Source organism: Bordetella tumbae (assembly GCF_054780995.1).
Genome location: NZ_BAAGVG010000012.1, coordinates 1 through 115,343, shown reverse-complemented (window position 1 = coordinate 115,343; position 115,343 = coordinate 1). Strand labels below are relative to the sequence as shown.

Sequence of the window (115,343 nt, the reverse complement as noted above, 5' to 3'; positions counted from 1 at the left end):
TTACAAAGCCACCCGGCGCAACGCGCGCTTTGGCTGGCCGCCGTACTAGCCGCCAGCGGACTGGCCTACTTTGCTGTGCTGTTTATTTTTGGTTTCCGCCTACGCGATTTCGGCCGCCGGCGCAGCAAATAATCTCCCGTGGATTGTTAAGAATAAAAAAGTTTTTAACTTTATTTAAAAGAATATTCACAGTTAATGTAAATTAAAGTAAAAATAGCATTATTATTTAACCTTCAATAGCCGTTCGGATTCGCTTATGGGAATGATGCCTCCCTTCAGCCACGCGTCCCCTCTGGCAAACCAAGCCATTGATTGGCTGTTATTGCTGCGCTCAGGCCGTGCTACGCAGCACGACTACGCAGAGTTCCGCGCGTGGCGCGATGCTCACCCTCAGCACCATCAAGCCTGGCAGACTTTGACCACCAGCATCGATGGCGCAGCCTTTGATCAGTCCAACGATTCGCCTCTCTCATCGGCGACCGCCTCCTATAGCCGGCGCCGCTTCCTGGCTCGCACGGGGCTCGCGGTACTCGCTGGCGGGGCTGCAGCGTATGCATGCAACGCGCTTTACCCGCTGCAAAACTTGACGTCGGATGCAGCGACCGGGACTTCCGAGCGGCGTCGTTACACCCTCACCGATGGCAGCAGCTTGCTCCTCGATGCCCGCAGCGCCTTGGACCTGAGCTATACCCCGTACTTACGCCAGCTTAATTTGCAAAGCGGTGCGGTCACTATCGCGGCTACCGCGAACGAAAACCGGCCATTCCTGACAAAGACTGCCGAGGGGCTGATTCGATCTCACGGTGCCCGCTATATGGTGCGCCAACAATCGCATCGCACGCTGGTTGTGGCGCACGACGAGCCGATCGAAATCCAGACCCGTGCTGGTGCACATACCATTTTGCAACCCGGCATGGGTATGCGATTTGATGCGCTTCGCCTGGGTGAGCCCAGCCGCGAAATGGCCGCCCGAGCCGCCTGGGAACAGGGACGCATCGTGGCGCGCGACGTGACACTGAATGAAATTGTCGAGACACTACGCCCCTACTATTCGGGGACACTACGTGTTACCGTAGCAGCTGGCGGTTTACCCGTCTCCGGCGAATATTCGCTCGATGACATTAACGGAACATTGCGCAGCCTCGAACAGGACCTGCCCATTACGGTGCAACGTTTCACGCCCTGGGTTACCTCCATTGCCGTTGCCTCGACCTGACGTAGCGCTACTTCAGCTGCCCTCGCGACACGCCCATGGCGCTCTGGCACAATCTTGAGATACAACGCTAGAAATTCCTTGCAATCCCCGGCAAACTTGCTACAATGTTGGACTTTGCCGAATTCACTTAATTAATCAACACATGGCCAATACCGCCCAAGCCCGCAAACGCGCTCGCCAATCCGTCGAGCGTAACAAGCACAACTCCAGCCTGCGCTCGATGCTGCGCACCGCCATCAAGCGCGTACGCCAATCGATCGAAGCCGGCGACAAGGCGGCGGCTAGCGACGTGTTCCAAAAAGCCACCAGCGTGATCGATCGCGTGGCTGACAAGAACATCATCCACAAAAACAAGGCCGCTCGCCACAAGAGCCGCTTGGCTGCCGCCATCAAGGCGCTGGCCTAAGCCATTCTGCTGCCCCTGCTCTGCAGGGCTGCATGAATACGGCAAAACAAAAGGATGCCCGTGGGCATCCTTTTGTTATTGCAGCAACGGTTTTCGCATGCCGCCGCTGATCCCAGGCTCCGCCGAGGCATGTATGCCTGCGCGACATGCGCCAGCAAACAAATCGGCCGGACCGCCGGCCGATTTCGCTTACTTTGCAAACGCCTCGCGCAACGCAAAGGTCGCTTGTTTGAACACGCCCAGGTCTGTGCCCACCGCGACAAAATGCATGCCCATGTCCAGATAGCGGCGCGCATCTGCCTGCACAGGCGCCAACGTGCCGACGGCCTTGCCCTGGGCGGTGACGCGGTCATATAGATGGCGAATGACCTCTTGCACCTCTGGATGCCCCGGATTGCCCAGATGCCCCAGGCCCGCCGCCAGATCCGACGGACCAATAAAGATCCCGTCCACGCCCTCGACCGCCGCGATGTCGTCGACGGCATCGACGCCGGCTCGGCTCTCGATCTGCAACAACACGCAAACGTTGTCGTTGATCGTCGTCAGATAATCCGGCACCGTGCCGTAGCGGTTGCTGCGCTGCGCGCCCGCCACACCGCGGATCCCCTGCGGCGGATATCGCGTCGCGGCGACGGCACGGCGCGCCTCGTCTGCCGTCTCGATAAACGGGATCAACAGGTTATAGAACCCGATATCCAGCAAACGCTTGATCTCGACTGGATCGTTCCACGACGGCCGGCCGATCGCCGCGCTGGTGCTGCCCTGCAGGGCCTGCAACTGCTGCAACATCAATGGGACTTCGTTAGGCGAGTGCTCGCCGTCGATCAGCAACCAATCATAGTTGGCCAGGCCTGCCAGCTCGGCGGTAATGTGGTTGGACATGCACATCCAAAAGCCGATCAGCCGTTCGCGGGCCAGAATCTGCTGGCGGAAACGGTTAGGCAACGGTGAACTCATGATCACTTCCTTGGATAAGTAGAACGCTCCCGTTGCGGCACAAAATCCAGCAACGAGAGCCAAAAACGTGGCGCGACACGCGGCCCCTGGAAAATATCAATCAAACGCAGCGTCAGAGGCTCAGGCTGCGCCAACAGGGGTCAGGACGTAGTCCACCCCGCTACGCTCACAAATGGCGCGCAGGCGCTCTTCCAACGCCAATGGGATGGGAATGCCCTCACGCAAGCGACGCTCCCGCTCGACGGCCTCGGGCTCTCCGGCCACCTGCACGGGCTTGGCCGGGTCGGCCGGCGGCGTCTCATGCAAGGTATCGATCGCCTCGTCCAGCTCGTCCTCAAATGACCCCGACTCCCGGAATGCATCCGGATTCAGCGCCAAAAAGAAATGCCCGATATCGTCGGGATCGCCCGGACGACGCACCGCGGCCTGCCGTGCCGCCAAGGCACTGCCGCTCAACGTGCCGCCCAGGATTTGCGCCATCATTGCCAGACCATAGCCTTTGTGACTGCTCATGGCGGCGGTACCGCCCAGCGGCGTCAATCCGCCCTCGCGGCGATCAAAGATATAGCGCATCGCTTCAGCCGAATCAGTCACATTGCCGCCCTGGCCATCGACCGCCCACCCTTCCGGCAGGGGCTTGCCATGAAAGTCGTACACCTTGACCTTGTTCGCTGCCACCGTAGTCGTGGCCATGTCCAGCACAAATGGTTCGTTCTGTGCCGCGGGCGCCGCGAACGCAATCGGATTGGTCCCCAGCATCGGAAATGCGCCATGCGTGGGCACCATGATCAGCGTCGTCGCACTACTGGTGACCAGACCCACCGTGCCGCGCCGCACCGCCATGCGCGCGTAAACACCTGCCGCGCCGAAGTGATGCGAATTTCTTACCGACACGGCGCCTACGCCGTGTTCCAGGGCCTTGTCTACCGCCAGACTCATCGCTTGCGCTGCAACGGGATACCCCAGGCCTGCCATACCGTCGAGCAACGCGGTAGACGCAGCCTCGCGCACCACACGAGGCCGCGCACCGATCTGCAAAGTACCCGCGCGCAACTTGGCCTCGTACGCAGGCAACATCGAAATGCCGTGCGAATCGACCCCCAGCAAATCCGTTTCTGCCATCAGATCCGATGTGGTGACCGCCAGATCCTCCGGCATCCCCCACGCCATCAATACAAGCCGTATTTGCTGACGCACCTGCTGCGCCGGCACATTGGTCACTTGGCTACTCCCACCCTTCACTACCGTTCTCCTTCGGGCTTCACACCCTTGTTCTCAACGGGCATTCACCCGTATTGCCACCCATACCTGCGTTCAACAACACCGCATCGCGCCCAGCCGTTGGATTCTCATTGATCGCGTTCACGATCCACCAAGCGATGACGTGCCTGACCCAGATGGAATTGCATTGCCACCCGCGCCCGCTCGCCATCCTGCTCGCGTATCGCAGCCAAAATGGCAGCATGCTCATCCACCACACGCTGCGCACGCTGACGTGACCCGGTCCGCGTCAGGCTCAATGTCAGACGCATAAAACCACTGATCGACTCATGGATCGATTCCAGCACGCCCAGGTAATAATCGTTGCCCGTCGCTTGCGCAATACAGGCATGAAAGGCCAGGTCTGCTTCGGCCGAAATATGGCCGCGCTCCAGCTCGTCCACGAACGCAGCATGCGCCTGCTCGATCTGATGCAACTCCTCGTCCGTGCGCCGCATCGCTGCCAGACGAGCAGCATCGCCCTCCAGCGCCATGCGGATCTCTTGGGCACGTAAATACGCCCCTACATTCTGCACATCGTTAAACGTTTTTAAACGCGGGGCGGGCTGATGACTGACAAACGTCCCCAAGCCCTGGTGCGCCGTTACCAACCCATCAGCACGCAAGCGCAATAGCGCCTCGCGCACCACCGGCCGCGAGACACCAAAACGCTCGCAGATCTCGTGCTCGGACGGGAGTTTGTCGCCGACATTCAGCCCGCCCTCGACGATCTGCTCAAAGATCTGGCCATACAACTGATCCGCCAAACGCACGCGCTGGCCTCGCTCCAGGACCAGGGCGCCGCTGCTCGGCTTCTCGATCAATGCCGTGCCCACCTCGTTCGTACCTGCCCCCGCGTTCGCTGCCGGGGCCAAGGGTTTCGCATTCGCCCTGCGCGCCCCTGGGCTCGCTGCTCGTTTACGTGTAGTCGCCATGACCCGTTAACCGCCAACCGCCCCTTGCGTGTTCACATACAAGGCATAAATGGAATGCGACGACGCCATGAACAGGCGATTGCGCTGCGCACCGCCAAAGCACAGATTGGCACAGCGCTCAGGCAAATGAATGTGACCCAGGCGTTTGCCTTCAGCCGAGACGACCATCACGCCGTCCTTGCCCTCACCCATGCCCCAGCCCAGCCACAGATTGCCGTCCACATCGCAGCGCATCCCGTCGATGGTGCCGCCTTGCGCATCCAGGAACACACGGCCGTTGGACAGCTTTTTGCCCCCATCTGTCACGTCATACACATGGATCAAGCGGTTCGGCGTAGCGCGCCCTTCGACCACATACAAGAGCGCCTCATCAGGCGAAAAGCACAAACCATTGGTCCCCTTCAGATTGGTGATCATGGCCTCGCCTTTGCCCGTCTGCGCATCGATGCGATAGACCGTATGCGGCATTTCGGCCTTGGCCTTGCGGCCCTCGTAATTTCCGCCGATCCCGAACGGAGGATCCGAGAACCAGATAGAACCATCCGAATGGCAAATCACATCATTGGGCGAATTCAGCGGCTTGCCTTCATAGCTATCCATCAGCACCGTGATTGAACCATCGTATTCCGTACGGGTGACGCGGCGCGTCAGATGCTCGCACGTCACCAGGCGGCCCTGCCGATCGCGCGTATTGCCATTGGAGTAATTCGAGGGCTTGCGAAACTCGCTGACTGCCCCCGTGGATTCGTCCCATTTCATGATGCGGTCGTTGGGAATATCGCTCCACAGCAAAAACCGCCCATCGCCAAACCACACCGGACCCTCATTCCAACGCATGCCCGTCGCAATGCGCTCCACGCCCGCATTGAACAACCGATAGGGTTCAAACGCCGCGTCCAGCACTTGTACCGAAGGATCGGGGTACGCAGCGGCAGGCTCCCAGGCACGCGCCCATGTGGGCAGCGTCACCGCCGCTGCGCCGACGCCCGCCAACCAACGTCGACGTCCGCTATTGACCGATGCTTCATCTCCAGGATTCGTCTGCTTTGATTCGAATACGGCAGCGGACTGTAGAGCAGGAATATCACGCATAAAGTTGTCTCCGGCTTATCGTTATCTTCGCTGTGCGAGCGTGCTCGCACTAGGGTATTTACTGCTAAAAATGCCGTGCTTATCACCGTACGATACGGCCTCGGAAAAGTATACTTGGTTGACAAGCATACTCTCAACGCTTGGTCTTGTTTTACAAGACTCCCTCTCACAAGATGCGCCAAAACGCGCACAGGAGACATCGTGAAGAAACTGATTAGCGCCATCGCAACCGCCAGCGTCACCTTGCTCGGCGGAACCGCTGCCCAGGCGGCCTCATACCCCGACAAACCCGTCACCGTCATCGTGCCCTTTGTGCCCGGCGGCTCGTCTGACATCACCGCCCGTTCAGTCTTGCCGGGCATGCAAAAGCTCCTGGGCCAGACCTTCGTGGCCGAAAACAAACCTGGTGCAAACAGCGCGATCGGCGCGCAGGCTCTGGCACGCTCCACGCCAGACGGCTACACCATGATGGTCGGTTCTATCGGCACCTTTGCCATTAACGAGGCCTTGTACAAAGAGCTCTCGTACAACCCCAGCAAAGACTTCACCTATCTGACTCAGGCCGTGCGTAACCCCAACATCCTGGTTGCACCGCCCTCGTTCCCTCCCAACACTGTCGCCGAGCTGGTGGAATACGCCAAGAAAAATCCCGGCAAAGTCTCGTACGCCTCATCCGGCACGGGATCGTCCGACCATCTGTCTGCCATCCTGTTTCGCCAACGCACCGGCACGACGGGCGTAGACGTCCCCTATCGCGGCGGCGGCGCGGCCATTGCCGACCTGATGGGCGCCCAGGTCAACGTCTCGTTCCAAAACCTGGGCGCGGTACAGAAACACGTGCAGGCCGGCAAACTGAAGGCCCTGGCCATCACCGGCGATACGCGCTCACCAGAACTGCCCAATGTACCCACGCTGGCCGAAGCCGGCATCAAAGACATGGTGGTGTACTCATGGCAAGGCTTTGCCGTACCTAAAGACACCCCGGCACCTGTCGTGAAAACCCTGTCCGATGCGCTGCGTACGACCCTGCGCGAACCCGGCGTGACGAAAACCCTGCAAGGCCTGGGCTTCGAGGTCGTCGCCAACACGCCCGAAGAGTTCGCCGCCTTCCAAAAAGCCGAGGTCGCCCGGTGGAAACAGGTCATCAAAGAAGGCGGCATTGAGTTGCAGTAAATCAAGTAGCATGTACTTTTTCCCACCCCAACCAACAACGACATGACCACAAAGCCACGCATTCTTCAGGTCGGCTCTCTGTCCGGCTCCCCTTCTGCCAACCAGCGGCTCGCGAACGACTACGACGTTTTCGAGCTCTGGAAACATGGTGATCGCAAAGCTGCCCTCACCGACTACGGCAAAGGCATCACCGCCGTGGTCACCTCGGCAACCATGGGCGCCGACGCCGACCTGATCAATGCGTTGCCTGATCTGAAAGCCATCTGCAGTTGGGGGGTGGGCTATGAAACCATCGACGTACAGGCCGCCCGTGCCCGCGGCGTGCTCGTCAGCAATACGCCCGACGTTCTGACCGACTGCGTGGCCGATCTGGCCTGGGGGCTGATGATCGCCGGGGCGCGCCGCATGAGCCTGGGCGACCGCTTTGTACGCGCCGGCCGCTGGGGCCAGGTCCATGGCAACATTCCGCTGGGCACCCGCGTCAGCGGCAAAAAACTAGGCGTGATCGGCCTGGGCCGTATCGGTCAGGCCATCGCCCGCCGTGGCGACGGTTTCGACATGGAGGTCCGCTATCACAACCGCCGTGCACGTACTGATGTGCCATACGGCTACGAAGCCTCGCTGGTCGATCTCGCTGCCTGGGCCGATTTCTTGATCGTTGCCACCGTCGGCGGCCCGGAAACCCGCCACCTGGTCAATCAGCAGGTCATCGAGGCATTGGGCCCCAAAGGCATCATTGTCAACATCGCGCGCGGCCCCGTCATTGACGAACAGGCCCTGACAACCGCACTCGAGAACGGCAAACTCGGTTGCGCCGCCCTGGACGTCTTCGAATACGAGCCCAAGGTACCCGAGGCCCTCGTCGATAGCGACAACACCGTCTTGCTGCCTCACATCGGCAGCGCCACCTACGAAACCCGCCTAGCCATGGAAGACCTGATGCTGGAAAACCTGGCATCGTATTTCCAGAACGGCAAGCTCGTCACGCCGGTCGAATAAATCCGCGGCATGATAGTGAGCCGTGCGACGGCTCACTATCATGCCGGCACTGGCCTGCCGAGCGGGTGCAACGCCCGCTATCGCACCTGAATCTGATCCCTTGGCTTACAGAGTCAGGCGCTTCCCTCGGGGCCATCCAACACCATTGCGCATCATCGGCAACGCGCCGAATTTTAGTAATAAAAACAATTATCATTATTAGTGCAATAATTATTACTTACGCGTGAGTATCAACCGATGCTCTCCGCCGATCTCGTTCGCCCTCTCACCTCGCCGCATTTCACATCACGCCATGCCCTCGCCGCTGCTGCAACGTCCCCTTGCTTGCCTGATCGCACTCGTCCCTGCCCTCGCCATAGCGCAGCCCACCACGACAAACAGTACCGATGATGACGTCGCGCAAATGCCGGCGGTACAGATAACCGGCGATGACAACCCCGATGCGTTCAATCCGGTCGCCCCACCGCAAGTCAATAAATCCTCTGTTCCGTTATCTGAAACGCCCCAATCCATCACCGTAGTGCCACGCGCCGTACTCGACAGCCAACAGGCACAGACCCTGGCCGATGCCCTGCACAATGTGCCGGGCGTGGTCAGCAATCAATTTGGCCGCCGCGGCTGGGACGATTTGATCATTCGCGGTCAAGTGGCATCGGATTCCATTTTTCTGGACGGCCTGCGTGTCTCGGACAGCAACCGCGTCGCACAAGAATTGTTCGGCGTAGAGCAAGTGGAAGTCCTCAAAGGACCCGCGTCACTGCTGTATGGCCTGGTATTGCCGGGCGGACTGGTGAACATGGTGAGCAAACGTCCACAAGCCGAGGTCTTTGCCCGCGCCGATGTCACGGTGGCCAGCCATGATTTCTATCAGGGCACACTGGACATGGGTACGCCGCTTTCCGACAGCGGCAAGGCGGCGTTTCGCCTGAACGCACTGGCCATGAACTCACACGACGCGACCGACTACGTGTGGTTCAAGAATCGCTGGATCGCCCCCTCGTTATCACTCGACCTGGGCGCCGCCACCGACTTTACGATTTTGGCCAGCTACCAAGAACGCCGCTACATCCGCCAGCAGGGTTTGCCGCTGGCGGGCTCGGTATTGCCCAATCCATTGGGCAGCATTGCTCGCAACCGATTCATCGGCGAACCCGACCAGGACCCTTATCGGGCATTTCAGAGCCGCATCGGCTATGCCCTCACCCATCGCTTTGCCAACGGTTGGACCGTCAACCAAAACCTGCGCTGGCAACAGTTCTCGGTCACGGGGCAGTTGATCGCCAACGGCACGCTGAATGCGGACAATCGAACCCTGCGGCGCACCGCGACAGACCAGGCCTGGGATGGTGACACCTTTTCGCTCGACACCAATGCTCAGCGCCTTTTCGACACCCCGCTGGGCCGTCACACCATCACTGTCGGGGTCGACTATCTACGTTCGCGGGAAAACGCGCTGTCGTATACCTGCAGCGTAGGTTCGCTGGATGTTTACGACCCCGTCTACGGGAGCGCTATCTCGTGCCCCGCCAACCCCCGGACCGATACGACCTCGACATTACGCGCATTGGGCGTCTATCTGCGCGATCAGATAGCGTTCGGTGAACGCTGGCAGCTCGTGGCAGGCTTGAGGCGCGACCAGGCCGCGACCTACTCCACCAATCATTTGAATGGCGAACGCGCGGACAACCCATCTCAAGCCACGACAGGATCTGCAGCACTCATGTACGAAATGTGGCCCGGTGTGCGCCCCTATATCAGCTATGCAACCTCGTTTTTTCCCAACAGCGGGACCGACGTCGACGGTAATGTGTTCGATCCCGAAAAAGGATCACAATGGGAAATCGGCGTGAAATTCGATCTGGATGACGGGGCTACCAGCTTGACGCTGGCCGCCTTCGATTTACGCCGCCGCAGCGTCCTGCAATCCGACCCCTTCAACGACGGCTTCAGTATCGCCGTAGGTGAACAACGTACCCGGGGCGCGGAAATCGGCTTTGCGTCCGACCTGGGCAACGGCCTGAGCCTGATGGGCGGCTACGCCTATACCGCTGCCGTCATCACCGACGATGGCGGACAATCACCCTCCACTGAGGGAGACTGGCTGGACAACGTGCCACGGCACAGTTTCAACCTGACGGCGCGTTATCGCCTGCAGGACCGACTGCTAGGCTGGGAACTGAACGGCGCCGTACGCGGAGAAAGCCCCCGTCATGCCTACGGGTACGAAATTCCCGGTTACGCCGTCGCAGACGTCGGCGTCGCGTATCACGCGGCACATTGGCGGGCCGCACTGACGGTGCGAAACCTGTTCGACAAGGATTACTTCACCGGAGGCTTGCGTAACGCCGTCGCGCTGGGGGATGGCCGCACCGCCATGCTGACGCTGGGGTATCAATATTAGGCCTGGGCCTCACACCTCGCGTTCCTCGGTCTTGAGGTTATTGTCGCGGGCGAAATCCACCACGAATTTGTAAGCCAGGGGCTCCAGTTCCCGCAGCCGCAGATCCACCACCACTCCCCGCACCCCATCGATCAACATGGGTAAAACATAGGGCGAATAAGTCAAGTGGCTGCCGGCCGAGCCAGGCGGCCGGAACTGGGCCATCACGCCGGCCAGGCGCTCGGCCCAATCACTGGGACGAAAACGGGAGCCACTCTCGGTGACACCGTGAATAACGAATTGTTTGACGCGATTTGTCATGAATTTTTCACCACGGGCGGCGTGCGCTGCGTCCGGATCGGACAAACGACAAAGATGCGGCCCGCGCCGCGAATTGTATATGATTGATGTTTTGGCTTCGCCCTTTTCATCATGACACCTCCTGCGCACCAGACTGGCCCGTTGCGGCACTTCCTGCAGTTCCGGGACTTTTCCCCCAGTGAAATCGCTTATGTTCTCGACCGCGCCCGCTTGATCAAAGACAAGTTCAAGCGCTACGAGCCCCATATGCCTCTGCATGACCGTACTCTGGCCATGGTGTTCGAGAAAGCCAGCACCCGTACCCGCGTCTCGTTCGAGGCCGGGATGTACCAAATGGGCGGCTCTGTCATCAACCTGACTTCCAACGATTCGCAGCTGGGCCGCTCCGAGCCCATCGAAGACACGGCCCGCGTGATTTCTCGCATGGTCGACATTGTCATGATCCGCACGTTCGAGCAGACCCGCATCGAACGTTTTGCTTCGCACTCGCGCGTGCCCGTCATCAACGGGCTGACCAACGAATTCCACCCTTGCCAGATTCTGGCCGACATCTTTACCTACATCGAGCACCGCGGCCCTATCGCCGGCAAGACCGTTGCCTGGATCGGTGATGCCAACAACATGTCGTACACGTGGCTGCAGGCGGCCGAAATGTTGGGCTTTACGCTGCATGTGTCGACGCCGGCCGGCTATGAGCTCGAGTCTAACCGCATCGGCACCCCGCCGGAGGGCGTGTTGCGCCAGTTCGCCGACCCCATCGAGGCCTGCCGCGGCGCTCACCTGGTGACGACCGACGTCTGGACCAGCATGGGCTACGAGGCCGAAAATGATGCTCGCCGTGCCGCTTTTGCCGACTGGTGCGTTGACGCGGAAATGATGGCTGCCGCCGATCCCCAGGCCGTGTTCATGCACTGCCTGCCCGCTCACCGGGGCGAAGAAGTCACCGGTGAAGTCATCGACGGGCCGCAAAGCGTTGTCTGGGATGAGGCGGAAAACCGCCTGCATGTGCAGAAAGCGCTGATGGAATTCCTGCTGCTGGGAAAAATTGACTGAAAGTGAGCTCGGGTGCGAGGCTCGGTTGAGTTCTTGTGCTTGGGCGTGTGGCTTTGACGTCTTGGGGCGGCGGGAAAAGCGAGTTCTTGAGCCGTTTGCCGCAGCCGGGGCGCCGTGGCGGACAGGCCTGGTCGGCTGACTCATCCCCTCAACGGGGACTCGGCCTACGTCCGTGAACCATCGGCGGGCCGGGGGCCAAACTCGCTCCGCTGCGCTCCACTCAAACATGGCCCCCGGACTGCCCCCGCCGATGGTTCACGGACTCGGCAGCCTCCGACAGGCCTGCCCGCCACTGCGCCCCGGCTGCGGCAAACTCACAGCTAGGAACGGCTGCTTTTGCTGCTCTCTAGGGAGTTGGAAGGTGGATGCTTAAACCAGAAGCGCCGCGCCCAGTGGTAGGTTACGACCACTCACAGTAAACGCGTTAAAATGGAAGATTCCGCATACGCGCCGCTTGGCTTTGCCTTGCTCAACGCGTCTGGCGGTTCTTCTTTCGTTTCATTCGTCGTCGTCCCGTAGGCGATTTACACACCATGACCACTATTCTTCCCAATCTGCCCATCGGCCAGAAAGTCGGCATCGCCTTTTCGGGCGGCCTGGATACCAGCGCGGCCCTGCTGTGGATGCGCAATAACGGCGTCGTCCCCTACGCGTACACCGCCAACCTGGGCCAACCCGACGAATCCGACTACGACGAAATTCCGCGCAAAGCCCTGGCCTACGGCGCTGAAAGCGCCCGCCTGATCGACTGCCGGCCGCAGCTGGTTGCCGAGGGCATCGCTGCCCTGCAATCGGGCGCGTTCCATATTTCTACTGGCGGCATCACTTATTTCAACACCACGCCCATTGGCCGCGCCGTCACCGGCACCATGCTCGTGGCCGCCATGAAGGAAGACAACGTCAACATCTGGGGCGATGGCAGCACGTTCAAAGGCAACGACATCGAGCGTTTCTACCGCTACGGTCTGTTGACCAACCCGGACCTGAAAATCTACAAACCCTGGCTCGATCAGCGCTTTATCGACGAGCTCGGCGGCCGCTCGGAAATGTCCGAGTACATGCGTCAGGCCGGCTTCGACTACAAGATGTCCGCGGAAAAAGCCTACTCGACCGACTCCAACCTGCTGGGCGCTACGCACGAGGCCAAAGACCTCGAGCACCTGAACTCCGGCATCCGCATCGTCAAGCCCATTATGGGCGTGGCGTTCTGGCGCGATGACGTCGCCGTCAAAGCCGAGGAAGTCACCGTCCGTTTCGAAGAAGGCCAGCCCGTTGCGCTGAACGGCGTCGCGTACGACGATCCCGTCGAACTGATGCTCGAAGCCAACCGCATCGGCGGCCGTCATGGTCTGGGCATGAGCGACCAGATCGAGAACCGCATCATCGAAGCCAAGAGCCGCGGCATCTACGAAGCCCCGGGCATGGCCTTGCTCTTCATCGCTTACGAGCGCCTGGTCACCGGCATTCACAACGAAGACACCATCGAGCAATACCGCGAGAGCGGCCGCAAACTTGGCCGTCTGTTGTACCAAGGCCGCTGGTTCGATCCGCAAGCCATCATGCTGCGCGAAACGGCCCAGCGCTGGGTCGCCCGCGCCGTCACGGGTGAAGTCACCCTGGAACTGCGCCGCGGCAACGACTACTCTATCCTGAACACCGAGTCGCCGAACCTGACCTACGCGCCCGAGCGCCTGTCGATGGAAAAGGTGGAAAACGCCCCGTTCACCCCCGCGGACCGTATCGGCCAGCTGACCATGCGCAACCTCGACATCACCGACACGCGCGCCAAGCTCTTCACCTACGTGCAAACCGGCCTGCTGGCCGCCTCCGGCACGGCATTGCCCCAGTTGAAAGACAACGGCAAGAAGTAAACATCCTCCCATAAAAAAACCGCACTGATGTGCGGTTTTTTTGGCCCGGATCATTTCGATTTCGACAGTTATCAAGCCGCGACGGCCAGCCACCTCTACGAGTTTCTGCCGGTCGCCCGGGAGCCGCGCCGGGCCGTTGAGCGCGGATCCCAGTCCGCGAAGCGGACCGAGGCCCCTGGTCATGGGCCGAGTCCGCGCGATAGGCCCGGCGCGGCTTCCGGGCGACCGGCAGAAACGGCTAAAAAAACTCCGCCACCAGGCCAGCAAACACTCCCTCGTCGCCTAGAACAAAGCTCCACAACACACGTAACCACCCACGCAGCCCCGCTTAAACCTCGACCTGCATCCCCATCTCCACCACACGATTCGGCGGAATCTTGAAAAACTTCGTACTACGCGTCGCATTGCGCGCCATGAACGCAAACACCCCGCGCCGCCAGCGCCACATCGCAGGCCTTTTCGCCGCAACAACGGTTTGACGCGACAAGTAATACGACGTCCGCATAGGCTCCAGATCAATTTCCGGGTAAGCCTCGGCCACATGCCTCAAGACATCAGGCACATTGGGATCTTCTTTAAACCCATAATCCACCACAACCTGCCAGCACGAGGCACTGATCTGTTCGACCGTAAAGCGCTCGGGCGCCGACACATACGGCACATCCGCCACCGCGACCGTCAAGAACAGCACATGCTCGTGCAGCACTTTGTTGTGCTTCAAGTTGTGCAGCAACGCGGCCGGCACCAGGCCTGGGCTCATGGTCATGAAAATCGCCGTGCCTGGCACCCGCGCAGGCGGATACTCCTCGAGCTGCACCATGAATTCTTTCAACGGCTGTTGATCGCGGCGCTGCTGCTGGGCCAGCAATTGGCGGCCCCTTCGCCACGTCATCATCAAGGAAAAGACGATCGCGCCCACCAGCAAAGGCAACCAGCCGCCTTCGTGGATTTTGAAAATATTGGCGCCGAACAGCAGAATATCTACTATCAGCAACACGCCGAGCGTCGCCAACCACAACACCCGCTTGCCGCCGGTCGCACCGCGCGGCAACACCGCAAACGCCAGTACCGTTGTCACCAACATGGTGCCAGTGACCGCAAAACCATACGCCGCAGCGAGGTTTTCGGAATCCTGGAACACCAGGACCAGAATCAACACTGACACGAGCAGCAACGCATTCACCTGCGGCAAATAAATCTGGCCCTTTTCGACCGCGGACGTGTGCAAAATCTGCATCTTCGGCCAAAACCCTAACTGCACTGCCTGGCGCGTCACCGAGTACGCACCGGAAATCACGGCTTGCGCCGCCACGACCGTGGCAATGGTCGCCAAGATCACCAGGGGCACCAGCCCCCACTCCGGCGCCATCAGGAAAAAGGGATTGCGGATGGCTTGCGGGTCGCGCAGCAACAATGCGCCTTGACCGAAATAACACAGCACCAAAGCCGGCAATACCATCGAGAACCAGGCACGGCGAATCGCAGGACGGCCAAAATGGCCCATATCGGCATAAAGCGCCTCGGCCCCTGTCAGCGCCAACACCACTGCGCCCAGCAACAGGAAACTACCCAAGGGAAACTCATCGATGAAGCTCAGCGCCCACGCGGGATTCAAGGCCTGCAATATCTGAGGAGCTTGCCAGATCTGCCATCCCCCCAATAGCGCCAGCGTCGTAAACCACAACGCCATGATGGGGCCAAACAGCTTGCCCATGGCCCCGGTGCCTTTCGACTGAATCACGAACAGCAATATCAGGACCACCAGCGCCAACGGGACGATCCAGGGATCCAGCGTATGCGACACCACGCCGATACCTTCCAACGCTGACAACACCGAAATCGCCGGCGTAATCATGCTATCGCCATAAAACAGCGATGCCCCGAAAATCCCCAGCACCACCAGCAGCCACCGAGAGCGATCCGACCGCCCGCGTACAGCCAGCTCCAGCAATGCCAGTGTGCCACCCTCGCCCCGGTTATCGGCGCGCAGCACCAACATGACGTACTTGAACGAGACGACCAGCATCAACAGCCAGAACAGAATCGACAGCACACCCAGAATGTGATCAGGTTCAACATCGGCAAAGCCGACCAGACAGGCGCGCAAGGTATACAGCGGACTGGTGCCGATATCACCATAAACCACTCCCAGCGCCCCCAGCATCAGCATCGCTTTGGACGACGCAGCGTGCTCATTGCCCGATGAAATAGTGCCCTGCACAGGCGAACTCATCCGTTACTCCCAGTGAGTCAAACAGTACGATCCTGACGGGTCAATTGCGCCCCTTTGCGAGGGCCGGGAAAAGCGACAGACAAACGCGTACCGGGATATTCAGGCCGGCTGGTCAGTTTCCACCATGCGCCATGCGCATGGGCAATCTCGCGCACAATGGCCAGCCCCAATCCCGAACCGCCGGCACTGGTGCCGGGCGAACGATAAAACGCCTCGAACACGCGCTCGCGTTCCTCGCCAGGGATTCCCGGACCGTCGTCCTCGACAACCAATGTCGGCGGATTCTCACCGACCGTCAGCGTGATACGACCGCTGCCATTACCATAACGCACGGCGTTATCGATCAGATTGCCCAGCAACTCATCCAGCAACAATGGATCGCCATCAATCCAGACAGGATGATCCGGCGCCACCAGATCGATATCAAAATGCGCCGCATGAGCATGCGGTATCCATTCCGCACCGCTCACCCGCACCCATTCACACAGGTCGATGCGGACGAAACTGTCCTGCGGACGCGCGTTTGGATCCGACCGCGCCAATACCAGCAGTTGCTGCCCCAGCCGGATCATGCGATCGCTGACGGCTTTGATGCGTTCGGCACGCGCCCGCACATCGTCCGGCAGCGGACGCGCCAACATCAGCTCGGATTCCATCCGCAGCCCGCTCAACGGCGTACGAAGTTGATGCGCGGCGTGGCCGATGAATCGGCGCTGCGCAGCCAATGAAGCATCCAGACGCAACAACAGATCATTGGTGTGCGTCACCAAAGGCGCGATCTCGGCCGGCACCCCCGCAACCTCCAGCGGCTGCATATCGTCGATAGATCGCTGGCGGATTTCTTCGGATAGATGGTTGACCGAACGTAATCCGGATCGCACACCCTGCACAATCACAGCGGCGAATACCCCCACCAGCACCGCCTGGCCGAGGACCATGACCCAGAAAAAATCCTCCAGCATCCAGCCGGCCATATCGAACTTATGGCTGATGACCCAGGTTGCCAGCAAATCCAGCGCCACCAGCACCAGGATGGGCGGCAGCAGCCGTTTGACCAGATAGCGTGCCAGCGAGCCGCGCGGAAAATGCCAGCGCCCCGTCGCAGGTGCATCGGAAATAGAGGAATGTGAATCCAGCATAGTGGAAGACGCAGGTCGGGGCACGGCGTGCGCGGACCTGCGATGGGTATTCACGCTGCTTGCGTTTCCAGCATATAGCCGAAACCCCGTACCGTCTGGATACTGGCGCCCGTGCCTTCGAGGCGCTTGCGCAAACGGTAGACGTAGACTTCAACAGCGTTTTCGCTAAAGTCTGCGTCCCAGGCGGACAGAGAATTGACGATCTGGCGCTTGGTCACGACGCGTCCCGCGCGGGCCATCAGCATTTCCAATACGGAAAGCTCACGCACCGACAGGGACAAGCGCTGACCGTTGGCGCGGACCTCGCGGCCGACCGTGTCGAAACTGAGCGTACCCGCCTCGATCAACGGCTGCGCCTGACCCGAGCGGCGGCGCCCGAAAACACGTACGCGTGCGGCCAGCTCAGGCAAATCAAAGGGTTTGGTAACGTAGTCGTCCGCCCCGGCATCCAGCCCCGCCACGCGATCGTCCAGCCCATCGCGGGCCGTCACGATCAACACGGGAACCTGATTGCCGTCCTGGCGCAACTGCCGCAACACATCCAACCCGCTGCGGCCCGGCAGATTCAAGTCGAGCAATAGCAGATCGTAGGTCTGCCCGGCCAAGGCGCCCAGCACCTTGTCACCGTCCGTTAACCAATCGACCGCATAACCCTGGTCGGCCAAAAACTCCTGGAGCGCGTGGCCCAGGGTCATGTCGTCTTCGATTACAAGTACTCGCATGGCGGAATTCTAGCGCGAAGTATGGTTTAGAAGAAATTCGGCTTGAGGCGCCCGGCCGTGTCTGCCGCAGTTAAAGGGTGAGACAGGCGCTGCCAAGGCACTGGAAACCAAGCGTCGAATCCGCGACATGATATGCCAAGGCACTGGAATGCACTGCGTCAAACTTGTGACAGTTGTGCCCAGATGCCGATACGGGACGTGCGGGCTAGCTGCCTCGATGACAAAGCGCTGAAACGCAACGTGCCAGACCCAATGAGTCTGGCACGTTTTGGGCATGAACATCGCAGCGTGCGTCATGCCGAGGTCGGCAGCGGTTTACTGTGCCGCAGCGGGCGCCGGTGCCGCAGGCGCGGCAGACGGTGCGGGCGATCCGCTAGACGGCGTTCCGGCGCCAGCGGGTGCGCCGCCTGGCGCAGCACTGCCTGGTGCCGCCGCCGGCGCGCCGCTCTGGGCCGCTGGCGTGGTAATAAAGCCAATCCGCGACAATCCCGAGCGCCGCGCTGCCGCCATGACCTTGGCCAAGGTCTCATAACGCGTATTCAGGTCGGCACGAATGCGCAGTTCGGGCTGTGGCTTGGTTTGCGCTATCGTATAAAAACGGTTGGGCAGGTCATCCATCGCCACGGGCTTATCGTCCCAGAACAACGCCCCGGCGGGATCAATAGCCAGATCCACGCTCTTGGGTTCCTGGTCGATCGGTTCAGAACTGACCTGCGGCATATTGATGCGCACCGAATGCGCCATCAACGGTGCCGTGATGATGAAAATCACCAACAGCACCAGCATCACGTCGATCAGCGGCACCATGTTGATTTCCGACACCGCGTGGCTGCCCGGACCTTTGCTGTCAAAGCTGCCAAAAGCCATTATTCCGCTCCTCGGCCATTCCCGCCCTGGCCATGACGGCGCAGTGCACGCACTTTGCCATCAGACAACTCCACCTGCTGGCCCGTGCTCAGGAAGGCAAACAAATCATGCGCAAACGCGTCCAGACGCGACAGGAACACGCGGTTATTACGTACAAATGCGTTATAGGCCAACACCGCCGGGATCGCGACTGCCAGACCCAGACCGGTCATGATCAGCGCCTCGCCCACCGGGCCGGCAATACGGTTGATCGTCACCCCGTCGGCCAGGCCGATACCGACCAGCGCGTGGTACACCCCCCACACCGTGCCGAACAAGCCGACAAACGGCGCCGTCGAGCCGACCGACGCCAACACCGTCAAACCATTTTCGAGCTTGGCGGTTTCCTCGTCGATGACTTTACGCATCGTGCGCGTCACAAACTCGCCATTGGCGCCCGACTCTTCGAGCTTGGTCGCCCCGAATTTGGCGTGGTGAGCCTGCGCATGCATGGCATGGCTGGCCAAATGCGAGAACGGATCACGCGCACCATGCGTCACGATCTCGTTCTCCACCTGTTCCAACGAACTGGAATTCCAGAACTTGTTCAGGAAATCGGAAGCACGGCGGCGCATGCGCACATTGCTGACACACTTCACCAGGATCAGATACCACGTCACCAGCGACATGATGATCAGGATGGCGAACAAGGTCTTGCCGACAAAATCGCTCTGCGCGACAAAATGCAGGAAACCCATGTCCGGCACCGTGGGCAGGGGCGGCAGCGCGCCGGCGGCCTGCTGCAACGTATCGCCTGCCTGCGACAAGGCGGGACCTGCCTGATGGAGTGCATCGGCGGCTTGTTGCGCGCCAGGCACAGCAGGAGCGGCGCCGGAAGCGGCAGGCGTCACAGCACCTGCGGCGGGCGCAATGCCCGAAGCAGCCGGAGCGGCCGAGCCTGCAGCCGCCGCAGCGCCAGAGGCTGCAGGCGCCGTCGGCGTGGTGCTTGCCTGCGCCACCAAAATGGCATTATGCATAGCGTTAGACATCTCAGTTCCTTAGTACGAAATCGAACGGTAATTTGGCCTTGGCGGGATAAGGCACGCCATTGCGCATCAGGGGTTTAAAGCGTGCTTTACGCGCCGCTGCCAGGGCAGACTCATCCAAACGATCAAAGCCCGAGCTCTTATCCACCGTTGCCTTTTCCACGACACCGATGGTGTTGATCTCGACCAAAATCACGACCCGCCCTTCTTCACGAAAGCGTTTGGACATCGTCGGGTAGTTCGGCATCGGACGACGCCCCGCATACTCGACACTGGACACCAGGATCGGCTCGTCCGGCGGCGGCCCCTGGACCGGAGCCTGTGTCACCTTGGCCCCTTCGGGCGTACCCGTAGGCGGGGCCTCGGATGGCGGCGTAGGCTTGGGCGGCTTCGGTTTCTCGACCGGCTTTTCGACCTTGGGTTTAGGTTTGGGCTTGGGTTTCGGTTTGGGCTTTGGCTTGGGAGCAGGCTCCACCGGCTTTTCGATAACCGGTTCCGGCTCGGGCTCAGGTTCGACCACGGGCTCGGGCTCCGGCTCTGGTTCGGGCTCTATCTCCGGCTCCGGCTCTGGAGGCGGCGGTTCCACCTCTGGCTCTGGCGGCGGCTCTGGTTGCGGCTCAACGGTAGGTTCAGCCTTTGCAATTTCAGGCACCGGCGCTTCAATGACGCTGACCATCACCGCTTCGGGTTCCAGCAGCTCAGGCGGAGTTTCGTCGGGCATCCAGTAAATCGCCCCTACCACCGCCAAATGCACTGCCAGCACCGTGAGACCGGCGCCAATACGCAAAGCAGCGGAGGATTGTGGACCAGAAGACCAACCGTGTTGAAGACGAGGCATGAATCAGCCAAAAAACGTCGAAGTGTCGGCCGGCCACGCAACCGGCACCACGCCGGAAACGCCAAAACCGGCAAATTCCAAGTCCGACATGATATCTTAAATGCGAATGATTCGCACACGCTTCTATGCAAAAAGCCGCCGCCCTGGTCTGAGCGTTACGCCCGGCGGCACGTAAACCAAATGCAGACCGGCCATGAAGCACGGTCAACCACCCCTGCCCCGTACCGCCCGAAACCACTCTGCCCTATGGCGGGCGCTTGGCCAGTGCCCCACGAAACACCGCACACTCTACCGATCGATATGCCCTAAATCCCGCTGAGGATCGAGGCGATCGCGTACACGTTGTTTCAATATTTTGGCATCCGGGAACCCTCCGTCCACCGTGCGGTCCCAGATGAGGTCGCCATCGTAATGAATACGGAAAACGCCGCCGGTGCCAGGCACCAAGGCCACCGATCCCAGATCGGTGCTGAACGTAGACAGCAGTTCCTGCGCCATCCACCCGGCACGTAATAGCCACTGGCACTGCGTGCAATACGTGATCGTTATTTGAGGATGATTTGATTCGACAGTCATGAAACACTCCGGGCCAGACTCTACGGCAATCCCACTTGATGCCACAGCCGCCAGTATGCTTGCGCCAGCGAGTGGCCGGCAACCGTCCCTCATTGCAGCGCAGCAGTGCGCATCGAATCGCAATACAATAGGGTCTGCTTGCCTATCCCAGGGCGTCGCCCCTGCTTTGCCCCATCACTGCAGGTCCTTGCCTCTCCAGAGCCCTCGCGCCTGGCGTTCGCGCCTTCGCTTGGCCCTGACTTTTGTTATGCCTGGTAGTTCCGCCAATTCGTTCCTGCGCTCTCTATGCACATTACGATGGCTGGCCATCGCTGGTCAGGCCACGACGGTGCTCGTCGCCAGCGAGCTGCTGGACCTGGAATTACCCCTGGCCGCCCTCTGGAGCGGCATCGGCATTCTGGTGGCATTCAACCTGTATGCCACGCTGCGAGTGCTGCACAGCCGCGGTGAGATCTCCCCTGCTGTCGCCTTCGCCCACCTGCTCGTCGATATCATCGTCCTGGGCTGGATGGTGGGCTGGAGCGGCGGCATCCATAACCCCTTTGGGCTGATGTTCCTGATCCTGATCGCGCTGGCCGCCTTGGCGTTGCCGCGCAGTTGGGCTTTGGCCGCAGCGATGGCCTGCCTGATCGGCTACCTCGTTTCGGGCTTATTGGGCCAGCCGCTCGAGGGTCACCATAACCCCTATGCACTCATCGTTTCGGGCATTGCCGCCAGTTTCCTGATCTCGGCCATGGTGGTTTTGTATTTTTCCACTCGCCTGGCGGCCGATCTGCGCAGCCGGGAACGCGAGCTGGCAGCCCTGCGCGAGCGTTTTACCCGCAACGAGGGCATCGTCGCTCTAGCCACCCATGCCGCCGCCATGGCGCACGAGCTCAACACACCGTTGGCCACCATGACCCTATTGGCCGACGAAATCGCCGCCGAAGTCGACACGGACGATCTGCGCGCCGACGCCGAGCTGCTGCGCCAACTGCTGGCGCTATGCCGCGAGCGCATCCGTAATCTGGCCGTGCCCACCGAGGTCGATCTCGTGCGCGAGGTCAGCCAATGGCGTCTCGTGCGCCCTACCATCGACTTGCATCGCACGGGCGAACTGCCCGCGGCGCTACGGGTCGAACCGTCGATTTCCCACCTGATACAAGCCCTGCTCAATAACGCCGCCGATGCCGGCGAAACTGCGGGTCACTCGCGGGTCGACCTGCACCTGGAATATCGCGACGGCGCCCTCGAAGGCGAAGTGCGCGATCACGGTCACGGCTTCGATCCCGACCATTCGCTGCTGCCCGCCACCAGCCTATTCAATAGCGAAAAGCCCGGCGGACTCGGCGTCGGGCTAGCCCTGTCACATGCCACCGTCGAACAGCTCGGCGGCGACATGACGATGGCCCCCGCCGAGGGCGGCGGCACCCGTATCCGTTTTCACTTGCCTCTGACGCCACTCGCGACGCGTGGCACCGGAACTCAATTATGAATGCCCCTGATGTCGGCCTATTGATCGACGACGATGAACTCTATGTGCGCACTTTGCAGCGCAGTCTGACGCGGCACCACCTGGACACTCGCGTCGCCACCAGCATTGCCGAGGCTTTGCGCGTAGCCGAAGAAACCCTGCCTGCTTTCGCGCTGGTCGATCTGCGCCTGGGCGAAGACTCCGGCCTCACTCTGATCCGGCCACTGCGTGCCTTGCGTCCCGACATGCGCATCTTGCTGGTCACGGGCTACGCCAGCGTGGCGACTGCAGTCGAGGCCATCAAGCGCGGCGCGGACGATTACCTGCCCAAGCCTGCCACCGCTCCCATGATCCTGCGCGCCCTGGGGATGGTAAAAGCCGAGTCGGCCGCAATTGAAGCCACCATGACGCCTTTGCATCGCCTGGAATGGGAACACATCCAACAGGCATTGCACGAATGCAGCGGCAACGTCTCCGCCGCGGCCCGGCTGCTGGGCATGCATCGACGCTCCTTGCAACGCAAGCTCGCCAAAAAACCCGGCCCCGAGCGTGATCTCGTCCTAGATTGAGTCGCCAGATAACCGTCCGGCGACATTCAGCGCGTTGACAGCCGCGCGCGCCAGCGGCCTGCGCCATCTCCGATCATTTCAGCCCCCACTCATCGAATCGCGTCGGATTCGGCGCCACCCCTCAAATTCAATGCGACACATTGTCGCACCCCTGCTGCTACGCACAAATACCTTGCCCTAATGGCGTTACTGCCGTTTACAATGCCCGCGCTTTTTCCGCGATGCGACCTTTCGTCGCAGGTTTGCGCCGCAACAAACGGCTAGCATTGCGGCTTCACCGCATCTTTGCGTCCTAATCAGACGCGTTGTGCATTCTTGCCGGCTTCGGCAATTAACCCTCAAGGTTGTACGTGAAACACCCCCACTTCACCACCGTCGGGCGAACGCTCGGTATTGGTGCGCTCATGCTGCTCAGCGGCTGCACAATGGAAGTGCTGTCGCCCAAGGGAGACATCGGCGCCCAGGAAAAAACGCTGCTTCTCACCTCATTGGGACTCATGCTCCTTATCGTGGTGCCTGTCATCATAATGACGCTGTATTTCGCCTGGAAATACCGAGCGAGCAATACCAAAGCGGTGTACATGCCGCGCTGGTCGCACTCGACGCGTATCGAAGTGGTCGTATGGACCATCCCCTGCATTATCGTGGCGATCCTGGGCGTGTTGACCTACAAGTCGACGCACGCGCTGGACCCCTACAAACCCATCGAGTCCTCGGTCAAACCGATCAACATCGACGTTGTATCGCTGGATTGGAAGTGGTTGTTCATCTACCCCGACTACGACATCGCGACTGTCAACCAGATTGCGTTCCCGGTCGATACGCCTGTCAATTTCCGCATCACCTCGTCGTCGTTGATGAACTCGTTCTTCATTCCGCAATTGGGTAGCCAGATCTACTCGATGGCCGGCATGGAAACCAAGCTGCACCTCATTGCTCGCGAAGCTGGCGACTACGCCGGGATCTCGGCCAACTATAGCGGCGCCGGCTTCTCCGGCATGCGCTTCCGCGCCATCGCGACCAGCAACGAAGGATTCCAGGACTGGATCAATCAGGCCAAGGCTGCCAACAACCCGTTGACGCCCGAGTCGTACCAAACCCTGGTTCAGCCTAGCGAACGTAACCCTGTCACGCTCTACTCCAGCGCACCGACCGGCATGTTCGACAACATCATGCACAACACGATGAGCAAGATAGCTGGCCTGGACCCGGCAAGCTGCACGCCCACGTCGCAGAATTTGATTGCAGGAAATAACTGATGTTCGGCAAACTCACACTAGAGTCCATCCCTTATCACGAGCCTATCGTCATGGTGACGATGGCCGCCGTGATCCTGGGTGGCGTTGCGCTGTTGGGCGCGATTACCTATCTGGGTAAATGGAAATATCTGTGGACCGAATGGTTCACCAGCGTTGACCACAAACGCATCGGTGTCATGTACATCATCGTTGCGCTGGTCATGCTCTTGCGCGGCTTTGCCGACGCCATCATGATGCGCGGCCAGCAGGCCGTCGCCGCTGCCGACGCTGTCGGTTACCTCCCCCCTCACCACTACGACCAGATCTTCACGGCTCACGGCGTCATCATGATTTTCTTCATGGCGATGCCTTTCATCACGGGCCTGATGAACGTCGTCGTGCCGCTGCAAATCGGTGCGCGCGACGTGGCCTACCCGTTCCTGAACTCGCTGAGCTTCTGGCTGTTCTGTGTCGGTGTCGTGCTGATGATGCTGTCGCTGTTCGTGGGCGAATTCGCTGCCACGGGCTGGCTGGCTTATCCGCCGCTTTCCGGACTGGAGGGCAGCCCGGGCGTCGGGGTCGACTACTACATCTGGGCGCTCCAGATATCAGGAGTAGGCACCACGCTGAGCGGCATCAACTTCGTCGTCACCATCCTGCGTATGCGTACGCCTGGCATGACCCTGATGAAGATGCCCGTCTTCACCTGGACTGCCCTGGTTACCAACATCCTGATCGTGGCTGCCTTCCCGGTGTTGGCCGGTACGCTGGCCCTGTTGGCGGCTGACCGCTATCTGGACATGCACTTCTTCACGAACGATCTCGGCGGCAACGTCATGATGTACGTGAACCTGATCTGGATCTGGGGCCACCCCGAGGTTTACATCCTGATCCTGCCTTGCTTTGGCGCGTTCTCGGAAATCATCGCCACCTACTCGAAAAAGCCCCTGTTCGGCTACAAGTCGATGGTTTACGCCACGGCGGCCATCGGTGTGCTCTCGTTCATGGTGTGGCTGCACCACTTCTTCACCATGGGTGCCGGCGCCAACGTCAACACGTTCTTCGGTATCGCCACGATGATCATCTCGGTCCCGACCGGGGTCAAGATCTTCAACTGGCTATTCACCATGTATCGCGGCCGTGTCGAAATGACCACTCCCGTGCTCTGGACCATCGGCTTCATGGTCACCTTCGTGATCGGCGGCATGACCGGCGTGCTGATGGCCATCCCGGGCGTGTCGTTCGTGTTGCACAACAGCTTGTTCCTGATTGCTCACTTCCACAACGTGATCATCGGTGGCGTGGTGTTCGGTTGTATCGCCGCCATGACCTACTGGTTCCCCAAGGCCTTTGGCTTCAAGCTCAATGAGCGTCTGGGCAAATACTCGTTCTGGTGCTGGTTCATCGGTTTCTACCTGGCCTTTATGCCCCTGTACATCCTGGGCCTGAAGGGCATGACGCGCCGTATCAACCACTACGACGACCCGACCTGGCAGCCTTACCTGATCGTGGCCTTCATCGGCGCTTGCTTCGTCGCCGCCGGTATTGGCTTCATCCTGCTGCAGATCTTCGTCAGCATCCGCGACCGCAAGAAAAACCTGGACACCACCGGTGATCCCTGGGGCGGCCGTACGCTGGAATGGTCGATCGCTTCGCCCGCACCGTTCTACAACTTTGCCCACCTGCCCAAGGTCGACCATCTGGATCAACACTGGGAAGACAAGGAAAACGGCACGGCCTATGCCCGTCCGGCCCGCTACGAAGACATCCATATGCCGCGTAACACCGGTGCTGGCGTCGTCATTGGCTTCTTTGGCCTGGTAATGACCTTCGCCCTGGTCTGGCACATCTGGTGGCTGGCCATCGTGGGCTTCGTCGGCATGATCGGTTCGTTCATCGTGCGCGCCTATGACCGCGACGTGGACTACTACGTGCCCGCAAAAGAAGTCGAGCGCATCGACTCCGCCCATCTTGCTTCTATTCAAAAGGCCGTCTGAGTCATGACTCACGCTGCAACATCCCTCCCCCACGGGTCCGGCGCTCACGCCGGACACCATGACGAGCATCACGATGATGGCTCCAAGACCGTAGTCGGGTTCTGGATCTATCTGATGAGCGACTTGCTCATCTTCGCCGTGCTGTTCGCCACGTTCGCCGTACTGTCCAACGCCACCGCCGGCGGCCCCACCGGCAAAGAGCTGTTCGAACTGCCGTTCGTGCTGGTCGAAACCATGCTGCTGTTGATCAGCAGCTTCACCTTCGGCATGGCCATGCTGAACATGCACGCCGGCAACAAGGGCCGCGTGATCGGCTGGCTCATGGTGACGTTCCTGTTCGGCGCAGGCTTTATCGGGATGGAAATCTATGAATTCCATCATCTGATCCACATCGGCGCCGGCCCCGATCGCAGCGCCTTCCTGTCGTCGTTCTTCACGCTGGTAGGTACGCACGGCCTGCACGTCACGTTCGGCCTGATCTGGATCATCGTCATGATCGACATGGTTCGCCGCCACGGTCTGGACTCGATCAACAAACGTCGCCTGGCGTGCCTGAGCCTGTTCTGGCACTTCCTGGACATCGTCTGGATCTGCGTCTTTACCTTCATCTACCTCATGGGAGCGATCTAATGTCGCACCACACGACTTCTACTGCAGGCCATGGTCACGGTGATCACGGCCACGACAGCGCCGATCACGGCTCGCTGAAGTCCTACATCGTAGGCTTCATCCTGTCCATCATCCTGACCCTGGGCTCGTTCGGTCTGCTCATGGTCGAAGGCGTCCCGCGCGGCATGATCCTGCCCGGCATCATCGTGCTGTGCGTGGCACAGCTGCTGGTGCAATTGGTGTTCTTCCTGCACATGGGCACCTCGAAGTCCCAGCGCGACAATCTGTCGGCTTTCATCTTCGCCGTGTTCGTGATCGCGATCATCGTGGTGGGCTCGCTCTGGGTGCTGCACAACATGAACGCCAACATGATGCACCCGATGCCCGGCATGTAATGCCAGGCGTGAATGTCATGCATCCCGATCAGCGTCACACTGCATTTGCCGAACTCGTTTTGCTCCGGTATACTGCCGTCCTCGTTGAACGTGATGCACGACATCACGCAGCACTCGGGGGTGCTTAGCTCAGTTGGTAGAGCGGCGCCCTTACAAGGCGTAGGTCACAGGTTCGACCCCTGTAGCACCCACCAGTCCCCCGAATAAAGCACCCGGCCACTGGGCTGGATGTGAAAAAGGCACCGGATTATTCCAGGTGCCTTTTTTGTTGCCCGGCCGCCCGCTTCGGCATGCCACTCGGAAAATCAAGGGAAGAAGCCTCGCGATGCAATTCCTTCGATGCTCGGCATCAATGCCTCCTCGCTCTGCCTGTTGCTAACGCGACACAGCCGAACGAATGAAATCCGACAAATCGCGATTAAAGCGGTCTGGCTCTTCGAGAAACGGCGCATGTCCCGAGGCCGCATACAGCTTGCTCTGAATCCGTGGGTTGAGGCTCTTGGCCCTAGCGATGCTGGGCTTGGCCTTCACCAGCGCATCCTGGGCGCCGTAGATCAGCAGCAACGGAACGTCGGCCTTGCTCAGCCCTCCGGCTGCGTCGACCGTCATTGATTGCACGGCACGTTGCATATCCCACGATGCCAGTGCAGCGTTAGCCAGCAGGAGTGAGAACGTGGCCGCATCGGGCTGGCGATGGAAGCACAGGCGCAGGAATGCGCGTTCACCATCCAAATGGGTTTTCAAGTCCGAAGCGATCATGTCGCGATAGACCTCGGGATGCGCCACGATCTGGTCGGGCTTCAGCTCGATCACGCCATCGACATATACGGCACCGGCGATCCCGCTGTCGCCGTAGGCGGCCAGGTAGTTCGATATCACAGCACCGCCTAACGACCATCCCACGAGCACCGGTTTGTGTGCGTGCGTCGATTCGATGATCGCGGCCAAGTCATCGGCCCACCGGCGTCCGTCAGTGTAGGAATCTGCTTCGGTCGGCTTGCCTGACCGGCCGTGTCCACGCAGGTCGTAGGTAATCAATCGGTAACGCTGAAATCGAGGGTCTTGCAGTTGCTTGGTCCAGTTCAGGCGGCTGCCAAGCAGGCCATGAACGAAGATGATGGGAGCGCCCTTGGGATCACCGGCTTCCTGCACGGCCAGCACCACGCCATCAGGCGCAGTGACGGTGTAGTCCTCGGTTCCGGCAAACGCAGCTGACGAGGCTGCCAGTAACGCGAGTCCCACGATCAGTGCGCCGAGCGCACTATGAAGCTTCGACAGAGACATGAACAAATACTCCTGGGTTTCTAGGATGCGCACAGTCTCAAGCCTCACATTGATGTGAGTGTCAAGCGGAAAAGTGGTATCGTGTTTCTATGTCCAAGCCTCAAGGCCCTATGACCATTGGCGAGCTTGCCCGCAAGACAGGGGCAAGCCTGCGCTCAATCCGGCATTACGACGACAACGGACTTCTGACCTCTGTACGCGCAGAAAATGGCTATCGTTTGTTCCCCCCGACAGCCGTGACGCAAGTTCGTCAGATCCAGAGGTTGATCGCCGCAGGCTTCAGCCTGGCGGAAATCCGCGGATTTCCCGATTGCATGCGCATGATCGAAGGCGCTGCGGCGTGCCCCGAAACGACCGAAGTGCAACGCCGACGACTCGCTTCCATAGAGCGACAGATTGCGGATCTTGAGCAGCGACGTGCACGACTCCGCGGGATGCTGACGGAAGGAGGCTAGCCCGCTTGGGCTGGCTGCCGCGACGCTCCCATGTGACGCGTGGCCCACACAGCCGCAGCCCCTTTGGCCCTTTGGCGATTTTCGCTAAGGGCTGGACATGCCATTTTTTTGCCTTGGGCCGCCCCAAGGCAAAAACGCCCCCTCGGGGGCAGCAAGCCGAAGGCGCAGCGTGGGTTTTTTTGCCAGACCGCCCTGCACTGCCGACAAACACAAAAGCCCTTGAATATTCAGCGCAGTGCGCTGCCTTCAAGGGCTTTCGTGTTTTGCGGCGATCTTGCTTGCCGCGGGATCATGACCGTCGATTAGTTGACGGCATCCTTCAGGGCTTTGCCCGGACGGAATTTCGGCACTTTGGCCTTTTTGATCTTGATGGTCTCGCCAGTGCGAGGGTTACGGCCCGTGCGAGCAGCGCGCGCCGACACAGCAAACGTGCCAAAGCCAACCAGCGTCACTGTGCCGCCCTTTTTGAGCGTGGTTTTTACGGCACCGATCAGGGCATCAAGCGAACGGCCGGCGGCAGCTTTGGAGATATCGGCCTTGCTGGCGATATGATCGATGAGTTCGGTTTTGTTCATTCAGGTTTACCCCTCAAGGTGTTGGTTCTGTCGGATGCGCGCCGACACCAGAACAATCAAGGTGCCAGCAAACGGAGGTAGATATGCTTCTTGGGCACTGCGCATATCTCAGTGCCCTGCCAAACGCAACGGCAAAATTGCTACGTCGCGGATGTCTTTCGCACCTGAGAAAGTGCTAAAACATCAGCGACGCAGGAACATATTAGGCCTCTCGTTGCGACGGCGTCAAGGGGAAAGGCTCCGCTGTAAGCCGCGTGGATACTAGCTCCCAGGTGTTTTCGTAATAAGCATCCAATCTACGCATATTTCCGCAATAATCCCGCAAGACGCTGCAAATCCACGGCGCGGCCCATCGGGCGCGCCAGTCTCAGCCCATGCAAGCCTGCAATGCCTGATCAAAATCGTGCAGCAGATCCGCTTGATCCTCGATCCCGACGGACACTCGGATCAGACTGTCCGCAATACCCATCTGGGCACGACGCTCGGGACCCATTTCATAATAAATCGTGTGCGCGGCCGGCAGCGCCAAGCTGCGGGTATCGCCCAGATGGGTGGCATTGAGCACGATCTGCAAATGATTCAGAAAATCAAAGCAATCGATTCCGTCTGCCAGCTCTACGCCCAGCAGCCCGCCAAATCGGCCACCGAACAAGGCTGCCGCACGCTCATGCTGCGGGTGGGTGGGCAGACCGGGGTAATGCACCTTGGTCACGCCGGGATGGGCGTCGAGCATTTGCGCCAGCGCCAACGCATTGCTGCAATGCGCCGCCATACGCAACGCCAGCGTTTCGGCGCCGATGGCAATGCGATGCGCAGAATCGGCCGACAGGGTGCCCCCCATGTCGCGCAGACCCTTCTTCTTGACCTGCAGCAGCCCCCAGCCGGTGGACGGACCTTTGCGGTAGCTATCGTAAATGTTGGGATAGCTTGCCCAGTCGTATAGCCCCGTGTCCGTAATCGATCCGCCGAGCGCATCGCCGTGACCGCTGATGTACTTGGACAAGGAGTTCATCACCAACGAAGCACCGGCCGAGCGGCCTTGGAACAACCAGGGCGAGGTCAAGGTATTGTCGATGACATACACGAGATTGCGCTCGCGGCACAGTTCGCCGATACCGGCGAGGTCCGCCAGCTGGGTGCCTGGGTTGGCGATCGTCTCGGTAAACACCATGCGCGTATTGGGCTGCAATGCCGCACGCACCTGATCCAGATCGGTGGGATCCACATAGGTGACCTCGACCCCCAATTCAATCAGGGTGCCCAACAGACTGTTCGTGTTGCCGAACACATACTGGCTGGACAGCAGATGATCGCCCTTGCGCAACAAGGTCGAAAACACCGCAGCCAGCGACGCCATCCCCGTGGCAAACGAGACGGTTGCCACGCCACCTTCCATGTGGGTGATTTTCGATTCCAGCGCAGTGGTCGTCGGCGTACCCTGGCGGCCATAGGTAAAGCCCGCCTTGCCCTGGAACACCGCCGCCAGCTCGCGCGCATCGGCGTAGGCAAACTCGGACGAGGTATGGATAGGCTTATGCACAGCGCCGTGCTCGACGGACAGGCGACGATCAGAATGAAGAATCGTAGTAGTAAAGCCGTTCTTATGCATGATGAATGACAGAAAAAAGTAAATGGCCGATGACGGCACGCCGGGCTGAGTTTGGCTCAGCCGTTCCAAGCAGTGCGCAAAGGACCCGGGAACACCCGACAGTCACCTTGCGTGTCACGCACAAAGTTTACGCTTGCCGCTGCCGCACGGATTCGTACAGGCACACGGCGCTGGCCACGCTGACGTTCAAGCTCTCGACAGAGCCCAGCATGGGAATGGTCACCAACTGGTCGCAGGTCTCGCGCGTCAGGCGGCGCATCCCCTCGCCTTCGGCGCCCATCACCCACGCCATGGAACGGCGGGCATCAACGGCATGGAGGCTTTCGCTCGCCTGATCATCCGTACCGACCACCCACACGTCACGCTCTTTCAGCGCGCGCAAGGTCCGGGCCAGATTCGTCACCGTGATGTAAGGCACCGTATCCGCCGCACCGCACGCCACGCGCTGCACCGTGCTGTTGAGCCCGACCGCGCGATCACGCGGCGCAATCACTGCATGCACGCCTGCCGCATCGGCTGTACGCAGGCATGCGCCAAGATTGTGCGGGTCAGTCACCCCGTCCAACACCAGCAACAGCGCGGGGCCTTCGATGGTATCCAATACCTCGTCGACATCCACCGCCAAGAGCCGTTCCTCGGCCAGCGCAACCACGCCCTGGTGGCGCGTCCCGCGCGCCAGACCGTCCAGCCGTTCCATTGTCACCGGATGCACGCGGCGCCCTGCGCGTTCGGCTTGCTCGATAAGCCCTTGCATGCGCTTGTCGCGGCGCGAGGCCTCGACGTAGATCTCTTTGACGGATTCGGGTGCGTGCCGCAGTCGCGCCACCACCGCGTGAAACCCCGCCAGGACTTGGGCTGACGCCATGAATATTCACCTTATATGCGTAAAGAAAGGCCGGCGCCAACGCGCCTGCCCGCCGGGCTGAATGCCTATGCATCACCTGGCGCAACCGTCATGTTACTGCGTGGCTCGCCAGCGTGCGCAACCATGACGGCAACCGGCCGGCCAACGAGGCCTCGCGAGCCCGCGAGGCCATGGCCCATCACATGTATACGGAGAGATACTGCCGGCGCGCAGGCCCCGCGGTCGGGGCCATACGGCGACACTCAACGACGCCCGCGCGCCGGTGCCTTCTTGACGGCGGAACGCTTTTGCGCCGGCGCAGCGGGTTTGGCCTCTTTTTTCGCTTGCGCGCGCCGCTGCTTGGCGGTCTGCCCTTTCAGGGCGGCGGGCTTGGGAGCCGCCGCCTTCTTGATTTTGCGCGGCTCATCCGGATTGCGCGATGCCGCCTTGCGCAACGCGTCAAAGCTCGTACCCTTGACCAGGCGGAACTCGATACGGCGTGCCTCGAGGTCGACGCGCGAAACCTGGACCTGCACCTTGTCCGTCAAACGATACCGCAGGCCCGTGCGCTCGCCACGCAACTCGTGCAAGGCTTCGTTGAACTGGAAATACTCGCCTCCCAGCTCGGAAACGTGCACCAGCCCCTCGACGTGCAGGGTATCCAACGTCACAAATATGCCAAAGCTGGCAACGCCCGTCACCGTGCCACTGAAATCCTCACCCACACGCTCTTTGACGAACCAGCACTTGAGCCAGGCCTCGACATCGCGTGAGGCCTCATCGGCACGACGTTCGCTGGCCGACAACAGCAAGCCCAGTTTTTCCCAGGTCGCATGTTCGTGTTCGCGTTGCGTGCGGCCAATGACCAGGGGCTGGTCTTCCAGGCCCGGCACATAACGCTTGCCCGCCAGCAGCGCCTTGATGACGCGATGCGTCAGCAAGTCAGGGTAACGTCTGATCGGTGACGTAAAGTGGCTATAACCCGGATACGCCAACCCAAAATGGCCGACGTTATCCGGGCTGTAAATCGCCTGCTGCATCGAGCGCAGACACATGGTCTGCAACAGTTGAAAGTCAGGACGGCCGCGCACCGAATCCAGAAACTCGCCGTAGTCCTTGGCCGTCGGCGCATCCCCGCCGCCTATCGACAGCCCCATCGTGCGCAAGAACTCACGCAATGATGTCAGACGCTCCGGCGTCGGGCCCTCGTGAATCCGATACAGCCCGGGGTGCTTGCTGCGAGTCATGAAATCTGCCGCACACGTATTGGCGGCGAGCATGCATTCCTCGATGAGCTTGTGGGCGTCGTTACGCACCAGCCCCACGATCTGTTCGATCCGGCCCAGTTCGTTGCAGACGATCTTGGTCTCGACGGTATCGAAATCAATGGCGCCACGCTTTTTACGCTGCTGTACCAGCAACAGATACAACTCGTGCAAATGGCGCACATGCGGCATCACCGCACTCAGACTGTTTGCGACCGGACCGCCAGGCTGCTGCAGGGCCTCCCAGATCTGGGTATAGGTCGTGCGCGCATGCGAATGAATGACGGCGTTATAAAACTGATAGGCCGAAATCGTACCGGCCTTGGCCCCCGTCGCCGGAATCACCATATCGCAGACCAACACCAATCGGTCCACGTTCGGGTTGAGCGAACACAAACCATTGGACAGCGACTCGGGCAACATGGGAATGACCCGGCGCGGGAAATACACACTGGTGCCGCGCTCGAGCGCATCATCGTCCAACGCGTCGTTGGGCGTCACATAGTGGCTGACATCGGCAATCGCCACCAGCAAACGCCAACCCGGACGCTTGCGCTGGCCTGTGCCCAGTTCAACCGGCTCACAGTACACGGCATCGTCAAAATCCCGCGCGTCCTCGCCATCGATGGTGATCAGCGGCACGTCGCGCAGATCGAACCGCTCTTTCAGATCGGACTTGCGCACCACGTCCGGCAACCGCGCAGCCTGTTTGGCGGCCGCCTCGGAAAAATCCACCGGCACGTCGAACTTACGCACCGCGATCTCGATTTCCATGCCAGGATCATCGATCTCGCCCAGTACTTCAAAGACACGGCCCAGCGGCTGTGTATGGCGCGTGGGCTGCTCCATGATCTGGACCGACACGACCTGGCCGTGCTGGGCACCGTTGGTGTCGCCCGGCGGGATCAGGATGTCATGCTTGATGCGCTGGTCTTCCGGCACCACAATCGACAAACCATGCTCATGCAGGAAACGCCCCACCAGTTTGTTGGTGCGGCGTTCGATGACCTCGACAATCACGCCCTCAGGCTTGCCCCGGTATTCGCCCGACGGCTTGACCAGTACACGGTCGCCATGCAGGACCTTGAGCATTTCGCGTGGGGACAAAAACAAATCCTGCCCGCCATCGTCGCGCAACAAAAATCCAAAACCGTCACGATGACCCTGCACCTTGCCAGCCACGAAATCCAGCTTGGTGGCCAGCAGCAACACCCCCTTGCGATTGGGCATGAGCTGACCGTCGCGCTCCATGGCATTCAGGCGGCGCTCGAATCCCACCAGCGTCGCCGGCCGCTCGACGCCCATGCGCTCGGCCAGCTCGGTCGGCGACAGGGGTGACCCGGCCGAGCGCAGCGCCTTGAGAATGGTCTCTCGGCTCGGCACATCGGGATCAAAGTCTGGGGGGGGTTCGGGCAAGACGGATCCGGATCTGCCGTTGTTATTGTTATTGGAATCTTTATTCGATCGTTTTGCCAAAGTTTAAAATCCTGTATATAATCTTTTGCTTCTGTGGTCTGCCCTAGGCTGATCACTGTAGCAAAAACCAAGCGGTGATTTAAAGTTTAAAACACTAATTGGTCTGGGAACTGCTGATACGTCTCTATTTCTTCGAAGCGTATCACACAAACCCGTAAAATTTTGCACAGTGCCCAGGTGGCGGAATTGGTAGACGCGCATGGTTCAGGTCCATGTGCCGCAAGGTGTGGAGGTTCGAGTCCTCTCCTGGGCACCACGGAATTCAGACGATTCGATCGTCGCACGCCCCCGGCAGCCTTATGGTTCCCGGGGGTTTGTTTTTGTGCGCTCCTCACGGCTGCCCTCCCGCCTCACGTGGTGCCGCTCATAACGCTCGGCCCCCATGGCGGCGATCTGCGTGGCGACCAAGGCCTCGAACGGCGCCAACAATGCTGCAAACGATTGCGGCGCCTCCAACACATCCAGAGCAGCGGCGATCGCTTCAATAGTGGACAGAGCCGTCGCGTCTCCCGCATGACGTACCCGGTATCGCGTCGTCATGCCGTCTGGCAAAGTCACACGTGGCAACGCCGCCAGATCGGAATGCGTCGCGAGCAAATGGCGCGCGTGCCGCCAGGTGCCATCAGGCACCACTAGTAAAACAGGACGCGCCTCTGCACCAAGGCGAGAGCCTGGTCCGATGGGCTCGGCGGCGGCCGCATGCGTACCCCCCCTCTCCACATCGAAAGCCGCACCTCGCGCTGCCGCCCTTGCCGTGCCGCCCCGGACAGCAACCCCGCGAACCAAGACCCGCGCCCCTTCACCCGGAAACAGCAAAAAGGGTTCGTACTGCCCAGAGCTCCAGAGCGCCGCATCAAACTGCCGCCCCACATGCAGCGCCGCGTTACGCAGGCCCAACACCGCCAGCCGGGCAGTATTCAGTGCATGGCGCGACTCATCCGGATGCTGCAACACCAGCACACGCGTGCGGCTATCCAAGGTGGGAATCAGCGCGCACAAACAATGCGCCATCGGCCGCCGACAACGCTCGCACTTGGGCCGCTTGTTCACCGGCGCAAAATCCGCGCCACCGCTGCCTGCATGCCCGCTCTCGTCAATCTCATTCACCGCCATCAATATCGATACCCTCGCCTGACGTGCAGGCTGAACCCATCGCCACTCTGGCCCTGTCCGTTAAGGGCGGCAATTTTCACATTATTTTGCCCACCCATTTGCACACTTCAAAAAAAGTGTGCATAATGCGCGTCCTCTGATGTTCAAACGCACTGGCAACAGTGTGCCAGAACAACAGCGCCCAGGTGGCGGAATTGGTAGACGCGCATGGTTCAGGTCCATGTGCCGCAAGGTGTGGAGGTTCGAGTCCTCTCCTGGGCACCAATTACTACACTGCGACTTACCTTCGCGGTGCGCCGAAGACCCCGATTGCTTAACCGCATCGGGGTTTTTCTTTTTCAGTTGCCCAGTGCGCGGGTCATGGCAACGTGCGCGATACCCGCCTCGATGAATTCCTCGCCTTCGGCCGTAAAGCCGTGTGCCTCATAAAACCCACGGGCATGCGTCTGTGCGTGCAACAGCAGCATCCGGTGTCCGTCGCCGTGCCCTTGGGTAATCAGCGCATCCAGCACCTGGCCACCCACCCCCGTCCCACGGGCCGACTTGCGCACCGCCATACGGCCTATGTGCCCATCGGGCAACAAACGCCCCGTCGCCACCGGCACATTGTCCGGCCCGTAGGCCACGGCATGCACTGACAACGAATCATCATCGTCCAACTCGACCTCGACCGGCACGGCCTGCTCGACCACAAAGACCTCGTGGCGAACGAGATACGCATCATCACGCAGGCGATCCCAGGTTCCCAAGACAATACGGATAGGAAGCGGTTTAGGCATGACGATTCTCCTGCGTTGCTCATAAAACATAAACCCGGCGGACATACCACCGCATGGCTAATGATAAAGCCACAGTAGAATGTCCGCTCTTTCTTTCCGCCCCGTACCATGGACGCCGTTGTCACCGCCGCTTTGCCGGTATTCGCCCTCATCCTGACAGGCTGGCTGGCGGCCCGCTGCGGCGTACTCGGTCCGGCGGCGACAGACGCGCTCAATCGCTACGTCGCCTATCTGTCGTTGCCCGCGCTGCTGTTTCGCGCCATGGCGCAAGCCGACTTGAGTCTCATGTCCTGGCGTTTTGTGGTGTCGGTGGCTGGCGGTATCGCCATCACCTTTGCGATCACCTGCCTGGTCTCGCGCCGGCACGATCTCCGCCTGACCGATCTCAGCATCCAAGGCCTGGCTGCCTCGTACGCCAATGCGGGATATATGGGCATTCCGTTATGCCTGGCATTGCTGGGGCCGGCCAGCCTGGCGCCCGCCATCATCTGCACCCTGATGACGGCTTGCGTCCTGTTCGGCGCAGCCATCGCCTTGATCGAATTCGATCAACACCGGGATCGCAGCCTGGGCACGACACTGTTCAAGGTCGCCCGGGCGCTGATCCGCAATCCCTTATTGATTTCCCCTCTGGCCGGACTGGCCTGGGCCTTATCGGGCCTGACCCTGCCCTTGGGCATCGATCGCTATGTCGAATTATTGGGCGCGTCGGCCAGCCCCTGCGCATTAGTGACGATAGGGCTGTTTCTGGCTCAAGCAACGCCCGGCGGCGATCACCGGGCCGTCGGCAAACTCGTCGCCGGCAAGCTGCTGCTGCAACCCGCAGCCACAGCCATTCTCGTCTTTTGGCTCTTTCCCGCACCACCGCTATGGGCCTGGAGCGCGGTGCTCATGAGCGCTCTGCCGATAGGCACCGGACCATTCATGCTGGCCCAACTCTATGGGCGCGACGCCCGCGCCACATCGCGCGCGATTTTGCTGTCGACGATACTGTCCGTGATCACAGTTTCATTATTGGTGGCGTGGATCAGTAAACAGCCTCTACATTGAGGCACTTAACGCATGCATCGAATCTGTCGCCTCATCGCTTGAAGCTTCACCCGGCCCACCACACTGCGCATTCCTGACGATTCGCCGCCATTCCCTGACCATCCAATACCGTCCATCATGTTGCTGCCCGCCGCCATTTTCATTGCCACGCTGATCCTGGTCATCTGGCAGCCTCGAGGCCTGAACATCGGCTGGAGCGCCTCGGCAGGCGCCGTGGTTGCGCTGCTGACAGGCGTCGTACAACCGAGTGACGTCGTTGCCGTCTGGCACATCGTGTGGAATGCAACAGCCACCTTTATCGCCATCATCATCACCAGCATCATTCTCGACGCCGCGGGTTTTTTTAAATGGGCTGCGCTGCATGTGGCCCGCTGGGGTGGCGGGCGAGGCCATTGGCTGTTTGCACTGATTGTGTTGCTGGGTGCAGCCGTCTCCGCGCTCTTTGCCAACGACGGCGCCGCCTTGATCCTGACCCCTATCGTGATGGAAATGCTGCTGGCGCTGGGCTTTGGGTTGGGCGCAACACTGGCCTTTGTCATGGCGGCAGGCTTTATCGCCGACACCGCCAGCACACCGCTTGTGGTGTCGAATCTGGTCAATATCGTGTCGGCCGATTTTTTCGGCATCGGCTTCGATCGCTACGCATCGGTCATGGTCCCGGTCAATTTTGCCGCCGTCGCGGCATCGCTGGCGATCCTGTTCCTCTATTTCCGCAAACAGATTCCGTCGCGGTACAACGTCGCGCAAATCCCGCCTCCACAGTCTGCCATCCGCGATCGCACCACCTTTCGCGTCGGCATGGCGGTCCTGGTATTGCTGCTAGCGGGATTTTTCATCCTGGAGCCGCTGGGCATCCCCGTCAGCGCCATCGCAGCCGTTGGCGCACTGGTACTGCTGTTGGTCGCCGGCCAGCAACACATCGTCGGTACACGCCGGGTCATGCGCGAGGCTCCCTGGCATATCGTGGTGTTCTCGCTGGGCATGTACCTGGTCGTCTACGGACTGCGCAATGCGGGCCTGACGGCCTACCTGACGCAATTGCTGGAGGTCTTCGGCCACCATGGCGTCTGGGCGGCCTCGCTGGGCACAGGTCTGGTAACAGCCCTCCTGGCCTCGGTATTGAATAACCTGCCCGCCGTGCTGGTAGGCGCACTGGCGATTGCCGACACAACGGCGACCGATGTCATTCGCGACGCCATGATTTACGCCAATGTCATCGGCACCGACCTGGGCCCCAAGATCACACCGATCGGCAGTCTGGCCACCCTGCTCTGGCTGCACGTGCTCGCGCGCAAGGGCTTGCGTATCACCTGGGGCTATTACTTCAAGGTCGGTATCGTCCTCACGCTGCCTGTGCTGCTGGTCACCTTGATGGCATTGGCATTGCGCCTGCAATAGTCGTTGGTGACAATGCGACTAGCCGACAGCCAACCATCCCTGCTATGGTTGCCTACTATTCGCGCGCCCCGGAGCATGGCATGAGCTGGATCATTGGCAGATATACGACATTCACCCTGGTATTGCTGGGCACCCTCGTCACACTGGCGCTGACCCTATGGGTCTCCATCAGTTGGCTCTGGGCAGCCATACCGTTGGCATTGCTGACACTACTGGGTATCTACGACCTGATCCAGCCCCGCCACGCCATCCGGCGAAATTATCCCGTACTGGGCAATCTGCGGTTTTTGTTCGAATTCATTCGCCCTGAAATCCGCCAGTACTTTTTAGAAGACGACACACACGCCGCCCCGTTCTCGCGCGCGCAGCGATCGATCGTTTATCAGCGTGCCAAGCAGGATGTCGACAAGCGGCCCTTTGGCACCCAGGAGGATGTGTACGGCGACCGCTACGAGTGGATCAACCATTCCCTGGTCCCTGCACAGATCAACGACCCCGACTTTCGTGTCACAGTCGGCGGCCCCGATTGCGAGCAGCCCTACTCGATGTCGGCGTTCAATATTTCGGCAATGAGCTTCGGCGCCCTGTCGGCCAATGCCGTTCTCGCCCTCAACGAGGGTGCGCGCCAAGGCAATTTTGCGCATGACACCGGCGAAGGCGGCATCAGCCGCTATCACCGCCAGCCGGGTGGCGCATTGGTGTGGAACATCGGCTCGGGCTATTTTGGCTGCCGTGACGAACATGGCGCCTTTTCCGAAGAGGCCTTCGTCCGCAACGCCTGTACGCCGCAGGTCAAGATGATCGAGATCAAGCTGTCGCAAGGCGCCAAGCCTGGCCATGGCGGCATCTTGCCCGGCGCCAAAGTCACGGCAGAAATCGCCGAAGCCCGCGGCGTGGCTATCGGCCAGGACTGCAACTCGCCCTCCAGCCACAGCGCGTTCGATTCGCCTATCGGCCTGCTCCAGTTTGTGGCGCGGCTGCGCCAGCTGTCCGGAGGTAAACCCGTCGGATTCAAATTCTGCATGGGCCATCCCTGGGAATGGTTCGCCATCGTCAAAGCCATGCTGGAAACCGGCATTACGCCCGATTTCATCGTCGTCGATGGCGCCGAAGGCGGCACGGGCGCAGCGCCCGTCGAGTTCGTCGATCATGTCGGCACGCCGCTGCGCGAAGCCCTGCGCATCGTGCATAACACCTTGATCGGCGTCAATCTGCGTGATCGTATCCGCGTGGGCGCCTCGGGCAAAATCATCACCGCATTTGACATGGCCCGCGTGATGGCCATGGGCGCCGATTGGTGTAACGCAGCGCGCGGCTTCATGTTCGCGGTAGGCTGCATCCAGGCACAGGCCTGCCACACGGACAAATGCCCGACCGGTGTCACCACCCAGGATCCTGCGCGCCAACGCGCCCTCGTCGTCCCCGACAAGGCGCAACGCGCCGCGAATTTTCATCGCAACAGTCTGCACGCCCTGGCCGAGCTATTACAAGCCGCCGGTCTGACGCACCCCAACCAGTTGCGCCCGCATCACATCGCCCGCCGCATCTCGCCCAGCGAGGTTCGTCTGCTGTCCGCCTTATTTCCCGAACTGGAGCCGGGGGAACTGTTGCGTGGCGAATTCCGCCACACCGTCTTCAGAGTGGGCTGGTCGATGGCACGCGCAGATTCGTTCAAACCCGCACACGACGTGACGGCCGCTTTGGCCGCCATACACCTGGCTCAGACCAACGCGACGACGGCCCCTGCCGCGATCACGCCAAATGCTGCCGTACCGGCGACGCCGTAATACACACGCAAGGCTTGACAACGCAAAGGGGGGATAGGCCACAATAGGCTTCGCGCAACGCAATTCTGCAAGGAACCATCCCATGTTCCAGTCCAGCAGCATGCTCGCCGGGACGCCATCCGACTATCTGGCGCCCCTCTATCACGCCCCCCCGCAGGCTATCGAGGCATTGCAGGCGGGGCTGCTGGCTCGCCCTGCCCACATCGATCCGAAATACTTATACGACGCACTGGGATCCAGCCTGTTCACCGCCATCACTCAACTGCCCGAGTATTACCCCACTCGATGCGAAGCTGAGATATTGCGTGATCATGCCACGGACATCGCCCAGCATGCAGGCAAAGTCAGCGCATTGATTGATCTGGGCGCCGGCGACTGCGTCAAAGCGGAAAAGCTATTTCCATCATTGCGTCCCGAGATGTACATCCCCATCGATATCTCGGTGGAGTATCTGCATAGCGCCGTACAGCGTTTGAAAAACACTTACCGCGACCTGAACGTTTCGCCGATCGGTGAAGATTTTCATCATGAACTGACGCTGCCCGACACCATCCCCCGATCTGGCCGATTGTTTTTTTATCCTGGCTCCAGCATCGGGAACCTGGACCCCGAGCGCGCGCTGGCGCTGCTGATCCGCATTCGGCAATCGTGCGATGACGGCGGCCTATTGATAGGTGTCGATCGCGTCAAATCACGCCACGTTCTGGAACCGGCGTACGATGACGCGCTGCATCTGACGGCAGCATTCAATCTGAATCTACTGCGCCATGTGAATCAACGGCTCGGCAGCGACTTTGATGTACGGCACTGGCAACACGTCGCGCATTATGACGAGGACCATGCCCGGGTTCAGATGCATCTGCAGGCTCAAACCGACGTGGATATTCACTGGCCCCAAGCACATCGAACGTTTCGCAAAGGCGAACGCATCCATACCGAGAATTCGTACAAATACACGCCCGAAGGTTTTCGCGATCTCTTGACGCGTGCCGGTTTTTCGCACGTAGAACACTGGTCGGACGCGTGCGGATGGTTTTCCGTATTCAGCGCACGTGCCTGACCGTGGGCATGCCACTTGCGACAGAACAGGAGCCCTTCTTTTCATGGACCCCGCCTGCCTGCTGACCCATCCCATGACGCGCCAAGACCCCGCACGCGCGCTGGCCGCTCGCTACGAGCAAGTACGCCAGCAGACCCGCATACTCGCCGAACCACTCAGCCCCGAAGACTGCCAGATACAGTCGATGCCTGATTGCAGTCCCGTGAAATGGCATCTGGCACACACGACCTGGTTTTTTGAAACCTTCATTCTGAGCCGTTTTCAGCCTGACCGGCCGGCCTTTCATCCCCAGTACCGGATGCTGTTCAATTCGTACTACAACACCATCGGCGCCCGGCATCCGCGCCCTCAGCGCGGGCTGCTGTCGCGCCCACCGTTGGACGATATCTGGCGTTATCGCAATGTCATCGATGAGGCAATGCGCCGCCTGTTCATCCGTATGGCAGGTACGGATCCCGTCTTTGATCAATTAGTGGAACTGGGCCTGAATCACGAACAGCAGCACCAGGAATTGATCCTGACCGATATCAAACACGCGCTATCGTTGAATCCGCTGCAACCACCCTACATGCCGCACCGCGACGCCGCTGCCGGGACGAGTGCGCCGCCGGGGTGGGTGCGCTACGAAGGCGGCCGCACACGGATCGGCCATCAAACGTCAGGATTCGCCTTTGACAACGAAAGTCCTGCCCATGACGTTCTATTGCCGCCCTTTTACCTGGCCGACCGCCTCGTCACACAAGGCGAATATCTCGAGTTTATTCGTGATGGCGGCTATCGGCGCCCCGATCTGTGGTTGTCATTAGGCTGGGATCGCGTCTGCGCCGAACAATGGCGCGCGCCGTTGTACTGGGAAGGGCAAAAGGACGATTGGCAGATTTACACGCTGCACGGCCTGCGCCCCCTGGAACCCCAGGCGCCCGTCGCGCACGTCAGCTATTTCGAAGCCGATGCCTATGCACGCTGGGCACGTGTCCGATTGCCGCGCGAGGCGGAATGGGAACATGCTGCGCAGCAAATGCCGAGCGATCACAACCTGGCCGCCAATCTGCTGGAAAGCGGACATCTGCGTCCCATCGCTGCGTCCGCTGTCCCTGCTGGCGGTAATCCCGCACAGCTATTCGGCGACGCCTGGGAATGGACCTGCAGCGCCTACGATGCCTATCCCGGCTATGCGCCGCCCGCTGGCGCAGTCGGCGAATACAACGGCAAATTCATGTGCAATCAATATGTGCTGCGCGGCGGATCTTGTGTAACGCCGGCCAGCCATATCCGACCGTCGTATCGGAACTTCTTTCCGCCCGAGGCGCGCTGGCAATTTTCAGGGATACGGCTGTCGCGGGATGTGTAGGCAACGAGCTTGCCTACATCACCCGATTATCAACAGTTGCCCTTTTTAGCCTGGCCCGGCGGGCAAAATCCACCACCACCGCCGCCACCACCCACACCGTGCGGATCCACGATCACGGCGCCGTCTGGTGTGTAAACCGCACAACCGCCCAAGAGGCCGGCAAGTACGGCCAAGGTACAGAGGAGTTTCATCAACATATTTCCGAAAATTTGAGGCGACGCAAGTGTATTGCCAAACAATGAAACCAGGCAGGCCACTTTGTAACGACCTTTGCTAGAGGAATCTTTTTTCTTTTAGGTCATTCCGATTTGCATACGTAAAAATTTTCATGCTAGAATTTCGTTCTTGCTTAGCACGACGCTTCGCGAGATTGCAGCAGGGGCACAGCCGACATCATTGGCCGCCTCAGATGCAAAGGCGCATTAGCTCAGCCGGTTAGAGCGACGGAATCATAATCCGCAGGTCCCCTGTTCGAATCAGGGATGCGCCACCAAGGAATTCAAAGGCCCACAAGCGATTGTGGGCCTTTTGTTTTGGGCTCTACGGCTCTACCCCATAAACGGGGAGGCGCCTTAGTCACATAGCAAACTGCGGCAATCAATTCGACTATTGAATCCGATAAAGCACAGCAGCACCTGGCTTTGCTTCGAATGCCGGGACAGTGCGTTGTTTGAGCTCATTGCCCTTGGCATCCCAGACCAAAGTCTCCTGCGGATACTCATCCTTTCGGGTCATGGCATCAATCTTTTGCACGATGACTGCCGTGCCTTCCTTGACCTCGGGATTCCACTCAAACACGCCTACGCGTCCGTAGAACACCGCTGGCGCATCGCTGTCCAGACGACGATCTGGACACATTACCAAGCCGCGGTCGAGCATCACGCGCAACGCACCAACAGGCACGGCGCTCACCGTGGGCGTTGTGCGGTCCGCACTATGGCCGGGACACACATTGGCTGACCGGGTCACCATGCTCTCGACGACTTGCCGGTCCGATTGAGCAAAAGCGGGAATGGAAAACGCCAAGAGCGCGCATGGAACCGCATATAGCCAACGAGACATGTGATAAACCCTTCAAAAGGAGTCGTCGAGTGTAGCAACACGTGTAATCAACATTGTGACGATGCGAAACGAATATTTCCGGAGCTTCGAACTCAACGGCCCTGCCCGACCGGCTATTCAGCACCCTCTTCGTCCAGCAACTCAATACCTCGCGCTGCGAGTGCCTTTAGCAGTTTGGGACCCGGCCGACTGTTTTCCAGGCCGCTGATACGCTTCAGATTAGGCAACAACGCGAGATCGTCCGCGGCCTTGACGGTCACGGAGATAGGCTCATCACCCACGCCTGGATCCCAGAACGGAAACAGATGATCGAGAAATGAGGGACCACCGTCCAGACCGCTCGATTGATGCAGTCGCTCAACCTGGGCCAGCAAATTGTCGGGAACAGCGAGATTGCGGAAATATCGCTCTGCCTCGGGGATGATGGCATAGCCATCGGCCTCTACCGAGATCTCCCGCTTTTCATATTCCTGCGCGAACTCGTGGATATCGAAGCATGGCTCCAGCACCTTCTGCCGATACATCAGCTCTTCGATCACCAACAGCTTCAGGCCGAAATCCTTGAAACGGTTGTCGGCGGCTTTGGGCATAGGAAAGCGCTTGGGCCGTGCGGCATAGTCTGCCGCCTCGTCCAGCAAGCCCTGGACAGTAGGCCTGTGCCCAACAGGCAGCTTGGCAGCCGCGGCCTTGAGCGCCTTGCGGGTCAGTGACGATACGGCCACACGCTGCACGGCCTTGCGGCGGCGCCGGGTGTTCCATTGAGCGAAGTCGCCTTCGATCAGTGCCAATTCCGCCTCATAGTCTTTCAGGTATTGTTCGTCCCGCTCACGCGCACTCTGCGCCGAGATCCCCATGCTGGCTTCGTAGCGGTCCTCTGCCAAGATACGCCGCTGGTTTTCGATACTGGCGCGCAGCTTCGCCGCAGCCTGCTCCACCGTATAGGTCTCGATGCCCAGCGGATAGAGAATGATCCGCTCGACAAAGGCGCCTGCCACCGCATCCGGCCATTGCGCAGAATCGTCGAGCGCGCCTGCCAAAATAGCGCCAGCCTGCACATGAGCGGGATCTCGCTTGTCGGCATAATGGCCTAGCAAGTCCAGCGCGATGCTGGGCATCGGGCCTTCTTGCAGATTCCCGCGGTCCAGCGCATAAAAGCGTAGCAACCCGGCGGCCTCGCGGACTGCATGGGGATGTTGCATCAACAGCCCAGGCAGCATGAAACCTTGCTGCATTGGAAACGTGCGGTACAACGCGGGAACCAGTTGTGCCGCCTCGGCCACGACAGCGTCCTGTTCGCCATACGGTAAATGCCAGCAATACATCTCCAACATGGATTCGACAATGTCGCCCCAGTGACCGGTATTAGTGCGGGTATGCCGCGCCGAGATCAGTTCATCCGGTCGCACCAACGCCTGCCGGATCAACTCGATATGCTCCGCATGCGCCTCGCGCAGCAATTGCCAAGCCTCGGTGCGACGCATAGACAGATAGCGCGACGAGGAAAACGCCAGGACAAATTTGTATGCCTCCACCCTATCGGTCGCGCTGTACCCTTGCGCCAACCATTGGCGCAAGATCGCCAGATAGCGGGCGTACAGGTGTTCCAGAACAGCCGGGTCGCTCTGGATCAGACGCGCCCAGGCTTCCTGCACCTTAAAGACCCCGCGAAAATCGTCGGCGTGCAGTCCGGCCAGATTTGCCAGGCTGTCTTCCAGAGTCTCGTTCGTCGGGGTTATCATGATTTCCAAGGCCCATAGAAAATGAACAAGAGATAATCAGCCACGCCCCAGATTATCAGGTAAATGCCGATACGAATTTTGACACACCATAGTCCGCGGCCTTTTCCGTTGATTTAGCATACGCATAGCCTTCCAATGCGAGGAGCGAGCCTCAGTATGAAACTAGCCGAAACCTCGGAATTTTCCATCGACATCCATCCGATGTTTGAAACGGTCCGCATATTCGCGGGGTCGATTGGACTGAGGTGTCACCCAGAGACCGCATTCTCCCCCCAGATGAGCGTGTGGACGACAGCTGCGGAAAAGGACCCGTCGCCGCAAGACTGGCTCACGGATACGTTGAAGGACAATGGCCCTGTCGTCGAACGAACTGCAATCACCCTCTGCGGCATGGCCGGTGAAATAAGCAAGATCAAGGATCGTCTCAAGGATTACGAAACTGAAGAGGAACGAGACTGGTACCGGCTGCGTGCGCTGCTCGTTTCAGCCGACGGCGCCACGTGGTATCACGCAACCGCCATGGCCAGCGATATTGATCTTCCCCTCATCGAGACGGATTTCATTCGCTTGCTGGGCTCCATCCAGATCAAGCTGACAGGCGACGCCGCAAACACGGCGCGGGAAACCGCTGAGCTAGAAAAAGCGGCAATGTTTGACCGCATGAAAAAGAACATGGACGAACTGTCCGCCATCAACCGCACCCAGCAAAAAGCATTTGAACAGGCGGCAAAAGCCGCCCGCGCCAAAGCGCCTGTTGCCGATATAGAAATGCGTTTTGACAAAGCGGTAGCTGCTGCCGGCCTGACCGACAAACGCGACGCATTGCGCCAAATCGTGATGCCGACCCTTTCGCTGACCGAGGTTGATGTGGCCGTGCCCGGCGAGACGGGACGCAGCCGCATCGGCGGCGGGCCTGACTTACCGGCAAACATGGACTGGCCGCGCGATGCCAGCGGCTTTTACCTGAATTTTCTGGTGCAGATTGATTTGGCCGACCTGCCCGAGCGCCCGGAAAACCTGCCAGGGGCCGGACTGCTCTTCTTTTTCAGCGGCACGGATTGCAACGATTGGCTGGTGCACTATACGCCGCCAGGCACTGAACTCATGGCCCAAGCCCTGTCGGACGATGCCCGGAACTCAACGGAATCGGCATTTCGAATGGTGAATTGGGACAGCAACCGTAAACAATTCACCGCAAACGGGCTCTCCGTAGATGGATTGTCAGTCGACACGGACAAGAACGGGCGCATGACATTCAAGCGCGATGGCCTAGCGGTGAGGGTATTTGCCTCTGAATATGAGTTCAGCCGATCAGCACAGTTGTTACGGATCGAACACTCACTCAGCACGCCGTTTGGGCTCCCTGGCATCAATAATCCGCAAGTCTATGCGGAGTCAGGTATTGAAGACCCATCTGATTTTGCATTGGCGATCCAGGAAAACTTCCAGGTCGGCGATGGCCCACAACACCAGATGTTCGGCATCACCGGCGTGCGAGAACTATCCAGCCTCCAGGCATTGGCCGCTGATTATGCGGCAAAGCAAGGCTGGGCCGACATTGCGGCGCCCGATGCGTGGTTCATCCTGATCAAGCTTGCCTCGGGTGGCGAGGCTGATTTTTGTTTTTCCGATTACGGCGACTACGTCTTCATGATCCACCGCCAGGACGCCGCGAAGGGAGATTTTTCGCGAGCCTTTGCCTTCGTTGAATCAGGTTGAGGGGCTGACAGCCTCCGGCATTCTTCCTTTAACTACGCCCGATGCTCTTTCAGCCATTGACGCAGGGCGTCGTCCATCCGAGTTTGCCAGCCGCTACCTTCCGCACGAAACGCATCGACGACATCTGGCGACAGTCGAATGGTAATGCGCTCCTTCGTCGTAGTCGCCTTCGGTCGCCCCACCTTTTTCATCTGTTTCAAGTCGGCAGCAGTCAATTCATAAGTGTCGGAGTCAGCAGCAATTCCACGGTCGATAGCCTCGTCTTCTTCCGGTGTGGGAACGATAGTCCCAGGTTTAAGCTTCGGCATAAAGTCTTACCTCTCTAGAGTTTGCCTTGCGCAAACTGATGATTCGACGCCCATCGTCACGGTCAACATATATCGCGCAATACAAGCGCGCGCCGACGTAACCCAAGGCGATCATACGGCACTCACCATACTCACGGCGCGTATCTTCCCGCACCAATGCCTCGTCCCACTCGAACTCCCTCGCCTCAGACAATGACACACTGTGCTTGCGTTGGTTGCCTAGGTCCTTTGCGGGATCGAATGTGATTCGCACATATTTATTGTACATACATTAATGCCGCTGGTGCAGCGCTATCGACTCGTGGGCCGGCACTATCACTTGCGCGAGAGTCGCATCGATCTGGAATCGGTAGACGCATCTGGTTTACATCCCCGAGATACTATCCACGTCAAACCAAATATCTGGTTATTTATCCAGCAAAACGTCCAAACCAGACCAATCCTGCAAAGAGGATCAACGCCCTGTCCTCCCCGGCATCAGCGCACCTATTCCCATAGAGCCCCTACCGTTCGTCGAGCAAAATCACGAAACTCTGGGGGCGGCTGGTCAGATAACGCACCGCGAACGGTTGGCCCACGGTCGGATAGCGCACCTGATTTCGGGCCGGGTAAATATTGAAGTCAGAACTATCAAAGTGCGTTGCTATCTTCTGCCCATCGGCTTTTTGCAGCTCGACGGTATAACGCTCTACAGGCTGGTTGTTATAGATATTGCTGGTCTCCTCGCTGGAGACGATTACCGCCTGCCCCGGGACGCCGTAGTGATAGATCAATGGCGCGGTCAGGCTGGAGCCAAAAATAAGCACGGCTGGCGTGCCAAATGGGATGAAAAGCATCAACACCACCAGTACGGCGAGCAGCGCCTTGCTGGATTGAGGCACGTGCATCAGCCGGGCAATCAGCAATACAGCGGACACCAGAACGAGAATAAAAACGGGAAACGGCCATACCTCGTCCGTCATCCACACGAATAACGAAATCAGAGTCTCGGTCATAGCGAAGCATCCGTGATAGCCATCGCACCGCACCCGTGCGTATTCATCAAGGCGCACACACCAGCACTTTCAGCTGGCTGGGAACGATGCGGCATGAAAGCGGACAATTGATGAGGTTTGCCGGACCGATACTGGTTACCCGCGTACTCGGCGTCCCTCTCACGATAACCGTAAATGCGCCCGTGACATGCTGCTGCCGGGACATCACCGTTTGTGAAACCAAACCCAACCCAATACCCGGCGTATCACCCATCGTCAACGGACGGACGCTCATCAGGTTATGCCATGGCCCGCCACCGGCCAAGACATTGAACGCGATGGGGATAGTCAGCGGCCCTAATGCAATATTCGGATAGGGAATCGGGGGAATAGGAGTCTTGCATACATCCGGGAAACCCAGATCCATTCCGCCAAACTGTGCATTCGCAAACATGACGTTTTCCTTTGCGGGAGTTGACTGCTAGCCCACCAAAATTTGTTTGCCGTCAGCCTTCACCACGGTCTCGCCATTGATGAGCGTGGTATTACCGCTGAGCCGGGTGATGAACTCCGCGGCATAGTCCAGATTGATGGCTTTGACCATATCAGTGCCTGCCACGTACCGTGACGATTGGCCCACCGTTTCCGTGACCGACCGGTAATACGACTCTCGTTGGTCACCGCTATATTTGGATGTCGTCGCCACGACGTTGAGTTCTACGCTGGCCAGCATGTGGTAATGGCTCTTGACCGCCCAGGTTTTCGCATCCACGGCCCCTGAACCTGCCTCCAGGCTAAAGTCTTCCGTATTCATCGCGAGACGTTGGCTGCCCTGCAACGAGAGTTCGTCTGCGGATACGGTCAGCGCACCATCCACCTGCAAGGTCATGCTGCCGGCCGTGCGTTGTTCCAGCACGGCAATGATATATAGCCCGCCTGCAGCATCGCCCGATACCAGGACCTTGTCGCCCGGCGCGGGCAACAGCAGGCAACTCGCCGCGCGCTTGACCTCATATTGACGTCCGTGTTCGCGATTGCTGACAGTAAAAAGGGCATGGTCATGCGCCTCGACCAGAAACGCGCTATGAACATGCGTATCGGCATTGAGCGAATTCGCCCTCTTTTGCAGCAGCGGCTGCAACGGATCCGGCCGCCCCACCTGATTACCCGCCGCGCCGTCGAGACCGACCTGCACGTCGTTATCCGGTTGACGATGATTCATCATAATTTCACCCATTGTTCAGCACGCAATAATTCATGATCGGGCGGGAGAATGCCTTGCTTGGATCCATAACGAGTCCCGTCATCAATCACCGCATGATGTTTGCTGCGCATGAAATGCCCCCCACGAAAATCAGCATGACTGATATTGGCGTACGAGAAATCCGTGAATTCCATGCTGCAGTCAGAAAAATCCGCATACTGCAGATTGCAGCGGTTGAGTGCCGTCATCGTCATATTGGCGCCACGGAATACAGCACGCTCGCCGTTGGTGCCGGACAAATTAGCGCACTCTAGCTGCGCACCCGCAAAAACTGCCTGAGCCGCATTGGCGTCGATGATCAGGGCCTGGCGCATATCTGCACGATCGAATCGGCACTCCTGCAATCCACACCCCTTGAAGCAAGCCTGAGATAAATTCGCGTGCGAGAAATCGCTGCCCGCCATATCGCTGTCCGTAAACTGGCTTTGAATCAACTGCACGCCTTGAAAGCTATAGTTCTTCGCGACGCATTCCAGCGCAATCAGATTCGTGAAGGCGGTATTTTCCAAGGCCAGATACTTGAAATCAAAGTCCGTCAAAACGAGATGCGCAAAGGTCGAGTCCTTGAACCGCAGACTCACCTGATGGTTGCCGGTCACGACCAGCTTTTCTATGCGAGAGGCCTCTATGTTCAGATCCAGCATGGGCGAATTGGCCAGCGCCCCCTCGAGGTATTGGCACTCAGTGAATACACAGGCATCAAACGCGCATTCGACAAATTGATGTGCTCTGAAAGTCGTTTTCTCAAAAACGCAATTCACAAATCTGCAGCTCGTAAATACGCAATCTCTGAGCGTTGTTTCCGACCAGCGGATACCGGCGAACACGACGGTGTCCACGTGGCATGACCACCAGTCCATCCCGATAAATCTGTTGTGCTCAAAAATACACTTCCGGATTTCCGCACCGTGCCATTCGATCCCTTGCCAATGCAGGTCTTTCCATAGAAAACCCTCGATGGATTCTCCATCGTTCACTTTAGATAGAAACTGCTGCTGTACTACTGCTTGCTCCATGGTTTATTTACGCAACGGATAAATATTGGATCGTTCCATCAACATATCGCGCTGAACTGTGCCTGCATCGGCCTTGATCATCGCCAGCTCGGCACTGAAAAAAGACACGTGCAGCATCCGTGCTGCACGTAAATCGGCGGACTTCATTTGCGTCTCGCTAAAATCCGAATTGCTGATGTGTGCACCAGAAAAATCCGTCCGGATAAACAGACTCTGCTTAAAAAAGCTATCCGACAGACTGACGTCATGCATCCTCGTTTCTGAAAAATCGCATGTACTCAAGTCACTGGCCATGACCTTTGCGCGAGTGAGATCGAGTTTCCTGAAGCTCGATGCCGAAATAATCGAGTGGGAAATTTCCAGCTCGCCGATCGTGGTCGAGGGCGCAATATAGAGTTTGGACGCATTGCTTTCGATCATGTGAAACGCCCGCAACTTTTGCATCTCGACGAATGTCATCGAATCGATATGGCAAGCCTCCATGCGCAGCCCGTCGATCGATCCCTTGAGAAAGGTGTGCCTTAAAAAATGACAATGCGCAAAGACGACGCGCTCCAATCTGCCACGCACGACGGGGAAATTGACAAAGCGGCAGTGCTCAAAACGGCAGTCTTTCAGCCTGATCCTGAAATGCATCCACTCCTGCAGATCCGATCGAACAAAGCGACAGCCGTCAAACCGCGCCTTATCCGATTGCACACCAGACAATCGGCAATCGATAAACTGACACTCATTAAAGTGCGCCCGGCTCCAATCTACCGACGAAAAATCGCATCCAGTGAAAACGACGCGATCAAAATCACAGCATGCCATCTTCGCTTTGCTGAAATCACAATCAGAAATTCGGCTATCTCTGATGACCAGGCCACTCACATCCCAGCCCGAGTAAGACGCGCTGGTCGCGATAAATTCGTGCAATCCGTAGCCATCAAAACCCGCTGGCAGCGGCTCGGTATTGCGCTGATTCAGCCCAAAAATACGATACAAGGTCCTCGGATTGCCGGAATAATCGCGCTTTCCGGTCCGTGCACCGGGTGCTCTGGCCACGGTGTCCTCGAACTGTTCGAGCTGCTGTCGCCGCAGCTGTTGCAATTGAATCTGCGCGGCGCTGGCGGTCGTCGCCTGCGCGCCCCCGACCGCTTCGACCTGCTTCTGGGCCTCTTCCCTGAGCGACGCCAATAGCGCTTCCTGCTGCTCCTTCAAAAAGCGCCCGCGCGCCTCGATCATTGATTGAGGCACGTCATCGGAGGCTGGCTCGGGCCTTTTGCGCCCCTTGCGAAACCGCTCCTTGGCAGCCTTGAGCGTCATGGTTTGCCGCTGCCGGGTAAGCGCCTCTTCAATCATCTCGTCCTGCGCGATTTTTCCGTTTTGGCTTTTTTTCAACCAGGCGAGCTCTGCCTCCACCTCCAGCACCGCTGCGGATTTCTCTGACGTTGGCGCATCCTGCAGGACGTTGTTCGTCAGCTCTTTCTCCAGTTTCCTGAGCTTGTTGCGCAGCAGCGGAGAGAGCTCCACCTCGTCCAGCGAAGTCGCACGAATCCAGCGGGCGTCAACGAGCTGTTTATCCAGCAACGCATGAAATCCTCCCGTTTCAGGATGAGTACGCTTGTGGAAAATATCCTCGTAGTACGCCAATGTCTTGGGCGAATCGTGGTGTTCAACCGCATACACAATATGGCTGATGTCGCTGGCATCGTCCTCATTGATCTCCACGACGCCCTGATACACCAGAATCGTCTTCTCCAGATGCGGATAGGCCCAATAGGTCGTTAGATTCAGCGGCACGTCTTGCAGGAAACCGCTATTCGTTGCCATGTCTGCCTCTCGTTTGATAAACGCTTTGGCAGCCAGCGGCGGCACGGTCGTGACCAGCTTGTCCTTTTCCGGATGCAGATGGATGAACGTAATCTCGTCCCCAGCCTCAAGACGATTCAGTCGTTGGCCCGCCGGACTTTGATTGAAATAGCTCCAATCGATATCCCTGGCAAATCCAGGAAACTCGTGGATCCGCCACTGTTCGTCATAGGTCCCGAGCATCCGGTTCCTGCCAGGCGATTCGATGGCAATCGCCGAGTATCCCGCTGGGCGATAGTGCTGTCCTTCACGCACAACGGGGTTCGCAGGGTCTTCGATATTCGGCAGGAATCGGGCACGCAGGCCGTTGACGTCGGTTTCCAGATAGCCCTTGCCCAGCGGGTTTTCATCAAAGCCTGCGCCGCCGTAGGCATTGCGCCAACTGATAGGAATCCTGTCGAAAGGAAGCGCCCGGCTGGGCCGGCCATCCGACCAATAGCGCTCGCCGGTCACCCATAAATCTTTTCTGACATGGTTGACGCACACCGATACGGCCGTCCTGCCCTCGATCGCATAGGCACCGAAGCCATAGGCGTTCAAAATAATTTCCGGTGTGCGCTTGGGAATGCCCAGATCCAGAGCTTCAACACCGAAGTTCAGGATGGACTCTTCATTGAATATGCCCCACAGCCTTTGCTCAGTCTCCAGGAACAACTCAGAAGAAAAGTCGATCATCACATATGCGCTGACCGCCAGGTAGTTTTTGTTCAGATACCGATATGGGCGCGTCAGGCACGATAGTCGATTGGGCTTCAGGACTTTCATCAAACAACCAGGAGTAGCGCCTTGAGCAATACCTTGGGGCCACCCAGCTCGAATCTGGCAGGCTCATTTTGGCCGCGGAATGCGCAGTAATCCAATTTGAGCACTCCCAGATCCAGCTTTTTCACATAGTAGGTATTCTGCGACACGTTCACCTGATGTCTCGCCGCCGAAATGGACTGATGGAAAGCGCGGAATTGATATATCTCAACGAAGGCTTCGCCTTTCCATATGCCTTTTGTGAAATTCGATTTATGAGTATCTGTGACCGTGGGCGCATCCATGATCAACTGGTTTGTCTTGAGCGTGATCGTACTCGGCGACTTCACCATCATGTCGCCACCCGTCATGTTGATGGAATGATCCGCACCGCCTCGCTGAATATCCAGCGGCCCGGCATCCGAAAACAGCTTCATGCTGGTGGCCGTCGTGAATTCGCCCTTGCCGCCGGTGGCATCTATATAGACGTCCGTAGGGGCTTTCAGCGTGGCATTGTCCCCGATCAACTCCAACTGATGGTCCGGTCCGCCCTTTTGCAGCCAGACACTGTTGTCGCCAGTCGATTTGACGCGTATATAGTTATCTGCCTCGAATACGCCGTAGCCGCTGTCCGCTTTAATGTGGACATGACCCGAGGTCGAGGTCATGTCGATGTTCGATGTCGTCGTGTTCTTGTAATTGTGCTTGAAGATTTCTTCTCGATCACCACCGGTGACCGTCAGCTTGTCGTATCCCTCGATGGTCGTATCCCGATAGGACTTGACTAGGTTCTTTTGATACCCGACAACCGTATTGTCCTCATAATCACCGATCGTGGTGGTACGCGATTCACCTACGTCACGCGTCTCCAGGCCCTCGACGACCACGTGCAGATCTTTTTCCGAATGCAGCCGCACATACTCGCCGCCCAGCTTATTTTCGATATAAAAATAGCTTTCGTTGGCGGGAGTCCCATGATGGGAACGGCTGCTGAATCCCACAATAGTCGGTGACGGCGTAAATCCGCCCGCCGGCATCTGGCGATCGTTATAGACGCGCCCCGTCACCAAGGGACGGTCGGGATTGCCGCCGATAAAGTCCACCACCACCTCCTGGCCGACCCGCGGCGTGCTGACCGCCCCATAACCATTACCCGCCGAATCATTCGATACGCGCACCCAGCACGAGCTGTTTTCGTCGGGCTGGTTATACCGGTCCCAGCGAAAATGCAGTTTCACGCGCTGGTATTCGTCGGTATAGACCTCTGCCCCCGCCGGGCCCGTCACCACAGCTGTCTGAGGGCCTGTGGTTTTGGGAACGGACGTGATCACCGGCGCGCGGAACGGCAAGCTGGTCGGCTGAACCGTGAACTCGAATCGATACTCTCCGTCCTCGCTGCCAGAGTGATAACCCGCCTCGGTCAGAAAATACTCGACCGAGACAATGAGATATTCCTTGATGTCCACCTTGCGCGGGCTGCGCCGCAAGTTGAACGTATAGCCGGGCGCCAACCCACGCACATTGGCGCTGCCGCTGCTGCGCTCACTGGCCGAACGAGTTTCCTCGAGCCGGATCTTGACGTAGTGCTCGCCGTCCTGAATATCGGCGTATCCGCCCTGCCATTCATAGATCTCGCGATTGGCCTGCTCCACCGGATAGGCCTCTTTGAGACGGCTATGCAGGTTCAAACTGGATTTCTTGAAGTTGTAGTCATTGACGACGTACTCGACACCCCGCAGCTGTTCGCCACTGCTCCAGGCATGAATCGTCTGCTCGCTGGCCAGAACGTTCTTGTCTCGGGGAAAATAATCCAAGGCAGGATAATCCGGCAAAGGCTTGTGCTCGCCGATATCGTCGGTCAGCACCAGGATATGCTGATTTTTTTCGTGCTTGAAATAATAATAAATCCCTTCGTGCTCCATCAGCCGACTGACGAAATCGAAATCGCTTTCTTCGTATTGGACGCAATATTCGCGGGTCCGGTAACTGCCTTGCAGCTGTTTCTCGTAAACGTAGCCGGAATACGACCCGAGCACCTCGTCCAGTATTTCGACTACGCTTTTGTTCTGATAGATCTTGCAGTCGCGATTGCGCGTCAGGTACCACAGCCAAGGACTGACGGTAGCGCGATAACGTGCCAGGCGCCGACCGCCGGACTCCTGCCCGATATAGGCGAACCGGGTCACGTCGCCACTCAGATAACGCTTTGCGCCGCCCTCGGTTTCTATTTCCAGCGTCAGCGGCTTGCCCAATACCGAGGTGCCACTGATGGCCGTTGTTTTCGCCACGAGCTCTACTTCAAACTCATACAATTCGGACAGCGCTTCGCGCCCATGCATGCATTTGAATTCCAGTACCGCGCCCAGGGCGGTCTCTGCGACAACGACTCTATTCATGATCCCAACTCGATCCAAGTGTTAGATGAGTGCGGATAACCCTGATCCGACTATGACATTTTCGGGACCATGCTAGATTTTCGAGATGCCAGTTGTATGACAGTTAATAAAGATTACATTTGAAGCATCTCTGTTGAAAATGCTCACTCGCCATTCACTGGCGCAGTCCTGTCACTGAACCGATGGGCCTGAAGCTGCCCCACCGGACCTCATCGCCGATGCAGCCCCCAGAGTCTTTGCCGGCAAAAACTGTATCCCTGTCCGTTTGACCAATTCGTCGTACGTGATAGGTGGACCAGCCTTGGTGCTGGCGCTATTGGCCTGCCAATATGCCCATGACCGCCCCGTCGTCGCGTCGTAGACGAGCTTGTAGAGATAGGTGGGCACGGCGACCCCGGTGCCGATGGCTTTGGGATTTTCGGTATAAACCGGCCCGGTGAATAGGTAAACGTCGCCCGACGCCCTCATCACATATTTTCTCGTGTCCTGCTCAATACGGCTCCAGGGACCGGCATTGTGCGTCTGGTCCTGCGGCACCATATTGGCCAACGAGAAACTCTGCGCCATGGTCTGCGAGCTATACATATCCGCAGCAGGCGCCATATGGCCGCGCGAATAGCCCGAGCCCTTGTAGTCGTCCAGATCAGCCCGCTCGGCCTGAGGCAAGCGCGCTTCACTATAGAACTTGTCGGTCCGTTGCAAGCCTTGGGCCTGCGTCAACAACTGGCGATTCAAGCGCTCAGCGACAAAAACCGGCGTCTTGGTCTGGCCGCTATGCAAGACGGCAAATCCGGAAAAACACAGCTCACGCAACCCTTGTGTTGCCGGGACGATGGGCGAATGCTGGCCAGGGAAAAACTGCGGGCACGCAAAAAATTGAGTTTGAACCGATGGGCCGCTCAGTTTGACGGCGGGTGCAGTCTGGGCAGATGCCCCCTGCCCGGCGCCTTGCGTCAGCCGCCCCCATTGCCAGCCCAGATGAGCCAGGATTTCTTTTGCCGATGCGGGCAACTGCCATTGACTCGGCAATTGCCACTGAGACGGCATGTCCCATTGCGGATTCAGGACATACGTGCCGGCACTGAAACCCGCTATCCCGGCAACGACGAACGCCCGCGTAAATCGCATCAAGCGATTGGCCGGCCTGGATGGACTCTTGGAAGTTGAACGTTTCTTTTTCGGGGCTGATTTCTTGGCGCGGGTCATACTACTTTATGAGGCTGCGGGCCGGCGCATCTCTATCGCCGGCACAGCGCCCAATTGTAGATGACGTATGATTCGGCCCGTACCAGCAAAAAAGGAATAATACGCATGCGTACCGTATTCATACTGATCGGGATAGCCGTGGTCGCTTTCTTTCTGGTCAAGGGCATTAAAGCCTATCTTGCCGAACGCAACGGCAACCGTCTCAAATAATCGGAGAAGAGCCTCATGGCAACCAAGCAGCAAATGGAGAACGCCGCACAACAGGCGCGCGGGGCAGTGAAGTGGGGATTCCTGGGCATCGTGATCTTTGCGATCATTTTGACGCTCGTTTTCGGGTCATGGTTCCAGGTGGACCAGGGTGATCGCGGCGTGGTGCTGCGCAACGGCAAAATCGTGGCGGTGGCCGAGCCTGGCCTGGGTTTCAAAATACCAGTCATCGACGCGGTGCATCCGATTTCCGTGCGGGACCACACCATTACCTTTGGCGGCCAGCATTCGGCGCCGCTGGAGGCCTACAGCTATGACCAGCAACCGGCCACGCTGCGCGTGTCTATCACCTATCAGGTGCCGCCCACCAAGGTCGCTGAACTGTATTCCGAATATCAAACCCTCGAAAATGTGGAACAGCGCGTGATCGAGCGCCGCACCTTCGACGTGATCAAGAACGTCTTTGGTAAATACACCGCAGCCAGTGCGATCCAACAGCGCGAAAAAATGGGCATGGATGCCAACACCGCCATGCGCGCGGCGCTGCAGGATGTGCCCATCAACGTCGTGAGCGTACAAATCGAAGAAGTCGGCTTCTCAAAGGCCTACGAAGACAGCATCGAAAAACGCATGCTGGCCCAGGTGCAGATCGAAACGACCCGCCAGCAGAAGCAGACCGCGGAAATCCAGGCTGAAATCCAGGTCGTCCAGGCAGAGGCTGCCGCCCGCGCGCGCGTTGCTGCCTACAAAGCCGAGGCCGACGGAATCAAACTGCGCGGCGATGCCGAAGCAGCAGCCATTGAAGCCAAGGCCCGCGCCTTGGCCACCAACACTAATCTCGTGAATTTGAACGCGGTCGAAAAATGGGACGGCAAACTCCCGGAAACGCAGGTGCCAGGGTCCGCCCTGCCGTTCATCGGGATCAAGTAACCGCCATATCGCAGGCAGCTGCTGACATTTCCCCCACGTCAGCGGCTGGATTCTGGAGCGCACGGCACGTAAACTTGCGAAGTATGACGACTCGGCTAGACCTCTACTCGCTGCAGGTCTTCTTGGCAGTACTCGAAGAAGGCAGCATCGCTGCTGCCGCCGTGCGCGAACATATCGCCCCCTCGGCACTGTCAAAGCGCCTGTCTGAACTGGAACGCACGCTAGACGTCATCCTGTTCCAACGCCATGCCCGCGGTGTCGAACCTACCAGCGCCGCCCGCGCCCTGGCCCGGCGTGCCCGTGCATTGCTGCATCAAACGCAAGACCTGGCTGCCGAGATACAGGATTATTCCACCGGCCTGCGCGGCCGTGTTCGGGTGGCGGCCAACCTATCGTCAATCGCACAATTTCTGCCTATGGAGCTGCGGCGCTTCATGGACCAGCACCCTCATGTGCAGATAGACCTGGAAGAATCCGTCAGCGCGGGCGTCACGCGAGCGGTCGTCGACAATGCCGCCGACATAGGCGTGTATACGCAATCCGACGATGAAGAGGGCCTGGACATTTATCCCTATCATCGTGATGTGATGGCTGTGGTGGTCCCACGCAGCCACGTGTTGGCACGTCGCAAGTCCGTTGCTTTCTCGGAAACCCTGAACTTCGACCACGTCGGTATGCACCGGGGCAGCGCTGCAAACTACCTATTTACCCGGGAAGCTGCGGCGATTAATCGAACGTTACGCTTACGTTTCCAGGTCACGTCCTACGATGCCCTGGTCGCCATGGTACGAGCGAATCTGGGACTGGGCATTGTGCCGGTGAAGGCCTTGTCCATCCACGCGGCCGAGGACCTGCGCATCATTCCGCTCAAAGACAGCTGGGCCCAACGCCAGTTGAAACTATGCGTGCGCAGCAACGAAACACTGTCGGGCGCGGCACGGCTACTACTGGACCACCTGATATTGCAGGCGGCTTCCCGAGTGGATTGAGAGCCAAAAACTCGCCGCCAGCCGCGTCAAAAAACCACGCGCCGCCAATCCCGGAACCGGCCCCAGCCGTAGAAAGCTCTCCGCGAATGTGGCACGGCTACTCGCTACGCGCACATCGCACATCAGCGCGAGGTCGCAGCCAGCGCCCACGGCGGCCCCGTTCACTGCCGCAATGGACGGCACCTGTAATGCTTCCAGGGCGAGAGTAATCCGGTGCAGCGTTGATTTCAGTCTGGCCCGCACCTGCGTCGCCGAGCCCTGCATCAAGTCTGATCCGTGCTCCATGTCCTTTACGTTGCCGTCCGTGCAGAAATGATCGCCATCGGATTCAAGTATCCAGGCCACCCATTAGCACATACTTGACTTCGACATACTCCTCGATTCCATAGAAGCTGCCCTCGCGCCCGTAGCCAGATTGTTTGACGCCCCCAAACGGCACGGACGCCGTGCCTACCGATCCGGAATTCAGGATCACCATGCCCGCCTGGATATCGCGGGACAGGCGGAACGCGCGTCCGACATCCCGCGTATAGGCATAGGCAACCAAGCCGTATTCGGTATTGTTGGCCCTATCGACCACTTCATCCTCGTGGCGAAAGCGGTAAATCGAAAAAACGGGGCCGAAAATTTCGGTCTTGGCAATCTGCATATCGTCGTTGAGTTCAGCCAGAACAGTGGGCTCGAAAAACAGCCCGCCCTGGGCGTGCGGTTTGCCCCCCCACAGCACTGACGCGCCCTGCTGTTTGGCGCCTTCGATCAATTGCAGCACTTTGTCCAAACCCGCCTGGTTAATGAGCGGCCCCACGACAAAGGCTTGCTGCATTCCATGACCCACGCGGACTTCTGCGACCTTTTCGACCAGCGCGGCCACGAATCGGTCGTATATGCCTTCTTGCACATAGACGCGATTGGGTGAAATACACACCTGCCCTGAATTTCGCAGCTTGGCGGCCAGCAAGCCTGCCAGAGCTTGATCAAGGTCAGCGTCGTCAAAGACAATGAACGGCGCGTTCCCCCCCAGCTCAAGCGTCATTTTCTTGAGCGCCCGCCCACTGGCGGCGGCCAGCAGCTTGCCCACCGCAGTCGAGCCAGTGAAAGAGATTTTTCGAATGCGCTCGTCCTGCGTAAACAGCTCTCCGATGACCTGCGGAGAGCCCGTCACCATCTCGAAGACCCCTTCGGGGATACCCGCTCTACGCGCGTATTCCAACAGCTTGTATGCCGTCAGCGGCGTTTCTTCAGACGGTTTGATCACCATCGTGCAGCCCGCTGCCAACGCCGTCGCCACTTTGCGCGTGATCATCATGAAGGGAAAATTCCAAGGCGTGATGGCCGCGGTTGGACCGGCGGGTTCTTTCGTGACCAAGACCATGGCATTACCGGCGTGCGATGGAATGGTATCTCCATACACCCGTTTGGCCTCCTCGGCATACCACTCGATAAATCCGAGTCCGTATTCGATTTCACCCAGCGCTTCGGCTAGGCACTTGCCATTTTCGCTGACCATGATTTCAGCGAAGACTTGCTTGTCGGCGCTAACCAGGTCGAACCAGCGGCGCAGCATGTCGCCGCGTTCCTTTGCCAGTTTGCGTGACCACGCGGGAAAGGCATCGCAGGTACGGTCTATCGCCGCCCTCACCTCGATCGCGTCCATGTCAGGGGCTTGCCCGACGATTGAACCGTCGGCAGGATTAATTACGTTGATCATGATGTTTTGCAGCTCCGATTGATCGCCATAACGCCGGCCATGCGAAAATATGGCTCGGTCGGTGCCTTGAATAATAGTTATTGATGGATCGATAAAACATGGCATACAGTCTCATATCTTTGCCTGATTCTATGATTACAGATAACATAGCGTTATCCTGAGATGTCAGGCGTTTATTGATAGAGGGTCTGCTATGGGGACGGCCAGCGGCGGCGCAGCGGGCAGCATGCACGCGTTGAGAACACGAATGGTGTCAATGCTGGCACGGATGGCTCCTAACGAGGGATACAACCTGACTGCGCTGTCTGACGTCAGGTTCTTGCGCTCCAACCGTCCTTTGTCCGCCGTCCCCGTGCTCTACGATCCCGGCATCGTATTCGTGTGCCAGGGCAGAAAGCTCGGGTACTTTGGCGACCGGGTTTATCTATACGATGACCAGCACTACCTGGCGGTGTCAGTGCCCGTGCCGTTCACCATGGAGACCGACGCCAGCGCCGAAGAACCGCTGCTCGCGATTTACATGCATCTGGACTTCAAGTTGGCCGCGGATTTGATGTTGCAGATCGATCAGCATGGTGGTGCAGAGCCCGCCCAACCGCGGGGCTTGATATCCACGCCGATGGACTTCCGGCTAGGAGAATCTCTCGTGCGTTTCCTGCACGCCATGAGCCATCCGCTCGAGGCCCGCATACTCGGACCGGCGCTAGTTCGGGAAATCTATTTCCATGTGCTCACGGGAGAACAAGGAGCGTCGATGCGATCGGCGCTGTCCATGCACGGACAGTTCGGCAAGATTGCCCGTGCGCTGCGCCGCATTCATGCCTCGTTCAATGCCGATTTCAGTGTCGAGCAACTGGCACGGGAAGCGGGAATGAGCGTGCCCACATTCCATACGCACTTCAAAGCCGTAACGCAGACGTCTCCAGTGCAGTACGTGAAGTCGATACGCCTACACCAGGCACGCTTGCAGATGGTGCGCAACGGCATGACGGCCGCGGCGGCGAGTGCCGACGTCGGCTATGATAGCCCTTCGCAATTCAGCCGCGAGTTCAAGCGCCTGTTCGGACGCAGCCCGGTCGAAGAGGTCAAGCGCATGAAGGCGGAGTTTGCCGTGCCGCCTGCACACTCGGCTGCTGTCTATGTGTCTTCGCATTGAGGGGTTTACTGGCTACCTGCAGGAGGCTCTGAAGCAACGACGGGTTCCACTTTTGCTGCATCAGCCATCGCGTTTGACGATGCCCCGTCGAATATTCACGAATTGTCGCATCGGCGCTGATCTCCGAACATAAAAACAAACATCAGCACGCCGGGTTCGACCGCTGCGAGCCTGGCCATCAGGAGACAGACACCGTGACGCTTCCAGATCGAGTCGAGATCGTGGAGGTAGGCCTGCGCGACGGATTGCAGATCGAATCCGAGTTTGTGCCTACCGACACAAAAGTCGACATTCTCAATGCCTTGATAGATGCCGGCGTGCGGCATTTCGAGGCCACATCCTTTGTGTCTCCGCGCGCCGTCCCACAGATGCGCGATGCGGTCGACGTACTTGCAGGGGTGCGCAAAAAGCCGGGGGTGGTACTGAGCGCCTTGGCCCCCAACCGCAAAGGCGTCGAGCGTGCGCTGGAATCCCAGGCAGACGAAGTGGTGGTGTTTTTGTCGGCCACGGAAAGCCACAACCTGAAAAACCTGAACCGCCCCATCGAGCAATCGCTACGCGATATCGAAGAGATCGCCGAATTGCTCAAGGACAAACCCTTGCAACGCAAGGGCGCCATCGCCGTGGCCTTTGGCTGTCCTTTCGAAGGCGATGTGGACCTGGGCGTGGTCAAGACCATCTTTAACCGCTTCGTAGAGCTGGGATTCAACGCGGTAACGCTGGGCGATACCACCGGCATGGCGACACCGAAGCTGGTACGGCAGACGGTAGAGGCCCTGCTCGCCGAAGCCCCCGACATGAAAATATCCCTGCACTTTCACAACACGCGAGGCATAGGCCTAGTCAACGTCGTCGAAGGCCTGCGGGCAGGCATCACGTCCTATGAGTCCTCATTGGCCGGCCTCGGCGGATGCCCGTTCGCGCCCGGCGCCACAGGCAATATCTGTACCGAGGACCTGGTCTATTTGCTGGACGAAATGGGCATCGACAGCGGCATTGACCTGCAGGCGTTGATCCGCATTGCACAGCGCCTGGAAACCGTGGTGGGAAGGCGTCTGCCCGGGCAACTGATGAAGGCAGGCCCCCGCCTCAATTTGCATGACGTGCATGCCGCCACTGCCGCCGTGGGTTAACGCCGAGGAGCTCCGATGAACGATACGACCCGTCTATCGCCTGCCGCACTGCCGATCTCAGCGATACGTGAAACTGCCGTCAACCTCAACCGTCCGGAATGCGTGCTTTGTACCGCCACGGGAGATCTCTATGTATCGGATAAGGCTGGCGGCATTCGGCACATCCAGTCCAATGGCGACGCGCGCCTGATCGGCGCCCAGCCAGGCCTCATTCCCAATGGATTTGCGCTGATGCGCGACGGATCCTTTACCGTCGCCAATCTAGCCGATAACGGCGGCGTATGGCGCATCACCCGCAATGGGCAGGCCGCGCCGCATATCCAGGAGATCGATGGCATCGCCCTGCCCAGTGTGAATTTTGTCTGGCTGGATGACGCCGAACGGCTATGGATCTGTGTCAGCACCGTACGCAAAGGCGATCATCAGTTCCGCCGTGATATTGCCGATGGATTCATCGCCGTACAGGACCAGCAAGGCGTGCGCGTCGTCGCACAGGACATACACTGGACCAATGAGTGCCGTACGGATCCCACGGGACAGTTCCTCTACGTGAACGAGACCTTTGGCCGCCGCCTGCTGCGCTTTCGCATCGGGGCGCATGGCACCCTGAGTGAGCGCACCGTCATTACCGAATTTGGCAAAGGCACCTATCCGGATGGCATGGCGGTAGACGAAGAAGGCCATATCTGGGTCATCAGTGTTGTGTCCAACCGCGTCATCCGCGTCAGTCCCGACGGCCAGCAGCAACTGATCATCGAAGACCTCGATGCCGCACATATCGACAAACTGGAAACCGAATACCTGGCAAATCGCCTGAGCCGTCCCCTGGTGTACGACAACCACAGCGTAAAGCTGCAGAACATCACCAGCCTGGCCTTTGGCGGGTCCGATAGAAAAACGGCGTATATGGGCTGCATCAACGGCACCTCGTTGGCGGTATTCGACGCCCCCGTCGCTGGCCTGAAACCCGTGCACTGGAACTGGTAAAGATCGGCGCGATGTTCATCGCGCATCACAAAGGCAATACGTCCGTAGACGACGAGCCCCCAGGGAGGAGACATCATGAAGCAGCAACGGCTTATGCAGGCCTGCAGACAAAAAATATTCTTGACCGTATCGGTAGCCGCTGCGCTCGTCGCCGGCACATTAGGTTTCGCAAACGACGTGCAGGCGCGCGAGATGAAAATCGCCACCATCGCCGCATCGAACAGCCCTTGGGACCATGCGATGCGCGCCTTCGCTGACGAGGCGGCCAAACAATCGCAAGACGACCTAAAGGTGCATGTCTACACCGATGGACAACTGGGGGATATCAGCAAGATCCTCTCGTCCATGCAGTTGGGCACCTTGGACATGGGATATTTTGGCCTGGGTTCAGTGGTCTTTCTACGCGGCGCGCAGCCCCTGAACATCCTGTACGCGCCCTACTTATTCAAAAGCGGCGAGCAAGCCGAACGTATCGTCAACAGCGACGAATTCCAGAAACTCTTCGACGAGGTCGCCAAGAAGTCCGGCGTCCGGGTATTCGCCGCCTTTGGCATCCGTTCCCCTCGCGCGCTGCAAACCGTCTCACGCGCGATCAACAAACCGGAAGACGTGAAAGGCTTGAAACTGCGTATTCCGTCCATTCCGATCCTGAAAACCACGTTCGAAACACTAGGCGCACAAGTTGTGCCTCTGGGCATGACGGAAATCTACACGGCCCTGGGCAGAGGCATGATCGACGGACAAGACAATGGTTTTGATCTGTCTATCCCCTTGCGCTTTCACGAAGAAGCCAAGTACTGGGCAGCGACAGACCACGCCTATGAGCTCACAGGCTGGTTCATTTCCGAACGTACCTGGCAGGGCCTGAGCGACAAGGAGCGTGCTGCGCTGGTCGCCGCCGCCAAGGCCGGCGGCCAGGTCGCGACGAAACTGGATAAAGAACTGGACGACAACGCCGTCAAACTGCTGAAAGATGCTGGCGTGACCTATACGCAACCCGACAAAGCCGCGTTCCAGGCCGCGCTGGCGAACGTCTATAAACAGTACGAAGGCAAAGATTGGCCTGAAGGCATGGTCGAACGCATTCAGAAAATGCAGGAGTAGGCCATGAGCGTGCCGATACGCGCCGCTGTACCGTCCTCAGCCGTCCCGCGCCCCCCCGCCGGCTGGCGCTCGTGGGTACTGCGCGCGGACCGCGTGATTTGCTGGATCGGCAGATTGAGCGTCGTCCTGACGCTGGCCGTGGTGCTGATTTCGTGTTTTTGCCAGGTGCTGGACCGCTACGCGTTGAAGACTCAGTTCGATGCATGGGACCAGATTGCCCGTATCGGCATGCTGTGGTCCGCCTTTTTAGGCGCGGCGATGGCGTTGAGGGAACGCCGCAACGTGGTCATCGATATCATCGACCGTCACCTTTCCGAGCGCGTGCGTAAAGTCCGGGACAAACTTTTTGACGCGCTGTTGCTCGTACTGGCCATCACGCTGTTCGTCAAAGGACTGGATGTCGTCGCCGTCGGCCAGTTTCAAGACATCGTCGGTACGCCGTTTACCTATGCCGTGAGCTATGCCTCGCTGACAACGGGCATGGTGTTTTTCATCTTGTTCTTGGTACTGCGCCTGATCATTCCCCAGGCGCCTCCTCCAGAAGATATCTTTCACACCGAGCCGGCTATGGGCAACACGACAGTGTCGCCGGGAGACCCATCATGATCATCGGCTCGGTCATTCTGTTCATCGTGCTGATATTGATGGGCCTGGACATTGGCTTTTCGATGATCACGGCAGCGATGGTAGGGATGCTGTTCAAATCGGGCGGCGGCGTCGACATCGTGCAGGCGCCGCTGACGATGCTCGGTGGCATCGACGAAACTGCCTTGGTGGCCATTCCCCTCTTTATTCTGGCAGGCGAGCTGATGAACCGCGGCGGCGTCACCCTGCGTTTGATCAACTGGTCCATGGCAATGGTGGGCCATCTGCGTGGCAGTCTGTCGCAAGTCTCGTTGACCACTAATCTGGTCATGGCCGGCATCAGCGGCTCGGCCGTTGCCGACGCCAGCGCCATTGGCACAGCGATGATTCCCTCCATGAAACAGGAGGGCTATCGGCGCGGCTATCCCGAAGCGGTCATCGCCTGTGGCGCCATGTTGGGCCCCATCCTGCCGCCTTCCATCCCGATGATTGTGTATGCGGTGCTGGCCAATTTGTCGATCATCCGCCTGTTCCTCGCAGGCATCATTCCAGGGTTCATGCTGCTGGCCGGCTATATGGCGATATGCGCATGGCAGGCGCGCCGTCATCACTATCGTTCGCGGCCTAGCGCCAGCTGGCCTGAGCGCGCTCGCGTGACGCGCGCGTCGATCTGGGCGCTGATGATGCCCATATTGATCATTGTGGGGATTCGTTTCGGCCTGTTGACGGACACCGAGGCAGCCGCCTTTGTCGCAGTCTATGCCCTGTTGGTAGGCCTGATGGTCTACCGCGAACTGAAGCCGGGAAATTTGAGCGAAGTGTTTTACTCGGCCGGGCGCACCATGGCAGTGGTGTTGTTTCTGCTGGCGGCGGCAGGCCCTTTCAGCTGGCTGATCAGCGAATCTCGTGTCGCGGCCACGATTGCCAATGCCATCCTCGGGATATCAGATCAACCCTGGGTAATCCTGTTGACGGTGAATGTGTTTCTCATCCTGGTGGGAAAAATCCTGGAACCCCTGCCCGCCATGATCATCACGTTGCCCGCGCTATTGCCGATCGGCGCGCAACTGGGCATGGACCCGATCCAGTACGCGATGATTTTGATCCTGAATCTCATGACCGGCATGCTGACTCCGCCCGTCGGCATTCTGCTCTTTGTGACGTCTGCGGTGGGCCGCACGCCTATCGGCCCCATCGTACGCGAGGTCATTCCCTTCTTTATCTGGTCGCTGATCGTACTCGCGTTGATCTGCGCCTTTCCTCCACTGACTTTATGGCTACCCAGCCTGGGCGGCTGACACATGCATCCATCTGAACAAGACACGAACATGCCACTATCGGGAATTCGCGTTCTCGACCTGACCCGAATTATTTCGGGCCCCTATTGCACGTCGATTCTGGCCGATATGGGCGCCGAGGTAATCAAGATCGAAACACCGGGCGAAGGCGATCCCGTGCGCCGCCAGGGGGTCATCCGCGACGGCCTGAGCTGGTATTTCGCGAACTACAACCGCAACAAAAAATCCGTGACCCTGGACCTGTACAGCCAGGAAGGCAAAGACATCCTGCGCAGCCTGATCCCGCGCTGCGATGTCATCATCGAGAACTATCGCCCCGGCATCATGGAAAGAATGGGACTGGGCAGCGACGCGCTAAAGGCCCTGCGGCCTGATATCATTCACTGCAGTATCAACGGATTCGGCACATCGGGTCCCTATCGTGACCGGCCTTCGTTCGATTTCATCGCTCAGGCCATGAGCGGCTTCATGAGCCTGAATGGCGCGGAAAGCGATCCCCCCATGCGCGCCGCACCGCCTATCAGTGATTTGATTGCAGGGATGAACGGCGCGTTGGGCGTCATGGCTGCATTGCTTCGGCGCGAGCGCACGGGCCGCGGCGATACGATCAGCGTCAGCCTGTTGAGCAGCATGATAGGCCTGCTGAGTTTTCACGCGGCGAACTATTTCGCCAACGGACAATTGCCTGCCCGCACGGGCAACGATCACGGTATCGTCGCGCCATACGGTCTGTTCGAAACGGCAGACGGTCAGGTGGCGATTGCGCCGTCGAACGACGCCATGTATGAAAAATTCCTGGATGCGCTGGAATTACAGGAGTTGCGCACCCATCCAGACTTTCAGGCGAACGCCGATCGCATGTTGAACCGGACCTCGATCAAAGCCATCATCGAGGCGCGCACTCGACAGCAAGCCACACACTACTGGATCGAACGCTTGAATCGCTATGGCGTCCCGTGCGGACAGGTGATGAACCTGCAAGAAGTCTTTGCCGATCCTCAAGTCGCGGATCAAGAAATGGCGATTGACGTCCCGCATCCTGATGGCCAACAGGTGCGCATGCTGGGCTTTCCCGTGAAGTTCGCCGAAGCCCCTTGCCGAGCGTACCGTGCGTCTCCTGAACTGGGCGGCGATACCGACGACGTACTCACCGGGCTGGGACTGTCTCGCGAGTATATTGAACAATTACGCCAGGCTGGCAAAGTCTGACATACCCACACCAGGCCTGCCATCAGGTCTTGTTTATATCGAGCAGTACGCAACGCTGGCGTCATGACCAGCGCGAACCCCCAAAGGAGACAGACATCATGCTACGTGCAACCCTACTCGCAGGCTGCTTTATGGCCCTGGCAATGCCCGCCGTCGCGCAAAAAAATTATCCCGACCAACCGATTCGCATCATCGTACCGTTCACGCCCGGCGGAGGTACCGATTTTCTTTCTCGCACCGTTGCAGCCAAATTGGCCGAGACCACCAAATGGAACGTCGTCGCAGAGAATCGCGCAGGCGCGGGTGGCACGGTAGGTATCTCGGCTGCAGCACGGGCACAACCCAATGGCTACGAAATCGTCATGGGCCAGACCGATAATCTGGCCGTCGCCCCCTCGCTCTATAGCAAACTCACCTACGACCCGATCAAGGACTTTGCCCCCATCGGCATCGTAGGTGAAGCCCCGCTCATCGTCGTAGCGGGCAAGAACAGTCCCTACAAATCGCTGGATGATTTGATCAAAGCCGCCAAGAAAGCCCCAGGCACCATCAACTATGGCTCGCCGGGCGCAGGCACCATTACCCATCTGGCTGCAGAGCTGCTGCAGCAAAAGGCCAATATCAAACTGGTGCACGTGCCCTACAAGGGCTCTGGTCCGGCGATGGCCGATCTGTTGGGTGGACAGATCCCCATCATCTTTACGTCGATCCCCTCATCGGCACCACAGATCAAAGCCGGCACCGTGATTCCGTTGGCGGTCACCTCGCCCAAGCGCAGCCCCGCCATGCCGGACGTACCGACCGTCGCCGAGCTGGGTTATCCCGATTTCGACGTGCGCGTCTGGTACGGTTTGCTGGCGCCGGCCCAGACAGACAAGCAGATTGTGCAGACCTTGAATACCGAGCTGAACAAAATCCTCGCGCTCCAGGACATTAAAGACGCGCTGTCAGCTCAAGGCGCAACGGCGATGCCCACAACGCCCGATCAATTTGCGCAAACGATCGAGCATGATCTCCATAAATGGAAACCGGTCATCAAGGCCGCCAATCTCAAGCTGGACTAGCGGCCTGATTGCAGCGACTACGCCGCCACACGCAGATGACGCTTGCCACGGCGGCCCGTCGCGGGGCTGGGAGCGGGGTTGAGCAAGCTGCTCGGGATATCGACGAGCAGTGCTTGCTCACCGGACTGACTGATCTGCCCGGGCAAGATCCAACTCTTGCCATCGCCGCACTCGGTATCCCGCAGATGTTGTGCCAGACGCATGGCGTCGTGTTCGGCACGCTCGCGGCTGGGACGGGCAACCTCGCAAAAACGCGTAAAGCTGAACGTCCAGTCGGACTCACGGCCAATGACCTCGACACACCCCCGATATTCGCCCAGGTCGGCCTCGTGCACACGAGGACGGATGGTATAGCTCACCTTGGAAGCGAACCCAGCATAAGTGTCCATAGCGGATCTCCCTGATGATGTCCTGCCCATTCAGAGTAGATCAATAACATGATCAAACTATGGCTATTTGCAATCTTTGAAAACCATTACGAAAAGGTTACATAAGCCATAATTCAGTACATTCGTGCCCTATTTTTGGGCTCAGATCTTGTCAGATCGCCGTCTTCCCCGTGAGTGAGTGCTTTGGCGGGGTTGTTTATTTTGGTCGGAATGTTGCGAGCCGCCCGAGGAATCCGCGGATTTTGTATCTGTGGAACGTTGCGCATGTGCGACACGGGGCGCCTGGGATGAGCGCATCTGACTGGCTGAACCGTCATGGGGCGTACGCCGTTCATGACCGTCACGCCGCTGAGAACGCTGACCCGGCTTTCCTGGATTCGCCAAAGCCGCGAAATCGGACGAAAACAAATCCCATGACGCAATGAACAACGCGGCAATCAGCGGCCCGATCACAAACCCATTCAATCCGAATAACCCCATCCCGCCCAGCGTGGAAATCAGCACCACATAATCGGGAAGCTTGGTGTCTTTACCGACCAGCAAAGGACGCAATACGTTATCGACCATGCCGATCACCAGCACACCGTACAAGGCCAGCGCCACACCTTGCCAAAGTTCGCCCGAGACCAGGAAATAGACGGCAACCGGCCCCCAGACCAAACCCGCACCGATGGCCGGCAGCAGCGACAGAAATGCCATCACTACGCCCCATAACACGGGCCCCTGGATGCCGAGGATATAAAAGATCACCCCACCCAGTGCGCCCTGCGCAGCGGCAACAGCGATATTGCCTTTGACGGTTGCCCGGATCACGGTGGTGAATTTGCGCAGCAAGTGCAGTTTGTGTGTATCGCTCAAAGGGATTGCCTCGCGTAACCGCGCCGACACAATCGAGCCATCACGCAACAAGAAGAACAACAGATACAGCATCACGCCAAAGCTGATCAGAAACTCAAAGGTGTTCTGGCCGATATTGAATGCCTGCGTGGCGATGTACTGACTGCCTTGCATGGCGCCCGCGGTCAGCTTTTCCTGCATGCTGGACAGATCTCCTATCCCGAAACGATCCATCATGTTTTGCACGCTGGCAGGCAACGCATCCAGGATCTGCTGTACATAAGAACCGAAGTTCAAATTCCCCGACTTGACGCGTTGGTACAGACTGGTGCCCTCCTGTACCAGCGAGCCGGCAATGAACGTTACCGGCACGATCACCACGACTAACACCAGCATCAACGAGATCAGTGCCGCGAGATTGCGCCGCCCGCCCAGCTTGGCGGCGATACGCCGATGAATCGGCGCAAAAATAATGGCCAGAATCGCGCCCCAGAAAACCGCGCCATACAGTGGCCACAATAGCCAGACAAAGGCGATCGACACGCCCACCAAGAGCAACAAGAAAAAGCGGTAATGCAGGTTGGAGCCATTCATAGCGTGAATTCCATGCGCGGCGTTGGCCGCGAGTGCTGCGATTGTACAAATGGTCGGATCATAGGGGCTGCAAAGTTTGCAGACGAGCTTGCGCCTGCTCGACGGCGGCAGCGTGACTATTCAACGTATCGAGCAGTTGGTTGAGTTCGCGTTGCACAGAGGGATCGCGCGCCGCGGCCGAGTCGGCCTCGATCGTGATCTGATCCGCGTGCTTGGCGATAAAATCCGCGGCACGCAGGGCATCGTCCAACGACGCCAGCGCTGTATCAGTCAGCTCGTCCAGAACGCCGGCAGACTGGGTCACGATCTTGTCGTAGGCCTCGGTATACACAGGCTGCAGGTCCGCAGGCTGCTCCCACTCGGCACGCTCGGACTGTGCGTGAGCCTGCGCCTGGTGCAATGCCTCTTGTCCGGCAGCCACGGCTTGACGGTCCGCCCGCAGGGTCTCGTGGCGAGCCTGCAGCTGCGCCAACGATGTCAGCCCCTCGTGCTCAAAGGCGTTCGCCAGATTCTGCACCTGTTGCTGCACGACATTATCCACGGCACTCAGCACAGCATATTGGTCGGCATAATCGCCCAACGCATCGCGCTGTGTCTCGTCCAGCGCGGGAACGCGGTGATCGGCAGTATCAATCACCTGTGTCTGCAGCCATGCAATAAACGCGGCACGCTGCTCCGGCTCCTTATTGACGCAGCCGGCAATGGCCATACTCAGCAAGACGATGCTGATGAACTGAAAGGCGATGCGCATGATTCTCCTGAAATACGCCGATACGGCTGTGGCCTCTCGCTCACACCGCAGCCGTATCGCTTACGCCGCATAGACTACCCTACAATGACGACATGAACGCATCCAACTCTTCGCCTTCTGTTACCGGCTCCAGCGAATCGCAACCCTGGGGTTACACCCATCCTGACTGCCGGGGCTCATCGGCATTCCTGTTTTTCACATCGGATCTCGCACGTGTGGTGAACCAGGAATTAGCCGGCCAGTCGCTGGATGACACCGCCATGGCCCGCGCACAACAAGCGGTCGACGCCTTGGTTCAACGGTATATAGACATCCAGGCAGCACCCGCGGCGTTCAATGGCCAGCGCATCCTTCTGAAGCTGGATACCGCGGCTTCGGGTGGTACGCCACAAGTCGCGCTGGAAATGTCACCGGAACTCGAAGACCAGATCATCGAAGCCCAACGCCTGGCACACCAGCAGGCCTCGATGCGCCAGTAATATTTTGTCATTTACTGCCGTGGGCTTGGTCCAGCAAGCCCATGGCAGCCACTGCTAAGAAAAGTCTTGCCAAAACAATAATTTAGCTTTATAGTAGAAAGCTTGGCAGTAAACGCCTCTAGGGATTTGCTCGGCAAAACGCTTGGCACATTATTTAAATCCATAATCCATCCCCGGCGGCAGTCTTGGCGAAATATACCCAACATCAATCCGCCATCCTGCCTTGACTCCATGGCCGTTGGCCATTTTTTAAATTGCCCCGCCCCAACCGAGGCACTCGCCGCATTGCGCATACGGCCAACGTCCGTGCAGCATTTGCGACTAAAGATTGACTCCCCTTTGGTCAACCCTGCGTTCAGGCAGCTTGCTCAAGGCTTGTCATTGCATTTCCATAACCATAACGAGAACTCAAAATGAACCACTCCATTCACCCTATTACGCCGTCTGAATTGCTGCCTCGCCGCGGACATACCAAGCTCGACCAGATGCCGATCCACGTCGGCGATATCGTGCACCTGCGGCCGGCTCATGGCCCAGCAATTCGCGCCACGGTGATTTACAACGCGCCGATCAACGGCACGGTCACGTACACGACCGAGGTCGTACGCCCCCGTGGCTGCGCAGACCAGCCCGGCATGCGTATTCGATTCCGTCACGAACACGTGCATCGGATCGAGCCTGTCCGCAAACAGGCGGCTTGATCCCTATCAAAACGCAGAATGCAGCAGGCCCGTGATAAAGTGGTTTTCCCTTTTCCGAGCCGGCTCCGCCCATGCTGCACACGCGTTCCTGTATTCGCATCTGGGACTTTCCCACTCGTCTATTCCACTGGGCCTTGGCCATCTGTGTCATCGGCGCCTACGTCAGCGTCAAGCTGGGCGGCCTGTACATGGACTGGCATGTCCGCTTCGGGCTGGCCACGCTAGGCCTGATCGTGTTTCGCGTGCTCTGGGGGCTGGTCGGTCCACGCTATGCGCGTTTTTCCACCTTTGTCCGCGGCCCCGGTGCTATCAAACGCTATATACAGGGCGCAGCGACCTCTGCCGGCCATAACCCCCTGGGCGCTTTGTCCGTCATCGCCATGCTGGCGGTACTCGGTTTTCAGACAATCAGCGGCCTGTTCATCAGCGACGACATCATGACGCAGGGTCCGTTATATGGCCGGATCGACGAGAGCGTCTCGTCCTGGCTCGCCTCATGGCATGAGCGCAATGAATGGATCATCATCGGGCTGGTCGTTCTGCATTTTGTCGCCATCATCTGGTACGTTGCGGTGCGCCGACGGCGTATCGTAGGTCCGATGATTACCGGCAACGCCCGGCCCCAGGACCTGCCGGCTGGCACACCGCCGACCGAAGACGGTCCCATGATCTGGCTGCGCGCCGCGATCATCGCGGCCGCGGTGACCGCCCTGGTATTGTGGATCCGCTCGCTGGAGCTGGTGGCGGATTTTTCGTTTTCGTAGTCACGCGCGCGCTGTGACAAGCACTACCCAGCAATGGTGGCGCGTGATGGAACGCTAAGCGCAGGCGCGGCGTCTCTATTGGCCGGCTTTGGCATCCTGCGCTTCTTCTTTGATCCACTCCGCGAACGCCCGGACTTCCGGGCGCTGCATGGCACCCGGCAGCGTGACGAGGTAATAGGCAAAGCGCGCCGGCCAGGGCTTGTCCAACACTTGCACGAGGCGGCCTGCGGCGATTTCCTCGCGCGCATATTCTTGCGGTACCAGGGCCAACCCTTGACACGCCGCAGCAGCCCGGATCAGCAGATAGTCGTCCTCGAACGCCGTGCCGCGCTCCGCGCGAGGATCCTTGGCCGCACCGTGCGCGGCGAACCAAAGCTGCCAGTCCACCCGGTCGGAATCGTGCAGGAGCGGGTAGTTCAGGCAGTCTTCCGGCTCTCGGATGGCATGGCTATTCGCCACTAGATCCGGGCAGGCCACCGGGACCAACACGGGAGCCATCAGGCGAGTGACTTCCAGGCCGGGGTAATTGCCCAGCCCATGCCGCAACGCCACGTCCACACCGTCGCGTCGCATGTCCATCAAGGCGGAAGTCGCCTCGACGCGCACCTCGATCTGCGGATGCCGCTGGTTAAAGCGACCCAATCGCGGCACCAGCCAGGACGCGGCGAAGGTGGCGACGGTACTGACCGTCAGCGTTTGGCGGCCCTTGAATGCTTCCAGCGTGTTTACGGCTTTGTCGATCTGCGCGAACGCTTCGAGCAGCGAAGGATGCACACCGGCGCCAGCTTCGGTCAGGCGCAAGCCCTGCCGTTCCCGCGTGAACAGCGTTATCCCAAGCCGGTCTTCCAGCAATCGAATCTGCTGACTGACTGCGCCGGAGGTGACATGCAGGGCTTCGGCGGCGGCCTTGATGCTGCCGCGCTGGCCAACTTCGACAAAGGTGCGTAGCGCCGGCAAAGGGAGTGAGGTAGCCATTCGATTTAGTTTTTCTAAAGACTTAAGCGAGAAATGATCGCTTCCGATTGTTTACTAATGCAGCGATGATCCAGGAAGTTTAGTGTGATGAGTTGCCTTTAGCAAACCTTAACCCTGGATGCTGTAATGATCGATCTTTACACCGACAGTTCGCCCAACGGCTTCAAAGCGACGATTGCTCTGGAAGAACTGGCCTTGCCCTACCGTCTGCACCATGTCCGCCTCAATGCGGGTGAACACCGGCAGCCAGCATTCCTGGCGCTGAACCCGCATGGCCGCATCCCGGTCATCACCGACGATGAAACCGGCATCACGCTGTTCGAGTCGGCCGCCATCCTGCTCTATCTGGCCGAGAAGACCGGCCGGCTGCTGCCGCATGGTCCCGCGCAGCGCTGGGAGGCGATCAAGTGGCTGCAGTTCCACTCATCCAGCGTCGGCCCCATCATCGGGCAGCGTGTGCATTTCGAGCTGTTCGCCGAGGACAAGATACCGGCCGCCATCGAGCGTTTCCGCCAGCTGACAGAAAGTGTGTTCGCCGTCGTAGATAGCCGCCTGGCCCGGCAATCTTACCTGGCCGGTGATGATTACTCGATCGCCGACATTGCGCACTTTGGCTGGACGCACATCGCGCGCATCGTCGACTTCGATTTCAGCCAGCACAAGCACATGAGCGCCTGGCATGAACGGGTAGCGCAGCGGCCTGCCGTGCGCAAGGGCATCACACTGCCCGAACCGGCAACGGGCGCATGAGGGAGGCCGACACGATGGACACTACAAGCACGATTACGCCCCTCATCAAAGGTGCGCCGTCTACCGCGTTTCACTCCCATCCCGGCTACAGGCGCATGTTCGCGCCCGACCGTCTGACCATTGGCATCTTTCTGCCGCTGCGCTTTTACGAGGGCGATATGCGCGTCCTGAGCGGACAGGCGGAACTGGTGGAAATCATCGACCGCCACGGCTTCGCCGCCGTGTGGGTGCGTGACGTGCCCTTGTTCGACCCCCGGTTTGGCGATGCCGGGCAGGTTTTCGATCCCTTCAGCTATCTGACATTTCTCGCCGCACGAACGAAGAACGTGGCACTGGCAACGGGCAGCGCCATTTTTTCGCTGCGCCATCCGATTGACCTGGCCAAGGCATCGGCAACCATCGACATATTGTCGGGCGGCCGCCTGGTGCTGGGCATCGCCTCAGGCGACCGGCCCATCGAGTTCCCTGCCTATGGACTGGAACACGGGGAGCGCGGCGAGCGGTTTGTGCAGGCTGTCGCCTACTTCCGCCGACTCATGCAGGCCGGCCGGCTGACAATAGATTTGCCCTTGGGGCGTTTTGAGAATGCGGAATTCCTGCCGCAGCCCGCTACGGGTTCGATTCCGCTGATCGTGACCGGCTCATCAGGCCAATCACTGGCCTGGATCGCCGAGCACGCCGATGGCTGGCTGACCTATCCCGATGCCACGAACACGCCCAAAGGGCCTCAGCGCCTCGCCCAAAAAATCCGTGCCTGGCGCGACCTCATTCCCGATGGCGGCTTTCGTCCGCACATGACAAATGAGTGGCTGGATTTGGTGGACGACCCCCACCATCCGCGCACGCCGCTGCAAGGCGGCTACGTTCTGCGCACCGGACGCCATGGCCTCATCGCCTTGCTGGAGGAATGGCAGGCGGCAGGTGTCAATCATGCTGCGCTGGGGATACAGTTCGCGCGGCGACCAGCGGCCGAGGTGATTCAGGAACTGGCCGAGGACGTGTTGCCGCATTTCCCCACACATCCAGGGCCGCCGACTATCACGGCCCCCTGGTGATGGTAAAAAAAACCCACCCCGGCCTAATGCCTCGGGTGGGTTTGCCGGCGGATTGCTTCGCGCTTATTTCTTTTCGCGATAGCTATCGTGGCAGGATTTACAACTGGAGCCTACGCCGCCAAACGCCGCGCGAACCTTGTCCAGGTCACCGGAGTCGGCAGCCACCTGCAGCTTGGCCAGATTGTCTTTCAGTGCATCGCGCTTTTGCTGAAAGCCCGCGGCGTCACTCCAGACCTCTGGGCGCGCCTCGCCACCCTCGGTACCCGGCCCAAAGCCCGCCCAGGGCAATTCGGCCAGGGTGTTGAGCAATTTCACATTGGCTTTGATTTGCTCGGCATCGTAGGGGGCCTGCCCCTTGATCACTGGCTGCATGCGGCCGAAATGTGAGGCCATCAGCGTCAAAGCGGCCTGGCGGTATTTGATAGCGTCAGCCGGCTTGGCAAACTGTGCCTGCGCCGGAGCGGACCACAGAGACACAGCGATCGTACAGGCCGCAGCGGCCAGCAAGGGGAATTGCTTCATAGGGGGATCTCCCGATAGGTGCGACGAGGTGCCGGACCAGCCGGCACACACGACTATACCTCTCGTGCGAGACCAGCGGCCAGCCCAATATAGGAACGCGGCGTCATGGCCAACAAACGCGCCTTGGCCTCGTCCGGCAAGGCCAGACCGCTGACGAATTCGCGCAAGGCGGATTCGGTAATGCCTTTACCGCGGGTCAGGGCCTTGAGTTGTTCGTACGGCTGCGGCAGGCCATAACGGCGCATGACGGTCTGCACGGGCTCGGCCAGGACCTCCCAGCAGGCGTCGATGTCGGCGTCGATGGCGGCCGTGTTGACCTCGAGCTTGCCCAGGCCACGCAGGCAGGAATCCCACGCCACCAGGCAGTAACCCAAGCCTACACCGAGGTTGCGCAGCACGGTCGAGTCGGTCAGGTCACGCTGCCAGCGCGACACGGGCAGTTTTTCCGATAGATGACGCAGCACGGCGTTGGCCAGGCCAAGGTTGCCCTCGGAATTCTCGAAATCGATGGGGTTGACCTTGTGCGGCATGGTGGACGAGCCGACCTCGCCTTCCTTGAGGCGCTGCTTGAAATAGCCCAGCGCCACATAGCCCCAGATATCGCGGTCCAGATCGAGCACGATGACGTTGGCACGGGCCACGGCGTCGAACAACGCGGCCATCCAGTCATGCGGTTCGATCTGAATAGTGTGACGGTTTTGTGTCAAACCCAGCCCGCCGAGCACACGCGCGCTGAAAGCGGGCCAGTCGATTTCGGGATAGGCCGACAGATGCGCGTTGTAGTTGCCCGTAGCGCCGTTGAGCTTGGCCAGCGGTTCGACCGCCTCGATAGCGGCGATCGCGCGTTGCAAGCGCGCAGCGACGTTGGCGAATTCCTTGCCCAGCGTGGTGGGGCTGGCGGGCTGGCCATGAGTACGCGACAGCAGGGGCTGGTCGGCATACTGGCGAGCCATGCCGCCCAGCGTGTCCGCGATCTGGCGCAAACGCGGCACTACGACCTCAGCGCGAGCGCGCGTCAACATCAGGGCGTGCGAGGTGTTGTTGATGTCCTCGGACGTGCAGGCAAAGTGGATGAACTCGGCCGCGCGCGCCAGCTCCTCATCGCCTGCGACCTTTTCTTTCAGCCAATACTCGACCGCTTTTACGTCATGGTTCGTGGTGCGCTCGATGTCCTTGATGCGAGCGGCGTCGGCCTCGGAAAAATCGCTGACCAACTGGGCCAGGCGCGTCCGTGCGCCCTGCGAAAAGCTCGGCAGCTCGGGCAGACCGGCATCCGACAACGCCACCAGCCAGGCAACCTCGACCTCGACGCGATGCGCCATGAAGCCGGCTTCGGACAACAAGCCCCGCAGCGCATCCCCGCGTGAGGCATAGCGGCCATCTAGCGGCGAAAGAGCATTGAGGTGACTGATTTGGTCGGCGATCTGCATGGCGTGAACGGATAAAAAAAGAGATAGGCAACCTGTAATTTTATCACCCAGGGCAGAGTCATCATGCGGTAAAAAGGTCACGCAGGGCGATCTTTGCATTTTTACGGGGTCTGCCCTGCTATACTTCGCCCGCTTTCCGACTTCGCCTGTGGCCCCCATGAAACTAATCGGTTCACTCACTAGCCCCTACGTTCGCAAAGTGCGAGTCGTCATGGCCGAGAAAAAGCTGGATTACCAGCTCGAACTCGAAAATGTCTGGTCACCCGACACGCAAATCCAAACCTACAACCCGCTAGGGAAAGTGCCCTGCCTCGTCATGGAAGACGGCGGCGCGCTGTTTGATTCGCGCGTGATCGTCGAGTACGTGGACACGCTCTCGCCTGTGGCGCGGCTGATTCCTCAATCCGGCCGCGACCGCGCGGCAGTGAAATGCTGGGAAGCCATCGCCGATGGCCTGCTGGATGCCGGCATCCTGATCGTCCGCGAAAACCAGCGCCCCGAGGCGCTGCGCAGCGCGGACTGGATCGAACGCCAATACGGCAAAATCGACGCCGCCCTGCACGCCATGGACGAAAGCCTGGGCGAGCAGCCTCACTGCATGGGCGTCAATTACAGCCTGGCGGATATCGCCGTGGGCTGCGCCCTCGGCTATCTGGACTTGCGGTTTTCTCATCTGAACTGGCGCGAGAGCCACGCCAACCTGGCACGCCATTACGAAAAACTCTCGGCACGCCAATCGTTTATCGATAGCGTCCCGCCGCCTCCTGCAGCCTGAAAAAGCCGAAAAAACGCCCCGAAGCCCGGATTTCGAGTCCGGCCTTCGGGGCGTTTTTCTTATAGCGTTCCGTCAACACCGCAGGGTGTGAACTACCTTTGCGGGAACGTGATTATCTGCGCGGGACGGTCTGGGATAAAACAGCCCGCGCGCCGCTCGCAGCTCAGTGACTGAAAGCCTGCACAGCCTTGAACAACATGTAGGCTGACAGGGCGAACAACAGGCAGGCAAAAACCCGCTTCAACGTGCTGACCGGCAGTTGGTGCGCCATACGGGCACCCGCTGGGGCCGTCAATACGCTGGTGGCCACCAGCGCCAGCAAACCGGGCCAGTAGATATAGCCCAGCATGCCCGGCTGCGAGATGCTCTGACCCAAGCCCGAGATGATATAGCCCGCACTATTGGCCAGCGCAATCGGAAAACCCAAGGCAGCCGACGTGGACACCGCCGCATGCAGGGCGACGTTACACCACACCATGAAAGGCACGGACAGAAAGCCGCCCCCTGCCCCCACCAGGCCGGATATGAAGCCTATTCCCACGCCCGCGGCAGAGGTGCCGACGATGCCAGGCATCTGACGCGAAGGCTTGGGCTTGGAGTTACGCAGCATGTTCCAGCCCGAGTAACTCACAAACAAGGCGAAAAACAGCGACAGCCAGGCCGTGCTGATCGCGGCAAATGCGGCACCGCCCGACAACAGGCCGCCCACGATGATACCGGGCGCCATGGCGAGGACGATCTTCCATTGGATGGTGCCCTTGCGCTGATGCGCCCGGACACTCGATAGCGAAGTGAACAGAATCGAGGTCATCGACGTGGCAATCGCGGCATGCACGATCAAGTCTGGTTGCATGCCATTCCAGGCAAACAACATCGTCAGGAACGGCACCAGCAACATTCCGCCGCCGATGCCCAGCAATCCTGCCGCAAACCCGGCAACCGCCCCCAACGCCAGCAAGCACACCACTAGCACGACATTGACATCCACTTCGACCTCCTCTTCGTTAACGACACACCTGAGACCATCGTGGCATATGCCATGACTCAGGTAACAACGCCGTCCCCTCCGGACGGCAGCTCAAATCATCTTGACGCGCTTGAGGCGCATCGCGGTATTACCCGAGGAAACGCATCGAACAATCCCCGCATCATGCAATCAGGGCGCGCGCAACACGCCCCTCTAAGACATTACGCCTCCGATGACGCGATGATCCCTCCACCCAGGCATACATCCCCGTCATACAACACGGCCGATTGCCCCGGCGTCACTGCCCATTGCGGTTGGCTGAACGACAACTCGAATGCGCTCAGATCCGCCGACACCACATGACTGGCCGCATCGGGCTGCCGATAGCGCGTTTTGGCGCCGTAATCCTTTGCCTCAGGCGGCCGGCCCGCGATCCAACTGGCGTCCAGCGCCTGCAACCGATCAGACAAGAGCCACGGGTGATCATGCCCCTGTACGACGTACAACACATTGCGCGCCAGGTCCTTGCGGGCGACATACCAGGCGTCTGCCGTACCGTCGTCGCGCTGGCTGCCCTTGACACCGCCTACGCCCAGGCCCTTGCGTTGGCCCAGGGTATAAAACGACAGGCCGTGGTGACGCCCGACTCGCTTGCCCTCTGGCGTCAGGATATCCCCCGGTTCGGTCGGCAAATAGCGATTCAAAAACTCGCGGAACGGCCGTTCACCGATAAAACAAATACCAGTGGAATCTTTCTTGGCCGCATTGTGCAAACCAATTTCGTGCGCAATGCGCCGGACCTCGGTTTTATGAATCTCGCCCAAGGGAAACAGCGTGCGCGACAGTTGCGCCTGATTCAGGCGATGCAGGAAATAGCTTTGGTCCTTGGTGCCATCCAGCGCCTTGAGCAACTGGTATTCGGGGCCGCTCTGACCCTCGACGGCACGCACCCGCGCGTAATGTCCAGTCGCAATGTGGTCGGCGCCCAGCGTCATGGCATGATCGAGGAACGCTTTGAATTTGATCTCGGCGTTACACAAGACGTCGGGATTTGGCGTACGCCCTGCGGAGTATTCACGCAAAAACTCGGCAAAGACGCGGTCTTTGTATTCGGCAGCGAAATTGACGTATTCGAAATCCACGCCGACCAGGTCGGCCACACTGGCTGCGTCCAGCAGATCCTGGCGGGTCGAGCAGTACTCGGAATCGTCGTCGTCTTCCCAGTTTTTCATGAACAGGCCGATGACCTCGTAACCCTGCTGCTTGAGCAGCCAAGCGGTTACCGAAGAGTCAACGCCGCCGGACATGCCGACGACGACGCGGCCTTTGCCGGAGGGAGAATGGGGAGTTAAAGACATGATGGCGGGATTTTATCGCGTCTTGCTGGATCCCCTTGTTTGTATTCCCATGCAGGTGGCAGGGTGTTTTTGTTTCAGTAACGGCCTCGGGCGGCCCCTGATGTTCATTGCCACTAAAAAAGCACCCGTAACTTGGAGACAACGTGAGCCGCGTGTTGGCGGGCAAATGCCATGCCGGCCCGTAGAGCCCGCCGAACCTGCCTTGTCAGGCGGGGGGCAGTCGGCTGGGCATGTCTGAGTGGAGCGCAGCGGAGCGAGTTTGCCCAGCCGCCCCGCCTGGCGAGGCAGGTGAAGGGGAGTCTGGCCGCGCAGGCGGCCAGACCGGGCGACAGGGCCGGCATGGCATTTGCCCGCCAACACGCGGCGCTTATAGAACCGAGCATTACGCATGCCACCATACCCTACACGCAAAGACGGGTTCACCCGCGCGCCATCAACCTCTCATCCACCACTTCAATCCAATGCCGCACCGGCACATCCGTCCCACTCTGCAGATGCGACACACACCCAATATTCGACGAAACAATCACCGACGGCTCCGCCTGTGAAATCGCCGCGAGCTTCCGATCCCGTAACGTCAACGCCATCTCCGGATTCAACACCGAATACGCCCCCGCCGACCCGCAGCACAGATGCGTATCCGCAAACGGCTGCAACTCAAAACCCAAGTCACGAAGCAGCCTTTCACTCAACGGACGCAACCCTTGCCAATGCTGCAAAGTACATGGGGGATGAAACGCCGCACGCCCACCCGGCGCCAACCGGGCACGCAGCACCTCAGCATGAGGCGCAACGATTTCCGCGACGTCCTTGACTAAAGAAACAATGCGTTCCGCACGACTGGCGTAATTAGCATCATGGCGTAGATGGTGCGCGTATTCCTTCACCATCGCGCCACAGCCAGACGCATTCATCACAATCGCCTCAACGTTGCCTGCTTCGATCAGGGGCCACCATGCATCGATATTGGCGCGCATCTGATCGAGTGCATCCGCTTGCGCATCGAGGTGAAAATTCACGGCGCCACAACATCCTGCGCCAGGAGCCAATCGTGCACCAATGCCGATCGCATCGAGCACTCGGATCGTGGCAGCGTCGATGGTCGGCATCATGGAGGGCTGCACACAGCCCGTCAGCATCAGCACCTGGCGCGTATGCTGCGCCACAGTTGGCAATGCCCCGGGATCACGACGCACGGGAACTTTGCGCTTGAGCGCGTCCGGCAACACATGACGCAGCGCCTGCCCCAAACGCATCGCAGGGCCGAACAACGACGAATTAATGCCTTTGCGCAACAACAGACGGCGCATACGATCAGACCAAGACCGGCTGACCTTCTGATCTACCAAGTGGCGACCGATATCAATCAAATGCCCATATTCCACGCCCGACGGGCACGTGGTTTCGCAGTTGCGGCATGTCAGGCAACGGTCCAGATGCTGTTGCGTGGCTTGCGTGGGCTCGGCGCCCTCCAGGACCTGCTTGATCAAATAAATACGCCCGCGCGGACTGTCGAGCTCGTCGCCCAACACCTGATAAGTCGGACACGTCGCCGTGCAAAACCCGCAGTGCACGCAACGACGCAGAATAGCGTCGGCTTCGCGGCCCTCGTTAGTGTCTCGCACCCAGGAAGCTAAATTGGTCTGCATACTGCGCTATAGCTCCAACACCATTCGGCCAGGATTGAATAATCCCGCAGGATCCAGCTCTTGTTTCAATCGCCGTGTAATGGCGGCGACACCGGACGATAGAGGATGAAAGACCCCATCGGCCGGAATCGCGCTGCCGGCAGATCGGAACAAGGTGGCATGCCCGCCCAACTGCTCTGCCCTCGCCCGGACCGCCTGCGCATCGAGGTTGCCGCTCAGCCAGCGCTGGCCACCGCCCCACTCTACCAAGGTCGGCACACCAAAGTCTTGCGCCGGTGTGGTCGGCGGCAATGCGACACGCCACAACGGTCGATCTTGTTTGAAAAACGGATGCACCTGTTCGCGCAAAGACGTCCACCACAGATGGGCTTGCTCAGCGTCCAACTCATCACCGCCTATGCTTGCCTTGGCGGCACGGATGGCAGGCGGCGCCCCGGACAGCCGCACGGTGACATAGCCTGCGGGGTTGGCGTTGCCGGCAGCGTTGGCCATACTCGCAGCGTCAGCGCCAATGGCCGCGTTGGCGCCATGATCCGCCTGTGCAGCGCCAGCGTCGTATCCATCAGCGGGACTCCAGCTCGTCGCCGAGATCGCCAATGGTTGGCTGCGCCATTGCGCAAAGTACGTCAGCGCCTCTTGCTGCGTCGCCTCGAATCGCAGGCTGCATTCTTCGAAGGGTTTGGGCAGGACCTTGAGAGAAACGTCGATGATCGCCCCAAAGATGCCCAACGATCCCGCGAGCAGGCGCGATACGTCGTAGCCCGCCACGTTTTTCATGACCTCTCCGCCAAATGACAAGAGACGGCCCTGCGAATCCAGTAGGCGCGCGCCCAGCACAAAGTCGCGCACGCTGCCTGCGGTCATGCGGCGCGGCCCGGCCAAGCCGGCCGCCACGCATCCGCCGACCGTAGCCGAAGCGCTGAAATGTGGCGGCTCGAACGCCAGCATCTGGCCTTGTTCGGCCAGTTCGGCCTCGAGCATGGCCAGCGGCGTGCCTGCACGCACCGTCACGACGAGCTCAGAGGGCTGATAATTGATGATGCCGTTGTAGGCGGTCATATCCAACAGGCAGTGCCCGTCTTGCGGTGTCACCGGACGGTGGTTGCCGTAAAACGATTTGCTGCCGCCGCCACGGACGAATAACGGCTTGTGACCGGCGTGCGCGGTCATGACCTGATCACACAGCTCCGACAGAACGAATTCCATACTCGACGAGCCTAAAAACGCGAGAGATCAGGAAAGCGCAGCTCCCCGCCATGCACATGCATCTTGCCGTATTCGGCGCAGCGTGCGAGGGTCGGAATGACTTTTTCAGGGTTTAACAGACCGGGCGGATCAAACGCCCGCTTGACAGCCAGGAATGCCTCCAGCTCATCACGCGAAAATTGCACGCACATTTGATTTATCTTCTCCATACCCACCCCGTGTTCCCCAGTCAGGGTGCCTCCTACTTGCACGCACAATTCGAGAATTGCCGCGCCAAATTTTTCTGCCCGCTCGACCTCGTCAGGCTTATTTGAATCAAACAAGATCAGCGGATGCAGATTGCCGTCGCCCGCATGAAAGACATTCGCGCAGCGCAGCTCGAACTCGTCCTCCATCTGCTCGATCGCACCCAGCACACGCGCCAGATGACGGCGAGGGATCGTGCCGTCCATGCAATAGTAGTCAGGCGAAATACGCCCTGCTGCAGGAAAGGCATTCTTGCGTCCGGCCCAGAACAACAAACGCTCGGCCTCATCGCGCGAGACTTGCAAACGCGTCGCGCCGGCCTGGCCAAAGATGGCCTCCATGCGCTCGACCTCATGCGCGACCTCTTCGACCGTGCCGTCGGACTCGCACAGCAGAATGGCTTGGGCCGCCATGTCATAGCCGGCTTTCACAAAAGGCTCGACCATTTGCACGGCGCGGCGGTCCATCATTTCCAGGCCAGCAGGGATGATGCCAGCCGCAATCACGTCGGTCACGGCCTGCCCGGCGGTCTCGACACTGGAAAAACTGGCCATGACCACCTGGGCGCACGCGGGTTTCGGAATGAGTTTAACGGTGATTTCCGTCACCACACCCAGCATGCCTTCGGAACCGATGAACAAGGCCAATAGATCCAGACCCGGCGCATCTGGCGCCTCGGATCCCAACTCGACCACCTCACCGTCTACGGTGACTACACGCACTCGCAATACATTGTGAACCGTGAGACCGTACTTCAGGCAGTGCACGCCGCCGGAGTTTTCCGCCACATTGCCACCGATGGAACAGGCGATCTGGCTGGAGGGGTCAGGTGCGTAATACAGGCCGTGGGGCGCCGCAGCCTCGGATATCGCCAGGTTGCGTACACCAGGCTCGACCACCGCCGTGGCACTGACGGGATCGACTCGCCGGATACGGTTGAATTTCGCCAACCCCAGCAGCACACCTTGTGCGTGCGGCATGGCGCCGCCCGATAGACCTGTTCCTGCGCCTCGGGCCACGATAGGAACACTCAACCGTTTGCAGACTCGCATGACGGCGATGACTTGCTCTTCGGTCTCGGGCAACACCACGATAGGCGGCAAGGCCCGATAGAGGGACAAGCCATCGCATTCGTAAGGACGAGTGTCCTCCTCGCGATGCAGGATGCAATGCGTGGGCAAGACACTGTGCAGCGCATCCAGAACCGGACTCGCGGAAAACGATTGCTCGGTGTGACGCAAATTGGGCTCAACCAATGAGTTCATTTCTAAACAATAGCGTGTCGCTATCAATCGTGGCAGAGCGGATTTACCCGCATCCGCCACATCATCCTTGTCCAGACCGGCAGTTCAGCGAACCGCGGCGTCGCGTCTTACCAGTTGATGATTTTGCCGGGATTGAGGATGTTATTGGGATCGAAGGCGTGTTTCAGGCTACGCATCAGCGCCAGGGCGTCTTCGCCATGCTCTTCTGCCATGAATTGCATCTTGTGCAGACCGATTCCATGCTCGCCGGTGCACGTGCCATCGGCTGCAATCGCACGCCTGACCAAATTGTGATTAATCGTTTCCGACTCGCGCCATTGCGCCTCGTTGTCGGGATCCAGCAACATCAGCACGTGAAAATTACCGTCTCCGACGTGGCCGACGATCGTGTAAGGAAAGCTGGCACGATCCAGTTCCTCGACTGTCTCGCGCACGCAATCCGCCAAACGCGAAATAGGCACGCACACATCGGTCGTGCTCGCACGGCATCCCGGCCGCAGCTGCAGGCCGGCAAAATAAGCAGCGTGCCGTGCCGCCCACAGTCGGCTGCGGTCCTCGGGACGCTCGGCCCATTCGAAATCCATGCCGCCATGATCGGCCGTAATGCCTTGCACGATCTCGGCTTGCTCTTGTACACCCGCCGGGCTGCCGTGGAACTCGAACACCAGCAACGGTGTCTCGCGCAACGTCAGTTTGCTGTGCAGATTGACCGAACGCACGGCGGCCTCGTCCATGAACTCGACACGTGCCACCGGCACACCCATCTGGATGATTTCGATCACGCTTTGCACCGCGTCGTTCAACGACGGGAAATTGCAGATCGCGGCGGACACCGCCTCGGGCTGCGGATACAGGCGCACCGTGACTTCGGTAATGATGCCCAGTGTTCCCTCGCTGCCGACAAAGACGCGGGTCAGATCGTAGCCCGCCGACGATTTGCGGGCGCGGCTCGCGGTGCGCACGATACGGCCATCGGCCGTCACCACTGTCAACGACACCACGTTTTCGCGCATCGTGCCGTAACGCACCGCATTCGTACCCGAGGCTCGCGTAGCCGCCATCCCGCCCAGGCTGGCATCTGCGCCCGGATCGATCGGGAAAAACAAACCGGTATCGCGGATCTCTTCGTTCAGTTGCTTGCGCGTCACGCCGGCCTGCACCGTCGCGGTCAAGTCTTCGGCATTGACCACCAGCAACTGATTCATCTGCGACAGATCAAGACTGATACCGCCCTGGATCGCCAGCAAATGCCCTTCGATCGACGATCCTGCACCGTAGGGAATCAGCGGCACGCGGTGTTCGTTGCACAAGCGCGCCACTGCAGCGACCTCTTCAGTACTTTGCGCAAAGACCACCGCATCGGGCAGCATGGGCGGATACGGTGACTCATCGCGGCCGTGATGCTCGCGCACGGCCTCGGCGACAGACAGGCGATCCGCAAACCGCTCACGCAGCGCATCCAGACAGGCGGCGGGAACAGGTCGGCGCAAAGATTCAGTATGGGCAGGAGCGTTCATGGCAGGCAAACGGCGTAGAAAGTAAAAAAACCTATTCTACGCCCTGCGCAGCCTCACTTCCCCACAACAGCCGCGGCCAGCCGCCGGGCTTTCACCGCCCCAGCGAGCCGCTCCAATACCGCCACCGAAGCATCCCAATCGATGCAACCGTCGGTGATACTCTGGCCGTACACCAGCGGTTCGCCGGGCACCATATCCTGGCGGCCTGCGACCAGATGGCTTTCGATCATCAAGCCGACAATACGCGTATCGCCTGCTTCGAGCTGCCGCGCGACATCATCCACGACCAAGGGTTGGTTTTCCGGTTTTTTGCTGCTGTTGGCATGGCTGGCATCGATCATCACGCGCTGCGCTAGACCGGATTTCGCCATATCCTCGCAGGCTGCCGAGACACTGGCTGCATCGTAATTAGGCGCCTTGCCGCCGCGCAGGATAACGTGGCAGTCCTCGTTGCCGGCCGTCGAGACGATGGCCGAATGCCCGCCTTTGGTCACCGACAGGAAATGGTGAGGCTGCGAGGCAGCCTTGATCGCGTCCACGGCGATCTTCACATTGCCGTCTGTGCCGTTCTTGAAGCCGACCGGACACGACAGGCCGGAAGCCAGCTCTCGGTGAACTTGGCTTTCGGTCGTGCGCGCCCCGATGGCGCCCCAGGACACCAGGTCGGCGATGTACTGCGGCGTGATCATATCCAGAAACTCGCAGCCGGCCGGCAGGCCTTGGCTATTGATGTCCAGCAACAACTCACGGGCCACGCGAATACCGCGATTGATATCGAAACTGCCGTCCAGCCCCGGGTCGTTGATCAAGCCTTTCCAGCCCACCGTCGTGCGTGGTTTCTCGAAATACACACGCATCACGATTTCCAGCTCGCCACGCAAGCGATCGCGCACGGGCTTCAGGCGCTGAGCGTATTCGAGTGCAGCCTTGGTGTCGTGGATCGAACACGGGCCGATGACCACGATCAGACGGTCATCCATGCCATGCAGAATGCGATGCATCGCCTGGCGCGCGGCGAATACCGTTTCGGAGGCCTGCTGGGTGCAGGAAAACTCGCGCATGACGTGCGAGGGCGGATTCAGTTCTTTGATTTCGCGGATGCGAAGATCGTCGGTATTGTGTGACACGAGAGACTCCTGGGTGACCCACCAGGCTGGCGGCAAAAAAAACCGCCAGCGACGCTGGCGGTTTTTTAGGGAATTTTGTGCGGACTTTAGTCCAAGTGCGTCCCTTCCTCCGCCAGCGGCTTCAGAAAACCATAAAAATAAAAGTAAAAGGCGGGGGACGCGAATTTCATAGGCAGAAACTCTAGCACAAGAACGAAAAAACGTCCATTCGTGATGGCCATTCCATGGGGGTCAATCAGTAATTAATAAAAAAACAACATACTGTGACGAAATATAGTCTTTTATGTATTATCGGTGACATGGAGTATCCATATGAAATTTTGCCTAACTCATTCGCCGCTTTGCTCCCGCGCCCCATACAGCTGCAACTGTTAAATCATTTTGATCTATTTGTTGATCGCGAGAGCCGAGCCAGTCAACTGACCTACGATAAGCCACGCTTATTGCTGGCGATCCTTGCATTAGCCAACGGCGAAGCCCTCTCCCGCAATCGCCTGGCGCACATGCTGTGGCCCAATCTGTCAGAGTCACAAGGCAAGACCCGTTTTCGGCATGCATTACATGTATTGCGTCAGGCGCTGGGATCGCACCATACCGTGCTTCAGAGCCAAGATGATCGCTTGGCTATCGCGCCGGAGTCCCTCCAGGTCGATGTGATCACGTTGCTTGCTGATGGCCCAAGCGCCATGACTGATGAAATGTGCCTGACACTGTACCGGGGCACATTGCTAGAAGACCTATGCTCCCGCATGGACGGCCCGCTGGACGAGTGGTTCCAACATTGGAATCAGCGCCTGAACACCCGAATGGCCCAATGCAGGCAAAGGCTGGTTTCGATGTGGACGGCCGAGGGTCGTGTGCAGCATGCGTTGACGCAAGCGCGTCAATGGATTCAACGATGGCCCGGCGAAGATAGCTGTCACCAGTTGCTGATTGACCTGCTGGTGCGCGATAAGCGCTACACCGAGGCGCGCCAGGCCTACGATCAATACGCGGCCATGCTGCGCCTGCGCGCCGATACACAACCCGACGAGCACACGCAGGCACTGATTGCCAAGCTGCCTCCGCCGACGTCCCTGTCGTTGACGCCGAACACCGAGGGCCGACAGCATCATTATCGGCCACTGGCGGTGCTGACCGTGACGTTGCGCTGCCTCGTGGAAAATGCGGCGAGTCTGCTGCAGACGGATGCCTTGACGTGGCTTCACCGGGTCGACCTCGCCGTTCGGCGCAACGCCCAGTTGTACGGGGGATGGGTGGCACCAGCCGGGGCCAATCAGTTCATCATTTATTTTGGATTTCCCAACCGGTCGGAACGGCCGGTGCTGCGCGCTGTCGCACTGGCTCGCACTTTGCGTGAGCTGCCATTGCCCCGAGTATTGTCGATGCACATGGGCGTGCACGCGGACATCGGCCTATGCGACGACAGTCAACCCGACTATGGCAATCTGCTCGCGCAAACGGCGCTGACGCTGGCCATGCATGGGAACTGGAGCGAAATCCTGCTCACAGCTCAAGCCCACGCACGCATGATGGAATACGACGTCCTGGAGACACGGCGCAATGGCAAGATGGTGCGCCTGCTAGGGAATACTTCCGCGCCAGAATTGCAAAAAGCGGTCGGGCGCGCGACCGAACTGAATATGCTATTGCAGACGCTGCGCCGCTGCGATATCGAGGCTCGCAACGAGACCATGTCGATCATCGGCGTCCCGGGCGCCGGCAAATCGCTGCTGGCGAGCAATCTCGCCTGGCACGCGAGCCAGATGGATACCGATGTGGTGTGGCTGCAATGTTTACAGGACCAGCAAACCAACGCTTTGCACCCCCTTCGCCTATGGCTCATGAGTCGGCTACCCGCCTCGTTGGATCCTGTCACTGACGAGATGCTGAGCACGGCGCTCGGCCTGCCGATTGCCATGTGTACGCCACTGGCAAATCTGTTTCGCCTGGACACGCCGGCACACAGGACAAACATCCGGCCAGAAACGCTGGAAATTGCCAGCCGCGCGATCATGAGTCCCTGGCGTCCAGATCGTCCATTACTCATCGTGTTCGAAGACATCCAATGGGCAGACGCCGTGACAAAAGAATGGCTAGCGCTAATGGCCAATATTTCACTCGGGCGCTCCTCAATGTTATTGACGACGCGGCGCGGCACATTGACCTCGCCGCGCATCGCGTCCGACTTGCCGCTCGATCCATTGGATGAGAAGGCTTACCTCGACATCGCGTCGCAGCGTGCTCGCAAACTGAAGCTGGACAAATCCACCCTGGCAGATATTGCCAGGCTGGGGGGTGGTGACCCTTCGCACCTGACCGCCTTGATGACCGATATTGCGATCAAAGTTCCTCAAGAAACACCAGGCAGCTCGAAGCTGCCCGCTCTCTCGCACGAAAGAGCCTGGATAAAGTCCGGCGTAGCCGGCGCTCAATACCAGCCCGTCAGTTTGACGGACAGGCTGTACGTGCAACTCCCGTTGTTGGATGCGGGCACGCGCAAGCTGGCGTATCTGTGCGCTCTATTCGACGCCCCGCTATCGACCGTGGATGCGACGAGCATCATGCTCTGCAGCGAGCAGACGCTGCATCAACGGCTAAAGGTATTGCAGTCGTCGGGCATCGTATCGGCGCATGCGAACCATACGTGGTCTTGTCCCGTGTTGGTGGCTCATATCATTCGCGGCCAGCTAAGCCCGGCAGAGTATGAACAACTGAACCAGGAAATCGCTCAGTATTTGTTGAATACCGAGCTACCACCTGCACGCATCGCGCATTTTCTGGAACAGATCAAGGATGCTCGCGCGCCGATATCGTGGAAAAACGCCGCGACGACCGCGCTCAGGGCAGGCCAACTGCATGAAGCAGACGCGCTGATTTCCAAAGCCCTGAGCTGCAACGAACTGATCCCCTCGGATGCAGAGCGCGATCAGTTCGTGTTCGAATGCCAGATGCTCAAAAGCACGACATCGAGCGCGCTGTCCGGCCCAGCACACCCCGAGACGGCGGCGTCTTATCTCTCTACGACGACGCCTGCCTCATCGGGAGACCTCGGTGCCATGATTGTGGCGCTGTGGGGCCAGTGGATGCTGGCGCAAAACTCTGGCAATCATTCAGAAGCATTGCGTCTGGCGCAGCAGTTGACGCACGCCGCCAACACCGTCCAGGATCTGAACATTCAGGGATGGGCCGTGTACGCCCTCGCGCAATATTATTTGTGGCGAGGATCGGGGCGCGAGGCTCAATCCTTGCTCAGCCACGCGGAAACCATGCTCGCGAACGCACCGACACCGGCGATGTCGCCGTTCGGCGCGAATGCCCAGGCGCTGGTCCCTGCCTCATTGGCCTTGGCTTATGGACTACAGGGCAAGTACCCGCTCGCCTTTGCCGCCATCGAACGCGCAATACAGCTGAGCGCTACCGGGGATTCGGCCTGGATATCGGTGCTCTGCCGACTATCCTGCGCGCGCATCCATTATCTGAAAGGTGAACTGGATCTCGCCCGCCAACAAAGCCAATATATCGTCCAGCATACAACCGGGATCGACACCCTCACGCCCTGGCAAGCCATCGCCATCGGCTATGCCATGTTGCCTGAGGTATTGACGCGCCAAGATCCTCAGGCGCTTGCAGCCATGGAGGCTGCCTTGCCCGCGATCCGGCAGGGCATGCCCGTGTCCGTGGATGGCCATCTGTGCCTGCTGGCTCGGGCATATATCGCGATGAGCGATATCCCGCGCGCCATGACGCTGCTGGACGAGGCTCACACGTTGGGGCACGCTCATGATTCAATCAGCCTGAGGTCCGAGATCCACTGCCTGCGAGGCGATGCCTGGCACCGTCTCGGCGATCTCGAACGGGCACGGGCTAGCTGGCAACACGCTTATGACGAGGCCAAGACCATGGCGTTGGTGCCCTATGAGCAATGGGCGAACACTCGGTTGCTTGCACTAGATGCGGACACCCAGGACCAGTGCGCCCGACCACGGCGTGCGATGGCTCGCTGAGCACAGTCCCGGCGCATTCGTCATTCGAAGCGCCCGGGAATACCGCGTTTAACAACGGTTTAATTCCACGGCAATAACCTGCCATTCCTCTCCAGACGATTAAACGGCTGGCCACCGACTGACCCATACAGTGCCTGCACTGTATGGGTCAGTCGGTTCGGCTTACGAGAGGATAAAAATCATGAAGCTCCAAGCAGTATCCGCGCTATCACTGTTGATCGGTACTTTTGCATCAACGACGGCGTGGTCTCAAGAGGTCAAAAATATCCTGGATCACAATGGGGTTCCGATATTTCAAACCAGAATTTTTGGTGTCAACGATGGCTATTACACGCTGGACGACTGGGGAGAAGCCACTGTATCGACCTGGAACATGGACGATACGAAAAAAAGTCGCGTCTTGTCAGCTGTCGCTTATTGGGCCGAACTCATACAAGCCGTACCCGGCCAGAATCCCGCGATCATCAATATTGGCACCTACGATGGAGCGGGAGCGTCCGCGCTAAGTTATCTGGCATCCTACGAGGCAGGCGCTGGAACCAATGTTCATGCCGCCATTAACAATCAAACCTCCGGCCCCCTGGATTTCGGTGCACACGGCTATATCAATGTAGGCACCATGAACTGGGCCGGCGGACCCTATACGCCCTCTCAAATTGTGTTGACCCCGAAGGTCAACATGACCTCGGTCGTGATCCATGAAGTCGCTCACGCCATGGGCATTGGTTCAGCGCTAGGATACGGTGACGACCCCGTGGACCCAGAAAGTGGCAGGTTATTAATCGTCATGCCTGAGGAGCTGTCTGCATGGGAAGAGCATCTCTACGACGACAATAACCAAAAGGCCCGGGCGGGGCAGATTGTCTACTGCGAATCATGCGTGAATTACACCGAAACGCCGGATGGCAGGCCGCTGACGCCAGAAGACATTTTCGACGCCAGAAACGATAAGGCTTATTTCGCGGGAAAACACGTCAATGAGGTTCTGGCCGGGGCATTGCCTGGTGTGCCGCTGACGTTGTACAGACAGAACAGCCTGGTGTTGGACACACCCGCTTGGTCTCATCTCGAGTTCAAAAACAGCCTGATGAGCCATCAACGATATCGCAATTACACCAACTTGATGGAAGCCGAAGTCGCTGTCCTTCAGGATATCGGTTATCAGATAGATCGCAGGAATTTCTGGGGATTTTCTGTCTATGGCGATAATCAGACGTTGACGAACGACCATCCATTTTTCGCACGCAATGAGAGCGGGACAGATTATGTGCCCGGCACCTACAACACGGCGACGCAGGGGCTGGGCCTGCATGTCTACGGCAGCAACAACACCATCGTACAACGCGCAGATTTACTATCCTCGGGCGCGGGAGGCGGCGGTATTCGCGTGGATGGACAGGGAAACCATCTGACCGTCCTGCCCGGTACCCGGGTTCACGCCAATGGCGCTTATGGGCGCGGGGTCATGTTTGCGTATGGCAAGGATCACACATTGACGCAGCGCGGTGATATCGAAGCACTAGGAGAGCACGGAATCGCCGCGAGCTTCGATTTCGGCCATAACGCGGTCGGCGACGATATTGAATCTCGGGGTTCGTATATCACAACAGTAACCGGTCAGGATGCGCCGCTGCTCGATGAGTTGAACGGTCCGCTGGTCACGCGTGTTGATCTGACAGGACGGCTGGCGGGCACGTATGCGTCGATCTATATGGCGGACAACTCCTATGTGGGTGACATCAACGTCATGGGCCAGGCGCAAATCACCGGCGACATCATCTCGGCATACAACCAGACCGATGAAGATCATAACCAGCGCATCACCCGCCTGACGTTCGGATACAAGCCGGACACCGGCGGGCATTCGACCGGCATTGCCGATGCGGACTTTTCTCTCGCCTACGACGGCAATATCGTTGGTATCAATAACTTGTCCCTGCAACTGATCGGCGGCGTCACGCAGTTGAGCGGCAATCACGAGCTCTATGCGGTCAATGTGGCACAAGGTGCCAGTTTGACCGGTTCTGGGCGTTATCAGATCAATCACGACGGCGCCTTTATCAACGAAGGCAAGGTCATGCCGCTGGGTCCCGGCAAGCCCATGATCGTTGATGGATCTTATGTACAAAAAGCATCTGGCGAATTGCAACTCGCGTTCAATGACAAGAGCGAGATCAGCAATCTGGTCGTCAACGGAAGCGCCGATATTAACGGTACGCTCAGTTTCACTGCGGACCGCGGATATTATGCCAATGGGTTCAATGTGACATCGAACCAATGGCTGCAGGCTGATACCGTCACAGGATCGTTTGCCACGCTCACCACGGATCTGCAGTCCCCTACCTTGACCGCCGCAGCGACAGAGGTCAGTCAGAATACTTATGAGGTGACGCTTTCGCGTGCTGGAGATGCATATTCGAAGTACGGCGAGACCGCGAATACCCGCGCGGTGGGTGCAGCCCTCTATTCCGCCGCAAACCAGACGCAACCGAAAATTCAAGCGCTCTTGACGACATTGGACTTTTCCGCACCGGACGGCTCGGCAATTCAATCCGCCTTGCCTCGTTTGACGGGCGATAGCCATCCGTCTTTACTCACGGCCCTGGCCACTCAGTCGAGCCTGACACAATCCGCGCTCATTGAGCGTGGGATGGAGCACCCTGCGACCGACGGCGTCGACCTATGGGGTAGATATCTCGCCTTGCGCTCGCATACCGACAGCGACGGTAATGCTGCCGGGGTCGACAACTCGTATCAAGGCATGCTCTTTGGTGGCGATACCGCCGTTGGCCAGCATTCTCGTCTGGGACTAGCACTGGGATTCGGGGCATCATCGATGGACAGCAGAGGTCGCGACGACAGCGCCCGCGTCGACAACTACACCTTCGCTGCCTATGGCAACACCGATATCGATCGCGTCGCGTTGCGCTACGGAGCGTCATACAGCCTGCATCATATCGACAGTCGCCGGCAAACCCTGGACGGACTGCCGCGCAGCCGCGCCTCTTACAACGGCCGCACTGCTCAAGCCTATCTGGAAGCAGGACTGCCTCAACCGCTCGGTACCGTCACGCTCGAACCCTTTGTCGGCCTGGCCTACGCTTCGGTACATACCGATGCATTCAGCGAATCGGGCGATATCGGATTGGATGGCAAGTCCGCTCATCTGAATGTGGGATTCACCACGCTCGGGCTGCGCGCGGATGCAAACTGGACATTCTCCGGGCAGCGTGAATTAAGTCTGGAGGGCAAAGCCGGCTGGCGTCATACGTTGGGGTCGCGTACGCCCGATACCCGACTCAGTTTTCAAGACGAAGCCTCGTTTACCGTCGCTGGCGTTCCGCTGGCTCGCGACACCCTGCTCTTGCAAACCGCTCTCACCTGGCGCGAAACGCAAAACGTGGCGTTCGGGCTAGCCTATCAGGGTGAATTCGGAAAGAACTACGGCAACCAGGGGTTGTCAGTTCAGGCTAGCTGGCGGTTCTGATTTGTCGTAACGCGACGCCTGCCATCGTGCAGGCATAGAAAAAGGCCCAATACCGCAACACGGTATTGGGCCTTTTTTTATCGCTTTAGAACCGCATTCCCAACTGCAGTTGGGCAGAGCGATCGTTATACCGGTCACCCAGACGCTGACGCCACTCCGCGCGCAGAACCATACCTTCGCGAGTTTCGATATCCATCCCCAGGCGGTATTCGGCGAATACCGATGGCAACTCTTGCGTCAGATGAAAACGATCACCACTGTTGTCGATCTTTAAACGCGCGCTGGTGTTCCAATCATTGCCAGGCATCCAGTTCACGCCCAAGCCGACATAAGGCCGCAACGCGAGGTCGTTCTTTTCGAAGCGGCCGCCGAACTCGACAGAGGGGCTGATCATCGCGCGCACGTCGCTGTGGCCATCGAATGCCAAGTTGAACGCGCCACCGCCTTTTTCCGAATAGGACGGCACACGTTGATAGATCAGATCCACATCCATCGTCGGTTTTATATACATGTCCGCCATTTGATGAACATAGGATGCTTGCAAGCGCAACGCCGCAAAACTCGTATTCCAATCGGCGTATGGGCGCTCGATGCCATTGATGGTAGAAACGGCGCGATGCGTGTCATAGGAACCGTACCCCGCACTCAAGGCGCCAGCGTATGACCAGGGACCGTTGATCTTGCGCAGGAAAGCCACACCGCTGGTGCTATGCCCAGATGTCCTCAGCGGGGTGCTGGTGGCCTTGCCGTTCGCGGTCTCATAGGATACGCCTCCGCCGGCGAACCAACCGTTACCCAGGAACTGCTGCCCGCCCACCATGTAGCGTACCGAGTTGTAGTCAAAGCCCGAATCATCAGGCCCGGCTCGGCGATCCAGCCAATTGCCCTGAATGTCTCCCCACAAGCATGATCGCTCCTCTGTCGTGCCGATCGCCATTGCCGCATCGGGACAGTTCATCGTGCGGTTCAGAAACATGCGATGAGCCAGCGGCATGATGGCGGCAGGCGCTTGGATGGCATCGTTGGCGATCTCCTCTAAGACATCTGCATAGGCTTGCGGATCGTCGGCTTGCGCGACGGTATCAAAAACGCTGGCGTAGGCTTGCCCAGGATGGTTCGACGCTGCGCTGACGGCCGAGGCACTGTCGGCTTGCGTCGTCACAACAGAAGACGCGCTTGCCCGGGCAACAGGAGCCAAGTCCGCGCCACGCATCAGGCGAGTTGTATTTTCCTCGGCAGGAGCATCATCCGCACTGAGCGCCTGCGTCATCACGCTTCTGGCACCTTGGTTTGCAGCAACCCGCGTTTTAATCCCATCCCATTTGCGGCCGAGATACTCAGCGACCTCGGATTCCTCGTCGGAGAGCAGGTGATTATGCCGCGTGAAGTCCGCGTTGATCCCCACCGACAGGTTATTACCCTCTCGCACAATCGGATAATCGAACACCGCATTGCCTTGTGAATAAAAACCTTGTGCCAGCGTCAGCCCAGACTGTGCCTGAAGCACGTTGACGACTTGGCCCGGCAGATGGTTGCGGCCCTCGACAGCGAGCTTACCGTCCAAGTAGGCGGAGCCCGTCGTCGTCAGCACATCCCCTGTGCCAAGCTGGAAATCGACCTTGGGCTCATAGCTGCCCGAGCTTTCCTGGCGATAGTTGCCCTTTAGCAGAGTGGCCGCCATGGCGTTGCCGCTACCGATGGCCAGTATGCCTCTGTTGGTAAATTGGCCCGGTGTGGTCGTGTGGAGATCTCCGGCCGTCAAAGCGATAAGCTCACCCGCCTGCAAGGTGCCGAGATTATTCAGCACGCCCGGAACGTTTTGTTCCAACAGGATAGAGCCTTGCAATGTGCCGCGGTTTTCCACGGTGGTGCTCGCATCGCCTGTCAGTGCGCGAATCGCGATACCGGACGCAGCAGACACCGACGCGCCCTCGCGGATATCGACACGGTTGTCTTTGCCGCCAGCGAGTTCGAGCGCAGCGGCATTGCCCGACCCGCCTAGCACAGTGCCACCATCCCGCACATCGATGGTTATCGCGCCGGCTGTCGCTCCACGACTCTGGGCAAAAATGCCGGAGGCATCATCACCGGATGCTTGAACGGAACCATCGACCACGACAGCAACCGGACCACCGCTGCCCTGCCCGGCGACCGTTCCCTGGCCGGCAACGCCATCAACCCAGCCTCCGCCCCCTCCGATGCTTTGCGCAAAAACAGCAGGCGCATTCTCGCCTGTCGTGTGCACCGCCCCCTGCACTCGCACCGTCACGGCGCCGCCATTGCCTGTCCCGGCCTTGGACTGACTGATGGTTCCCGCTGCGGGCGCCGTGTTTACGCCGGACCATGCGTATCCCCCGCCGCCGCCTATGCTCTGCGCCAGGATGCCATAAGCACCGGCGCCCCGCGTTGTCACCCGCCCTTTGTCATCTATCGTGATATCGACCTGGCCGCCATTACCGTTTGCCGTAGCAGCCGTGTTGAATTGCGTGACCACATTGCCAGCCCCTATCAGCCTGGACGCGCCCCCGCCCCCACCTATGCTTTGTGCCAGGATGCCATGCGCCGCTTTGCCTTGCGTATCGATGGCGCCGTTTTGTATCAGGCTGACCACGCCACCGTCGCCTTTGCCGCCACCCAGATTGACCGTCGCGGTCTGGATGCCTTGCGGATAAACCGAATAGGACAACCCACCACCGCCACCTATGCTTTGCATCACCATGCCAATGCCGCCATCGCCGAGCGTCACGATGCGGGAACCGGCGCTGTTCTCTGCGTTGACCACACCACCGTTGCCACCCGTGCCTGACGCGCCGTTCAGGGAGATCAACGCCGCATCGATACGAACCTTTTGTTCCGATGGCGACTCGGAAACGCCTACCGCCACGCCTCCCGCGACGCCGCCACCCCCACCGATACTTTGCAGGCGCACCCCATCGCCCAGCAGGCCGCTGGCTTGCACGATGCCTGTATCGTTTTGCATCCACGTCACGGCGCCGCCGTTGCCGCCCGAGCCACCTTTGCCACCGACCGCCATCGATACCTGCACCGTGCTAGTAGGCGCGATCGTGGAAGTCTCGTAGGACGAGGACGCCATCCCCCCCATGCCGCCGCCGCCCCCTATACTTTGCAGCAAAGCGCCGGCATGGATGGCCCCATCGGCGAGCAACGTGCCGCTGTTATCGACCCGAACCCGTTCGCCGTTACCTCCTGCGCCGCCTCGGCCACCGACCGCCAACGTAAATGCACCGCCTTGCGTAGGCGCGTTGCCGGAAATAATGTCGGCCATGCCGTCTACGCTGAGGCCCGCATTGACTGTTCCAGCGAGGCCACCACCACCGCCTATGCTTTGCGCAACCAGCACGTCGCCGTTCTTTGTCGAGATTTCACCGGTCTGAGTGACCTCGACGCTTCCGCCTTGGCCCGCGTTGCCGCCGGATCCACCAATAGCGATATTGACACCGATCTTGCCGGCCGATTGCCCGGCCTCGCTACTCGATGCATTGCCGCCACCGCCGCCGATACTTTGCGCCAGCAATCCAATGCTATCCCGACCCAACGTCTGAATCACGCCATTCTGACTGACTTTCACGGCGCCGCCGTTTCCGCCTGAGCCCGCTTTGGCGCCCAGATTCAATGACAATGACAAATCACCGCCTGGCGCAGAGGACGAGCTGGATCCGCTTCGCCCCCCACCGCCACCTATACTCTGAGCCACCAACCCGTTGCTTTGCCGGCCATGGGTGGTGATACCGCCGTCTTGCGTCACCGTCACGGCATTGCCCGAGCCACCACTTCCGCCAGCACCGCCGAGCGCAATCGTCAAGCTGCCGCTGTATCCCTCGTATTCGTAGCCGCCTCCACCAGGGATGGGCATGGGTTCAGGCCAGGGAGGCATATTTTTATCGCCTAGCGAGCTGCCAATGCCGCCACCGCCTCCTATGCTTTGCGCAACGATACCGTCGCTGGCGATGCCACGAGTTTCTATCGTGGCCTGGCCAAGCTGCGTCACCGTGACACGCCCTCCCTCGCCACCGTCACCTCCCTTGCGCCCTAACACAAGCGCAAGATTGACCGTGTCGGCACGCGTATCGCCGTGCGTCAGGCCCCCATTGCCACCACCGCCACCTATGCTTTGTGCCGCAACGCCGATGGCGGCATTGCTAGCGGTCTCGATGCGGCCCTGTTGCTTGACCGTCACCGTGTCGCCGTTCCCCCCTGTTCCTCCCTCGCCACCTATTGATAAAGCGCCGGAAAAACTCTGGGCGCCGTAGGCTACTGCCCGCGATGTCGCCGCCCCGCCCACACCTCCGCCGCCGCCGATGCTTTGAGCGAGCAGGCCCGTCGCATGTTCACCGGCAGTCTTCAACACACCCTGGTTGTCGACGGATACGGTACCGCCCGTCCCGCCATCACCGCCGCTGCGTCCGATCGCAATTGCCAGAGACACAGTCGTTCCCAATGACGCGGAAAAACTGAACGCGCTCGCCGTCCCAGCGGTGCCGCCGCCTCCGCCTATGCTCTGCGCGACGAGCGCTTTCGCTCCTTCACCCTTGGTCGTGATAGATGAAAAATTGTTTGACTGGACACCACCGCCTTGGCCACCGCTGCCCCCTGTGCCGCCTACAGAAACAGCGGCACTGCCGGAGTACTGAGGATATGCCGACATAGCAATCGCCACCGCGTTGCCCCCCGCGCCACCGCCACCGCCAACGCTTTGCAGTAATGCGCCGTGGGAATCATTGCCAGCGGTGTTGATCTGCGCACGATTGGTGAAACTCACCTCCCCGCCACGCCCAGAGCTGCCACCAGCCCCACCCACCCCTATTGAAACCAACGCCAGCCCAGCGCTCGTGCCATTACCGCCGATTCCACCGCCGCCACCGACGGACTGCCCCAGGACTCCGACGGCGCCTGCTCCCTGGGTGGTAATGCCGCCATCGGTATTGATCTGCACACGCCCGCCGTGGCCTCCCGCCCCCGCCGATCCACCCACACTATTGATCATCACATTGGCAAAACCCACTGAGGTAGCGATACCCCCATCGCCCCCGCCGCCGCCGATACTCTGTGCGACCACAGCAGAGGCATCGGCGCCCGAAGTGGTGATATCGCTGCTTTTTCCAAGATTGATGGTGGCAGTCCCGCCATTTCCCGCGGCGGCACCTTTGCCGCCGGTGCTGAGGTTGTAGACGAGCCCGAAGGCTTCCGACTTTGCTCCGCTGCCGCCACCGCCACCTATGCTTTGAACATGAATGGCATAGCCTTGTTCGCCTTGCGTCGTGATCTTGCCGGTGTTCTCTACGTTCACGGTGTTGCCGTTGCCACTGGAATGGCCATCGCCGCCGATACTGATCAGGCCGGTCGAACTCCCCCCATTGCCGCCCCCCGCACCGATGCTCTGCGCGAGGATGCCTTTGGCGGACTTGCCTTGCACCGCCACACTACCGCTGTTGACAACGACGACCTCCGAGCCATTGGCATTCGGGCTATTGGAACGGCTATCTCCACCCATAGCAGCCTGGCCCAACCCGTAATACGCGCCGCCATCGCCACCGATGCTCTCGGCAAACAACCCGTGGCTGGCCTCGCCGCGGGTAGAAACCGTGCCGGAATTACGCAACGCCACTGTCGAGCTATGGCTATTCGCACCCCCTTGGCCACCTACAGCGTAGATGCCTGCGCCTTTGCCGCCGTTGCCCGATGCGCCTCCGAGACTGGCCGCATACAGACCATAGGCATCTTTGCCTCGGGTATCGATCGTCGCAGCGCTGCTTAACGACACCGCGCCTCCGGTTCCGCCCGAGCTACCGTCGCCCCCAGGAGAATAAAAGACCCCGCCTTCCCCGCCGTTGCTGCCACCACCGCCTCGGCTGACAGCTTGTACGGCAGTCGCGGTATCCCCGGTCGTGTTGATGCGCACGTTCGAGCCCAACTTCACATCGATCTTTCCGCCGTCTCCGCCCGAGCCGGCTTTGCCGCCTCGAGCCAGTCCAGAGCCGCCGCCCCAGAACCCATCGCCGCCGTCGCTTTCGGCGAGAACACCGCGCGCTCCCGTGCCACTGGTCGTGATCGTCACATTGTTCAAGTCGGCGATCAGGTTTCCCCCTGCGCCCCCCGAACCGCCGTCCGCGCCATTGGACCAGCTGCTTCCTGTGATTCGCCCACCGTCGCCGCCTTGGCTCGACAGTCTCAACCCATGGCCGTTCACGCCACGGGTCGTAATCTCTGATGCGCCGCCGCCAGAGAGCCCTGTCAGCGTCGCTGTCACCAAACCGCCTTGGCCGCCGGTACCTCCATGGTTGCCAGACGTCTGAATAAAACCGCCGTCGATGTTACCGCCATCGCCCCCTTTGGAACTCATATCAATGCCTCGCCCACCCGCACTGATATTTCCACTGAAGCTGCGCAGATTGACGATGCCTCCATTGCCGCCATTGCTGCCCGACCAACGAATCCCCACGGCCTGATAGGCCGTATTGCCCTGACCGCCGCGACTCTTGAGTTCGAGTGCGGCGGCACTGCTGCTGGCGGTGCTGATCGTGAGGCCCTTGGCCGTCACCACCATCAACCCAGCGTTGCCACCGCCGTCGCCGCCTTTCATCCGCGAGCCCGCATCGCCGCCCGCTGCGGAGACACTGACACCATGCGCAGCCCCGCCTGCATTTCTATTGACAATGCGGCCCGAGATATCGGCGTTAACTCCTTTCGAGAATCCGCCCATGGAACCCGTCGTGTCAGCGATTACGCCATGGTGGCCTTCGCCGCCTCGGCCACCACGCGAGTCAAGCAGGATCGACGCGATGTTTGTCGACGTATCCAAAGAAGCGCCCGCCCCCTGAGAAAACACAATGAGATCGGCATCGCCGCCACTTGTAGACCCCCGGAAGATGCTGGCATTGCGGCCGTCGCTACCATGCTTCTCGATCTTGACGGGCGTCGTGCTGGTTTGCGCATAGGCGCCTGCCGGGATCATCCACAGTGCAATGACCGTTGCGCGTAACAAGAAAGGGATATGAGGAAATCTTGCCCCCGCGGACTGGCTCCCAAGAAGGGTCATACCTGACTGGGGACTGCCGTAATACGCGAAAGTCTGCGGGTGCTTCATAGAGAGTCCGTATTCTTGATTGACATTTTGAAACTACAAATATCAACGGATTCTAGGAAGGCCGCGTTTAAGACCGGTTTAATTAGCCCGCAATGGCATCAAACCCCTGTGAAATAAATTAAACGGCGAGTTACGGGGGGATAGGTACAGTCCGCGTCACTGTAACCATGTGAGTCAATCAATGCCCCGCCCCTATGTGTTTAGGCTGACCCCTGGATGGGCAGCTTTGTATTGCGCACTGTTTTGTGCCCCTTCGGTCGCACAAGTGCCTTGGAACCTGACACGCGTCAATGCAGATGTTGTCCAAGATCTCGGCTATATAGGACAGGACGTGTTGGTCGGCGTCATCGATTCCGGCCTGGATATTCGGCACCCCGCCTTTGCTGGCCGCATAGATGGGCAGTCACGGAATTTTGTAGGCCCAGACCCGGCCGCAGTCGAAGATCCGGACGGACACGGTACGCACGTGGCAGGCATTATCGCGGCGGGTCGGGGAACAGGCCCCATGTACGGAATCGCCCCCGGTGCGCGAATCCTGGCCTTGCGTGCCATCGGTGATGACGACGATGACGATGACGATGACGACGATGATGATGACGGGGCAGACCGCGCCACCGCGCAAGCGCTGTACTATGCCGCCGCCCACCAGGTAAAAGTCGTCAACGGCAGCTATGGCCCAAACGCCATGCCACCGAAATTCATACAGAGCCCAACGGGCCAGTGGGTATTGAACCCGACATACCAGGAACTGCCTCATCAAATATTGCTCTTCAACGAGGACGAAGGCCTACCGCTTGATCAACCCGAGGCAGAGGCTATCCAAGCAGCAGCGGCCGCCGATGTCGTCATGGTCTTTGCCGCTGGCAACGAATATAGGGAACAGCCCCTGGCCAGCGCCAATCCTAGCGGCAATGGCATATTGCCCTACATATCGCCCGAGCATCACGACACAGGGGTTTATCGATTTATCTCGGTGTCAGAGGACACGGAGCTGTTTGATCCCGATAACCCCAACACCTATGACTACATAGCCCCCAACGACCCCAGGCTAGCCAACGTCGATTACTCACACTTAAAGGGCACGCTGATTGCCGTCGTCGCCACTGACAATGCGGATCGCATTGCCAGCTACAGCAACCGCTGCGGCGTGGCATGGCAATGGTGTATGGCCGCACCCGGCGGTGACGGAGACAATGCCGATGACGGCATCCTGTCCACCGTTCCATCAGGCTACGGCGTCATGTCAGGCACCTCAATGGCATCGCCTCTCGTTGCGGGCGCAGCCGCCGTTTTGCGCGGCAGATTCCCCTATCTGGACGCTCGGCAAACCATCGAGCTCTTGCTGACCACCACGAATCATTCGGGCCATCTCGCCGACCGCGCGATCTATGGCCGCGGCATGCTGGACATCGCGCGCGCCATACAAGGGCCCCGTGAATTCGGGGCCGAAGGCTTCAACCCCGTGTTCGACGTCAACACCCAGGGCTACAACTCGGAGTGGTCAGGCGACATCATCGGCAGCGGCGGCCTGACAAAACGCGGCGCAGGCACGCTGGCACTATCCGGCACGAATACGTACACGGGCAACACCACCATTGCCGGTGGCACATTGCACATTGACGGCAGCATTGCCACCTCTAGCGTCCACGTAGAGCCGCAAGGCACCCTGGCCGGTAGCGGCACGATCGGTACGACTTGGACGGCAGGCGCAATATCGCCCACCACTATCGACGGGTCAGCGGCCACCTTGACCGTCGCTGGCGACTATCGTCAAACGGATCAGGCCACGCTACTGGCATCCGTTGATGCAAACGGTGAAAACAGCAAGCTGCATGTCAAAGGCAGCGCCGAACTGATGGGCGGAACCCTGCAAACGCCGGATATCAAACCCGTCATGGTGGGCAAGCAGTACACACTGATAGACGCCGATGGCGGCTTGACGGGAGATTTCAGCAAAGTCGTCGCCAAAGATTATGTCTTTATCGCGGCTAACCCCTCGGTTAACAGCCATCGCTATGTGTTATCGATCGATCGAAAGGCCGGTGGTTTTGCCGCGGTAGGAGACACCGCGAACCAACGCGCGGTAGGACATGCAGTGGATCATCTGAGCGCCGGCAACCCAGTATTCGATACCTTGATTATGGCGCAAGATGCGGATTGGGCTCGTTCTTCGTTGTCTCGTTTAACCGGTGACAGCCATCCCTCATTGCTCTCCACGTTGGCCACCCAATCCCGTCTGACGCAGTCCGCGTTGATCAACCGCGGACTGGCGCAGCCCGCTGCCGAGGGCGTCGATATCTGGGGCCGTTATCTGGCCATGCGTTCGCATCTTGACAGCGACGGTAATGCCGCCGGTATGAACAATACCTATCAAGGCATGCTTTTCGGCGGTGACACCACCATCGGTCAGCATTCTCGCGCGGGCTTGGCATTCGGACTCGGCTCCTCATCCGCAGACACCCGCGGTCGCGACGACAGTGCCCGCATCGACAACTACACCCTGGCCGCCTACGGCAACACCGATCTCGATCGCGTGGCCTTGCGCTACGGTGCCTCTTACAGCCTGCACCATATCGACAGCCGCCGTGAAACCCTCGACGGCCTGCCACGCAGCAAGAGTACCTACAACGGCCGCACCGCCCAGGCATATGTGGAAGCCGGCCTGCCACAACAACTCGACTCCCTGACGCTGGAACCCTTTGTCGGGCTGGCCTATACCTACGTGCATACCAACGCGTTCAACGAATCCGGCGCTGCGGGGCTCGACGGCGACTCCTCGCATATGAATGTCGGATTCACCACACTCGGACTGCGTGCCGATAAACGCTGGACGTTCTCTGAACACAGCGAACTACGCCTGGAGGGCAGAGCCGGCTGGCTCCACACCCTGGGCTCGCGTACGCCGAGCACGCGCCTGAGTTTCCAGGAGGATGCCTCGTTTACCGCCGCCGGCGTGCCCCTGGCTCGCGACACCTTGCTCATGCAAGCCGCACTCACCTGGCAACACACGCAAAACACCGCTGTCGCGCTTGCCTATCTAGGTGAATTCGGTAAACGCTACGGTAACCAGAGCCTGTCGCTGCAAGCCAGTTGGCGCTTTTGATCGGTCATGACGCGGCGTCCACCGCCGCGTCTGACCTCTCAAGCCTATCAGGCCGTGCCGCCCACCGTGAGGCCATCCATGCGCACCGTGGGCATTCCGACGCCGACTGGCACACTCTGGCCATCTTTGCCGCACGTGCCGACCCCGGAATCCAACTGCAGATCATTACCGATCAGGCTGACCTGATTCATCGCGTCGGGCCCGTTACCGATCAACGTCGCACCCTTGACCGGGTAGGTGATCTTGCCGTTCTCGATCATGTAAGCCTCGGAGGCCGAGAACACGAATTTGCCGTTCGTGATGTCGACCTGCCCGCCGCCGAAGTTCGCGGCATAGAGGCCGTGTTTCACGGAAGCAATGATTTCCTCGGGCGGAGTTTGACCAGCCAGCATATAGGTGTTCGTCATACGCGGCATCGGCAAGTGCGCAAACGATTCGCGGCGGCCATTGCCCGTCGCGGACGTTTTCATCAGCCGGGCGTTCAGGGTGTCCTGCATATAGCCACGCAAAATGCCGTCTTCGATAAGCACATTGCGTTGCGTGGCGTTGCCTTCGTCGTCAATATTCAGCGAGCCACGGCGATCCGGCAACGTACCATCGTCAATCACGGTCACGCCCTTGGACGCGACACGCTCGCCAATGCGGCCCGAAAACACGCTGGAACCCTTGCGATTGAAGTCGCCTTCCAGGCCATGGCCAACGGCCTCGTGCAGCAAAATACCCGGCCAGCCCGAGCCCAGCACCACCGTCATTTCGCCGGCGGGAGCAGGACGCGCTTCCAGGTTGACCAGAGCCTCGTGCACAGCGCGCTCGACGTAACCTTGCAAGATGTCGTCCGAGAAATAGGCCAACCCCGTGCGGCCACCGCCGCCGGCGTGCCCCATCTCGCGACGGCCATTACGCTCGGCAATCACCGTCACAGACAAACGCACTAGCGGACGCACGTCAGCGGCCAAACGGCCATCGCTGCCCGCTACCAGAATCACGTCATATTCCGCCCCCAGGCCAGCCATGACCTGGATGACATGCGGATCCCGCGCACGCGCCATCCGCTCGATGCGTTCCAGCAATGCCACCTTGTCCGGCGCGCTCAGCGTCGTCAGCGGGTCCAGGTCTGCATACAGGCTGCGGCCCGCCAGCGGCGGAACCTGCGCTGCCACTTTGACTTTGCCGGCGCCACGGCGGGCAATGCCGCGCACGGTGCGGGCCGACGATAACAAGGCATCGGGCGACAGGGAATCGGAATAGGCAAAAGCGGTTTTCTCGCCACTGATGGCGCGCACGCCCACGCCCTGCCCGATCGAAAAACTGCCGGTTTTGACGATACCTTCTTCGAGGCTCCAGCCTTCGCTGCGGGTATATTGAAAATACAAGTCGGCGTAATCGACCTTGTGGGTGAAAATTTCCCCTAGCGCGCGCGCCATGTCGGACTCAGTCAAGCCCCAGGGGTCCAGCAATAATGACTTGGCCGTAGCCAACGATTGGATATCGGGATCGATCAGGTTCATAAAATCTCTGTTTTACAGGACTCGGTGGCGCAACGCAGGCAACGAAGCGCGCACTTGCGTCAGGCGCTCAGGCTCTATGGTACCGCTGACCACGCCTGGCCCCTCGGGTAACACGTCAATAATCTCGCCCCACGGGTCAATCAGCATGGAATGCCCCCACGTGCGCCGGCCATTGACGTGATGCCCACCCTGGGCGGCTGCCAGCACATAGCATTGGTTCTCGACGGCGCGTGCACGCAACAATAATTCCCAATGGGCTTTCCCTGTAGTGTAGGTGAAGGCGGCAGGCACCAAAATCAAGTCCACCGGCCCCAACGCCCGATAAAGCTCGGGAAATCGCAGGTCATAGCATATCGACAACCCTACACGCGCCCACGGGGTTTGCACAGTTTGCACCGCATCTCCGGGGCGAATGGCGATCGATTCGTCATACGCCTCAGTACCGCGCTGAAAATTAAATAAATGAATTTTGTCGTATCGGGCAGCAGATTGCCCGTCCGGCCCGTAAACAAACGTGGTATTGAACACGCGCCCCGCATCGGGACAAGCCAGGGGCAAGGTTCCGCCCGCTAACCAGATCTGGTGTTTGGCCGCCTGCTCAGCCAGAAAGTCTTGAATCGGCCCGGAGCCGGGTTGCTCCTTGATCTCGAGTTTCTGTAGATCGGCGGTCCCCATAAAACAAAAATACTCGGGCAATGACACCAGCTTTGCCCCCGAATCAGCTGCCTTTTGGATTAACTCACCGGCTTGGTGCAAATTATCTAGCACATCCGGACTGGAAACCATCTGAATAGCAGCCACTGATATCGAATTCAATTTGGAATTACTCATTCATTACCTACTTTTAATGTGATGAGCTTGACTCATCTATCCATTCGTGGGTTATTTTAGGTATTATTGGTGATATAGCCGCATCAAAACAATATTCGGCACAATATCCCTATTCAAATCTGTCAGATTAATCGCCCGGACTAAATCATGCCTCGTGAAACTTACGCTACCTTGCAAGCCAAAATAGAAAAAGAAATCAGCAAGTTGCAGAAAAAAGCTGAAGCACTGCAAACGAAACGCCGCAAACCGGTGATCGCCTCGATCGTCTCTTCCATGCGTGAATACAATATCACTCCGGAAGAAGTTGCCGCTGCATTCAATGGCACTGCTAAAGCATCCCGTGCCACCAGCAGCCGCAAGGCGGCCGCACCCGCCGCGGCCAAACGCCAGGTCGCGCCTAAATATCGCCACCCGCAGACCGGTGAAACATGGAGTGGCCGTGGCAAAGCCCCTCGCTGGCTCGCTGCCGAAGAAGCCGCCGGCAACAGCCGCGAAACCTTTCTCATTACCGAATAAATTACTGCCCCCGGGGCCTCCCCTGGGGCAGTAATAGTCGAGCCAATCGCTTTAATCTGTCCCTAAAATTTCGAATAAATCGGCTTGTGCGATGCACCCGGCGACATAGTCCGACATATTTACATCTGGATTATTCTCTGCTCGGCCCCGCCTGATTATTGCTGTTAATGGAAAACAGTTAACGATTAATGGGATATTCGACTTCGCGCTCTGACCCATTATTGCCGGGAAAATTATCGAATATCGCCCGCGTTAAATAGGGCATGGTGCGCACGAGGTCCTCCCGGCCGCTCAAAATATAAGCCGACGAACGGTAGACCTCCGCGCCCTTACGCGCGTTATCGTAGATTTCAACCGTCAAACGATTACGGTAGGCCACCGTGGGCACGTCTACCCAGGTAGGTCCCCAATAGCCTGCCCCCCACATTGGCGAGCCATAAAACCCGCCGAATCCACCATAGAAATAAGGATCGTAGGGCTGGCGAGTCATGACCTGGGTTTGCTCGGTGCCATATTTGAATGACACATTAAATCGGGCTGACGCGTCCGGTTGCGCTTCGACTAGACCGGTCGGTCCGATACTGGCACGCATCGCATCCTGGTATGCCTGATATTCAAGATTATTCGCTTGGCCGGGCGTGGCATCGACAAACCGATAGGTCGCCCCCACCACATCAGCAGGCCAGCGCTGGAACGAAGTCACTCTGGCCTGTACCGTCGGGGTGGCGCATCCCGTCACCAGAATGGTCGCTGTCAACATGGCGGCCACGCCCGCCAGACGGCACAGGCCTAGCCATTTGCGGGATTCAAACATCGCGGGTCTCCTAATGAGGCCCCAGGGCCGGGCGTGGGATCCGTCCAGCGTGTCCGTGGGCACACGAAACTCATCATACCTGGGCAAACTTTGACATCGCTGGCGAGTAAAAGTTTTTCAACTGGATATTTCTATCCAACGAATGCCCGCCGGGGTACTACTACAATAGGGCATTACCTATTCTGATCCGATCTAGGCATGCGCACCGAAACGCCTGTAACCGTATATCGCAAAGATTATCAGCCCTATCCCTATGCCATCCCGACAGTGGCGTTGGCGTTCGACCTGGATCCCGAAGCCACACTGGTACATAGCACGCTGCGCGTCGAGCGCAAGGCCGACGCTGCGGCCAATGCACCGCTGGTCCTGGATGGCACCGAACTTGAGCTGGTATCACTGCACGTCGACGGCAAACCCTGGCCGGCCGAGCACTACACGCTGGATGATGCGGCGTTGGTATTGTCCAGTCTGCCCGCCCAGGCGACCGTCGAGATCGTCAGCCGTTGCCAGCCCAGCGCCAACTCTACCCTGATGGGTCTGTATGTCTCGGGCGGCAATTTCTTTACACAATGTGAAGCCGAGGGCTTTCGCCGTATTACGTGGTTTGCTGACCGGCCCGATGTCATGTCGCGCTATCAGGTGACCCTGCGGGCCGGCGATGCGTATCCGGTGCTGCTGTCCAACGGCAACTTGCTGTCCACGCGCACCCTGCCCGATGGCCGCCAAGAAGCCCAATGGGAAGACCCCTTTCCCAAACCCTGCTATCTATTTGCCCTGGTGGCTGGCCAGCTCACGCACCGGGAAACTACCGTCAAGACCTCGTCCGGGCGCCCTGTCCTGCTGCAGGTCTATAGCGATCCGGGCTCCGAGGATCGCACCGAGTGGGCGCTGGAGTCCCTCGTACGGGCGCTGCAATGGGACGAAACCCGATTCGGACTGGAACTGGATCTGGACCGCTTCATGGTGGTCGCCGTGCGCGACTTCAACATGGGCGCCATGGAAAACAAGGGCCTGAATATCTTCAACGCTGCTTATGTGCTGGCCGACCCGCACACGGCGACAGATGCCAATTACGAGGGCATTGAGGCAGTCATTGGCCATGAATATTTCCATAACTGGACGGGCAACCGCGTCACGTGCCGCGACTGGTTCCAGCTCAGTCTGAAAGAGGGCCTGACGGTTTTCCGCGACCAGGAATTCACCGCCGATATGATGGCCCGCGGATTGGACGCGGCAGCTACGGCCAGCGCCCGTGCCGTCAAGCGCATCGACGATGTCGTGACGCTGCGTGCGGCGCAGTTCCCCGAAGACGCGGGCCCCATGGCCCACCCGATCCGCCCGGAAAGCTACCAGGAAATCGGCAATTTCTACACCGCGACAGTGTACGAAAAAGGCGCCGAGGTCATCCGCATGCAGCATACGCTGTTGGGCGCAGAGGGTTTCCGTGCCGGGATCGACGAGTATTTCCGCCGCCATGATGGCCAGGCGGTCACGTGCGACGATTTTGTCGCCGCCATGGAATCAGTCTATACCCGCTTGAATCCCGGCCGCGACCTGTCCGTATTTCGCCACTGGTATCGCCAGGCGGGTACGCCCCGCGTCGCCGTGACACTGGACTACGATGCCGCCGGACAACGCTGCACCGTGACGCTGAACCAAAGCTGCCCGCCGGTCGGCGTGGAAAAACGCGCGGGCGGCGACTATGTCAAAGCGGCTTTCCATATCCCCTTTGCTCTGGGACTGCTCGACCCTGAGGGTCGCGCTCTACCCCTGCACCTCGACGGCGCCTCGCAGCCACAAGACACGGCGCTGCTGGAGCTGACCGAGTCCCGTCAGCAATGGGTATTCGAGAACGTCCCCGCTAAACCGATCCCGTCATTGCTGCGCGGTTTTTCGGCGCCCGTCATCGTGGAATACGACTGGACGGATGAAGAACTGGCGCTGCTCTCTGCTCACGACCGCGACCCGTTTGCCCGATGGGAAGCCGGCCAGGAACTGGCGACTCGCCAGATTTTGGCCCTGGCGGCCCAACATCAGGCAGGTGCGCCGCTGCAGGTCAACGCCGGGTTTATCGACGCGTGGCGGGCCTTGCTCACCGATCCGGCGCTGGATGCAGGATATCGTGCGCGTGCTTTAGCCTTGCCCTCGGAAAAGACCCTGGCAGAGCGCCAGGAAGCCATCGACCCGCCTGCCCTGGCAGCCGCGCGGGATTTTCTGCGGGTCGAATTGGGACGGCAATTAGCTGCGCAATGGCGCGAGGCCTTCGACGCCAACCAGACCTCTGGGGCCTATAGCCCTGCGCCAGGCCCCGCCGGTCAGCGCGCCCTGAAAAACCAGGCGCTCGGCCATTTGATGGCTGCCGGCATCGAGGGCGCACAGGCGCTGGCCCAGTCGCAATTCGGTCAGGCGGGCAATATGACCGACAGCCTGGCCGCGCTCGGCGCCCTCGTGAACTACGCCCCTGGCGATATCGCGGCGCAAGCGCTGGACACGTTCTATGCGCGCTGGAAAGACGATCCGCTGGTTATCGACAAATGGTTCATGCTGCAGGCCACCGCGTTGAGCAGCAGTGTCGATAGCGTGCGCGCGCTGATGGCTCATCCGGCGTTTACGCTGCGCAACCCCAATCGCGCCCGTGCGCTGGTTTTTCAGTTCTGCCTGAACAATGCGCGCGGCCTGCATCGGGCCGATGGCGCTGGCTACGACTATTGGGCCGAACAAGTCCTGGCGCTCGACGCCCTGAACCCCGAAATCGCCGCCCGCCTGACGCGTGCGCTGGATAACTGGGCACGCTTCGTGCCTGAATTACGCGCCCCCATGCAAGCGGCGCTGCAGCGCGTGCGCAACCATCCGGGTTTGTCACGCAATGTGCTGGAGATCGTATCGAAAGCCTTGGAGTTTGCGGCTTAACACCACGTCACCGAGGGCGCAAACATCCCCGCCCTCGGTCTTGCCCCCTGCCTGCTTATTCGCGGGCAGCTTGTGCGGCTCACCTGTTTTACGTTGATTACGGAGACCCCTCTTGAAACGCAAAACCCTTACCCAATACCTGGTCGAGCAGCAGCGCTCTGCCCAGGCCCTGGCGCCGGAAGTCCGGCTGCTTATCGAAGTCGTGGCCCGTGCCTGCAAGGCCATCAGCCATGCCGTCAGCAAAGGCGCGCTAGGTGGCGTGCTGGGCGCTCTGGAATCCGAGAACGTCCAAGGCGAAGTCCAGAAAAAACTCGATGTGCTGTCCAATGAAATCCTGTTGGAAGCCAACGAATGGGGCGGCCATCTGGCGGCCATGGCGTCCGAGGAAATGGAAACCATCCACCTGATTCCGAACCGCTATCCCAAGGGCGAATATCTGTTGTTGTTCGATCCCCTGGATGGCTCGTCGAACATCGACGTCAACGTCTCGATCGGCACGATTTTCTCGGTCTTGCGCGCACCGCATCGGGTGGCCGGCACGGACGAAGTCTGCGAACAGGATTTCCTGCAACCGGGCAAACAACAAGTTGTCGCTGGCTATGCGGTGTATGGGCCGCAGACGATGTTGGTGCTGACGATCGGCAATGGTGTCGTCGGCTTTACGTTGGATCGCGAGATGGGTTCGTGGGTGTTGACGCATGAGAACATCCGGATTCCCGAGGACACCAAGGAATTCGCGATCAATATGTCGAACATGCGTCACTGGGCACCCCCGGTCAAACGCTATATCGACGAATGCCTGGCCGGTAAAACGGGGCCTCTGGGCAAGGACTTCAACATGCGTTGGATCGCCTCGATGGTGGCGGATGTGCATCGCATTCTGACGCGTGGCGGGATCTTTATGTATCCCTGGGATGCACGAGAGCCGGGCAAGGCGGGCAAACTGCGCTTGATGTACGAGGCTAATCCGATGAGCTGGATTGTCGAACAAGCGGGTGGCGCGTCGATTGACGGCAAGCAGCGGATTCTCGATATTCAGCCGGAGAAACTGCACCAGCGGGTTAGTGTGGTGCTCGGGTCGAAGAATGAAGTCGAGCGTGTGGGGCGGTATCACGCTGAGGGGTCTGCGCAGGCGTGAAGAAGTCTTTGGCGTCGTGGATGTGAAGAATCTTCGACGTAGGAGTTCTTGAAACGCCTGGGGCTGCCATGTAAAGGCTGCGCCGGCCCTATCGTCCGGTCTGGTCGCCTGCGCGACCAGACTGCCCTTCGCCATCCTCGCCAGGCGGGGCGGCTGGGCAAACTCGCTCCGCTGCGCTGCGCTCAGACATGCCCAGCCGACTGCCCCCCGCCTGACAAGGATGGCTCGGCGGACTCAACGGGCCGGCGCAGCCTTTACATGGCAGTCCCAGGCTAGCGTTGTCTGCACTTTACGGATGATCTGCGGTCACCGGTGTTTAGCGTGATGAGCATCATCACTAATCGAACGGCTGTGGTGTGCCATCCATCGCGACAGCATGCGGACCTCTACCAGCCAGCATCCGCGGCATGCTTCACTGTGAGTCCCTGTCGGGCGCCTGGAAGCCACACCGGGCCGTTGAGCCGCGATTTAGCCCGCGAAGCGGGCCGAGGCCCCTGGTTGTCCTGGTCCAGTTATTTTGGACACGAGGATAGGACTTTTTAAAGAGT

General features: G+C 59.3%; 92 protein-coding genes, 4 tRNA genes and 1 pseudogene (1 of these 97 running past the window's edge). 47 read left to right on the top strand and 50 right to left on the bottom strand.

Annotation, left to right across the window (positions count from 1 at the left end; all coding sequences use genetic code 11):
- From murJ to rpsT, 3 genes are all read left to right on the top strand, one after another.
- On the top strand, nt 1–132 hold the 3' portion of the coding sequence (gene murJ, locus ACYVI2_RS11150) for a murein biosynthesis integral membrane protein MurJ (protein WP_415819937.1). Its footprint begins 1,428 nt before the window's first position; the window shows 132 of its 1,560 coding nt (coding positions 1,429–1,560); the start codon falls outside the window, past its left edge; it ends in the stop codon at nt 130–132.
- Between the two features lie 133 nt (nt 133–265).
- A complete protein-coding gene (locus ACYVI2_RS11145; protein ID WP_415820019.1) occupies nt 266–1,216 on the top strand; it encodes a DUF4880 domain-containing protein in 951 nt (316 codons plus the stop codon).
- Nucleotides 1,217–1,358: 142 nt separating this feature from the next.
- Nucleotides 1,359–1,622, top strand: a complete 264-nt coding sequence (gene rpsT, locus ACYVI2_RS11140) for a 30S ribosomal protein S20 (RefSeq protein WP_415819938.1) — start codon at nt 1,359–1,361, stop codon at nt 1,620–1,622.
- Nucleotides 1,623–1,811: 189 nt separating this feature from the next.
- Here rpsT and garL read toward each other — a convergent pair whose 3' ends face one another.
- The 4 genes from garL to ACYVI2_RS11120 all read right to left on the bottom strand — a co-directional run bounded on the left by garL (nt 1,812) and on the right by ACYVI2_RS11120 (nt 5,866).
- On the bottom strand, nt 1,812–2,579 hold the full coding sequence (garL, locus tag ACYVI2_RS11135; RefSeq protein WP_415819939.1) for a 2-dehydro-3-deoxyglucarate aldolase: 768 nt from the start codon (nt 2,577–2,579) through the stop codon (nt 1,812–1,814).
- A 120-nt stretch (nt 2,580–2,699) separates the two neighbouring features.
- Entirely contained in the window at nt 2,700–3,791 is a 1,092-nt protein-coding gene (locus ACYVI2_RS11130; RefSeq protein WP_415820020.1) for an Ldh family oxidoreductase, read from the bottom strand.
- A gap of 137 nt (nt 3,792–3,928) precedes the next feature.
- The gene (locus ACYVI2_RS11125) at nt 3,929–4,774 is read right to left on the bottom strand and encodes a FadR/GntR family transcriptional regulator (RefSeq protein ID WP_415819940.1); all 846 of its coding nucleotides are present in this window, start codon (nt 4,772–4,774) and stop codon (nt 3,929–3,931) included.
- A 6-nt stretch (nt 4,775–4,780) separates the two neighbouring features.
- The gene (locus ACYVI2_RS11120) at nt 4,781–5,866 is read right to left on the bottom strand and encodes an SMP-30/gluconolactonase/LRE family protein (RefSeq protein ID WP_415819941.1); all 1,086 of its coding nucleotides are present in this window, start codon (nt 5,864–5,866) and stop codon (nt 4,781–4,783) included.
- Between the two features lie 201 nt (nt 5,867–6,067).
- On the opposite strand from ACYVI2_RS11120, the gene ACYVI2_RS11115 reads away from it, so the two are divergent.
- The 3 genes from ACYVI2_RS11115 to ACYVI2_RS11105 all read left to right on the top strand — a co-directional run bounded on the left by ACYVI2_RS11115 (nt 6,068) and on the right by ACYVI2_RS11105 (nt 10,439).
- A complete protein-coding gene (locus ACYVI2_RS11115) occupies nt 6,068–7,039 on the top strand; it encodes a Bug family tripartite tricarboxylate transporter substrate binding protein (RefSeq protein ID WP_415819942.1) in 972 nt (323 codons plus the stop codon).
- 42 nt (nt 7,040–7,081) lie between these two features.
- Nucleotides 7,082–8,038, top strand: coding sequence for a 2-hydroxyacid dehydrogenase (locus tag ACYVI2_RS11110; RefSeq protein ID WP_415819943.1), 957 nt, complete (start codon nt 7,082–7,084; stop codon nt 8,036–8,038).
- A 292-nt stretch (nt 8,039–8,330) separates the two neighbouring features.
- Nucleotides 8,331–10,439, top strand: a complete 2,109-nt coding sequence (locus ACYVI2_RS11105) for a TonB-dependent siderophore receptor (RefSeq protein WP_415819944.1) — start codon at nt 8,331–8,333, stop codon at nt 10,437–10,439.
- 9 nt (nt 10,440–10,448) lie between these two features.
- On the opposite strand, the gene ACYVI2_RS11100 is transcribed toward ACYVI2_RS11105, so the two are convergent.
- Nucleotides 10,449–10,739 carry a DUF3579 domain-containing protein gene (locus ACYVI2_RS11100; RefSeq protein ID WP_415819945.1) on the bottom strand — a complete coding sequence of 97 codons (291 nt, stop codon included), beginning with the start codon at nt 10,737–10,739 and terminating at the stop codon, nt 10,449–10,451.
- 111 nt (nt 10,740–10,850) lie between these two features.
- Here ACYVI2_RS11100 and argF point away from each other — a divergent pair, with 111 nt between their 5' ends.
- Nucleotides 10,851–11,792: an ornithine carbamoyltransferase gene (argF, locus tag ACYVI2_RS11095; RefSeq protein WP_415819946.1), complete on the top strand. Its 942-nt coding sequence runs from the start codon at nt 10,851–10,853 to the stop codon at nt 11,790–11,792.
- 533 nt (nt 11,793–12,325) lie between these two features.
- On the top strand, nt 12,326–13,663 hold the full coding sequence (gene argG / locus ACYVI2_RS11090) for an argininosuccinate synthase (RefSeq protein WP_415819947.1): 1,338 nt from the start codon (nt 12,326–12,328) through the stop codon (nt 13,661–13,663).
- A 328-nt stretch (nt 13,664–13,991) separates the two neighbouring features.
- Here the strand turns inward: argG and ACYVI2_RS11085 are convergent, their stop codons facing one another.
- The 7 genes from ACYVI2_RS11085 to ACYVI2_RS11055 form a co-directional block, all read right to left on the bottom strand.
- Nucleotides 13,992–15,896, bottom strand: a complete 1,905-nt coding sequence (locus tag ACYVI2_RS11085; RefSeq protein ID WP_415819948.1) for a potassium transporter Kup — start codon at nt 15,894–15,896, stop codon at nt 13,992–13,994.
- A gap of 17 nt (nt 15,897–15,913) precedes the next feature.
- On the bottom strand, nt 15,914–17,035 hold the full coding sequence (locus ACYVI2_RS11080; RefSeq protein WP_415819949.1) for a sensor histidine kinase: 1,122 nt from the start codon (nt 17,033–17,035) through the stop codon (nt 15,914–15,916).
- A 50-nt stretch (nt 17,036–17,085) separates the two neighbouring features.
- Nucleotides 17,086–17,757 (bottom strand): response regulator transcription factor, encoded by a 672-nt coding sequence (locus tag ACYVI2_RS11075; protein ID WP_415808101.1) that lies wholly within the window; start codon nt 17,755–17,757, stop codon nt 17,086–17,088.
- A gap of 315 nt (nt 17,758–18,072) precedes the next feature.
- Entirely contained in the window at nt 18,073–18,624 is a 552-nt protein-coding gene (locus ACYVI2_RS11070; protein ID WP_415819950.1) for an ExbD/TolR family protein, read from the bottom strand.
- Nucleotides 18,624–19,652, bottom strand: coding sequence for a MotA/TolQ/ExbB proton channel family protein (locus ACYVI2_RS11065; RefSeq protein WP_415819951.1), 1,029 nt, complete (start codon nt 19,650–19,652; stop codon nt 18,624–18,626). Before ACYVI2_RS11065 ends, ACYVI2_RS11070 begins: the two co-directional genes overlap by 1 nt.
- Nucleotide 19,653: 1 nt before the next feature.
- Complete coding sequence (locus ACYVI2_RS11060) at nt 19,654–20,487, bottom strand: energy transducer TonB (protein ID WP_415819952.1); 834 nt, start codon at nt 20,485–20,487, stop codon at nt 19,654–19,656.
- Between the two features lie 288 nt (nt 20,488–20,775).
- Nucleotides 20,776–21,063: an Rdx family protein gene (locus tag ACYVI2_RS11055; RefSeq protein WP_415819953.1), complete on the bottom strand. Its 288-nt coding sequence runs from the start codon at nt 21,061–21,063 to the stop codon at nt 20,776–20,778.
- A 247-nt stretch (nt 21,064–21,310) separates the two neighbouring features.
- On the opposite strand from ACYVI2_RS11055, the gene ACYVI2_RS11050 reads away from it, so the two are divergent.
- From ACYVI2_RS11050 to ACYVI2_RS11020, 7 genes are all read left to right on the top strand, one after another.
- Entirely contained in the window at nt 21,311–22,537 is a 1,227-nt protein-coding gene (locus ACYVI2_RS11050; protein ID WP_415819954.1) for an ATP-binding protein, read from the top strand.
- Nucleotides 22,534–23,085: a response regulator transcription factor gene (locus ACYVI2_RS11045; RefSeq protein WP_415819955.1), complete on the top strand. Its 552-nt coding sequence runs from the start codon at nt 22,534–22,536 to the stop codon at nt 23,083–23,085. Before ACYVI2_RS11050 ends, ACYVI2_RS11045 begins: the two co-directional genes overlap by 4 nt.
- Nucleotides 23,086–23,435: 350 nt before the next feature.
- Complete coding sequence (gene cyoA, locus ACYVI2_RS11040) at nt 23,436–24,344, top strand: ubiquinol oxidase subunit II (RefSeq protein ID WP_415819956.1); 909 nt, start codon at nt 23,436–23,438, stop codon at nt 24,342–24,344.
- Nucleotides 24,344–26,320 carry a cytochrome o ubiquinol oxidase subunit I gene (gene cyoB / locus ACYVI2_RS11035; protein ID WP_415819957.1) on the top strand — a complete coding sequence of 659 codons (1,977 nt, stop codon included), beginning with the start codon at nt 24,344–24,346 and terminating at the stop codon, nt 26,318–26,320. Before cyoA ends, cyoB begins: the two co-directional genes overlap by 1 nt.
- A gap of 3 nt (nt 26,321–26,323) precedes the next feature.
- Nucleotides 26,324–26,950 (top strand): cytochrome o ubiquinol oxidase subunit III, encoded by a 627-nt coding sequence (gene cyoC / locus ACYVI2_RS11030; protein WP_415819958.1) that lies wholly within the window; start codon nt 26,324–26,326, stop codon nt 26,948–26,950.
- A complete protein-coding gene (gene cyoD / locus ACYVI2_RS11025; protein WP_415819959.1) occupies nt 26,950–27,324 on the top strand; it encodes a cytochrome o ubiquinol oxidase subunit IV in 375 nt (124 codons plus the stop codon). The genes cyoC and cyoD overlap by 1 nt, the downstream gene beginning before the upstream one ends.
- A 118-nt stretch (nt 27,325–27,442) precedes the next feature.
- A tRNA-Val gene (locus ACYVI2_RS11020) sits at nt 27,443–27,518 on the top strand.
- A 181-nt stretch (nt 27,519–27,699) separates the two neighbouring features.
- On the opposite strand, the gene ACYVI2_RS11015 is transcribed toward ACYVI2_RS11020, so the two are convergent.
- Entirely contained in the window at nt 27,700–28,608 is a 909-nt protein-coding gene (locus ACYVI2_RS11015) for an alpha/beta fold hydrolase (protein ID WP_415819960.1), read from the bottom strand.
- A gap of 89 nt (nt 28,609–28,697) precedes the next feature.
- On the opposite strand from ACYVI2_RS11015, the gene ACYVI2_RS11010 reads away from it, so the two are divergent.
- A complete protein-coding gene (locus ACYVI2_RS11010) occupies nt 28,698–29,063 on the top strand; it encodes a MerR family transcriptional regulator (RefSeq protein ID WP_415819961.1) in 366 nt (121 codons plus the stop codon).
- A 302-nt stretch (nt 29,064–29,365) separates the two neighbouring features.
- Here the strand turns inward: ACYVI2_RS11010 and ACYVI2_RS11005 are convergent, their stop codons facing one another.
- The 4 genes from ACYVI2_RS11005 to rnr form a co-directional block, all read right to left on the bottom strand.
- Nucleotides 29,366–29,638 carry an HU family DNA-binding protein gene (locus ACYVI2_RS11005; RefSeq protein ID WP_003812968.1) on the bottom strand — a complete coding sequence of 91 codons (273 nt, stop codon included), beginning with the start codon at nt 29,636–29,638 and terminating at the stop codon, nt 29,366–29,368.
- 367 nt (nt 29,639–30,005) lie between these two features.
- Entirely contained in the window at nt 30,006–31,247 is a 1,242-nt protein-coding gene (locus ACYVI2_RS11000; RefSeq protein WP_415819962.1) for a cystathionine gamma-synthase family protein, read from the bottom strand.
- 127 nt (nt 31,248–31,374) lie between these two features.
- Nucleotides 31,375–32,112 (bottom strand): 23S rRNA (guanosine(2251)-2'-O)-methyltransferase RlmB, encoded by a 738-nt coding sequence (gene rlmB / locus ACYVI2_RS10995; protein ID WP_094821769.1) that lies wholly within the window; start codon nt 32,110–32,112, stop codon nt 31,375–31,377.
- Between the two features lie 242 nt (nt 32,113–32,354).
- Complete coding sequence (gene rnr / locus ACYVI2_RS10990) at nt 32,355–34,832, bottom strand: ribonuclease R (protein ID WP_415819963.1); 2,478 nt, start codon at nt 34,830–34,832, stop codon at nt 32,355–32,357.
- Between the two features lie 171 nt (nt 34,833–35,003).
- Here rnr and ACYVI2_RS10985 point away from each other — a divergent pair.
- A tRNA-Leu gene (locus ACYVI2_RS10985) sits at nt 35,004–35,088 on the top strand.
- Between the two features lie 41 nt (nt 35,089–35,129).
- Here ACYVI2_RS10985 and ACYVI2_RS10980 read toward each other — a convergent pair.
- Nucleotides 35,130–35,939, bottom strand: a complete 810-nt coding sequence (locus ACYVI2_RS10980) for a tRNA-uridine aminocarboxypropyltransferase (RefSeq protein ID WP_460490305.1) — start codon at nt 35,937–35,939, stop codon at nt 35,130–35,132.
- Between the two features lie 185 nt (nt 35,940–36,124).
- Here ACYVI2_RS10980 and ACYVI2_RS10975 point away from each other — a divergent pair.
- Nucleotides 36,125–36,209 (top strand) — tRNA-Leu (locus ACYVI2_RS10975).
- A 74-nt stretch (nt 36,210–36,283) separates the two neighbouring features.
- Here ACYVI2_RS10975 and ACYVI2_RS10970 read toward each other — a convergent pair.
- On the bottom strand, nt 36,284–36,724 hold the full coding sequence (locus tag ACYVI2_RS10970; protein WP_415819965.1) for a GNAT family N-acetyltransferase: 441 nt from the start codon (nt 36,722–36,724) through the stop codon (nt 36,284–36,286).
- 108 nt (nt 36,725–36,832) lie between these two features.
- Here ACYVI2_RS10970 and ACYVI2_RS10965 point away from each other — a divergent pair, with 108 nt between their 5' ends.
- The 5 genes from ACYVI2_RS10965 to egtB all read left to right on the top strand — a co-directional run bounded on the left by ACYVI2_RS10965 (nt 36,833) and on the right by egtB (nt 43,370).
- The gene (locus tag ACYVI2_RS10965; protein WP_415819966.1) at nt 36,833–37,774 is read left to right on the top strand and encodes an AEC family transporter; all 942 of its coding nucleotides are present in this window, start codon (nt 36,833–36,835) and stop codon (nt 37,772–37,774) included.
- Between the two features lie 117 nt (nt 37,775–37,891).
- The gene (locus ACYVI2_RS10960) at nt 37,892–39,172 is read left to right on the top strand and encodes an arsenic transporter (protein WP_415819967.1); all 1,281 of its coding nucleotides are present in this window, start codon (nt 37,892–37,894) and stop codon (nt 39,170–39,172) included.
- Between the two features lie 80 nt (nt 39,173–39,252).
- Complete coding sequence (locus ACYVI2_RS10955) at nt 39,253–40,959, top strand: FMN-binding glutamate synthase family protein (protein ID WP_415819968.1); 1,707 nt, start codon at nt 39,253–39,255, stop codon at nt 40,957–40,959.
- Nucleotides 40,960–41,059: 100 nt separating this feature from the next.
- Nucleotides 41,060–42,019: an L-histidine N(alpha)-methyltransferase gene (gene egtD, locus ACYVI2_RS10950; RefSeq protein WP_415820021.1), complete on the top strand. Its 960-nt coding sequence runs from the start codon at nt 41,060–41,062 to the stop codon at nt 42,017–42,019.
- Nucleotides 42,020–42,062: 43 nt separating this feature from the next.
- Nucleotides 42,063–43,370, top strand: coding sequence for an ergothioneine biosynthesis protein EgtB (gene egtB / locus ACYVI2_RS10945; RefSeq protein ID WP_415819969.1), 1,308 nt, complete (start codon nt 42,063–42,065; stop codon nt 43,368–43,370).
- Between the two features lie 29 nt (nt 43,371–43,399).
- Here egtB and ACYVI2_RS10940 read toward each other — a convergent pair whose 3' ends face one another.
- Nucleotides 43,400–43,561 carry a hypothetical protein gene (locus ACYVI2_RS10940; protein WP_415819970.1) on the bottom strand — a complete coding sequence of 54 codons (162 nt, stop codon included), beginning with the start codon at nt 43,559–43,561 and terminating at the stop codon, nt 43,400–43,402.
- A 225-nt stretch (nt 43,562–43,786) separates the two neighbouring features.
- Here ACYVI2_RS10940 and ACYVI2_RS10935 point away from each other — a divergent pair.
- A tRNA-Met gene (locus ACYVI2_RS10935) sits at nt 43,787–43,863 on the top strand.
- Nucleotides 43,864–43,976: 113 nt separating this feature from the next.
- Here ACYVI2_RS10935 and ACYVI2_RS10930 read toward each other — a convergent pair.
- Together ACYVI2_RS10930 and ACYVI2_RS10925 are read right to left on the bottom strand one after the other, a co-directional pair.
- The gene (locus ACYVI2_RS10930) at nt 43,977–44,432 is read right to left on the bottom strand and encodes a hypothetical protein (RefSeq protein WP_415819971.1); all 456 of its coding nucleotides are present in this window, start codon (nt 44,430–44,432) and stop codon (nt 43,977–43,979) included.
- A gap of 113 nt (nt 44,433–44,545) precedes the next feature.
- On the bottom strand, nt 44,546–46,171 hold the full coding sequence (locus ACYVI2_RS10925; RefSeq protein ID WP_415819972.1) for a DUF6892 domain-containing protein: 1,626 nt from the start codon (nt 46,169–46,171) through the stop codon (nt 44,546–44,548).
- 156 nt (nt 46,172–46,327) lie between these two features.
- On the opposite strand from ACYVI2_RS10925, the gene ACYVI2_RS10920 reads away from it, so the two are divergent.
- Complete coding sequence (locus ACYVI2_RS10920; RefSeq protein WP_415819973.1) at nt 46,328–47,890, top strand: DUF1963 domain-containing protein; 1,563 nt, start codon at nt 46,328–46,330, stop codon at nt 47,888–47,890.
- Nucleotides 47,891–47,922: 32 nt separating this feature from the next.
- On the opposite strand, the gene ACYVI2_RS10915 is transcribed toward ACYVI2_RS10920, so the two are convergent.
- From ACYVI2_RS10915 to ACYVI2_RS10875, 9 genes are all read right to left on the bottom strand, one after another.
- Nucleotides 47,923–48,198 (bottom strand): BrnA antitoxin family protein, encoded by a 276-nt coding sequence (locus ACYVI2_RS10915; RefSeq protein WP_415819974.1) that lies wholly within the window; start codon nt 48,196–48,198, stop codon nt 47,923–47,925.
- Complete coding sequence (locus tag ACYVI2_RS10910; RefSeq protein ID WP_415819975.1) at nt 48,185–48,466, bottom strand: BrnT family toxin; 282 nt, start codon at nt 48,464–48,466, stop codon at nt 48,185–48,187. The genes ACYVI2_RS10915 and ACYVI2_RS10910 overlap by 14 nt, the downstream gene beginning before the upstream one ends.
- Before the next feature lie 235 nt (nt 48,467–48,701).
- Nucleotides 48,702–49,193, bottom strand: a complete 492-nt coding sequence (locus tag ACYVI2_RS10905; protein ID WP_415819976.1) for a DUF3592 domain-containing protein — start codon at nt 49,191–49,193, stop codon at nt 48,702–48,704.
- Nucleotides 49,194–49,239: 46 nt separating this feature from the next.
- Nucleotides 49,240–49,626: a DUF4150 domain-containing protein gene (locus tag ACYVI2_RS10900; protein ID WP_094838170.1), complete on the bottom strand. Its 387-nt coding sequence runs from the start codon at nt 49,624–49,626 to the stop codon at nt 49,240–49,242.
- A gap of 27 nt (nt 49,627–49,653) precedes the next feature.
- A complete protein-coding gene (locus ACYVI2_RS10895) occupies nt 49,654–50,397 on the bottom strand; it encodes a DUF3540 domain-containing protein (RefSeq protein WP_415819977.1) in 744 nt (247 codons plus the stop codon).
- Entirely contained in the window at nt 50,394–51,080 is a 687-nt protein-coding gene (locus ACYVI2_RS10890) for a pentapeptide repeat-containing protein (protein ID WP_415819978.1), read from the bottom strand. The genes ACYVI2_RS10895 and ACYVI2_RS10890 overlap by 4 nt, the downstream gene beginning before the upstream one ends.
- Before the next feature lie 375 nt (nt 51,081–51,455).
- Entirely contained in the window at nt 51,456–53,981 is a 2,526-nt protein-coding gene (locus tag ACYVI2_RS10885) for a DUF2169 family type VI secretion system accessory protein (RefSeq protein WP_415820022.1), read from the bottom strand.
- Between the two features lie 89 nt (nt 53,982–54,070).
- Entirely contained in the window at nt 54,071–56,443 is a 2,373-nt protein-coding gene (locus ACYVI2_RS10880; protein WP_415819979.1) for a type VI secretion system Vgr family protein, read from the bottom strand.
- 171 nt (nt 56,444–56,614) lie between these two features.
- On the bottom strand, nt 56,615–57,649 hold the full coding sequence (locus tag ACYVI2_RS10875) for a DNA/RNA non-specific endonuclease (RefSeq protein WP_415819980.1): 1,035 nt from the start codon (nt 57,647–57,649) through the stop codon (nt 56,615–56,617).
- Between the two features lie 243 nt (nt 57,650–57,892).
- Here ACYVI2_RS10875 and ACYVI2_RS10870 point away from each other — a divergent pair, with 243 nt between their 5' ends.
- Together ACYVI2_RS10870 and ACYVI2_RS10865 are read left to right on the top strand one after the other, a co-directional pair.
- Nucleotides 57,893–58,786, top strand: coding sequence for a prohibitin family protein (locus tag ACYVI2_RS10870; protein ID WP_415820023.1), 894 nt, complete (start codon nt 57,893–57,895; stop codon nt 58,784–58,786).
- 83 nt (nt 58,787–58,869) lie between these two features.
- The gene (locus ACYVI2_RS10865; RefSeq protein WP_415819981.1) at nt 58,870–59,775 is read left to right on the top strand and encodes a LysR family transcriptional regulator; all 906 of its coding nucleotides are present in this window, start codon (nt 58,870–58,872) and stop codon (nt 59,773–59,775) included.
- On the opposite strand, the gene ACYVI2_RS10860 is transcribed toward ACYVI2_RS10865, so the two are convergent.
- Nucleotides 59,731–60,120 (bottom strand): enoyl-CoA hydratase-related protein, encoded by a 390-nt coding sequence (locus ACYVI2_RS10860; protein ID WP_415819982.1) that lies wholly within the window; start codon nt 60,118–60,120, stop codon nt 59,731–59,733. The genes ACYVI2_RS10865 and ACYVI2_RS10860 overlap by 45 nt on opposite strands.
- Entirely contained in the window at nt 60,104–61,483 is a 1,380-nt protein-coding gene (locus ACYVI2_RS10855) for an NAD-dependent succinate-semialdehyde dehydrogenase (protein WP_415819983.1), read from the bottom strand. The genes ACYVI2_RS10860 and ACYVI2_RS10855 overlap by 17 nt, the downstream gene beginning before the upstream one ends.
- 247 nt (nt 61,484–61,730) lie before the next feature.
- Here ACYVI2_RS10855 and ACYVI2_RS10850 point away from each other — a divergent pair, with 247 nt between their 5' ends.
- The 8 genes from ACYVI2_RS10850 (at nt 61,731) to ACYVI2_RS10815 (ending at nt 70,019) form a co-directional block, all read left to right on the top strand.
- Complete coding sequence (locus tag ACYVI2_RS10850; RefSeq protein ID WP_415819984.1) at nt 61,731–62,639, top strand: AraC family transcriptional regulator; 909 nt, start codon at nt 61,731–61,733, stop codon at nt 62,637–62,639.
- 194 nt (nt 62,640–62,833) lie between these two features.
- Nucleotides 62,834–63,772 (top strand): hydroxymethylglutaryl-CoA lyase, encoded by a 939-nt coding sequence (locus tag ACYVI2_RS10845; protein ID WP_415819985.1) that lies wholly within the window; start codon nt 62,834–62,836, stop codon nt 63,770–63,772.
- A 15-nt stretch (nt 63,773–63,787) separates the two neighbouring features.
- Nucleotides 63,788–64,759 carry an SMP-30/gluconolactonase/LRE family protein gene (locus ACYVI2_RS10840; RefSeq protein WP_415819986.1) on the top strand — a complete coding sequence of 324 codons (972 nt, stop codon included), beginning with the start codon at nt 63,788–63,790 and terminating at the stop codon, nt 64,757–64,759.
- Between the two features lie 75 nt (nt 64,760–64,834).
- Nucleotides 64,835–65,863, top strand: a complete 1,029-nt coding sequence (locus ACYVI2_RS10835) for a TRAP transporter substrate-binding protein (RefSeq protein ID WP_415819987.1) — start codon at nt 64,835–64,837, stop codon at nt 65,861–65,863.
- Nucleotides 65,864–65,866: 3 nt separating this feature from the next.
- Nucleotides 65,867–66,469, top strand: a complete 603-nt coding sequence (locus tag ACYVI2_RS10830) for a TRAP transporter small permease (RefSeq protein ID WP_415819988.1) — start codon at nt 65,867–65,869, stop codon at nt 66,467–66,469.
- Nucleotides 66,466–67,746 carry a TRAP transporter large permease gene (locus ACYVI2_RS10825; protein WP_415819989.1) on the top strand — a complete coding sequence of 427 codons (1,281 nt, stop codon included), beginning with the start codon at nt 66,466–66,468 and terminating at the stop codon, nt 67,744–67,746. The genes ACYVI2_RS10830 and ACYVI2_RS10825 overlap by 4 nt, the downstream gene beginning before the upstream one ends.
- A gap of 3 nt (nt 67,747–67,749) precedes the next feature.
- Entirely contained in the window at nt 67,750–68,955 is a 1,206-nt protein-coding gene (locus ACYVI2_RS10820; protein ID WP_415819990.1) for a CaiB/BaiF CoA transferase family protein, read from the top strand.
- A 98-nt stretch (nt 68,956–69,053) separates the two neighbouring features.
- A complete protein-coding gene (locus tag ACYVI2_RS10815; RefSeq protein WP_415819991.1) occupies nt 69,054–70,019 on the top strand; it encodes a Bug family tripartite tricarboxylate transporter substrate binding protein in 966 nt (321 codons plus the stop codon).
- Nucleotides 70,020–70,036: 17 nt separating this feature from the next.
- On the opposite strand, the gene ACYVI2_RS10810 is transcribed toward ACYVI2_RS10815, so the two are convergent.
- From ACYVI2_RS10810 to ACYVI2_RS10800, 3 genes and pseudogenes are all read right to left on the bottom strand, one after another.
- On the bottom strand, nt 70,037–70,408 hold the full coding sequence (locus tag ACYVI2_RS10810; RefSeq protein WP_415819992.1) for a hypothetical protein: 372 nt from the start codon (nt 70,406–70,408) through the stop codon (nt 70,037–70,039).
- 399 nt (nt 70,409–70,807) lie between these two features.
- Nucleotides 70,808–71,839, bottom strand: a pseudogene (locus ACYVI2_RS10805) (AI-2E family transporter); the annotation flags it as partial.
- A gap of 58 nt (nt 71,840–71,897) precedes the next feature.
- On the bottom strand, nt 71,898–72,590 hold the full coding sequence (locus ACYVI2_RS10800; RefSeq protein WP_415819993.1) for a DUF3053 family protein: 693 nt from the start codon (nt 72,588–72,590) through the stop codon (nt 71,898–71,900).
- A gap of 92 nt (nt 72,591–72,682) precedes the next feature.
- On the opposite strand from ACYVI2_RS10800, the gene ACYVI2_RS10795 reads away from it, so the two are divergent.
- The 3 genes from ACYVI2_RS10795 to ACYVI2_RS10785 all read left to right on the top strand — a co-directional run bounded on the left by ACYVI2_RS10795 (nt 72,683) and on the right by ACYVI2_RS10785 (nt 74,534).
- On the top strand, nt 72,683–73,069 hold the full coding sequence (locus ACYVI2_RS10795) for a hypothetical protein (RefSeq protein WP_415819994.1): 387 nt from the start codon (nt 72,683–72,685) through the stop codon (nt 73,067–73,069).
- Nucleotides 73,070–73,482: 413 nt separating this feature from the next.
- On the top strand, nt 73,483–73,770 hold the full coding sequence (locus ACYVI2_RS10790; RefSeq protein WP_415819995.1) for a hypothetical protein: 288 nt from the start codon (nt 73,483–73,485) through the stop codon (nt 73,768–73,770).
- Between the two features lie 71 nt (nt 73,771–73,841).
- Nucleotides 73,842–74,534, top strand: coding sequence for a cytochrome b/b6 domain-containing protein (locus ACYVI2_RS10785; protein ID WP_415819996.1), 693 nt, complete (start codon nt 73,842–73,844; stop codon nt 74,532–74,534).
- A gap of 75 nt (nt 74,535–74,609) precedes the next feature.
- Here ACYVI2_RS10785 and gcvA read toward each other — a convergent pair whose 3' ends face one another.
- Nucleotides 74,610–75,509 (bottom strand): transcriptional regulator GcvA, encoded by a 900-nt coding sequence (gene gcvA / locus ACYVI2_RS10780; protein ID WP_415819997.1) that lies wholly within the window; start codon nt 75,507–75,509, stop codon nt 74,610–74,612.
- Nucleotides 75,510–75,635: 126 nt separating this feature from the next.
- Here gcvA and ACYVI2_RS10775 point away from each other — a divergent pair, with 126 nt between their 5' ends.
- Together ACYVI2_RS10775 and ACYVI2_RS10770 are read left to right on the top strand one after the other, a co-directional pair.
- Complete coding sequence (locus ACYVI2_RS10775; protein WP_415819998.1) at nt 75,636–76,259, top strand: glutathione S-transferase family protein; 624 nt, start codon at nt 75,636–75,638, stop codon at nt 76,257–76,259.
- Nucleotides 76,260–76,354: 95 nt separating this feature from the next.
- Complete coding sequence (locus ACYVI2_RS10770; RefSeq protein ID WP_415820024.1) at nt 76,355–77,314, top strand: LLM class oxidoreductase; 960 nt, start codon at nt 76,355–76,357, stop codon at nt 77,312–77,314.
- A gap of 63 nt (nt 77,315–77,377) precedes the next feature.
- Here ACYVI2_RS10770 and ACYVI2_RS10765 read toward each other — a convergent pair whose 3' ends face one another.
- A complete protein-coding gene (locus tag ACYVI2_RS10765) occupies nt 77,378–77,836 on the bottom strand; it encodes a c-type cytochrome (RefSeq protein ID WP_415819999.1) in 459 nt (152 codons plus the stop codon).
- Between the two features lie 53 nt (nt 77,837–77,889).
- On the bottom strand, nt 77,890–79,266 hold the full coding sequence (gene purB / locus ACYVI2_RS10760) for an adenylosuccinate lyase (RefSeq protein WP_415820000.1): 1,377 nt from the start codon (nt 79,264–79,266) through the stop codon (nt 77,890–77,892).
- A gap of 157 nt (nt 79,267–79,423) precedes the next feature.
- On the opposite strand from purB, the gene ACYVI2_RS10755 reads away from it, so the two are divergent.
- Nucleotides 79,424–80,041, top strand: coding sequence for a glutathione S-transferase N-terminal domain-containing protein (locus ACYVI2_RS10755; protein ID WP_415820001.1), 618 nt, complete (start codon nt 79,424–79,426; stop codon nt 80,039–80,041).
- A 163-nt stretch (nt 80,042–80,204) separates the two neighbouring features.
- On the opposite strand, the gene ACYVI2_RS10750 is transcribed toward ACYVI2_RS10755, so the two are convergent.
- The 7 genes from ACYVI2_RS10750 to aroG form a co-directional block, all read right to left on the bottom strand.
- Nucleotides 80,205–81,029 carry a sulfite exporter TauE/SafE family protein gene (locus ACYVI2_RS10750; RefSeq protein WP_415820002.1) on the bottom strand — a complete coding sequence of 275 codons (825 nt, stop codon included), beginning with the start codon at nt 81,027–81,029 and terminating at the stop codon, nt 80,205–80,207.
- 200 nt (nt 81,030–81,229) lie between these two features.
- Nucleotides 81,230–82,366 carry a tRNA 2-thiouridine(34) synthase MnmA gene (gene mnmA, locus ACYVI2_RS10745; RefSeq protein WP_415820003.1) on the bottom strand — a complete coding sequence of 379 codons (1,137 nt, stop codon included), beginning with the start codon at nt 82,364–82,366 and terminating at the stop codon, nt 81,230–81,232.
- 419 nt (nt 82,367–82,785) lie between these two features.
- Entirely contained in the window at nt 82,786–84,015 is a 1,230-nt protein-coding gene (glcF, locus tag ACYVI2_RS10740) for a glycolate oxidase subunit GlcF (RefSeq protein ID WP_415820004.1), read from the bottom strand.
- A gap of 6 nt (nt 84,016–84,021) precedes the next feature.
- Nucleotides 84,022–85,221 (bottom strand): glycolate oxidase subunit GlcE, encoded by a 1,200-nt coding sequence (gene glcE, locus ACYVI2_RS10735; protein ID WP_415820005.1) that lies wholly within the window; start codon nt 85,219–85,221, stop codon nt 84,022–84,024.
- Nucleotides 85,222–85,232: 11 nt separating this feature from the next.
- Nucleotides 85,233–86,732, bottom strand: coding sequence for an FAD-linked oxidase C-terminal domain-containing protein (locus ACYVI2_RS10730; RefSeq protein ID WP_415820006.1), 1,500 nt, complete (start codon nt 86,730–86,732; stop codon nt 85,233–85,235).
- A 107-nt stretch (nt 86,733–86,839) separates the two neighbouring features.
- On the bottom strand, nt 86,840–88,249 hold the full coding sequence (locus ACYVI2_RS10725; RefSeq protein ID WP_415820007.1) for an FAD-binding oxidoreductase: 1,410 nt from the start codon (nt 88,247–88,249) through the stop codon (nt 86,840–86,842).
- Between the two features lie 53 nt (nt 88,250–88,302).
- Nucleotides 88,303–89,376, bottom strand: a complete 1,074-nt coding sequence (aroG, locus tag ACYVI2_RS10720) for a 3-deoxy-7-phosphoheptulonate synthase AroG (RefSeq protein ID WP_415820008.1) — start codon at nt 89,374–89,376, stop codon at nt 88,303–88,305.
- Nucleotides 89,377–89,696: 320 nt separating this feature from the next.
- Here aroG and ACYVI2_RS10715 point away from each other — a divergent pair, with 320 nt between their 5' ends.
- Both ACYVI2_RS10715 and ACYVI2_RS10710 read left to right on the top strand, forming a co-directional pair.
- Nucleotides 89,697–93,383 carry an AAA family ATPase gene (locus ACYVI2_RS10715; protein ID WP_460490304.1) on the top strand — a complete coding sequence of 1,229 codons (3,687 nt, stop codon included), beginning with the start codon at nt 89,697–89,699 and terminating at the stop codon, nt 93,381–93,383.
- A gap of 181 nt (nt 93,384–93,564) precedes the next feature.
- Entirely contained in the window at nt 93,565–96,870 is a 3,306-nt protein-coding gene (locus tag ACYVI2_RS10710; protein WP_415820010.1) for an autotransporter outer membrane beta-barrel domain-containing protein, read from the top strand.
- An 85-nt stretch (nt 96,871–96,955) separates the two neighbouring features.
- Here the strand turns inward: ACYVI2_RS10710 and ACYVI2_RS10705 are convergent, their stop codons facing one another.
- Complete coding sequence (locus ACYVI2_RS10705; protein ID WP_415820011.1) at nt 96,956–103,843, bottom strand: hypothetical protein; 6,888 nt, start codon at nt 103,841–103,843, stop codon at nt 96,956–96,958.
- Between the two features lie 397 nt (nt 103,844–104,240).
- Between ACYVI2_RS10705 and ACYVI2_RS10700 the strand changes: the two genes are divergently transcribed.
- The gene (locus ACYVI2_RS10700; protein ID WP_415820012.1) at nt 104,241–107,078 is read left to right on the top strand and encodes an autotransporter domain-containing protein; all 2,838 of its coding nucleotides are present in this window, start codon (nt 104,241–104,243) and stop codon (nt 107,076–107,078) included.
- A gap of 47 nt (nt 107,079–107,125) precedes the next feature.
- On the opposite strand, the gene tldD is transcribed toward ACYVI2_RS10700, so the two are convergent.
- Nucleotides 107,126–108,586, bottom strand: coding sequence for a metalloprotease TldD (gene tldD / locus ACYVI2_RS10695; protein WP_415820013.1), 1,461 nt, complete (start codon nt 108,584–108,586; stop codon nt 107,126–107,128).
- Nucleotides 108,587–108,598: 12 nt separating this feature from the next.
- Nucleotides 108,599–109,417: a carbon-nitrogen hydrolase family protein gene (locus tag ACYVI2_RS10690; protein WP_415820014.1), complete on the bottom strand. Its 819-nt coding sequence runs from the start codon at nt 109,415–109,417 to the stop codon at nt 108,599–108,601.
- 147 nt (nt 109,418–109,564) lie between these two features.
- On the opposite strand from ACYVI2_RS10690, the gene ACYVI2_RS10685 reads away from it, so the two are divergent.
- Nucleotides 109,565–109,933 carry an H-NS histone family protein gene (locus ACYVI2_RS10685; protein ID WP_415820015.1) on the top strand — a complete coding sequence of 123 codons (369 nt, stop codon included), beginning with the start codon at nt 109,565–109,567 and terminating at the stop codon, nt 109,931–109,933.
- A gap of 178 nt (nt 109,934–110,111) precedes the next feature.
- Here ACYVI2_RS10685 and ACYVI2_RS10680 read toward each other — a convergent pair whose 3' ends face one another.
- The gene (locus ACYVI2_RS10680; protein WP_415820016.1) at nt 110,112–110,747 is read right to left on the bottom strand and encodes a DUF4136 domain-containing protein; all 636 of its coding nucleotides are present in this window, start codon (nt 110,745–110,747) and stop codon (nt 110,112–110,114) included.
- Nucleotides 110,748–110,945: 198 nt separating this feature from the next.
- On the opposite strand from ACYVI2_RS10680, the gene pepN reads away from it, so the two are divergent.
- Together pepN and ACYVI2_RS10670 are read left to right on the top strand one after the other, a co-directional pair.
- Nucleotides 110,946–113,657 (top strand): aminopeptidase N, encoded by a 2,712-nt coding sequence (gene pepN, locus ACYVI2_RS10675; protein ID WP_415820017.1) that lies wholly within the window; start codon nt 110,946–110,948, stop codon nt 113,655–113,657.
- A gap of 112 nt (nt 113,658–113,769) precedes the next feature.
- On the top strand, nt 113,770–114,795 hold the full coding sequence (locus ACYVI2_RS10670; protein ID WP_415820018.1) for a class 1 fructose-bisphosphatase: 1,026 nt from the start codon (nt 113,770–113,772) through the stop codon (nt 114,793–114,795).
- Nucleotides 114,796–115,343: the final 548 nt, after the last annotated feature.

Bases quoted from the DNA above. Each gene is read 5' to 3' on its own strand.
- ACYVI2_RS10785 (WP_415819996.1), top strand. From the start codon at position 73,842: ATGCTGCACACGCGTTCCTGTATTCGCATCTGGGACTTTCCCACTCGT.
- ACYVI2_RS10790 (WP_415819995.1), top strand. From the start codon at position 73,483: ATGAACCACTCCATTCACCCTATTACGCCGTCTGAATTGCTGCCTCGC.
- ACYVI2_RS11125 (WP_415819940.1), bottom strand. From the start codon at position 4,774: ATGGCGACTACACGTAAACGAGCAGCGAGCCCAGGGGCGCGCAGGGCG.
- ACYVI2_RS11010 (WP_415819961.1), top strand. From the start codon at position 28,698: ATGTCCAAGCCTCAAGGCCCTATGACCATTGGCGAGCTTGCCCGCAAG.
- ACYVI2_RS10900 (WP_094838170.1), bottom strand. From the start codon at position 49,626: ATGTTTGCGAATGCACAGTTTGGCGGAATGGATCTGGGTTTCCCGGAT.
- glcF (WP_415820004.1), bottom strand. From the start codon at position 84,015: ATGCAGACCAATTTAGCTTCCTGGGTGCGAGACACTAACGAGGGCCGC.
- ACYVI2_RS10730 (WP_415820006.1), bottom strand. From the start codon at position 86,732: ATGAACTCATTGGTTGAGCCCAATTTGCGTCACACCGAGCAATCGTTT.
- ACYVI2_RS11085 (WP_415819948.1), bottom strand. From the start codon at position 15,896: ATGAGTTCGCCTGTGCAGGGCACTATTTCATCGGGCAATGAGCACGCT.
- ACYVI2_RS10770 (WP_415820024.1), top strand. From the start codon at position 76,355: ATGTTCGCGCCCGACCGTCTGACCATTGGCATCTTTCTGCCGCTGCGC.
- ACYVI2_RS10690 (WP_415820014.1), bottom strand. From the start codon at position 109,417: ATGAGTAATTCCAAATTGAATTCGATATCAGTGGCTGCTATTCAGATG.
- ACYVI2_RS10955 (WP_415819968.1), top strand. From the start codon at position 39,253: ATGAGCTGGATCATTGGCAGATATACGACATTCACCCTGGTATTGCTG.
- ACYVI2_RS11050 (WP_415819954.1), top strand. From the start codon at position 21,311: ATGCCTGGTAGTTCCGCCAATTCGTTCCTGCGCTCTCTATGCACATTA.
- ACYVI2_RS11080 (WP_415819949.1), bottom strand. From the start codon at position 17,035: ATGCTGGATTCACATTCCTCTATTTCCGATGCACCTGCGACGGGGCGC.
- ACYVI2_RS10680 (WP_415820016.1), bottom strand. From the start codon at position 110,747: ATGTTTGAATCCCGCAAATGGCTAGGCCTGTGCCGTCTGGCGGGCGTG.
- egtD (WP_415820021.1), top strand. From the start codon at position 41,060: ATGCTCGCCGGGACGCCATCCGACTATCTGGCGCCCCTCTATCACGCC.
- mnmA (WP_415820003.1), bottom strand. From the start codon at position 82,366: ATGTCTTTAACTCCCCATTCTCCCTCCGGCAAAGGCCGCGTCGTCGTC.
- ACYVI2_RS11110 (WP_415819943.1), top strand. From the start codon at position 7,082: ATGACCACAAAGCCACGCATTCTTCAGGTCGGCTCTCTGTCCGGCTCC.
- ACYVI2_RS10725 (WP_415820007.1), bottom strand. From the start codon at position 88,249: ATGAACGCTCCTGCCCATACTGAATCTTTGCGCCGACCTGTTCCCGCC.
- argG (WP_415819947.1), top strand. From the start codon at position 12,326: ATGACCACTATTCTTCCCAATCTGCCCATCGGCCAGAAAGTCGGCATC.
- cyoD (WP_415819959.1), top strand. From the start codon at position 26,950: ATGTCGCACCACACGACTTCTACTGCAGGCCATGGTCACGGTGATCAC.
- purB (WP_415820000.1), bottom strand. From the start codon at position 79,266: ATGCAGATCGCCGACCAAATCAGTCACCTCAATGCTCTTTCGCCGCTA.
- ACYVI2_RS11055 (WP_415819953.1), bottom strand. From the start codon at position 21,063: ATGACTGTCGAATCAAATCATCCTCAAATAACGATCACGTATTGCACG.
- ACYVI2_RS11070 (WP_415819950.1), bottom strand. From the start codon at position 18,624: ATGGCTTTTGGCAGCTTTGACAGCAAAGGTCCGGGCAGCCACGCGGTG.
- ACYVI2_RS10855 (WP_415819983.1), bottom strand. From the start codon at position 61,483: ATGATCAACGTAATTAATCCTGCCGACGGTTCAATCGTCGGGCAAGCC.
- ACYVI2_RS10775 (WP_415819998.1), top strand. From the start codon at position 75,636: ATGATCGATCTTTACACCGACAGTTCGCCCAACGGCTTCAAAGCGACG.
- ACYVI2_RS11045 (WP_415819955.1), top strand. From the start codon at position 22,534: ATGAATGCCCCTGATGTCGGCCTATTGATCGACGACGATGAACTCTAT.
- ACYVI2_RS10920 (WP_415819973.1), top strand. From the start codon at position 46,328: ATGAAACTAGCCGAAACCTCGGAATTTTCCATCGACATCCATCCGATG.
- ACYVI2_RS11100 (WP_415819945.1), bottom strand. From the start codon at position 10,739: ATGACAAATCGCGTCAAACAATTCGTTATTCACGGTGTCACCGAGAGT.
- rpsT (WP_415819938.1), top strand. From the start codon at position 1,359: ATGGCCAATACCGCCCAAGCCCGCAAACGCGCTCGCCAATCCGTCGAG.
- garL (WP_415819939.1), bottom strand. From the start codon at position 2,579: ATGAGTTCACCGTTGCCTAACCGTTTCCGCCAGCAGATTCTGGCCCGC.
- tldD (WP_415820013.1), bottom strand. From the start codon at position 108,586: ATGAACCTGATCGATCCCGATATCCAATCGTTGGCTACGGCCAAGTCA.
- cyoC (WP_415819958.1), top strand. From the start codon at position 26,324: ATGACTCACGCTGCAACATCCCTCCCCCACGGGTCCGGCGCTCACGCC.
- ACYVI2_RS10835 (WP_415819987.1), top strand. From the start codon at position 64,835: ATGAAGCAGCAACGGCTTATGCAGGCCTGCAGACAAAAAATATTCTTG.
- ACYVI2_RS10915 (WP_415819974.1), bottom strand. From the start codon at position 48,198: ATGCCGAAGCTTAAACCTGGGACTATCGTTCCCACACCGGAAGAAGAC.
- ACYVI2_RS10965 (WP_415819966.1), top strand. From the start codon at position 36,833: ATGGACGCCGTTGTCACCGCCGCTTTGCCGGTATTCGCCCTCATCCTG.
- ACYVI2_RS11065 (WP_415819951.1), bottom strand. From the start codon at position 19,652: ATGTCTAACGCTATGCATAATGCCATTTTGGTGGCGCAGGCAAGCACC.
- egtB (WP_415819969.1), top strand. From the start codon at position 42,063: ATGGACCCCGCCTGCCTGCTGACCCATCCCATGACGCGCCAAGACCCC.
- argF (WP_415819946.1), top strand. From the start codon at position 10,851: ATGACACCTCCTGCGCACCAGACTGGCCCGTTGCGGCACTTCCTGCAG.
- ACYVI2_RS10940 (WP_415819970.1), bottom strand. From the start codon at position 43,561: ATGAAACTCCTCTGTACCTTGGCCGTACTTGCCGGCCTCTTGGGCGGT.
- ACYVI2_RS10800 (WP_415819993.1), bottom strand. From the start codon at position 72,590: ATGCGCATCGCCTTTCAGTTCATCAGCATCGTCTTGCTGAGTATGGCC.
- ACYVI2_RS10830 (WP_415819988.1), top strand. From the start codon at position 65,867: ATGAGCGTGCCGATACGCGCCGCTGTACCGTCCTCAGCCGTCCCGCGC.
- ACYVI2_RS10910 (WP_415819975.1), bottom strand. From the start codon at position 48,466: ATGTACAATAAATATGTGCGAATCACATTCGATCCCGCAAAGGACCTA.
- glcE (WP_415820005.1), bottom strand. From the start codon at position 85,221: ATGGAATTCGTTCTGTCGGAGCTGTGTGATCAGGTCATGACCGCGCAC.
- ACYVI2_RS11060 (WP_415819952.1), bottom strand. From the start codon at position 20,487: ATGCCTCGTCTTCAACACGGTTGGTCTTCTGGTCCACAATCCTCCGCT.
- ACYVI2_RS10850 (WP_415819984.1), top strand. From the start codon at position 61,731: ATGGTGTCAATGCTGGCACGGATGGCTCCTAACGAGGGATACAACCTG.
- ACYVI2_RS10880 (WP_415819979.1), bottom strand. From the start codon at position 56,443: ATGAATAGAGTCGTTGTCGCAGAGACCGCCCTGGGCGCGGTACTGGAA.
- ACYVI2_RS10840 (WP_415819986.1), top strand. From the start codon at position 63,788: ATGAACGATACGACCCGTCTATCGCCTGCCGCACTGCCGATCTCAGCG.
- ACYVI2_RS11075 (WP_415808101.1), bottom strand. From the start codon at position 17,757: ATGCGAGTACTTGTAATCGAAGACGACATGACCCTGGGCCACGCGCTC.
- ACYVI2_RS10890 (WP_415819978.1), bottom strand. From the start codon at position 51,080: ATGCTGGATCTGAACATAGAGGCCTCTCGCATAGAAAAGCTGGTCGTG.
- ACYVI2_RS10870 (WP_415820023.1), top strand. From the start codon at position 57,893: ATGGAGAACGCCGCACAACAGGCGCGCGGGGCAGTGAAGTGGGGATTC.
- gcvA (WP_415819997.1), bottom strand. From the start codon at position 75,509: ATGGCTACCTCACTCCCTTTGCCGGCGCTACGCACCTTTGTCGAAGTT.
- ACYVI2_RS10765 (WP_415819999.1), bottom strand. From the start codon at position 77,836: ATGAAGCAATTCCCCTTGCTGGCCGCTGCGGCCTGTACGATCGCTGTG.
- ACYVI2_RS10685 (WP_415820015.1), top strand. From the start codon at position 109,565: ATGCCTCGTGAAACTTACGCTACCTTGCAAGCCAAAATAGAAAAAGAA.
- ACYVI2_RS10815 (WP_415819991.1), top strand. From the start codon at position 69,054: ATGCTACGTGCAACCCTACTCGCAGGCTGCTTTATGGCCCTGGCAATG.
- ACYVI2_RS10755 (WP_415820001.1), top strand. From the start codon at position 79,424: ATGAAACTAATCGGTTCACTCACTAGCCCCTACGTTCGCAAAGTGCGA.
- ACYVI2_RS10810 (WP_415819992.1), bottom strand. From the start codon at position 70,408: ATGGACACTTATGCTGGGTTCGCTTCCAAGGTGAGCTATACCATCCGT.
- pepN (WP_415820017.1), top strand. From the start codon at position 110,946: ATGCGCACCGAAACGCCTGTAACCGTATATCGCAAAGATTATCAGCCC.
- ACYVI2_RS10875 (WP_415819980.1), bottom strand. From the start codon at position 57,649: ATGACCCGCGCCAAGAAATCAGCCCCGAAAAAGAAACGTTCAACTTCC.
- ACYVI2_RS10885 (WP_415820022.1), bottom strand. From the start codon at position 53,981: ATGATCGACTTTTCTTCTGAGTTGTTCCTGGAGACTGAGCAAAGGCTG.
- ACYVI2_RS11015 (WP_415819960.1), bottom strand. From the start codon at position 28,608: ATGTCTCTGTCGAAGCTTCATAGTGCGCTCGGCGCACTGATCGTGGGA.
- ACYVI2_RS11120 (WP_415819941.1), bottom strand. From the start codon at position 5,866: ATGCGTGATATTCCTGCTCTACAGTCCGCTGCCGTATTCGAATCAAAG.
- ACYVI2_RS10960 (WP_415819967.1), top strand. From the start codon at position 37,892: ATGTTGCTGCCCGCCGCCATTTTCATTGCCACGCTGATCCTGGTCATC.
- ACYVI2_RS10925 (WP_415819972.1), bottom strand. From the start codon at position 46,171: ATGATAACCCCGACGAACGAGACTCTGGAAGACAGCCTGGCAAATCTG.
- ACYVI2_RS11145 (WP_415820019.1), top strand. From the start codon at position 266: ATGCCTCCCTTCAGCCACGCGTCCCCTCTGGCAAACCAAGCCATTGAT.
- ACYVI2_RS11005 (WP_003812968.1), bottom strand. From the start codon at position 29,638: ATGAACAAAACCGAACTCATCGATCATATCGCCAGCAAGGCCGATATC.
- ACYVI2_RS11000 (WP_415819962.1), bottom strand. From the start codon at position 31,247: ATGCATAAGAACGGCTTTACTACTACGATTCTTCATTCTGATCGTCGC.
- ACYVI2_RS10865 (WP_415819981.1), top strand. From the start codon at position 58,870: ATGACGACTCGGCTAGACCTCTACTCGCTGCAGGTCTTCTTGGCAGTA.
- rlmB (WP_094821769.1), bottom strand. From the start codon at position 32,112: ATGGCGTCAGCCCAAGTCCTGGCGGGGTTTCACGCGGTGGTGGCGCGA.
- ACYVI2_RS10795 (WP_415819994.1), top strand. From the start codon at position 72,683: ATGAACGCATCCAACTCTTCGCCTTCTGTTACCGGCTCCAGCGAATCG.
- ACYVI2_RS10970 (WP_415819965.1), bottom strand. From the start codon at position 36,724: ATGCCTAAACCGCTTCCTATCCGTATTGTCTTGGGAACCTGGGATCGC.
- cyoB (WP_415819957.1), top strand. From the start codon at position 24,344: ATGTTCGGCAAACTCACACTAGAGTCCATCCCTTATCACGAGCCTATC.
- ACYVI2_RS10820 (WP_415819990.1), top strand. From the start codon at position 67,750: ATGCATCCATCTGAACAAGACACGAACATGCCACTATCGGGAATTCGC.
- ACYVI2_RS10905 (WP_415819976.1), bottom strand. From the start codon at position 49,193: ATGACCGAGACTCTGATTTCGTTATTCGTGTGGATGACGGACGAGGTA.
- ACYVI2_RS10710 (WP_415820010.1), top strand. From the start codon at position 93,565: ATGAAGCTCCAAGCAGTATCCGCGCTATCACTGTTGATCGGTACTTTT.
- ACYVI2_RS10705 (WP_415820011.1), bottom strand. From the start codon at position 103,843: ATGATCCCGGCAGGCGCCTATGCGCAAACCAGCACGACGCCCGTCAAG.
- ACYVI2_RS10825 (WP_415819989.1), top strand. From the start codon at position 66,466: ATGATCATCGGCTCGGTCATTCTGTTCATCGTGCTGATATTGATGGGC.
- ACYVI2_RS10895 (WP_415819977.1), bottom strand. From the start codon at position 50,397: ATGATGAATCATCGTCAACCGGATAACGACGTGCAGGTCGGTCTCGAC.
- ACYVI2_RS10930 (WP_415819971.1), bottom strand. From the start codon at position 44,432: ATGTCTCGTTGGCTATATGCGGTTCCATGCGCGCTCTTGGCGTTTTCC.
- ACYVI2_RS11105 (WP_415819944.1), top strand. From the start codon at position 8,331: ATGCCCTCGCCGCTGCTGCAACGTCCCCTTGCTTGCCTGATCGCACTC.